This window comes from Rhodoferax sp. RT4P68, assembly GCF_056521305.1.
Genome location: NZ_JBWMBB010000009.1, coordinates 112,220 through 222,649 on the forward strand (window position 1 = coordinate 112,220; position 110,430 = coordinate 222,649).

114 protein-coding genes, 1 tRNA gene and 9 pseudogenes (2 of these 124 only partly in view) are annotated in these 110,430 nt (G+C 66.9%); 64 read left to right on the forward strand and 60 right to left on the reverse strand.

All coding sequences use genetic code 11. From position 1 onward, the window contains the following. The 5 genes from AC099J_RS19530 to AC099J_RS19550 all read left to right on the forward strand — a co-directional run. Positions 1-132, forward strand: partial view of an SDR family oxidoreductase gene (locus AC099J_RS19530; protein ID WP_479616946.1) — the 3' end only. It extends 1,092 nt beyond the left edge of the window; the window shows 132 of its 1,224 coding nt (coding positions 1,093-1,224); its start codon lies beyond the left edge, outside the window; it ends in the stop codon at positions 130-132. A gap of 59 nt (positions 133-191) precedes the next feature. Beyond that, a complete protein-coding gene (locus AC099J_RS19535; protein ID WP_479616947.1) occupies positions 192-965 on the forward strand; it encodes a carboxymuconolactone decarboxylase family protein in 774 nt (257 codons plus the stop codon). 69 nt (positions 966-1,034) lie between these two features. Next, positions 1,035-2,003: a Bug family tripartite tricarboxylate transporter substrate binding protein gene (locus AC099J_RS19540; protein WP_479616948.1), complete on the forward strand. Its 969-nt coding sequence runs from the start codon at positions 1,035-1,037 to the stop codon at positions 2,001-2,003. Between the two features lie 123 nt (positions 2,004-2,126). After that, the gene (locus tag AC099J_RS19545; RefSeq protein WP_479616949.1) at positions 2,127-2,402 is read left to right on the forward strand and encodes a hypothetical protein; all 276 of its coding nucleotides are present in this window, start codon (positions 2,127-2,129) and stop codon (positions 2,400-2,402) included. Between the two features lie 39 nt (positions 2,403-2,441). Then, the gene (locus AC099J_RS19550) at positions 2,442-2,606 is read left to right on the forward strand and encodes a hypothetical protein (protein WP_479617093.1); all 165 of its coding nucleotides are present in this window, start codon (positions 2,442-2,444) and stop codon (positions 2,604-2,606) included. Between the two features lie 20 nt (positions 2,607-2,626). On the opposite strand, the gene AC099J_RS19555 is transcribed toward AC099J_RS19550, so the two are convergent. Together AC099J_RS19555 and AC099J_RS19560 are read right to left on the reverse strand one after the other, a co-directional pair. Further along, complete coding sequence (locus AC099J_RS19555; RefSeq protein ID WP_479617094.1) at positions 2,627-3,517, reverse strand: tannase/feruloyl esterase family alpha/beta hydrolase; 891 nt, start codon at positions 3,515-3,517, stop codon at positions 2,627-2,629. Between the two features lie 35 nt (positions 3,518-3,552). Continuing rightward, positions 3,553-4,617, reverse strand: coding sequence for a tannase/feruloyl esterase family alpha/beta hydrolase (locus tag AC099J_RS19560; RefSeq protein WP_479616950.1), 1,065 nt, complete (start codon positions 4,615-4,617; stop codon positions 3,553-3,555). A gap of 263 nt (positions 4,618-4,880) precedes the next feature. Here AC099J_RS19560 and AC099J_RS19565 point away from each other — a divergent pair. The 3 genes and pseudogenes from AC099J_RS19565 to AC099J_RS19575 all read left to right on the forward strand — a co-directional run. Beyond that, positions 4,881-5,345, forward strand: a pseudogene (locus AC099J_RS19565) (integrase core domain-containing protein); the annotation flags it as partial. 325 nt (positions 5,346-5,670) lie between these two features. Then, positions 5,671-6,378, forward strand: a complete 708-nt coding sequence (locus AC099J_RS19570; protein ID WP_479616951.1) for an alpha/beta fold hydrolase — start codon at positions 5,671-5,673, stop codon at positions 6,376-6,378. Positions 6,379-6,438: 60 nt separating this feature from the next. Beyond that, positions 6,439-6,627, forward strand: a complete 189-nt coding sequence (locus AC099J_RS19575; RefSeq protein ID WP_479616952.1) for a hypothetical protein — start codon at positions 6,439-6,441, stop codon at positions 6,625-6,627. 132 nt (positions 6,628-6,759) lie between these two features. On the opposite strand, the gene AC099J_RS19580 is transcribed toward AC099J_RS19575, so the two are convergent. The 5 genes and pseudogenes from AC099J_RS19580 to AC099J_RS19600 all read right to left on the reverse strand — a co-directional run bounded on the left by AC099J_RS19580 (position 6,760) and on the right by AC099J_RS19600 (position 9,957). Then, positions 6,760-6,984 carry a BrnA antitoxin family protein gene (locus AC099J_RS19580; RefSeq protein ID WP_479616953.1) on the reverse strand — a complete coding sequence of 75 codons (225 nt, stop codon included), beginning with the start codon at positions 6,982-6,984 and terminating at the stop codon, positions 6,760-6,762. A 1-nt stretch (position 6,985) separates the two neighbouring features. After that, positions 6,986-7,264, reverse strand: a complete 279-nt coding sequence (locus AC099J_RS19585; protein ID WP_479616954.1) for a BrnT family toxin — start codon at positions 7,262-7,264, stop codon at positions 6,986-6,988. After that, entirely contained in the window at positions 7,261-7,932 is a 672-nt protein-coding gene (locus AC099J_RS19590) for an AMP-binding protein (protein WP_479617095.1), read from the reverse strand. Before AC099J_RS19590 ends, AC099J_RS19585 begins: the two co-directional genes overlap by 4 nt. Beyond that, positions 7,930-8,497, reverse strand: a pseudogene (locus AC099J_RS19595) (tyrosine-type recombinase/integrase); the annotation flags it as partial. The pseudogene AC099J_RS19595 and the gene AC099J_RS19590, both read right to left, overlap by 3 nt. A 398-nt stretch (positions 8,498-8,895) precedes the next feature. Beyond that, complete coding sequence (locus AC099J_RS19600) at positions 8,896-9,957, reverse strand: AI-2E family transporter (RefSeq protein ID WP_479617096.1); 1,062 nt, start codon at positions 9,955-9,957, stop codon at positions 8,896-8,898. Between the two features lie 1,525 nt (positions 9,958-11,482). On the opposite strand from AC099J_RS19600, the gene AC099J_RS19605 reads away from it, so the two are divergent. Continuing rightward, positions 11,483-11,683 (forward strand): hypothetical protein, encoded by a 201-nt coding sequence (locus tag AC099J_RS19605; RefSeq protein WP_479616955.1) that lies wholly within the window; start codon positions 11,483-11,485, stop codon positions 11,681-11,683. 265 nt (positions 11,684-11,948) lie between these two features. Here AC099J_RS19605 and AC099J_RS19610 read toward each other — a convergent pair whose 3' ends face one another. The 4 genes from AC099J_RS19610 to AC099J_RS19625 form a co-directional block, all read right to left on the reverse strand. Further along, positions 11,949-13,658 (reverse strand): sensor histidine kinase, encoded by a 1,710-nt coding sequence (locus AC099J_RS19610; protein WP_479616956.1) that lies wholly within the window; start codon positions 13,656-13,658, stop codon positions 11,949-11,951. A gap of 101 nt (positions 13,659-13,759) precedes the next feature. Next, entirely contained in the window at positions 13,760-13,987 is a 228-nt protein-coding gene (locus tag AC099J_RS19615) for a hypothetical protein (RefSeq protein ID WP_479617097.1), read from the reverse strand. A 438-nt stretch (positions 13,988-14,425) separates the two neighbouring features. Beyond that, on the reverse strand, positions 14,426-14,737 hold the full coding sequence (locus AC099J_RS19620) for a hypothetical protein (protein ID WP_479616957.1): 312 nt from the start codon (positions 14,735-14,737) through the stop codon (positions 14,426-14,428). A 64-nt stretch (positions 14,738-14,801) separates the two neighbouring features. Beyond that, entirely contained in the window at positions 14,802-14,930 is a 129-nt protein-coding gene (locus AC099J_RS19625) for a hypothetical protein (RefSeq protein WP_479617106.1), read from the reverse strand. Here AC099J_RS19625 and AC099J_RS19630 point away from each other — a divergent pair. Next, a pseudogene (locus AC099J_RS19630) lies at positions 14,896-15,102 on the forward strand (IS3 family transposase); the annotation flags it as partial. The gene AC099J_RS19625 and the pseudogene AC099J_RS19630 overlap by 35 nt on opposite strands. A 74-nt stretch (positions 15,103-15,176) precedes the next feature. On the opposite strand, the gene AC099J_RS19635 reads toward AC099J_RS19630, so the two are convergent. Next, positions 15,177-15,995 (reverse strand): trehalase family glycosidase, encoded by an 819-nt coding sequence (locus tag AC099J_RS19635; protein WP_479616958.1) that lies wholly within the window; start codon positions 15,993-15,995, stop codon positions 15,177-15,179. A gap of 854 nt (positions 15,996-16,849) precedes the next feature. Here AC099J_RS19635 and AC099J_RS19640 point away from each other — a divergent pair. The 8 genes and pseudogenes from AC099J_RS19640 to AC099J_RS19675 all read left to right on the forward strand — a co-directional run bounded on the left by AC099J_RS19640 (position 16,850) and on the right by AC099J_RS19675 (position 25,285). Then, positions 16,850-17,278 carry a hypothetical protein gene (locus AC099J_RS19640; RefSeq protein WP_479616959.1) on the forward strand — a complete coding sequence of 143 codons (429 nt, stop codon included), beginning with the start codon at positions 16,850-16,852 and terminating at the stop codon, positions 17,276-17,278. A gap of 282 nt (positions 17,279-17,560) precedes the next feature. After that, positions 17,561-17,842 (forward strand): ATP-binding protein, encoded by a 282-nt coding sequence (locus AC099J_RS19645; RefSeq protein ID WP_479617098.1) that lies wholly within the window; start codon positions 17,561-17,563, stop codon positions 17,840-17,842. Between the two features lie 285 nt (positions 17,843-18,127). Then, positions 18,128-20,380: a response regulator gene (locus AC099J_RS19650; RefSeq protein WP_479616960.1), complete on the forward strand. Its 2,253-nt coding sequence runs from the start codon at positions 18,128-18,130 to the stop codon at positions 20,378-20,380. An 80-nt stretch (positions 20,381-20,460) separates the two neighbouring features. Further along, positions 20,461-22,653: an ATP-binding protein gene (locus tag AC099J_RS19655; protein WP_479616961.1), complete on the forward strand. Its 2,193-nt coding sequence runs from the start codon at positions 20,461-20,463 to the stop codon at positions 22,651-22,653. A 16-nt stretch (positions 22,654-22,669) separates the two neighbouring features. Beyond that, positions 22,670-23,152, forward strand: a pseudogene (locus AC099J_RS19660) (IS66 family transposase); the annotation flags it as partial. 68 nt (positions 23,153-23,220) lie between these two features. After that, the gene (locus tag AC099J_RS19665) at positions 23,221-23,718 is read left to right on the forward strand and encodes a hypothetical protein (RefSeq protein WP_479616962.1); all 498 of its coding nucleotides are present in this window, start codon (positions 23,221-23,223) and stop codon (positions 23,716-23,718) included. A gap of 226 nt (positions 23,719-23,944) precedes the next feature. Continuing rightward, entirely contained in the window at positions 23,945-24,856 is a 912-nt protein-coding gene (locus tag AC099J_RS19670; protein WP_479616963.1) for a TauD/TfdA dioxygenase family protein, read from the forward strand. A gap of 81 nt (positions 24,857-24,937) precedes the next feature. Continuing rightward, positions 24,938-25,285 carry a hypothetical protein gene (locus AC099J_RS19675; protein WP_479616964.1) on the forward strand — a complete coding sequence of 116 codons (348 nt, stop codon included), beginning with the start codon at positions 24,938-24,940 and terminating at the stop codon, positions 25,283-25,285. Between the two features lie 11 nt (positions 25,286-25,296). Here the strand turns inward: AC099J_RS19675 and AC099J_RS19680 are convergent, their stop codons facing one another. From AC099J_RS19680 to AC099J_RS19700, 5 genes are all read right to left on the reverse strand, one after another. Continuing rightward, positions 25,297-25,776, reverse strand: coding sequence for an MgtC/SapB family protein (locus AC099J_RS19680; protein WP_479616965.1), 480 nt, complete (start codon positions 25,774-25,776; stop codon positions 25,297-25,299). A gap of 877 nt (positions 25,777-26,653) precedes the next feature. Beyond that, complete coding sequence (locus AC099J_RS19685; protein ID WP_479616966.1) at positions 26,654-31,693, reverse strand: alkaline phosphatase family protein; 5,040 nt, start codon at positions 31,691-31,693, stop codon at positions 26,654-26,656. Between the two features lie 1,009 nt (positions 31,694-32,702). Further along, on the reverse strand, positions 32,703-32,951 hold the full coding sequence (locus tag AC099J_RS19690; protein ID WP_479616967.1) for a helix-turn-helix transcriptional regulator: 249 nt from the start codon (positions 32,949-32,951) through the stop codon (positions 32,703-32,705). 686 nt (positions 32,952-33,637) lie between these two features. After that, the gene (locus tag AC099J_RS19695; protein WP_479616968.1) at positions 33,638-33,931 is read right to left on the reverse strand and encodes a hypothetical protein; all 294 of its coding nucleotides are present in this window, start codon (positions 33,929-33,931) and stop codon (positions 33,638-33,640) included. Then, positions 33,928-34,125 (reverse strand): hypothetical protein, encoded by a 198-nt coding sequence (locus AC099J_RS19700; RefSeq protein WP_479616969.1) that lies wholly within the window; start codon positions 34,123-34,125, stop codon positions 33,928-33,930. Before AC099J_RS19700 ends, AC099J_RS19695 begins: the two co-directional genes overlap by 4 nt. A gap of 569 nt (positions 34,126-34,694) precedes the next feature. Here AC099J_RS19700 and AC099J_RS19705 point away from each other — a divergent pair. The 5 genes from AC099J_RS19705 to fusA all read left to right on the forward strand — a co-directional run bounded on the left by AC099J_RS19705 (position 34,695) and on the right by fusA (position 39,202). Beyond that, positions 34,695-35,183 carry a hypothetical protein gene (locus AC099J_RS19705; protein ID WP_479616970.1) on the forward strand — a complete coding sequence of 163 codons (489 nt, stop codon included), beginning with the start codon at positions 34,695-34,697 and terminating at the stop codon, positions 35,181-35,183. A 69-nt stretch (positions 35,184-35,252) separates the two neighbouring features. Next, a complete protein-coding gene (locus AC099J_RS19710; RefSeq protein WP_479616971.1) occupies positions 35,253-35,798 on the forward strand; it encodes an ATP-binding protein in 546 nt (181 codons plus the stop codon). Between the two features lie 3 nt (positions 35,799-35,801). After that, complete coding sequence (locus AC099J_RS19715; RefSeq protein WP_479617107.1) at positions 35,802-36,620, forward strand: hypothetical protein; 819 nt, start codon at positions 35,802-35,804, stop codon at positions 36,618-36,620. Further along, complete coding sequence (locus AC099J_RS19720) at positions 36,505-36,807, forward strand: IncC plasmid conjugative DNA transfer DtrJ family protein (protein WP_479616972.1); 303 nt, start codon at positions 36,505-36,507, stop codon at positions 36,805-36,807. Before AC099J_RS19715 ends, AC099J_RS19720 begins: the two co-directional genes overlap by 116 nt. A gap of 334 nt (positions 36,808-37,141) precedes the next feature. Further along, entirely contained in the window at positions 37,142-39,202 is a 2,061-nt protein-coding gene (fusA, locus tag AC099J_RS19725; RefSeq protein ID WP_479616973.1) for an elongation factor G, read from the forward strand. Positions 39,203-39,349: 147 nt separating this feature from the next. Here the strand turns inward: fusA and AC099J_RS19730 are convergent. The 8 genes and pseudogenes from AC099J_RS19730 to AC099J_RS19765 form a co-directional block, all read right to left on the reverse strand. Next, a pseudogene (locus AC099J_RS19730) lies at positions 39,350-39,821 on the reverse strand (tyrosine-type recombinase/integrase); the annotation flags it as partial. A 423-nt stretch (positions 39,822-40,244) separates the two neighbouring features. Further along, positions 40,245-40,451 (reverse strand): DUF7673 family protein, encoded by a 207-nt coding sequence (locus AC099J_RS19735; RefSeq protein ID WP_479617099.1) that lies wholly within the window; start codon positions 40,449-40,451, stop codon positions 40,245-40,247. A 78-nt stretch (positions 40,452-40,529) separates the two neighbouring features. Beyond that, the gene (locus AC099J_RS19740; RefSeq protein ID WP_479616974.1) at positions 40,530-40,817 is read right to left on the reverse strand and encodes a hypothetical protein; all 288 of its coding nucleotides are present in this window, start codon (positions 40,815-40,817) and stop codon (positions 40,530-40,532) included. Positions 40,818-41,101: 284 nt separating this feature from the next. After that, on the reverse strand, positions 41,102-41,344 hold the full coding sequence (locus tag AC099J_RS19745; protein WP_479616975.1) for a hypothetical protein: 243 nt from the start codon (positions 41,342-41,344) through the stop codon (positions 41,102-41,104). 277 nt (positions 41,345-41,621) lie between these two features. After that, on the reverse strand, positions 41,622-42,404 hold the full coding sequence (locus tag AC099J_RS19750) for an FAD-dependent monooxygenase (protein WP_479616976.1): 783 nt from the start codon (positions 42,402-42,404) through the stop codon (positions 41,622-41,624). Between the two features lie 16 nt (positions 42,405-42,420). Then, positions 42,421-42,825: an FAD-dependent oxidoreductase gene (locus tag AC099J_RS19755; RefSeq protein ID WP_479616977.1), complete on the reverse strand. Its 405-nt coding sequence runs from the start codon at positions 42,823-42,825 to the stop codon at positions 42,421-42,423. Positions 42,826-43,349: 524 nt separating this feature from the next. Further along, positions 43,350-43,973 (reverse strand): IS630 family transposase, encoded by a 624-nt coding sequence (locus AC099J_RS19760; protein ID WP_479617100.1) that lies wholly within the window; start codon positions 43,971-43,973, stop codon positions 43,350-43,352. Then, positions 43,891-44,415, reverse strand: coding sequence for a winged helix-turn-helix domain-containing protein (locus tag AC099J_RS19765; protein WP_479616978.1), 525 nt, complete (start codon positions 44,413-44,415; stop codon positions 43,891-43,893). Before AC099J_RS19765 ends, AC099J_RS19760 begins: the two co-directional genes overlap by 83 nt. Positions 44,416-44,490: 75 nt before the next feature. On the opposite strand from AC099J_RS19765, the gene AC099J_RS19770 reads away from it, so the two are divergent. Together AC099J_RS19770 and AC099J_RS19775 are read left to right on the forward strand one after the other, a co-directional pair. Beyond that, positions 44,491-44,937, forward strand: coding sequence for a coiled-coil domain-containing protein (locus tag AC099J_RS19770; RefSeq protein WP_479616979.1), 447 nt, complete (start codon positions 44,491-44,493; stop codon positions 44,935-44,937). Positions 44,938-45,352: 415 nt separating this feature from the next. Continuing rightward, complete coding sequence (locus AC099J_RS19775) at positions 45,353-45,541, forward strand: hypothetical protein (RefSeq protein WP_479616980.1); 189 nt, start codon at positions 45,353-45,355, stop codon at positions 45,539-45,541. Between the two features lie 53 nt (positions 45,542-45,594). Here AC099J_RS19775 and AC099J_RS19780 read toward each other — a convergent pair whose 3' ends face one another. Beyond that, a complete protein-coding gene (locus AC099J_RS19780; RefSeq protein ID WP_479616981.1) occupies positions 45,595-45,741 on the reverse strand; it encodes a hypothetical protein in 147 nt (48 codons plus the stop codon). Positions 45,742-45,796: 55 nt separating this feature from the next. Next, on the reverse strand, positions 45,797-46,048 hold the full coding sequence (locus AC099J_RS19785) for a DUF4113 domain-containing protein (RefSeq protein ID WP_479616982.1): 252 nt from the start codon (positions 46,046-46,048) through the stop codon (positions 45,797-45,799). A gap of 462 nt (positions 46,049-46,510) precedes the next feature. Between AC099J_RS19785 and AC099J_RS19790 the strand changes: the two genes are divergently transcribed. Next, a complete protein-coding gene (locus AC099J_RS19790) occupies positions 46,511-46,783 on the forward strand; it encodes a hypothetical protein (protein ID WP_479616983.1) in 273 nt (90 codons plus the stop codon). Here the strand turns inward: AC099J_RS19790 and AC099J_RS19795 are convergent. Next, the gene (locus tag AC099J_RS19795) at positions 46,780-47,280 is read right to left on the reverse strand and encodes a peptidase dimerization domain-containing protein (protein ID WP_479616984.1); all 501 of its coding nucleotides are present in this window, start codon (positions 47,278-47,280) and stop codon (positions 46,780-46,782) included. The genes AC099J_RS19790 and AC099J_RS19795 overlap by 4 nt on opposite strands. On the opposite strand from AC099J_RS19795, the gene AC099J_RS19800 reads away from it, so the two are divergent. Continuing rightward, positions 47,247-47,918, forward strand: coding sequence for a LysR substrate-binding domain-containing protein (locus AC099J_RS19800; protein WP_479616985.1), 672 nt, complete (start codon positions 47,247-47,249; stop codon positions 47,916-47,918). The two genes, AC099J_RS19795 and AC099J_RS19800, sit on opposite strands and share 34 nt — an antisense overlap. Before the next feature lie 259 nt (positions 47,919-48,177). On the opposite strand, the gene AC099J_RS19805 is transcribed toward AC099J_RS19800, so the two are convergent. Continuing rightward, positions 48,178-48,444 (reverse strand): antitoxin, encoded by a 267-nt coding sequence (locus AC099J_RS19805; protein WP_479616986.1) that lies wholly within the window; start codon positions 48,442-48,444, stop codon positions 48,178-48,180. A gap of 89 nt (positions 48,445-48,533) precedes the next feature. Between AC099J_RS19805 and AC099J_RS19810 the strand changes: the two genes are divergently transcribed. After that, on the forward strand, positions 48,534-48,965 hold the full coding sequence (locus AC099J_RS19810) for a phosphotransferase family protein (RefSeq protein ID WP_479616987.1): 432 nt from the start codon (positions 48,534-48,536) through the stop codon (positions 48,963-48,965). On the opposite strand, the gene AC099J_RS19815 is transcribed toward AC099J_RS19810, so the two are convergent. From AC099J_RS19815 to AC099J_RS19825, 3 genes are all read right to left on the reverse strand, one after another. Beyond that, the gene (locus AC099J_RS19815) at positions 48,953-49,375 is read right to left on the reverse strand and encodes a hypothetical protein (protein WP_479616988.1); all 423 of its coding nucleotides are present in this window, start codon (positions 49,373-49,375) and stop codon (positions 48,953-48,955) included. The two genes, AC099J_RS19810 and AC099J_RS19815, sit on opposite strands and share 13 nt — an antisense overlap. Before the next feature lie 346 nt (positions 49,376-49,721). Further along, complete coding sequence (locus AC099J_RS19820; RefSeq protein WP_479616989.1) at positions 49,722-49,991, reverse strand: hypothetical protein; 270 nt, start codon at positions 49,989-49,991, stop codon at positions 49,722-49,724. A 997-nt stretch (positions 49,992-50,988) separates the two neighbouring features. Beyond that, a complete protein-coding gene (locus AC099J_RS19825; RefSeq protein ID WP_479616990.1) occupies positions 50,989-51,840 on the reverse strand; it encodes a spermidine synthase in 852 nt (283 codons plus the stop codon). Between the two features lie 1,017 nt (positions 51,841-52,857). Here AC099J_RS19825 and AC099J_RS19830 point away from each other — a divergent pair. The 4 genes from AC099J_RS19830 (at position 52,858) to AC099J_RS19845 (ending at position 55,437) form a co-directional block, all read left to right on the forward strand. After that, positions 52,858-53,169, forward strand: coding sequence for a hypothetical protein (locus tag AC099J_RS19830; RefSeq protein ID WP_479616991.1), 312 nt, complete (start codon positions 52,858-52,860; stop codon positions 53,167-53,169). Next, positions 53,139-53,864: a type IV conjugative transfer system protein TraE gene (traE, locus tag AC099J_RS19835; RefSeq protein ID WP_479616992.1), complete on the forward strand. Its 726-nt coding sequence runs from the start codon at positions 53,139-53,141 to the stop codon at positions 53,862-53,864. Before AC099J_RS19830 ends, traE begins: the two co-directional genes overlap by 31 nt. Positions 53,865-53,893: 29 nt before the next feature. Beyond that, positions 53,894-54,088, forward strand: coding sequence for a hypothetical protein (locus AC099J_RS19840; RefSeq protein WP_479616993.1), 195 nt, complete (start codon positions 53,894-53,896; stop codon positions 54,086-54,088). A gap of 368 nt (positions 54,089-54,456) precedes the next feature. Then, positions 54,457-55,437 carry a hypothetical protein gene (locus tag AC099J_RS19845; protein WP_479616994.1) on the forward strand — a complete coding sequence of 327 codons (981 nt, stop codon included), beginning with the start codon at positions 54,457-54,459 and terminating at the stop codon, positions 55,435-55,437. A 259-nt stretch (positions 55,438-55,696) separates the two neighbouring features. Here the strand turns inward: AC099J_RS19845 and AC099J_RS19850 are convergent, their stop codons facing one another. The 3 genes and pseudogenes from AC099J_RS19850 to AC099J_RS19860 all read right to left on the reverse strand — a co-directional run bounded on the left by AC099J_RS19850 (position 55,697) and on the right by AC099J_RS19860 (position 56,903). Beyond that, positions 55,697-55,849, reverse strand: coding sequence for a hypothetical protein (locus AC099J_RS19850; RefSeq protein WP_479616995.1), 153 nt, complete (start codon positions 55,847-55,849; stop codon positions 55,697-55,699). Next, positions 55,846-56,435 (reverse strand): annotated as a pseudogene (locus tag AC099J_RS19855) (transposase); the annotation flags it as partial. The gene AC099J_RS19850 and the pseudogene AC099J_RS19855, both read right to left, overlap by 4 nt. A 392-nt stretch (positions 56,436-56,827) precedes the next feature. After that, positions 56,828-56,903: transfer RNA gene (locus tag AC099J_RS19860), tRNA-Lys, on the reverse strand. 179 nt (positions 56,904-57,082) lie between these two features. Here AC099J_RS19860 and AC099J_RS19865 point away from each other — a divergent pair. Next, positions 57,083-57,997: a PfkB family carbohydrate kinase gene (locus AC099J_RS19865; protein ID WP_479616996.1), complete on the forward strand. Its 915-nt coding sequence runs from the start codon at positions 57,083-57,085 to the stop codon at positions 57,995-57,997. 21 nt (positions 57,998-58,018) lie between these two features. Here AC099J_RS19865 and AC099J_RS19870 read toward each other — a convergent pair whose 3' ends face one another. Then, complete coding sequence (locus AC099J_RS19870; RefSeq protein WP_479616997.1) at positions 58,019-58,996, reverse strand: GMP reductase; 978 nt, start codon at positions 58,994-58,996, stop codon at positions 58,019-58,021. A gap of 189 nt (positions 58,997-59,185) precedes the next feature. Between AC099J_RS19870 and nudB the strand changes: the two genes are divergently transcribed. From nudB to AC099J_RS19955, 17 genes are all read left to right on the forward strand, one after another. After that, the gene (gene nudB / locus AC099J_RS19875) at positions 59,186-59,668 is read left to right on the forward strand and encodes a dihydroneopterin triphosphate diphosphatase (RefSeq protein WP_479616998.1); all 483 of its coding nucleotides are present in this window, start codon (positions 59,186-59,188) and stop codon (positions 59,666-59,668) included. 89 nt (positions 59,669-59,757) lie between these two features. After that, positions 59,758-60,960, forward strand: a complete 1,203-nt coding sequence (gene clsB, locus AC099J_RS19880) for a cardiolipin synthase ClsB (RefSeq protein ID WP_479616999.1) — start codon at positions 59,758-59,760, stop codon at positions 60,958-60,960. A 5-nt stretch (positions 60,961-60,965) separates the two neighbouring features. Next, the gene (locus tag AC099J_RS19885) at positions 60,966-61,967 is read left to right on the forward strand and encodes a ligase-associated DNA damage response exonuclease (RefSeq protein ID WP_479617000.1); all 1,002 of its coding nucleotides are present in this window, start codon (positions 60,966-60,968) and stop codon (positions 61,965-61,967) included. Next, positions 61,964-63,772, forward strand: coding sequence for an ATP-dependent DNA ligase (locus AC099J_RS19890; RefSeq protein WP_479617001.1), 1,809 nt, complete (start codon positions 61,964-61,966; stop codon positions 63,770-63,772). Before AC099J_RS19885 ends, AC099J_RS19890 begins: the two co-directional genes overlap by 4 nt. A gap of 15 nt (positions 63,773-63,787) precedes the next feature. Then, positions 63,788-64,531, forward strand: coding sequence for a GTP cyclohydrolase I (folE, locus tag AC099J_RS19895; RefSeq protein WP_479617101.1), 744 nt, complete (start codon positions 63,788-63,790; stop codon positions 64,529-64,531). Between the two features lie 2 nt (positions 64,532-64,533). After that, the gene (locus AC099J_RS19900) at positions 64,534-64,956 is read left to right on the forward strand and encodes a BLUF domain-containing protein (protein ID WP_479617002.1); all 423 of its coding nucleotides are present in this window, start codon (positions 64,534-64,536) and stop codon (positions 64,954-64,956) included. Between the two features lie 122 nt (positions 64,957-65,078). Further along, positions 65,079-65,927, forward strand: coding sequence for a DUF4394 domain-containing protein (locus AC099J_RS19905; protein ID WP_479617003.1), 849 nt, complete (start codon positions 65,079-65,081; stop codon positions 65,925-65,927). A gap of 85 nt (positions 65,928-66,012) precedes the next feature. Next, entirely contained in the window at positions 66,013-66,561 is a 549-nt protein-coding gene (locus tag AC099J_RS19910; RefSeq protein ID WP_479617004.1) for a sigma-70 family RNA polymerase sigma factor, read from the forward strand. After that, complete coding sequence (locus AC099J_RS19915) at positions 66,558-67,301, forward strand: anti-sigma factor (RefSeq protein WP_479617005.1); 744 nt, start codon at positions 66,558-66,560, stop codon at positions 67,299-67,301. Before AC099J_RS19910 ends, AC099J_RS19915 begins: the two co-directional genes overlap by 4 nt. A 165-nt stretch (positions 67,302-67,466) precedes the next feature. Next, positions 67,467-67,844, forward strand: a complete 378-nt coding sequence (locus AC099J_RS19920) for a response regulator (RefSeq protein WP_479617006.1) — start codon at positions 67,467-67,469, stop codon at positions 67,842-67,844. 55 nt (positions 67,845-67,899) lie between these two features. Then, positions 67,900-69,252, forward strand: coding sequence for a sensor histidine kinase (locus tag AC099J_RS19925; protein WP_479617007.1), 1,353 nt, complete (start codon positions 67,900-67,902; stop codon positions 69,250-69,252). A gap of 189 nt (positions 69,253-69,441) precedes the next feature. Then, positions 69,442-69,609 (forward strand): DUF1328 domain-containing protein, encoded by a 168-nt coding sequence (locus AC099J_RS19930; protein WP_479617008.1) that lies wholly within the window; start codon positions 69,442-69,444, stop codon positions 69,607-69,609. 81 nt (positions 69,610-69,690) lie between these two features. Continuing rightward, on the forward strand, positions 69,691-70,107 hold the full coding sequence (locus AC099J_RS19935; protein ID WP_479617009.1) for a hypothetical protein: 417 nt from the start codon (positions 69,691-69,693) through the stop codon (positions 70,105-70,107). Between the two features lie 20 nt (positions 70,108-70,127). Then, positions 70,128-70,508 carry a hypothetical protein gene (locus AC099J_RS19940; RefSeq protein ID WP_479617010.1) on the forward strand — a complete coding sequence of 127 codons (381 nt, stop codon included), beginning with the start codon at positions 70,128-70,130 and terminating at the stop codon, positions 70,506-70,508. Beyond that, on the forward strand, positions 70,498-70,965 hold the full coding sequence (locus AC099J_RS19945; protein ID WP_479617011.1) for a hypothetical protein: 468 nt from the start codon (positions 70,498-70,500) through the stop codon (positions 70,963-70,965). Before AC099J_RS19940 ends, AC099J_RS19945 begins: the two co-directional genes overlap by 11 nt. Before the next feature lie 100 nt (positions 70,966-71,065). Continuing rightward, the gene (locus AC099J_RS19950; RefSeq protein ID WP_479617012.1) at positions 71,066-71,383 is read left to right on the forward strand and encodes a BON domain-containing protein; all 318 of its coding nucleotides are present in this window, start codon (positions 71,066-71,068) and stop codon (positions 71,381-71,383) included. 142 nt (positions 71,384-71,525) lie between these two features. Beyond that, complete coding sequence (locus tag AC099J_RS19955) at positions 71,526-72,014, forward strand: Crp/Fnr family transcriptional regulator (protein ID WP_479617013.1); 489 nt, start codon at positions 71,526-71,528, stop codon at positions 72,012-72,014. Here AC099J_RS19955 and AC099J_RS19960 read toward each other — a convergent pair. Continuing rightward, positions 72,008-72,751 (reverse strand): metallophosphoesterase family protein, encoded by a 744-nt coding sequence (locus AC099J_RS19960; protein ID WP_479617014.1) that lies wholly within the window; start codon positions 72,749-72,751, stop codon positions 72,008-72,010. The genes AC099J_RS19955 and AC099J_RS19960 overlap by 7 nt on opposite strands. A 164-nt stretch (positions 72,752-72,915) precedes the next feature. Further along, positions 72,916-73,338 carry a BON domain-containing protein gene (locus tag AC099J_RS19965; protein WP_479617015.1) on the reverse strand — a complete coding sequence of 141 codons (423 nt, stop codon included), beginning with the start codon at positions 73,336-73,338 and terminating at the stop codon, positions 72,916-72,918. Between the two features lie 193 nt (positions 73,339-73,531). Between AC099J_RS19965 and AC099J_RS19970 the strand changes: the two genes are divergently transcribed. The 3 genes from AC099J_RS19970 to AC099J_RS19980 all read left to right on the forward strand — a co-directional run bounded on the left by AC099J_RS19970 (position 73,532) and on the right by AC099J_RS19980 (position 76,793). Next, positions 73,532-74,401: an LOG family protein gene (locus AC099J_RS19970; RefSeq protein ID WP_479617016.1), complete on the forward strand. Its 870-nt coding sequence runs from the start codon at positions 73,532-73,534 to the stop codon at positions 74,399-74,401. Between the two features lie 172 nt (positions 74,402-74,573). Further along, positions 74,574-76,166, forward strand: coding sequence for an alkaline phosphatase D family protein (locus AC099J_RS19975; protein WP_479617017.1), 1,593 nt, complete (start codon positions 74,574-74,576; stop codon positions 76,164-76,166). Between the two features lie 12 nt (positions 76,167-76,178). Then, the gene (locus AC099J_RS19980) at positions 76,179-76,793 is read left to right on the forward strand and encodes a PEP-CTERM sorting domain-containing protein (RefSeq protein ID WP_479617018.1); all 615 of its coding nucleotides are present in this window, start codon (positions 76,179-76,181) and stop codon (positions 76,791-76,793) included. A gap of 110 nt (positions 76,794-76,903) precedes the next feature. On the opposite strand, the gene AC099J_RS19985 is transcribed toward AC099J_RS19980, so the two are convergent. From AC099J_RS19985 to pncB, 4 genes are read right to left on the reverse strand one after another with little or no spacing between them, the layout of a single operon-like run. Next, a complete protein-coding gene (locus tag AC099J_RS19985; RefSeq protein ID WP_479617019.1) occupies positions 76,904-78,310 on the reverse strand; it encodes a DNA recombination protein RmuC in 1,407 nt (468 codons plus the stop codon). Then, the gene (locus AC099J_RS19990; RefSeq protein WP_479617020.1) at positions 78,307-79,293 is read right to left on the reverse strand and encodes a 2-hydroxyacid dehydrogenase; all 987 of its coding nucleotides are present in this window, start codon (positions 79,291-79,293) and stop codon (positions 78,307-78,309) included. Before AC099J_RS19990 ends, AC099J_RS19985 begins: the two co-directional genes overlap by 4 nt. Before the next feature lie 14 nt (positions 79,294-79,307). Continuing rightward, the gene (locus AC099J_RS19995; protein WP_479617021.1) at positions 79,308-80,723 is read right to left on the reverse strand and encodes a sodium:proton antiporter; all 1,416 of its coding nucleotides are present in this window, start codon (positions 80,721-80,723) and stop codon (positions 79,308-79,310) included. Further along, entirely contained in the window at positions 80,720-81,916 is a 1,197-nt protein-coding gene (pncB, locus tag AC099J_RS20000; RefSeq protein WP_479617022.1) for a nicotinate phosphoribosyltransferase, read from the reverse strand. The genes AC099J_RS19995 and pncB overlap by 4 nt, the downstream gene beginning before the upstream one ends. A 181-nt stretch (positions 81,917-82,097) precedes the next feature. On the opposite strand from pncB, the gene AC099J_RS20005 reads away from it, so the two are divergent. The 3 genes and pseudogenes from AC099J_RS20005 to AC099J_RS20015 all read left to right on the forward strand — a co-directional run. Then, positions 82,098-84,089: a gamma-glutamyltransferase family protein gene (locus AC099J_RS20005; RefSeq protein ID WP_479617023.1), complete on the forward strand. Its 1,992-nt coding sequence runs from the start codon at positions 82,098-82,100 to the stop codon at positions 84,087-84,089. Positions 84,090-84,269: 180 nt separating this feature from the next. After that, a complete protein-coding gene (locus AC099J_RS20010; protein WP_479617024.1) occupies positions 84,270-84,494 on the forward strand; it encodes a CsbD family protein in 225 nt (74 codons plus the stop codon). Between the two features lie 47 nt (positions 84,495-84,541). Continuing rightward, a pseudogene (locus tag AC099J_RS20015) lies at positions 84,542-84,943 on the forward strand (hypothetical protein); the annotation flags it as partial. 132 nt (positions 84,944-85,075) lie between these two features. On the opposite strand, the gene AC099J_RS20020 reads toward AC099J_RS20015, so the two are convergent. Further along, positions 85,076-85,540 (reverse strand): acyl-CoA thioesterase, encoded by a 465-nt coding sequence (locus AC099J_RS20020; protein ID WP_479617025.1) that lies wholly within the window; start codon positions 85,538-85,540, stop codon positions 85,076-85,078. A gap of 231 nt (positions 85,541-85,771) precedes the next feature. Between AC099J_RS20020 and AC099J_RS20025 the strand changes: the two genes are divergently transcribed. From AC099J_RS20025 to rpoD, 5 genes are all read left to right on the forward strand, one after another. Continuing rightward, positions 85,772-86,323, forward strand: coding sequence for a phasin family protein (locus tag AC099J_RS20025; RefSeq protein ID WP_479617102.1), 552 nt, complete (start codon positions 85,772-85,774; stop codon positions 86,321-86,323). Positions 86,324-86,537: 214 nt separating this feature from the next. Next, positions 86,538-87,578: an extracellular solute-binding protein gene (locus tag AC099J_RS20030; protein WP_479617026.1), complete on the forward strand. Its 1,041-nt coding sequence runs from the start codon at positions 86,538-86,540 to the stop codon at positions 87,576-87,578. A 175-nt stretch (positions 87,579-87,753) separates the two neighbouring features. Next, complete coding sequence (locus AC099J_RS20035; protein ID WP_479617027.1) at positions 87,754-88,512, forward strand: 3-hydroxyacyl-CoA dehydrogenase; 759 nt, start codon at positions 87,754-87,756, stop codon at positions 88,510-88,512. Positions 88,513-88,587: 75 nt separating this feature from the next. Next, positions 88,588-90,438 carry a DNA primase gene (gene dnaG / locus AC099J_RS20040; RefSeq protein WP_479617028.1) on the forward strand — a complete coding sequence of 617 codons (1,851 nt, stop codon included), beginning with the start codon at positions 88,588-88,590 and terminating at the stop codon, positions 90,436-90,438. A 266-nt stretch (positions 90,439-90,704) separates the two neighbouring features. Next, complete coding sequence (gene rpoD, locus AC099J_RS20045) at positions 90,705-93,008, forward strand: RNA polymerase sigma factor RpoD (protein ID WP_479617029.1); 2,304 nt, start codon at positions 90,705-90,707, stop codon at positions 93,006-93,008. Positions 93,009-93,076: 68 nt separating this feature from the next. Here rpoD and AC099J_RS20050 read toward each other — a convergent pair whose 3' ends face one another. From AC099J_RS20050 to AC099J_RS20065, 4 genes are all read right to left on the reverse strand, one after another. Next, the gene (locus AC099J_RS20050; protein ID WP_479617030.1) at positions 93,077-94,381 is read right to left on the reverse strand and encodes a HAMP domain-containing sensor histidine kinase; all 1,305 of its coding nucleotides are present in this window, start codon (positions 94,379-94,381) and stop codon (positions 93,077-93,079) included. Between the two features lie 34 nt (positions 94,382-94,415). Beyond that, entirely contained in the window at positions 94,416-95,114 is a 699-nt protein-coding gene (locus AC099J_RS20055; RefSeq protein WP_479617031.1) for a response regulator transcription factor, read from the reverse strand. Between the two features lie 21 nt (positions 95,115-95,135). Further along, complete coding sequence (locus AC099J_RS20060; protein ID WP_479617032.1) at positions 95,136-95,603, reverse strand: Spy/CpxP family protein refolding chaperone; 468 nt, start codon at positions 95,601-95,603, stop codon at positions 95,136-95,138. Positions 95,604-95,798: 195 nt separating this feature from the next. Then, positions 95,799-95,972 carry a hypothetical protein gene (locus AC099J_RS20065; protein WP_479617108.1) on the reverse strand — a complete coding sequence of 58 codons (174 nt, stop codon included), beginning with the start codon at positions 95,970-95,972 and terminating at the stop codon, positions 95,799-95,801. Between AC099J_RS20065 and AC099J_RS20070 the strand changes: the two are divergent. Continuing rightward, positions 95,922-96,817: pseudogene (locus AC099J_RS20070) on the forward strand (purine-nucleoside phosphorylase). The gene AC099J_RS20065 and the pseudogene AC099J_RS20070 sit on opposite strands and share 51 nt — an antisense overlap. A gap of 6 nt (positions 96,818-96,823) precedes the next feature. Here the strand turns inward: AC099J_RS20070 and AC099J_RS20075 are convergent. The 3 genes from AC099J_RS20075 to AC099J_RS20085 form a co-directional block, all read right to left on the reverse strand. Continuing rightward, positions 96,824-97,825: an aldo/keto reductase gene (locus AC099J_RS20075; RefSeq protein ID WP_479617033.1), complete on the reverse strand. Its 1,002-nt coding sequence runs from the start codon at positions 97,823-97,825 to the stop codon at positions 96,824-96,826. A 94-nt stretch (positions 97,826-97,919) separates the two neighbouring features. After that, entirely contained in the window at positions 97,920-98,765 is an 846-nt protein-coding gene (locus AC099J_RS20080) for a class III extradiol dioxygenase family protein (RefSeq protein ID WP_479617034.1), read from the reverse strand. Positions 98,766-98,791: 26 nt separating this feature from the next. Beyond that, on the reverse strand, positions 98,792-99,142 hold the full coding sequence (locus tag AC099J_RS20085; protein ID WP_479617035.1) for a protocatechuate 4,5-dioxygenase subunit alpha: 351 nt from the start codon (positions 99,140-99,142) through the stop codon (positions 98,792-98,794). Positions 99,143-99,238: 96 nt separating this feature from the next. Here AC099J_RS20085 and AC099J_RS20090 point away from each other — a divergent pair, with 96 nt between their 5' ends. Further along, the gene (locus AC099J_RS20090) at positions 99,239-100,198 is read left to right on the forward strand and encodes a LysR family transcriptional regulator (RefSeq protein ID WP_479617036.1); all 960 of its coding nucleotides are present in this window, start codon (positions 99,239-99,241) and stop codon (positions 100,196-100,198) included. A gap of 112 nt (positions 100,199-100,310) precedes the next feature. Here the strand turns inward: AC099J_RS20090 and AC099J_RS20095 are convergent, their stop codons facing one another. From AC099J_RS20095 to AC099J_RS20115, 5 genes are all read right to left on the reverse strand, one after another. Next, positions 100,311-100,802 carry a VOC family protein gene (locus tag AC099J_RS20095; protein WP_479617037.1) on the reverse strand — a complete coding sequence of 164 codons (492 nt, stop codon included), beginning with the start codon at positions 100,800-100,802 and terminating at the stop codon, positions 100,311-100,313. Further along, on the reverse strand, positions 100,795-102,744 hold the full coding sequence (locus tag AC099J_RS20100) for an HAD-IIIC family phosphatase (protein ID WP_479617038.1): 1,950 nt from the start codon (positions 102,742-102,744) through the stop codon (positions 100,795-100,797). Before AC099J_RS20100 ends, AC099J_RS20095 begins: the two co-directional genes overlap by 8 nt. 121 nt (positions 102,745-102,865) lie before the next feature. Continuing rightward, positions 102,866-103,108 carry an acyl carrier protein gene (locus AC099J_RS20105; RefSeq protein ID WP_479617039.1) on the reverse strand — a complete coding sequence of 81 codons (243 nt, stop codon included), beginning with the start codon at positions 103,106-103,108 and terminating at the stop codon, positions 102,866-102,868. A gap of 17 nt (positions 103,109-103,125) precedes the next feature. Continuing rightward, a complete protein-coding gene (locus tag AC099J_RS20110; RefSeq protein WP_479617040.1) occupies positions 103,126-104,193 on the reverse strand; it encodes a hypothetical protein in 1,068 nt (355 codons plus the stop codon). Further along, positions 104,194-105,570, reverse strand: coding sequence for an MBOAT family O-acyltransferase (locus tag AC099J_RS20115; RefSeq protein ID WP_479617041.1), 1,377 nt, complete (start codon positions 105,568-105,570; stop codon positions 104,194-104,196). A gap of 278 nt (positions 105,571-105,848) precedes the next feature. Here AC099J_RS20115 and AC099J_RS20120 point away from each other — a divergent pair, with 278 nt between their 5' ends. Beyond that, entirely contained in the window at positions 105,849-106,658 is an 810-nt protein-coding gene (locus AC099J_RS20120; protein WP_479617042.1) for a peptidoglycan-binding protein, read from the forward strand. 184 nt (positions 106,659-106,842) lie between these two features. Here the strand turns inward: AC099J_RS20120 and AC099J_RS20125 are convergent, their stop codons facing one another. From AC099J_RS20125 to AC099J_RS20145, 5 genes and pseudogenes are all read right to left on the reverse strand, one after another. Next, a complete protein-coding gene (locus AC099J_RS20125) occupies positions 106,843-107,793 on the reverse strand; it encodes a Gfo/Idh/MocA family oxidoreductase (RefSeq protein ID WP_479617043.1) in 951 nt (316 codons plus the stop codon). 1 nt (position 107,794) lies between these two features. Next, the gene (locus tag AC099J_RS20130) at positions 107,795-108,697 is read right to left on the reverse strand and encodes a class III extradiol dioxygenase subunit beta (protein ID WP_479617103.1); all 903 of its coding nucleotides are present in this window, start codon (positions 108,695-108,697) and stop codon (positions 107,795-107,797) included. A gap of 99 nt (positions 108,698-108,796) precedes the next feature. Next, positions 108,797-109,165: pseudogene (ligA, locus tag AC099J_RS20135) on the reverse strand (protocatechuate 4,5-dioxygenase subunit alpha); the annotation flags it as partial. A 1-nt stretch (position 109,166) separates the two neighbouring features. Further along, positions 109,167-110,084, reverse strand: coding sequence for an amidohydrolase family protein (locus AC099J_RS20140; protein ID WP_479617044.1), 918 nt, complete (start codon positions 110,082-110,084; stop codon positions 109,167-109,169). Between the two features lie 10 nt (positions 110,085-110,094). Further along, positions 110,095-110,430, reverse strand: partial view of a Bug family tripartite tricarboxylate transporter substrate binding protein gene (locus tag AC099J_RS20145; RefSeq protein ID WP_479617104.1) — the 3' portion only. 651 nt of this gene lie beyond the right edge of the window; 336 of the gene's 987 nt are visible here — the last part of the coding sequence; the start codon falls outside the window, past its right edge — the gene reads right to left on this strand; it ends in the stop codon at positions 110,095-110,097.

The window sequence follows — 110,430 nt, forward strand, 5'->3', positions numbered from 1 at the left end:
CTGGAGGTGGATCCGCATGCCCCGCCGCAGTCCCTGCACGCGCTGCTGCGCTATGCATGCGGCGCCGCTGCGCAGTACCTGACCGGGCAGACGCTGGTCTGCCGAGCGAACGCATCCCAGGCGGCTGCATGAGCGACGCACCGGGCCGCCCCGAGCAAGCTCGCACCGCAGCCGAAAGCAAAGGTTCACCAGTGACCACACCCAACATCGCAGATGGCGCGACGCGCGAACAGATCAAGGCCTTCTTCATCGCCGAGCGCGGCTACTGGCGGCCGTGGACCGAGACACTGCTCGAAATCAGCCCCAGTTTCCTGCAGCAGTACGCGCGCTACGCCGGCTACCCGGCGCGCACCGGGCCGCTGACACCGCGCATGGTCGAGCTGCTCTACGTGGCGCTGGACGCCTCGTCCTCGCACCTGTTCGCGTCCGGCCTTCAGACCCATCTGCAGCGCGCGCTGGAGGTCGGCGCCACGCAGGCCGACATCTTCGACGTGCTGCACTTGGTGGCCGTGCAAGGCGTGGCCAGCGTGTGCCAGGCCAGCGACATCCTCGCCGAGCTGACGGCATCGCCCGACGCGCCGGACCTCGACGCGCGCCTGCAGGCGCGCATCGACAGCGTGGGTGCCGCACACGCCCTGCCCCTGGCCCACCTGGCCCGGCGCGACCCGGGCTATGCCAAGGTGCTGCTGGACTTCATCGAGCACGGCCGGCCCGAGGGCGGCTTGAGCCCGGCCGAGCGCAGCGTCGTGCAGCTGGCGCTGCATGCCTGCTTCACCGCGTTCAACCCGCAGGCCGTGCGCCAGATCGTGGCCACCGCACTGGCGCAGGGCGTGCCAGCGGCCGAGCTGCAGCAAGCCATCCAGCTCGGCGCCCACCTCGCCGTGCACGGCACGGCCCTGGGCGCCAACGTGTTCCGGCAGGTCCAGGACGGCGCAGCTGCGGTGCCGCAGCCGCCGGGCCCTTGAACCATCCCGCGCGGCGTCCCGAACGCTGCTTCTGAACGCTGCAGTTCGAACACCCAAGGAGACAACCCCATGCGCATCCACACCCTCATCTCCGGCCTGCTGCTGGGCCTCGTCGCCACGCTCGGCATGGTCGGCGCGGCCCAGGCCCAGCAACCGGCCCGCATCATCGTGCCGTTTCCGCCCGGTGGCGGCACCGACCAGTACGTGCGCCTGCTGGCGGCCGAGCTCACCAAGCGCGGCATGCTGGTGATCGTGGAGAACAAGCCCGGCGCCAGCGGCATCGTGGCGGCCGACTACGTGGCGCGCGCGCGGCCCGACGGGCAGACGATCCTGATGTCCTCGCTCGGCATCCTGGCCAGCAACACCGTCATCTACGACAAGCTGCCGTACGACCCGGACAAGGACTTCGCGCCGGTCACGCAGATCGCCTACCAGCCCTCCATCCTGGTCGGCCGCATGGATCTGCCCTACCAGGACATCAAGGGGATGGTGGCCTGGGCCAAGGCCAACCCGGGCAAGATCAACCGCGGCTCGCCGGGTGCGTCCATCCTGACGAATCTGGCGCCCATGGCCTTCGAGCACATGGCTGGGATCAGCACCACGCACATTCCGTTCAGCGGCGATTCGCCGGGCCTGCAGGCGCTGCTGGGCGGGCAGATCGACATCCACGGCACGTCGATCACCGGGCCGCTGCAGCATGTGCGCGCCGGCAAGATGCGCGTGCTGGGCGTGATGGACAGCAAGCGCATGCCGCAGGTGCCCGAGGCGCCCACCTTCAAGGAACAGGGCTACGACATCGAGGCGCTGCTGTGGTATTCGCTCACGGTGCCGGCCGCCACGCCGCGCGAGACCATCGACCGCCTGAACCGCGCGGTGAACCAGATCATTGCCGACCCCGAGTTCGTGACCCGCGCCCGCGCTATCGGCATGGAGCCGAGGGGTGGTACGCCGGAGGAGCTGGCGAAATTCATCAAGGCGGAGTTCGATCGGTGGGTGCCGTTGCTGCAGAGTTTGAATCTGCCGAAGCAGGCGCAGTGAATTCAGGCAATGCCAACAAGTCCTCGCAATGCGCCCATCCGTTGAAGCGGGCGGCATGCATCGTTGCACGTCCCCGCGATCACTTGGGCAATCGCCGACTACGAGCGCCTGGTACTGCCCCGCATGTCGTCCCCCTGGCGGCGTTGTACAGCGCATTCGATCTGCTCGGCTCGCGCGTCCGCGCCGATTGCCGTCTCTTCGCTGGAGCGGCTGGCCAAGTCGCTGAACACGTCGATCACGGCGCTGCTCGGCGAGGTGCCTCACGAGGATTGGCTTCACGTGGTGCGCGCTTCGAGCCGGCCGGCTCGCCAGGTCGGCCATCAGATGGCTACGACTTTTTCGCCCGAGCGCGCGCGGCGATCACGGCTCGGGCGCATTCATCGTGAGCTTCACGAATAGCGTGGTGGTGGGGCAAGGGACCGATCACGCCGGGGAAAAATCCTCTATATCATCTCTGGATCGCTTGAACTCGAAATGGAGACCAAGTCGGTCCTTCTGCGCGCAGGGGACTACGCGCAGTACCCTGGAAAAATGTCGCACCAGTTGCGCGGCCTCGAACCCGGCACGCAAGTGCTGATCGTGGTCAGGAGCAGTGAAGCCTGACCAGAACGTTGGGCGGGCTACTAGCCGTCCGCCGCACGGCAGACGTTGCCGTCGAACCCCAGGTGGTGCACGCACTCCCGCAGGATCAGCAGCGCCGCAACCGACTCACCCGTCGTCACCAGGCCTGCGGCCGTCGACCGGCCAGCCTCGGCCATCGCCGCGAGCGCGTTGAACAGCGCCTCCACCGCGTCGCGCGTGAGGCTGGCGCCTGCGCCCTGCAAGCCCGGCAGCGCGCACAGCCACGGATCGGCGCTGGCCTGCCACCCGCGCGCACCGTGCGCCAGGCGCTGGGACATCAAGGCCACCTCCACTTCATCGATGGCCTGCTCGATTTGCAGCGCGCTGGGCGTGCCGGCGCGCCAGTAGCGCGCGGCCAGCGCCTGCGGCCCGGCCGGCACCATGAACTGGGCTCGCCTGCCGGCGCCAGCACAGTCCGGTCCACCTCGAAGCGCAGCTGCGTTGCCGACGCGGCCGGTAGCGGGGAACTTGCAGACCGGGCGGGTCTTGGTGCCATCGGGCGAGGCGGCCGGCAACGTGCTCGGCGGCTGCTGCTTCTCGACCCAGTCGACCAGCATGAAGTACATGTCGTCCACCGTCACCTGCGCCGTGGCGCTGGCCACGGCACCGATGCTGCCCGTGCCGCCGCAGTGGCCACGCCCCGGGATCAGGAACATGCGGTGGAACTGGTCGGCCTGCGCGTTGCCACCCACCAGGGCCGAGGACCGCGCATAGTAGTTCAGCATGGCTTCCACCGACACGAACGGGTCGGAGATGCCGACGGTGCTGATCATCTTGGCGCCCGCGTCGCGGAACGCTGTGAGATCCGGATTGCTGGCGTCGATGTTGGCGAACACCGTGCTGTTCAGATTGCGGCCGGCGGGGAAGGCCTGCGCGAACTGGCCGTACGACATGGTCTTCCAGCGCTCCTGGCCGGTGGCCGTGGCGTTCACGTAACTGGCGCGCGTGTACGAGATGTCCTGCAGGTTCCAGGCGACCTGGTCGAGCACCAGGCCAAGGATGCCCAACGTTGGCACGTTGCCGGCCGAGTCGGCCACCGGGTCCAGCCCCGTGCCGCGCTTGCGGCCCCACCACAGCTGGTTCGCCGTGCGGAAGGTGTTGACGCCGTTGTCCACCGACGGCGCTGGCACCGTGCCGTCTGCCGTGGGTCGCGCTGCATCACCAGCTGCGCCCACATCAGCGCCGGGAAGTACTGCGTCTGGTCGTACCAGACCGCCTCGGCCACGATGCCGTCGAAGTCCTTGGGGTACATCTGCGCCGACTGGTAGACCGCGCGGCCGCCGCTGGAACAGCCATAGGCGCAGGTGCGGTCCGGGGCCTTGGCGTAGAACGCCTGGGCGAAGGCCTTGGTGCGCACCGACATCGCGTGCACAGCCTGGTGCGAAATCTGCTGCCAGCCAAGTCGGTTGGGCGTGCCATCGGGCAGTGACAAGAAGTCGCCGAAGCCACCGTTCGTGTTGCCGCCATCGGTGGTGACGGTGACCGTGCCGTGCGTGGCGGCAAAGCTTGCCAGCGTGGTCGATGCCAGGCTGGTGGTGGAGGTGACGGCCGGGCTGCCCATGAAGGCGCCGGGCACGTCTGCGCGGATGCGGCCATCCCATTTAGCTGTGGCCGGCAACCACAGCTCCAGCCCGATGCCGGCCGTGGTCGACGGCGCGCCCGCTGGCCCTGGATTGCCCGGCCCCACCAGCAGCTTGACTACGCACAGATCGGCCGCTGCGCGTGGCGCGTTCGCGGGCGGCGTGCTGGCCAGCGAGAGGGCTTCGCCCTGCCGGAACGCACGGACCAGCAGCACCGAGGTGTTGTCCGCAGCCTGCAGCGCGGACTGCACGCTGGCGTCGCAGGCCAGTGGCTGCGCGGGGCGCGCGGCATCGGCCGAGTCGCTGCCGCCGCACGCGGTCATGCCGGCGATGGCGGCCGTAGACCCGGCGGCGAAAGCGAGGCGGCTCCAGGGCAGATGGGATGGAGCGCTGCGCGCAGGTTGTGAGGGCATGCGTTTGTCTCCTGAAATGTTGTGGGGGTTGGGATCGACGGGGCCATTCAGCCCCCGAAATGTGGAACTACTGGCGACTGCTCACGGAAGGGCCAGGCGGTGGTGCGCCCGCCTGCCCAAGGTACGGGCCAGGCAGGTCTGTCGCGCTCGGCACCGCGTCCGCACCTTTGGCGCCCACCAACGTGACGCCCAGCGACGCACAGCACAGCGCCATGGCGCAGGCCTCCAGCACACCGAACGGCTCATGGCGCACGAGTGACCCTGTGACCATGGCCACGACCGGCACCATCATGGCTGTGGACATTGCGGTGGACTACGGCATCAGCGGGCAGTACGTGATCAGGCTGCTGGACCAGGCCGCGCGGTTCCGGGGCTACCCGGCTGCTGTCAGGACAGACAACGGCCCCGAGTTCACCAGCAGGGCCTTCATCGGCTGGGCACAAAGCCACGGCATCCGACACATCCTGATCGAGCCGGGGCGACCCATGCAGAACGGCTACATCGAGAGCTTCAACGGCCGGTTCCGCGACGAGTGCCTGAACGAGCACTGGTTCCAGACGCTGCACCAGGCGCGCAAAGAGATCGCGGCATGGCGGCTCGATTACAACGAGGTGCGGCCCCACGGGAGCATCGGGCGCATGCCGCCAGCCCGGTTCGCCGAGCAGCATCGCCGGCATGCCGGCGATGCTGCTCAACAGCTAACACCAGCAAACAACGAGATCCAGTAACCTTCAACCAGGACTTCTGCCGGCCAATGTCACGGCTTCCATCGACAGCAGGCGCTGTGCGCCCGAAAGATGGTTGTTGACCAATTTCATGACCTGCCCTGCACCCACTCCGCCTGCATGGAAGATGTTGGAGCTGATCGATCGTGCTGGCGCTGGCCGAGCGCATCGGCCGGCTCGAGGACGCGGTGGCGCGTGTCGAAGCCGGCTTGACCCGCATGGCCGCGCCGGCCCCGCCAGCCTCATTGGCCACTGCGGCTCAACCCCCCACCACGCGCCCGGCCCGCACCCGTGAGGCGCCGGCGCCCGCAGCCCGCAAGGCCGCGCGATGAAGATGCCCACCCCGCTGCTGGACCAGCAGCGCGCCGCACTGGCCGCGCTGGAGGCAGAGATGGCGCGCGAGACCGCCGTCACGCCGCGCGAGCTGGTTTACGCACGCGGCACGCTGCGGCTCTACCACTACCTGCCGCAGACGGACGATGTCTACCGCGTGCCGCTGTTGATCGTGATGTCGCTGGTCAGCAAGCCGACGATCTTCGACCTGACGCCCGGCCAGAGCTTCATCGAGCACCTGGTGCAATCTGGCTTCGACGTGTACATGATCGACTGGGGCACACCGCGCGCGGAACACCACACGCTGGGCCTGGACGACTACGTGGCCGACCTGCTGCCCGACTGCATCGATCAGGTCTGCACGCACGCGGGCGAAGACCAGGTCAGCCTGGTTGGCTACTGCTTGGGCGGCATCTTCACCACGCTGTACGCCGCACGCGAGAACTGCGGGCCGCTGAAGAACCTGCTGCTGCTGGCCACACCCATCAACGGCGAAGGCATGGCGATGCAGCGCAGGTTGCTGACGGCCCAGGGCCTGGATGTGGATGCGCTGGTCGACACGCTGGGCAACTTTCCTTCGAGCATGGTGGAGAGCGCGTTCCAGATGCTGCGCCCGCTGCAGAAGGCGAGTGGCCGGGCCACGCTGCTGAACCACCTGGACGACCCGGACTACGTCAAGGCGCAACTGCGCATCGTGCACTAGGGTGCCGATGCGCTGCCCTTCCCCGGCGAAGCGTTTCGCCAGCTCGCGCGCGATTTAGTGTTGGAGAACAAGATCGTGCAGCGCACGCTGGAGGTGCGCGGCACTGTGTGCGACCTGGCCCGCATCCGCGTGCCGCTGCCGCACGTGGTGGCGCAGCACGACCACGTGGCGCCGGCTGCAGCGTCAGCCGATCTGGTGCGGCTGGCAGGAAGCCGGGACAAGGAAGAGATGGTCATCAAGGGCATGTGAGCCTGGTGACCGGGGCGGGGGCGGCGACGCGGACGTGGCCTCACATCGTGGAGTGGTTGGGGGCGCGGTCGAAGTAAGAGCATCGGCAGGCGCCGACGCTCAAAACGTCATAACGAGCCTGAGACCGTCAATTCACGCCGCGCTGGGCCACTTGATCTGCACCCGCCGGTTCTGCGCCAGGCAATCGCGCAGGTACAGGTTGATCAGGCTCTGGTACGGCACACCCGCCTCGTCCGCCATGCCCTTGAAGTACTCGACTACGTCTTCCGACAGACGCATGGTGACAGGCTTCTTGAGCTTGGACGCGTAGGGGTTCTTGCGAGACTTCATCTTGGAGAAGTCGTACTCAGCTTTCATCTCAGCCACCTCGATAGAACACGGCTTCGCCGCGTGTTGCCTTGCGCGCCGAGATGATGCGGACCACCTCGCCCTCTGCACGCTCACAGTGACAGACCACCAGCAGCTTCGCACTCGAACTCATGCCCAGCATGATGAAGCGCTCCTCGTGATCGGAGTGTTCCTCGTCGAAGAACTGCACAGCGAAGTCATCGAAGAACACCGTCCTGGCCTCTTCGAAGGAGATCTGATGCTTCTTGAAGTTGGCGGTGGCCTTGGAAGCATCCCATTCGAATCTCATACATACATTGTATGGATCGAAGCTTGCTGGTCAAGAAGCATTGAGCGACACAGGTGGCTGCTGGCTGCCCGGCTCCTCCACTTCGCGTCGGGCTCGCCCACCACGGCGGCCACGGCCGGGTGCTGGTAGAGCACCTCCTCGATGCCGGTGGGGTCGATGTTGTGGCCGCCGCGGATCACCAGATCCTTGGCGCGGCCGGTGATCCACAAATAGCCGTTGGCGTCGACGCGGCCCAGGTCGCCGCTGTTGACCCAGTCCGGTGCGACGAAGGGCGCATCGGGCGCGCCCGTCACGTAGCCCGAGAACACGCCCGGCCCCCACATCGTCACCACGCCGATCTTGCCGGGCGGGCAGTCGCGCAGGCACTTGCCCTTGTCGTCCACCTCGACCACGCGCACGCGGCTGTAGGGCAGGGGGTGGCCCACCGAGCCCAGGTACACCGTCCGGTCGGAATACGAGATGGTGTGGCAGCTCGACGCCTCGGTCATGCCGTAGGTCTCCAGGATCGGGATGCCGAAGCGGTTGCGGGAGGCGTCGGCGATTGGCACCGGGATGGCCGAGCCGCCGCCCGTGGCGGTGTGGATACTGGAGACGTCGTGCCCTTCCATCGGCACGTTGAGCACGGCCCCCAGCACCGTGGGGCAACGCGGGCTTGAAGCGTTCGACATGGTCTTGGTCCGCTCTAGAGCAGCGAAGAACAAGCGGATCTCGGCTGGTGACAGAACGCGGTCCCTGGGTTCGAAGGTCGCAATGGCACTGGGCCTGATCGCCTCTGCAGGATTCTGGATCGACATACCCCGGGCCTGGGTAAAACGGAAAACCTGGAGCACGATCTCTCTGGCATGGACGGCGGGCGCTGCCGCTCCACCCTCTTTGATTCGCTCGCAGCGTGCCATCAGTCGCAAAGGAGTGATCTCCTGGAGGTTCAACTGTCCGAATTCGGCTGCGAGATGCCGGTTGTAGACCGACTTGCGCATTGCGCGTGTCAATTCAGCGAGCGCCACATCGGCGAAGTACTTGTCGGCCCATTTGCCGAACGTCAACGCGTCCGCTGCTTCCGCCCTCTTGTCCACTTTGGCACGTGAAGGACTCTCGCCGCATTCCACTGATCGGCGTGCTCGAAAGCTGATCATTCCAGTGGGCGTTACCGCGGCGTAGAGACCGGAGTTGATCGGCGACCTTGTAGAGCTTCGCCGGAGGCTTGAGGGCCCGCAACCCAAAATCTGTGAGCATCCGATCCTCCATCACGCCGTTCGCCGCTACCGTCAACGCATTGGACGGTACGGGAACAACGCATTCAAGGACGGCACTCCGATACTGCCGAGACTGCCGCCAAAAACGGTGGCGATCTCGTGAGGCAAATCGAGACCTGATGAAACGCCAACTACTTGTCAGCGCGTGATTTTCAGGACGTACCGAGACCGCATGAAACGGCCTGGCACGACCTTAAATTATTCCTACTCAATTGTTGACCCGTGTAGGCGTTCGCGGCGGCGGGTGTGAAGACGCGCGTTCCGTTGTGGATCTGGTTCCATGCGGCGGCATAACCTTTGCAAAGTCGTCCAAACGGTGATCTGGAACACCCGTTGCGAGGTTTGCCAAGCCTCGCAGATCGCGCGCCCCTGCGGGTGCTATTGGCCTAGCAACTCGCCGACGGGTTTCAGATCGTCGACGTGGTCGCAGATCGACTTGAGCGCCATGATCATTGGTGTGCCCAGCAGCAGCCCCCAAATGCCCCACAGCCAGCCAAAAGCGAGTACGCCGACGAAAATGATCAGTGGGTTCATGCTGCTGGCGCGCCCGGCCAACCAGGGCGTCAGCAGATTGCCCTCGAGCGTGTTGATGAACATCGATAGACCGCCGACCAGCGCGGCCATGCCGAAGGTACCGAACTGCAGGAAGGCCACCAGGGCCAGGCCACTGGCCGTCACGATGGCGCCCAGATACGGCACCAAGTTGAGCACCGCTGCCACCAGCCCCCACACGGCCGCACGCTCCAGCCCGAGCCACGCCATAACGCCCCAGGTCGCCAGCCCCACCAGCGCGCTTGTCGACACTTGGATGACCAGGTAGCGTTGGATCTGCGCGCTGATCTCGTCCATCACCTGCACGGTGACGCGCTGGTTTGCAAAAGTCGGCCCGGTGAACCTGACCAGCTTTCGCCTGAAACGGTCCCCCGTGGTCAACAGGAAGAAGGCGATGAAGAACACCACCGCCGCCTGGCCGATCAGGTAGGCCAGACCGATCGTGCCGCTCCAGAGATACTCCTTAACGTTCAGTCGCGGCTGCTCGATCTGCACGCGGGTGACGCCCCTGGCCGGTGGCGCGAAGGCGGCGCTGGTTTGCGCTGCCTGTTCCAGGCTGGTGGCAGCCTGCTGCACCTTGTCGAGGGTGCTGATTGGCGCGCCGCGCGATGGGCGCAGCGCCTGGCCCAGTTTCTGCGCAGCCTCGGGCAACGACTCGGCCAGTGCCGCGGCATCGTCGCTGAGCGTGTAGACCATCGATCCAAAGCCGCCAACCACCGCGATCAACACCCCTGCTGCGCCCAGCACACGCGGCAGGCGCCAACGATGAAGCCTGTCCACCACTGGCCACAGGGCATAGCTCAACATCACGCCCAGCAGCAGCGGGATGAACACCGCACTGGCCCAGTGCAGGGTATAGACGCAGGCCAGCAGTGCCAGTACCGCCATCAAGACACTGCGCAAGTTAATGGGCGTGGGCAGGGACGGCCCCTCGCCCTGGGGTGCGGCGATGTCAGCCGCAGAGTTGGTGGCGTTCACGGCTTCAACTCAGGAACTGAGGAGTGTTTTGAGAATACGCTATACCGGCGCCGGTGTACGTGTGTAAGCAGGAGACCAGGTCTCGCGCGAACTCCACAGAAATTCGGAGCGCAAAGCCCGAGCTCAGTAAGCCCTGCGCATTGGCCATCTCTCCGATCGGAAGGCCAGTAAGGCGAAGATCGACTCCCCCTGTGCGGATTCGCATCACGCCCGTTTTCGCGTCCCTCGTGAAAACCCATGCCGCCTGCCGTTTGGCTGATACGGTATAAATGCGACGCAAGCCTTTCGCATTGCGCCCCTCGATGAACTCATCCCTTGTCATTTCCTGCTCCTGGTGTATCTCGACTAGAACGGAATGTCGTAGTCAATATCGTTGGTCGTGCCCGGTGGTTTTCTCGGCGGTGGGCGCGATGCATACGCTGTGGGCGCTTGGCGCTTGGCGCTTGGCGCTGATCGCCTTCGCTCCAGTTGCCGTCGTGGCCAATACCCTTTTGTTCGATTGGCCATTCCGCCCACGCAGCAGCTGCCTTTCCGTGGCGGTGACGTCTACCCTGCTCCTTTCGATGCCATCCGGCCCGGGGTAAGTGACAAGCGTCCCATCAACTCATTAAACGCGCTCCGGCTGAGGTCCATCTGGCGCGCCGCCTCTATTCTTTTTCTATAAATCTCTGATTGCTCGTTTTCTTCCATGGTGCAGTCGCTGCAATAGTCGTGTTGCCTGATTGATAGGCGCTGCTGCCGTTCGAACCGTACGTGGATGGGCCCATTTGTGTGAACGAAATTCCGCTAAATGGCCCGTTGGACCATTGCGAGTTACCGGAGTGACGTCTTCCACCCGACTTTCTGGGCGAATGGCTGTGTAGGACCAAGAAGCTGCATCAAGAAAAAATTTCCATTTTTTCTCTTCTAAGTGAATGTGCATGCTATGCCGATCAGCCTCAATGTTCACCTCGCTGTTGCGTGTAAATGCGAGAAAAATCACGCTTACCCTTTGCACAAAGCAAGTCTGTCACTTTTGCGCAGGCAAATGTGTCACTCGACCTTTGCGGCAAGACCGGATCGGGCCAAGGCGCATCCAGCCTGGGTTCGTGCCGTTTGCGAAGCAAATGTGTCACTCGGCGTGCGACGCCGCGCTTGCGAGGCAAATCTGTCACCGCCAATTCTTTCGTGCCCGGTGCATCAAGCAGCCTCACCTACCCTACGGCCGCGCGCGTCACCGCGATCCGCCGCTCGCGCGTCAAGGCCGTGCACGGCAGCGGCGGCGCCGCCGAACTTAAGGTGCAGTAACGCCGGCAATGCCGGCAACGAAATCGCGCGTCCGGCAGCTGGGCATCGAGCCGTAGTCCGACGCCTGACCGCAATGCCAACACACCGCGAGCAAACGAACAGCGGCCTCAAATCTGAAGTGCAACACCCTTTGACGTAAGGTGTTCACATGCTCTCCGCCACCCGATACGAACAATTCCAACCCGAAGGCCGCATGTCGATCGCGAGCATGCAACAGCAAGGCCGCAGCGTGGGGGCCATGGCGCGCGGTGCCGGTATGCCCGACATCAACCACAGCGCAAGCGCCGGGTGGCTATCGCCCGGAACGGTGGACTCGTACCGCTGCGGATCGAAACAGCTGAAGTCGTAGATCGACTGCTGGCCGCCCGCCAGGCGGACTCGCAAACTGGGATCCTCCAGTTCGGCGACACCCCCAGCACAGCACGCGGACGGGGCAGCGCCCGGCCCAACGCGGTCAGCTTCGACCGGCGAGACCGGGTTCGAGCGCGAAGGTCGGCGCGTCGTGCGGGACGAAATGGCCGGGCGGTCGGGTCAAGGTATCGGTGTTGGTGGATCGGCCACCGTGAGCGTGCAGTGATCAACCCGGACCGTGGCCGTGGTGTTCATTGTCTGTTTCATCCTGAAGTGGGGGGTACGGCGTCGAGTTCGACCACGAAGCAGGCGCCGCCACCGGCCTCGTTGTGGGCGGAGAGGCTGCCGTTCAGCACGCGCAGCAACTGCGCCGAGATCACCAGCCCGAGCCCGAGGCCGGCGCCGGCCGGTTTGCTGGTGACGAAGGGTTCGAACAGGCGGGGCAGGATGTCGGCGGCGATGCCATGGCCGGTGTCGCGCACCTTGACCACGGCGCGCGTGCCGCGCATGCGCGCGGCGATGCGCAGCGTGCGTTCGGGCGTGGCCTGCATGGCTTCGATGGCATTGCGCATGAGGTTCACCAGCACGCTGCTCAACGCCGCTTCGTCCGCCACCACCTGCAGGTTGGCAGGTTGCACGTCCAACACGATGGCGACCTCGGCCAGCCGGGCGGCCTCGGCCACGCTGGCTTGCGCATCGGCTAGGCAATGCGCCAGCGGCACCGGCGCGCCCGGCCTCTCGGCCTTGTGGGCGAACGTCTTGAGCTGCGCGGTCAAGCGCGCAAGCCGGTCCACCATGCGCGTGATGCGGAGCAGATTGCCCTGTACATCCTGCGTTCGTTCCTGCTCCAGCAGGACGGCAGCGCTCTCGGCCAGTGTGCGCATCGCAGTCAGCGGTTGGTTCAACTCATGCACCAGGCCGGCCGACATCTGCCCCAGGGCCGCCATTTTGCCGGCGTGCACCAGCTCGTTCTGCGCCGCGCGCAGCTGGGCGGTGCGCGCCACCACGGTGGATTCCAACGTGTCGTGCGCCACCTGCAGCGCTGCCTGGTTGGCCAACTTGTGGCGCACCGCGCGCTGGCGCTGCCACAGCGTCACGGCCATCAGCAGCAGCACCGCCATGGCCAGCGCAGCGGTGACGGAGGCGTTGCGCGCCGACTGCCGCACGCTGGCCAGATCGTCCAGCGTCTTCAGCTGCCAAGGGGCGCTGCGCAGCTGCCGCGACGAGGCCAACTGGTCGCGGCCATCCAGTGCGATCACGGAGGCGTCGCGCCCCAGCCGCTCTTTCGCCGTCCACTGCAGCGCCTGCAGACTGGCGTCGCCATAGGCGCGGGTGCGTTGCACCTCGGCCAGCTGCAGCCCGTCGAGCGCCTGCATCGGCCGAAACCGGAGCGCCTCCCGCGTGGACAGAATGACCACGCCCCGCTCGTCGATCAGCAGGACATCGCCGGGCAGGCTGCGCCAGCTGCGCTCGGCTGCCGCCAGGTTGACCTTGACCGCCACCACCCCGCGCGCCGGCAGCCCGCCGCGCAGGGCGTAGGACAGGTAGTAGCCAGGCCGCCCGCTGGTGATGCCCAGACCGTAGAAGCGACCATGGCCGCGCTGCAACGCATCGGCCACGTAGGGTCGGAACGACAGGTCCTGGCCGACCGTGGTGCCGGGCTTGTCGAAGTCCGACGCGGCCAGCGAAACGCCGCCGGCATCCAGCACGTAGAGCATCTCCGCGCCTGCCGTGGCGTTCACGCCGCCAAGATAGCGGTTGACCGCACCGCGCAGCTGCGTGTCGCCCGGCGCATCGAGCAGCGTCAGCACCAGCGGTGTCATCTCCAGCAGCGCCGGCAGATGCTCGAAGCGGGTCAGGTCGGCGTCCAACGCACCGGCCAGCATGTTGAGCCGGTGCTCCGCCGCCTCGCGCAGCCGCACCTTGGCCGCGTGCGTGGCGATCTGGTGGGTAGCGAATGCCGCCAATGCCACCAGCGCCGTAGCGGCCAGCCAGCGAAACCGCCTGCGCCAGCCGCGCGCGGCGTTGGGTGGCGCCTCGGCATCCGGTTTCAGCTGGCCAGAAGTGTGCTCGCTTATTGCACAAGCCGGCCGCCTCCGCATTGGTAGCAGCCCGGCACCCGGGTGCAGACCTGTGCGCGGAGCCTGCCGGCGGCTGATGCATACCGCAACCCGCCCGTCTTGCCGCGGAACACCCGGTACGAGAACACCGTGTAGCCGACGATGGCCGGCACCGAAATGCAGGTGCCCACCAGGATCACCTTCAGCGCCGCCGGGCTGCTGGCCGCCTGCCAGATCGTCAGCTGGCCATCACCACATAGGGGTAGATGCTGTAGGCCAGGCCCAGAAAGCCAAGCACGACACCAGGATCAGCAGTCCGAACGGGGCCGGCGCACCGGCCCGCGCACCATGCGGGTGTTGAGCAGGCTGCGCACCGCTAGCAGTGCCACGCCGGCGTAGACCACGTAAACCCGCCCATCGGCACCATCAAGATCACGGGCAGCGCGGTGTCAAAGGTCAGGACGTCTATTGGTGCACACTTCGGCTTGCGGCCTGTTTCGCGAGGCGGAAGCGATCTCGTCCCCCTTCCGCGATGGACGGGGTGGTGGCGCCCGGCGGCGCGCCGCCGCGCTCCTGCGCTACGGTTACCAGCCCCTCCTCGGGCTTCTAGGCTATGTACTTCAGCACCGCCACCTTGGCGACGATCAGCGAGAGATACAGCGGCGCCTACATCACCAGCGTCAGCCCGCCATGGCGCGCGGCGTTTGCGACATCACATCGACCGTGCGCACCAGGGATAGCCGACGACGGGCTGGCGGACGATCTCGGTCACGTACCAGCCGGCCACGGTGGCGACCCGGCTCGAGAAGCTTATGCCGGCATAGAGCCACAGCGGCGGCCGTGGCAACTGGGCCGGCTGCCAGCGTTTGCGCCGGTACAGCCACCCGGCCCCACCAGCTTGCGGCCAGCATCAGCATGACAACACCCACCATCATGCGGAGTGTGAAGAACACCGCGCGCGGCAGCGGGTGCGCACCCGGAAAGTGGGTCATGCCACTGATCTCTCGCCGCGCAGATCGTGGGGGAGGATGAAGCTTGCCGCCTTGGGATGGCAATTTAGTAGTGGTTCTTGCGCTGCTCTGCATCCGGAAGGGCAAACAGCAGCAGCGGCGCGCCACGCTTGGTCTCCCACCCGCCTTCATCGCCGCGAGCGCGTGCGCCGAACGAGAGGTGGCTCACCGACATCACGGCGTTCCAGAGCCCTCCTGGCGAGGTGACCTGTCGCCTAAAACCCACTGCTCCGATCGCATGGTCGTCAGGTGGACGATCGGAACGCGCCCGGGCGCCGAGCTCATCAACACGATGTTGGACGCGGCCATCGACCGTGGCTGCCAGCGACGAGCGGCGGGTCGCGCACGAATCGGCAAGTTATCCGTCCTCGCACAGGGGCACACCCTCCGCACGCCACCCGGTGCATAAGTAGGCTGCTCCTCAGTCGTAGTGATGCACAGGGTCGTGTGCGATGCAGGCTTTGACACTGTTCTGTGGCTGTTGTGCCAGCAAGGCGCAAATGACGCCATTGGTCCACCCGAATCCGTCCTGCAGCGGATACTCGCCGCCGCCACCACCGGTTGTGCGTTCTTTCTCGACGTGACGCAGGGCGTACTTCTCGACCAGCTTGCCCTCGCGCTCGTAAAGCGCGGCCACGGTGGCAAGCCAACGGCTCGCTATCGTGTCCGAAAGCGCGTAGAAGCCATAGCTTGCGAAGACCTGGATTCCCATCCACTGCAGCGGCGCCCACCCGTTGGGCCGATCCCATTGCTGATCGCTATGGCATTCAGTGGTGGACATTCCGCCCGGTGCCATCAGCCGTGCCGACACGGTGCCGGCCATCGCTTGGGCATGTGCCTGCTCGGCAAGGCCAACGAAAAGCGGCGTGACGCAGGCAGCCGTGAGGCAGCTTCGGCGCGTTGCGAGACGCCAGTCGTAGTCGAAGAAGCCGCCCCGTGCTTCATCCCAGCAGAACTCGACCAGAGCGATTTTGCGCTTCTGTGCACGTTCGGCGAACGTGTCTTGTGTCGTCTGATCGCCTGCGGCCCCCGAGAGTTCGGCGATCGTGATTTCAAGCTTGTAGAGGAACGCGTTGAGGTCCACCGGCACGATATCGGTCGTGCAGATGCTCGACAGCGAGGCGGCGGTAGCGGCTCGCTCATGGCCATGCGAGGGCGCGCCACGGTGTGGGGCTTCGCGCAGCCAGCGGGTGCTGAAGTCCCAGCCCGACTCGCAGGCGGCGCGTAGATCCCGGTCCAAGCCCTTCGTTGCAGGTCCTCAAACATGCGAGCTTTCGTGTGTCATCTCGCGGCACCGAAGCACGAACCCTGGTGGCGTGTCGACGCCTTGCCGAGAGCGATGGTGGCGTCAATGCATCGATTGGCGTGAGCGCCTGGCGCAGCCTCCCCGCGTTCCGATCCGCAACGACGCGCAGCCCGTGCGGAGAATCCCGTCGACAACGCCAGCAAATTTGGAAGTTGCTGCGTGGCGAAGGGCACGCGGCGGCTCCCATGCGCTACACCAGCGCTCCATACTCGATGCGCTCCCGTGGACATCGCGTCCGCCAAGCCTTCATCGGCCGTTCCAACGGCCCTGAAGTCCAGTTCGTTGGCGTCGCAGTCGTCACCGGCCTTGGTGTACCCGGCCCCGCGCCGGTCGGCCATCCCCGGATGGTCTGGTCATGTCATCGGCGCCCTGCCGATGCCGACCCCATGCCCGCAGCCCGCGCGTTAGGCATCGAGCGAAGGCTTGCGTCTCAGGATGCAAGCCTTCTTCTACGCTGGCCGTCATGGCGCCAGCCGACCGCGCTCCAGCCCGCCTGGAGCTTTCCCAACCGGGGACCCGTGTCCCGCGGGGGATGGGCGTTCCCTTTCACACTGTGAAGAAGAACCCCATGTCCACCGTCCCATGTGTCAGGCGATCCGTCGCGTGCCGATCCTGCTCGGCAGCAGCGGCCGTGTTCGGCCCCTCGCCTCGCGCCACCCGAGCGTGCCGATCCTGTGTCGGTCATTGCCCGGCGTCGCGCCGACATCCCCCCTCGTCCCGGGGTACGGCCTGCGTCTCGCACACCGGTCCGATGCGCCAGAAATCCGCCGGATCCCAGGAGAACCAAGATGAGCCTCGCGACCTTGCGCACCCTGCCCCGGCGCCCCACCGTGCACTCGGAGGAGGAGCAGGCCTGGGTCTCGTTTTGCCGGCGCGCCAGCCACCAACCGGCGGTCGCGGCGGAGGTATTGGCCCCGCTCGATCTGGACCCGGAGATGAAGCGCGCACACCTGGCGCTGTACCTGTGCTGCCGCGATTCCTTGCGTCTGCACGAGGAACGTACCGCACGCGGCGCGCGCCTGGTGGCCTGCCTGCGCTGGCTGGGAAACGCCACCGCGGTCCGGGGACTGGGCGCGTTGCGCCGGCTGCTTGGTCGAACGAGCGACATCGCGCTCGCCAGCCTGCCGGTCGCGGCGCCAGAGCCTGCCAAGGCCAAGGTCCGGCGGCTGGCAGCCGATCCAGCCCAGCGCGCCGCCCGCGCAGCCTACGCGGCGTAGCCGGCTTCTGCTGTGCCAGCCAGCGCCGCTACCGGCGACACGGCGACCGCACCGTCGACCGTGCGCGCCGTCGGCGGCGCCTGACGCCCATGGGGCCATGCCGGGCGCACACCGCCCGGGCGTGGCCCCGTCAGGCGGCCAGGCAGCGCGCCACCTCCTGATCGAGCAACCAGTGCAGCAACGGCGTGTCCTGGGAGTGGCCCCAGTAGTGCGCCTTGCACTGCGCGACGTAGCGCAAATGCTGCTCAGTATCGGCCGAGAGGAACGAGCGTCGTACTGGATCTGAAGGGCGAGCAGGCGGAAGTCGTCATCTCAGTTACCAATTCCGGCCCAGCAATTCCGGCAGATTCGTTGAAGAACATCTTTAGCGCGATGGTGCAGCTCCCTGTCGATGGCGAGCAGGCAGGTCGCCCACGGACAGGCCTCGGGCTTGGGCTGTGTATCGCTCGCGAAACTGCTCTTGCGCACGGTGGTGACGTGAGGCCGACTGCCGAAGGAACAACCTTTACTGTGCGGATTCCACGAGCCGTGGCCGCACCACAGGATGCAAGAATCCTGCCTTGAGCGGAGTAATACCCAGCATGACGCTTGTGTCAGTTCGGCTGATGCGATGCAAATCTGCGGTCACGAAGCTCAACGTCACGCCATTCGCGCTGGCGTACTGACCAAGGCACAGGCAGCCAACGTCCACTTGCGGACCTGTACGCACTCCGCTCAGGCGCGGGCATCAGTTGACGATCCTGTCGCTCATCAAAAGGCTCGCAGACGGCGCACGGCGGTTCGCCGTTCTACCGGTGTTCCCCCGCGAGGGGTGTCGGGTGTATGGGACTTGGATCCTCTCCGCCATGGATGAGCTTCACCGGCAGTGACAATGTCGCGATGAAATCAAAAAGCGGTAGAAGCCTACAAAAGCGACTTCTGCTGCTGATGTTGGCGTTCATGCTCCCCACACTTGTCGCGGCGGTGGGGGCCATCTACTACATCGGCGAGCAAAAGCAGCATCAGTTCGAGCTGGGGCTGCGCGAGACCACGCGCGCCCTGTCCCAGGTGGTGGAGCAGGAGCTATCGCGGCGCGAGACCATCGCCAGGACGCTTTCGGAATCTCCGGCACTCACGAACGGCGATTTGGCCGCGTTTCACCAATACGCCTCGCAGGTCGCCTCGACCCCGGACCGTGTGATCGTCCTGCTGAGTCCGAGCGGGCAGCAGGTGGTCAACACCAGGCGACCCTTTGGCGCGGCGCTCCCGGTGAGCGAGGTGCATCGGGCGACCACCGGCGATCCAGACGCCGCCGTCGCCACCGACATTTACTTCGCGCCCATCGGCAAGAACTTCAGCTTCGCCGTGCAGGTTCCTGTGAAGCGAGCCGGCCAGACCATCTACTACCTTTCGTATGCGAGCTACGCCTCGCTCCTCCAATCGCTCTTCGAGAAGCAGCCCTTGCCTCGCGGCTGGGTCGCGTCCATTGTCGACCGCACGGGGGTCATCGCCGCGCGGAACGTGGACGGAAACAAGTTTGTCGGCAAGCCGTTGACGGAGCGCACACGGACCCGGCTGGCCGCCTCGGAAGATGGCGTATTCGAAGCCCCGTCAGTGGACGGCCGTCAGGTGCTGGCGTCGTTCAATCGGGACTCGGTCTACGGATGGACCGTGTTGCTCGGCGTCCCGTTGACTGATTTCGCGGCAGCGAAAAACGCAGCGCTCGCGTTCAGTCTCTTCGCGCTTGTCGCCTTAGGTGCAGCGCTGCTGGGCGCTCTGTGGCTGGGCCGCAAGCTGGTCGCGCCAGTGGCTGAGCTCTCTGACGCAGCTCGCGCCTTGGGGCGTGGCGAGACTGTGAGGCCGCCGCGCAGCGGCGTGGCCGAGCTGGACGCAATCTCAGAGGAGCTGGCAGAAGCCAGCGATAAACTTGACCAAGCCAAGGTGGCGATGGAAGCACGCGTCAAAGAGGCGCTCGCAGAAGCCGACAGCGCGCAGCGCGCCGTGGTGCAGAACCAGCGACTCGAGGCCCTTGGGCAGCTCACCGGCGGCGTCGCGCACGATTTCAACAATTTGCTGATGGTCGTGGGCAACTACGCGCACCTGCTGCGCAGGACGGTGCCGGCCATCGCCGACCACCCCCACGTGCTGGGAATCGAGCGTGCGGTGTCCACTGGCTCCCGCCTCACTCGGCAGCTTCTGGCCTTTGCGCGCCGGCAGCCCCTGCTCCCGCAAGTGGTGAACGTCGCCGAGCGGCTGCCGGAACTGGCGGGCCTGGTCAAGGCGAGTGTCGGTGGAAGCATTCAGGTGGATTGCTCGGTGGCGGACGATGTCCCGCAGATCTACGCGGACCTGGCCGAATTCGAGCTGGCCATCATCAACCTCGCGGTGAACAGCCGCGACGCGATGCCGTCGGGCGGCCAGCTGAAGCTCTGGGCCACGAAGGCAACGTTGCGTGGGAAGCCCGCGGCCTTGATCGAGGTTGTCGACACCGGCAGCGGCATGGCGCCGGAAGTTGCAGCCCGCGTGTTCGAGCCATTCTTCACCACCAAGGAGGTCGGACGTGGCACCGGCCTCGGCCTGAGCCAAGTGTACGGCTTCGCGCAGCAGGCCGGCGGTGAGGCTTCCGTCCAGACGGCGGTGGGGAAAGGCACGGCAGTGCGCATCCTGGTGCCCGAAGCGGAAGCCCGGTTCCTCGACGCGCCCGGCGAGAGCCCGGAGGCCGCTTCCGCCAGCTTGCCCGCGCGAGGCGCGCGTGTGTTGCTGGTCGAGGACAACGAGGGACTCGCACGTCCCACCGCCGAGCTGTTGCACAGCGCCGGCTACAAGGTGACGCTGGCGAGCTCAGGGGATGAAGCAATCGAGATGCTCGCCGAATGCGATTTCGACGCGGTGCTGAGCGACATCCGTATGCCTGGAACCCACAACGGGGTGGCGCTGGCGCGCTGGGTGAAGCAAAACCGCCCCGCGCTGCCCGTCGTTCTGATGACAGGCTATAGCGACGAGCTCGCGCAAGCTCAAACCCTCGGCGTGCCTGTTCTCGCCAAGCCCACCCCAGCTGCAGCTCTCCTTGGAGCGGTGGGCGCCGCGTTGGCTTCCTTCGCAGCGACGTCGGCAGCCAAATAGCGGCTCGCCAGTCCTAACCAATGAAACTTCCCGTGCCATCACTTCCAGGACTCCGGTCAAAGCTGCTTCTACTGGCATCGTTGAGCTTGCTGCCTGTCTTGTTGCTGGTTGCAGTCCTCAGTTTCGCGGCGTTTGACCGCGAGCGGGACAACTACCAAGCGGCTGCTCAGGCCCGCAACCGTACTTTGGTTTCTGCTCTGGAGGCGCAAATGGAGGGGCATCTTTCCGCGCTTCGGACGTTGGCCGCCTCCGCCGCACTCGAACGCGGTGACTTGCAGGCATTTGACGCCGAAGCCCGGCGGGTCCTGCACATCCAGCCGGCATGGCGCAACATTATGTTGATCGGCGCAGACGGTCGTCAGGTGGTCAACATGCGCGTCCCGTACGGGCAAGTCACGATTCAGGCGTCTCCCGGCGAAGCTCCCCTCATACAACGCGCCCTGGCATCCGACAGGCCCGTCGTGGGGAATGTGTCCACCGGACCGGCGTCTGGAGAACTGGGCATCGCGGTGCGCATGCGGGTGTGGCCAGCGAGCCAGCAGCCTATGGTGCTGCAGTTCATACTGCGGCCGGAGTCGTTCGCTCCGTTCATACATGCGCAGCAACACCCAGTGGGATGGGTGCTCGCTCTCGCTGATGCCAACCGCCGATTCATCGCCCGCGTACCTCATGCCCCAGCCGGACGGCCTGTCGCGCCGGCCTTTGCGAAGGCCATGGAAACCGCTCGCGAAGGGTGGTTTCGTGGTGCGACCGTCGAAGGAATTCGCACTTACCAGGCTTTCCTGACCTCAGAGTTAACCGGCTGGACGATTGGCGTCGCCGTGCCGGCCAAGGAAGTGGAGGGCGTGGCGTGGCGCACTGCAGGGTGGATGGCTGCGGGCGCCCTAGCGTCGCTACTGTCAGCACTCGCGGTTGCCACATGGCTGGGGCGGCGAATCACCGCCCCCGTCACCCGCCTGGCGGACGCTGCGCGCCAGCTTGGCAAGCGGGAGGTGGCTGACGACCTCAAGGCGGTCCAAGCGAGCGCTGGCGTGAGTGAAGTGCAAGCGTTGGCCGCAGCCCTTTGCGAGGCGCAGGCGGCTTTGGCCGAACGTGAGGCGTTGCGAGAACGCGAAGCGAATGCGCTTCGTGCCGCGGACAAGGCAAAAGACGAATTCTTGGCGATGCTGGGCCACGAACTGCGCAACCCGCTTAGCGCGATCACGGCTTCTGCCCATGTACTCCGCCTGAGCCGGCCGGATACTGCGACGCTTAAAGTGCACGGGGTCATCGAGAGACAGGCACGGCAGATGAGTCGGCTGCTTGAGGATCTCATGGATGTCAGTCGGCTGGCCATGGGCAAAGTCATTCTGCAATCAGAGGCACTGGACCTCGGTTTGCTGAGCGAAACGGTAGTGCAGACGTGGCAGGACGCAAGCAGCAGCAGGACCGGCGTCGTGCTTTTGGTGCAGCGGCCCGTGTGGGTTCGGGGCGACCGCGCCAGGTTGGAGCAGGTCCTCACGAACTTGCTGGACAACGCGCAGAAATTTTCGCCCGCAGGGACCCCTATTCATGTTGTCCTAGACACGGACCCCGCGACCGGTGAAGCCGTGCTGGAGGTTCGCGACGAGGGTCAGGGTATTGCTGCAGAAGATCTTCCGCGCGTGTTTGATCTGTTCATGCAGGGTCAGCAAAGTTTTCACCGGCCGCAGGGAGGGATTGGTCTTGGGCTCACGCTCGTGCGGCGCTTGATCGAATTGCAGCACGGCAAGGTCAGCATCCATAGTCCCGGACTGGGACAGGGCACCCGGGTCACCGTGCGGCTGCTCATGAGTGAGCCTCCGTCGGCGCCGCCGACAGAGCCCGTGAGTGGCGCAAGCATGGGACGGCGCGTCTTGCTCGTCGAGGACGACGAGGATGGTCGACTCGTGATGGAAGCCATGCTTGCGTTAGAAGGCCACTCGGTGATGGCAGTTTCGCAGGGCCGGCAGGCGGTCGAGGCCGGGCGCGAGTGGCAACCGGATGTCGCTCTAATAGACATTGGCCTACCAGACATCGACGGCTATGAAGTTGCGCGAGCCATCCGCGCGCTTCCACTTCCGAATCAGCCCAAGCTCATTGCGGTCAGTGGCTATGGACAGCCTGAAGACCAGCGCCGCGCCTACGAGGCCGGGTTTGACCTGCACTTGACCAAGCCTGTGGCCCCTGAATTACTCAGAGACATGATGCAGGCGCTGACTAACCGCCAAGTCCTCCCGCTTCATCTGGCCACAGGCGCAGTCAGGGGTGATTAGCCTGAGCGCGGCGCAGATCCGGGGCAAGACGGCACCGGAGCGATGGCGGGCTCGCCAGGAACGCACGCAACCGGTCCTTCAAGAGCTCAAGGCTTGGTTGAGCGCGACGCTCGCACATGTCTCGGCGAAGTCGCCCATGGCGTTGGCGATCGGCTACGCGCTGAGCAATTGGACCGCGCTCACGCGCTTCGTTGACGACGGCCGCATCGAGGCGCACAACAACGCGGCGGAGCGTGCGTTGAGAGGCGTCGCGATCGGACGCAAGAACTTCTTGCATCTGGGCTCCGATGCGGGCGGGCGTAGCGTTGCGGTCATTTGCACCCTGATCGGCTCGGCCAAGCTATGCGTCGTTGACCCGTAGGCCTACCTGCGCCACGTGCTCGATCGCATTGCCGACCACCCCAGCAACCGCCTGGACGAACTCCCGCCGTGGGCGGTGGCGATGCAGTTGGGCCAAAGCGAGCACGCCGCCGAGCCAACCTCCCAGCAGGCCGCCTGAAGACCACCCACGCGCCGGGCGCTGGGCAAAATGGTCCCATGCGCGTCAAGCTCATCCAAGACCTCCCCATGGCGACCAGCGCCGAGCTCTACCAGCTCAGCTGGGTCATTGAACAACTGATGGCCGATCCGCGGCGCATCGTGCAGGCGCGCCAGCAGCTGCACCTGGGTCAGGTGGTGCAGTTCTGGGAATGGGGCACTGGCAAGCTGCGTCCGGCCAGGATCGTGTCCATGAAGGACAGCCAGGTCACGCTGCTGGACGAGCAGAGCCAGCACCGCATCAGCGTCTCCTACGCGGCGATCCTGCTGGACCAGGAACAGGCCGGGGCAAGCGGCTTGCACACGCCCGATTCAACAGCCAACGCACCGCTGCAGCCGCCTCCCGAGGTCCACCGCAAAGAGGACTTCCGCGTCGGTCAGAAGGTCAGCTTCTCTGACCAGAGCCTGAAGCGGCACGTCGGCCAGATCACGCGCATCAACCAGCGCACTGCGACCGTTCAATGCGACGGCCGGGCATGGCGGATCTCCTTCGCGCTACTCCAGCACGTCGTCGACGTGGCAGCCTGACGTCCGGAGCCGTCGTCAAGAACGGTACTGGGCGGACTATTACGTTGGGGCCGGAGGCCGCTCGCCGTGAAAGTGCTGGCCGGGCTGACCAACATCATCAGTGCGACCGAAGCGCAGGCCCGAACGCGCATAAGCATTCGACAAAACCGTCGTTTGCCGCGCAGCGCACAGCACCTACAGTCGGGCGCTTGCCGCAACCTGTGGCCCCCACGACGGCGCAATTCTTATGTCCGCTTTGCTTGATGCACTAAATTCCACCGACCTTTCCCTCGCCACCGCGCCTGCCCAGGCGTTCGAAGTCCGCCGCCTGGATGCGCCGTTCGGCGCGGAGGTCATGGGCCTTGATCTGGCCCGGCCCCTGAATGCCAAGGACTTTGCCCGGCTGCACCGCGCCCACCTGGACCACCATGTGCTGGTACTGCGCGACCAGCGCATCACGCCAGCCCAGCACGTGGCCTTCAGCCGCCGCTTCGGCCCGCTGCAGATCCATGTGCAGAAGAAGTTCCAGCTCGCCGGCCACCCCGAGGTGCTCGTCGTCTCCAACATCAAGGAAAACGGCGAGCCGATCGGCCTGGGTGATGCCGGCCACTACTGGCACTCCGACCTGTCGTACAAGGACAGGCCCAGCCTGGGCTCGCTCCTGCACGCGCAAGAGCTGCCGAACGAAGGCGGCGACACACTGTTCGCCGACCAGCACGCGGCCTACGACGCCCTGCCCGAACCCCTGAAGGCGTGTTTGGCCACGCTGCAGGCCGAGCACAGCTACCTGACCAAATACGAGGAATTGCGCGCGCGCAGCCCCTGGCGGCCCGCGCTCACGCAGGCCCAGCTCGACGAGGTCAAGCCGGTCGGGCACCCGATCGTGCGCACGCACCCCGAGACCGGCCGCAAGGCGCTGTTCGTCAGCGAGCACTTCACGACCCGCATCATTGGACTGCCCGACAACGAGAGCCGCGCGCTGCTCGACCTGCTGTTCGCGACGAGCACGAAGCCGGAGTTCCAGCTGCGTCACCGCTGGCAGCCGCACGACATCGTGTTCTGGGACAACCGCTCGGTGCTGCATCTGGCGGCCGGCACGCCTGACACCGAACGCCGCAAGCTCTACCGCACGACGATCGAGGGCAGCCAGCCCGTCTAACCCCGCAGAACGTCCGGCCCTTCCGGTCCGCCTGCGCCTGCCGCGGGCAGGCTTTGCTCACCCTGAGAAATGTTGAACACCATGAACCGCATCACCCGCCGCCTTGCCGTCATCGCCTCCGGCGCCGGTGGCGCCGACTTCCAGGCCACGGCGCAGCGACGAAGTCATCGAACAGCGGCAAGTCTGGCAACGGGCCCCGGCGGGCTGCGCGAGCTCGCCTTAGGGCTGGCTGAACAAACCCAAGGCCTCGACCTCCGGTGCGGCGCCCGCATCGAACCCCATGCGCGGCGCCGGCAGGCAGTGCGGCCCACTCACCCGCTCCGTACAGCAGGTCGAGAAAGCGGCATCCGCGCGGATGTCCGTGAGACCCGCGTGGCGGCTGAGGCCACAGGCGGCGATACCGTCGGTCCTCACCGGGCTCATGACTGAGTTCGGGCTATTCAGCCTTCCTTCGGCTTGCCCTTGCTCCTCCGCATCACAAACAAGACAACCCATGCGAGGAGAGCGCTAAGGACCGCTGTGGCCTCCAGCCCCATTCCTGCTGCGACGCCTATGGCCGCCGTCAGCCACACGCCTGCCGCAGTCGTCAGCCCCTTGATCTGGTTCTCATCTTGCAGCTTCAGGATTGCGCCTGCGCCCAAGAAGCCGATGCCAGCGGTCACGCCCTGCACGACTCGGGACAAATCTTCTAATGACAGACCGGCCTGCAGCGGAATCAAGACAAAGAGGGCGGAGCCGAGCGACACCAACATGTGCGTGCGAAGACCGGCGGAAGCGCCGACAGACTCACGCTCATAGCCCAGCAGTGCACCAAGCGCTAATGCGACCAGCAGTCGAAGGCACACGCGTGTGATGTCGGAGGCGTCGCCGAGATCCGAAAACTCCCGCTGGATCGTGATCCAACTCTGCTCCGTCCACATGATTCGTCTCCTTAAGCCGCAGCTCTCCATTGCAATCGTCGCTGGTTCAACGCCGGCCAACCCGCACCATCCGCCAGACGTAGGCTAGACAATTGCCGCCAGGAGCCCCGCGCGCGGGTCCCAGAGCACCGCCGCGAATTAGTCGTCCCGCTCTCCAGGAGTAGCCAGAGCACCCAGTCGATGACCTTGTCCATCGACGGGCGTCGCGTCACGCAGCGCTTGCCGTGCAGCCGCGACCCAGCCAGCGATCCGGCCGGCTTAACACCCACGTCCAAGCCCGTCGATCCGCCTCCGAGCTACGTGGTCACGGCGATAGATTAAAACTTGGTTGACAGCTAGGGGAGTTGTTTTTCCGACGTGGCGCCGCCGTTCACGGCCTTCGAGCACGATCCGGACGCCGACCAAGACATATCGCGTCTCCGGACTGTTCCAGTTTCGATAGCTGATTCTGTCGCATGGCTCCCGGGGCGCGCACACGGCCCGCGCGGTGGGCATGGCCTACGCGCAGATCGCACCGTGGAAATGCACCCCCGCGCGCGGCACCGCCGTGGACGCCCATTTCAGCGCGCGGGTATTGCATTGCATGCCCAGATCGCAAGGCGACCATGCTAGCGCCTTCTTCCATGATTGGCCGCGACGCTCGAGCGCTACTGCTCGCACCCCGCTCCATAGGCTCCAGTTTCCGGCGCCATGCTCGGCGCCACGAACTTGCAGACCGAGGCGATGTCGCTGCCGGGCCGAAAAAACCGGCGACCAGCACCGCGAGGTCGACCATCCGGCGCGCTTGGTCCCACAGGCGGCGCGCGTCCAAGAGCACGCTGATGCCCGTGACCGCGCACGCGCTGGCGCGTCGCTTGACGCATGCACGAGGCACTGCTCAAAGAAAGAATCGGTAGCGCATTGCACGCAATGCCGCATGGAAGTCGCGACCGTCCTCCATCTCCGTCGCAACGAAGCTGCTGGCCGAACGGACCGCCCCTTGCTCGTCGGCCATGAACAGCGCCACGCGCTCGGGACGGGCAGCGAACGGAAATGCCGACGCACGCGTGAACGGCCGCAGCAACGCCGCGCCGGCATGCCCGCCCGGCGCCGTACGGCCTTCGGAGACCCGGGTCCACGCGTCCCAGCCGCCTTCAGGACTGCCCTGCGCCGTGTAGATGTCGCCCGCACGGTCAGCGGTGTACAGGGCAATGCGGTCCTCGCCGATCGCCACCGCGTTGATCGCCGCGCCGGGCACGGTGCTGCCTTGCGAGACGTCGGACCACGGTCCCCAGGCGCCCTGGGCGTTGCTGGATGCGGTGTAGATGCCACCGCCCGGATCGCTGAGAAACAGCGTGATGCGGCCACCGCTGCGCACGACCGCGGCGAGGGGCGCGCCAGCGGTGGTGCGGCCTTCCGAGACGCTGCGCCAGGCGCTCCATCCGTGCTCGGGCGAGCCCGACGCGGTGTAGACGCCGCCGGCCTGGTCGGCCACGAACAGCGCGATCTGGTCCCCCACCTCGACGGCGTTGACGTGGCCTCCGGGGAGCGTCGAGCCTTCCGAAACGGGATGCCATGAACCCCACACGCCACCCGCCGCGCCGCCGACCGCATAGACACCGCCGACGCGGTCGGCGAGGAACAGCGCCAGGCGTCCCTGTGCGCGGGCCACGGCGCTGACCGGAGCGCCGGGCAACGTGCTGCCTTCGGAGACGTTGAGCCACGCGGTCCAGCCTTGGGCCGGCGTGCCGCTGGCGACATAGATGCCGCCTTCGCGGTCGGCGAGCGCCATCGCGATGCTGCCGTCACGCTGCGCCACCGCGCAGACCTCCGCGCCGGCCGAAGTCGATCCCTCGGACACGCGATGCCAACCGCTCCAGCCCGTCTCGGGCTGGCCCTCCGCGGCATAGATGTCGCCAGCGCGGTCAGCGAGCACCAGCGCCAGAGTCCCCGCCCCAGTGAGCAACGCGTGGATGCGCGCGCCCGGCGTCGCGTTGCCTTGCGACACGGTGTCCCACCGGGTCCACGGGGACGGCTCGACGAACGCCGGCTGGGGCGGCACGGGAACCACCGGCTGATCGGTGCGCACCGCGTCACGCATCAAGACCGACAGGTCGTTGGCCGCGGCCACGCGTTCACCCATGTCGGGTGGTGCCGCAGGCAGAAACCGACGGCTGATCGTCTTGATGATCGACGTGTGATCGAAGACCGTGTCGGCGGCGGCACCGCGCTCGACCCAGGGCGAGACCACGAGGGTGGGCACGCGCACGCCGTAGCGGCCGATGCCGGACACCGCAACGCCCAGCGGCGGCGGGACGTGGTCATAGAAGCCGCCGTGCTCGTCGTAGGTGATCAGCAGCAGCGTCTCCTTCCAGCGTGGCCCGCTCATCAGCGCGTTGACGACCGTCCCGATCAGGTGCTGGCCGGCCGCGATGTCGGAGGGCGCGTGGTCGTCGGCGCCGGGTGGCACTTCGATGAAGTCGGGATCGATGAACGACACCGACGGCAGCGTGCCGGTGCGTGCGGCGGTGAAGAAGCCATGGACCTCGTCGTCGACCTGCACCACGTGGGTGTCGTCGAACATGTGGCGCTCGAACAGGCGCAAGAAGCAGTAGCCGTGCTCGTAGTAGCGCCACTCGACGCCCTGCGCGCTCAGGTGATCGAAGATCGTCTTGCCGAACACCGGCGCGATGCTGTCCAGGTTGTTGCGTTGCGGCTGTCCACGGTCGTCCCGGTTGAGGCGCCCCGTGGTGGCGTAGAAGCGGTTGGGGAAGGTGCCGCCCGGGTGCGCGCAGTACCACTGGTTGCAGACCACGAATTCGCGCGCCAGCGCGTCGTAGACCGGGACCTGCGCGGCGCCGTAGTAGCCCATCACGTCGCCGGGCGCGATGGCGACGTTGCGGGCCGCCTTGAGCGCCCGGTCGGCGAAGCTCGCCACGAAGCCGTCCATCGCGCAGACGGTCTTGTCACCACCCACGGGGGCGTGGCGTTCGTGGATCTGCTGCGCCACGCCCTCGAAGTCGTGACGCGGGCTGACCGGAAACCGCGTCGTCGTCAGCGGGAAGGGCCGATGGGCGGCCCCGTCGTGTTCGTTGACGACGATGGTCTGCAGGCCGTCGATGTCGCTGCGTCCGCTCTCGGTCGCGAGGTAACCGAGCATGTGGTCGAACGAACGGTTCTCCATCATCAAGACCACGATGTGGTGGATGGGCGCCAGCCGGCCGGGGTCGAGCGGCGGTTGGGGGGACTCGGGAAACGGCGCGAGCTGCTCACCGACCAGATAGTCGATCGTCAGTGCGTCCGCGTTGCCTTTGACGTCCACCAGCCGGTAGTCGCCGCCCAGGAGGAGACGCGTGAGCCGGCGATCGATGCCCGGCGTGAGCACGGCGCCATCGCGACTGGTGTAGACGCCACCGTTCGGGTCGACGACGAACAGCGAGGCGCGATCGTCATACGTGACGAATGGCGCGGATGCGCGCACGCTGGTCTTGCGGACCACGGCCGCGCCGACATGCCCACCCGGCATGGTGCGGCCTTCGGAGACCGGCACCCACGCGCCCCAGCCGGTCTCGGCACTGCCCTGGTTGACATAGACCCCGCCAGCGCGGTCCGCGATGGACAGTGCGATCTGGTCGGTGCCGAGCGCCACGGCGCTGATCGCCCCGCCCGGCGCCGTGTTGCCGTCGGCGACGGTCGCGCGCAGGCCCCAGGTGCCCTGCGCGTCGGCCGACACGGTCTGGACGGCGCCGCCAGGATCGGCGTAGAACAGCGCGATGCGCCCGCCGCTGCGCACCACCGCCGCCATGGGTGCGCCGGGCGTCGTCGTGCAGTGGTCCACGGGGCGCCAGCCGGTCCAGCCGGCTTCGCGGCTGCCGGTGGCGGTGTAAATCCCGCCGACCGGGTCGGCCAGGAACAGCGCAATGCGCTCTGGGTCCAAGGCCACGGCGGTGATGTGACCGCCGGGCGTCGTGCTGCCCTCGGAGACGGTGTCCCACGGCCCCCACACCTCGCCGATCCGGCCGGTCGCGGCGTAGACACCACCGGCCTGGTTGGCCAGGAACAACGTGCTGCGTCCTTCCGATCGCGCCACCACCGTCACCGGCGCGCCGGGCAGCGTGCTGCCCTCGGAGGCACTCTGCCACCCGCTCCAGCCGCTGGCCGCACTGCCGCCGGCGACGTAGACGCCGCCCGCCCGGTCGGCCACGGCGACGACGATCCGGCCATCGCTGCCGGCCACGGCGTGGACCTGGCCGCCCGGCGCCGTGCTGCCTTCGGACACGGAATGCCAGCCGGTCCACCACGCGTCGGGCTGCCCCTCGGCGGCGTAGATGCCGCCGTTGCCGTCGGCGATGACGAGCGTGACCCGCTCGCCCTGCGCGATGGCACTGATGCGCGCGCCGGCCGTCGAGCTGCCTTCGGAGACGCCCGTCCAGGGCGTCCAGCCGCGCTCGGTGCCGTCGGGCAGCGCTGCCATGAGGCCGTCCCAGATCTTGTCGTTGAGCGCGCTCTCAATCCGGTGCGCGATCTCGCCGTCGGGCGCGGCGGCCACGTCGACCGCCACGTCGGCGCTCACGTACTCCTGCTTCATGTCGCGCAGCAGCAGCAGCTTGCCGACGCCGTCCGAGGGGACGTCGAAGACCTTGCCACGCAGTGTCACCTGGCGCGCACCGGCATACGCGCGACCGATGGCCTCGTTGACCCGATCGGCAAAACTTTCCAGGCGCAACATGCCGGTGGCAGGGTCGAACCCGAAACGCACCCGCACGCGGATCGAGGCGCCCGTCAGGTCCACGTCCTGTGCGTTGTTGATCCGGATCTCGCGACCGCTGGTCTCGAACCGGATGCTGGCTTCGACCTCGGGCGACTCGTCTCCTGGATCGTGGACGATGTTCACCGTGACCTTCTCGGTGTTGAGGTCGTTGATCGCAAAGTCGTTGCCCAACGTGGGCAGCTCGAGTTGTCCCAGGTCCTGGGGGTGCCCGGCTTTGAGTTGCCCGGTCAGGGGATCCTCCATGTGCACCGTCAGGAAGGTGTGCCCGTGCCCCGCGCCGTGCAGCTGGATCTTGAACAGGGGCCGCTCACGCTGGTTGACGAACGCATCGAGCTTGCGCTGCAGCAAGGCGAGCGGAAACACCTTGCGCCGCAAGCTGCCCATCAGCCACTGGGCGCTGAGCCAGCCCGCTTCGACCGGCCCGATCGCCAGCACGCCCTGCTCCAGGTGCAGGCAGGGTTCGATCTCCCACCGGTTCCGCAGACGCACGAAGCGCGTTCCCGCGACGTTCTCCAGACGCCACTGCGCGCTCAACCAGCCCAGGCCGATGGGTCCGGCTTCGACGTTGCCGCTTTCGAGGTGGAAGAACAGCGATGGCTTCCAGCGGTTGCGGAGGCGAACGAACGAGGTGCCCGGCACCGGCTCGAGCGTCCATTGCGCGCTCAGCCACCCTGGCCCGACCGGTCCGGCGGCGATCGGTCCGCTTTCGATGTGCAGACACTGCTCGGCCCGGAAGCGGTTGCGCAGGCGCACGAAGCGGGTGCCGGCCACCTGTTCCACCAGCCACTGGGCACTCAGCCAACCCGGGCCTGCGCTTCCCGCATCGAGCGCGCCCGACTCCACGTGCGCGAATCGCACCAGCCGATGGCGGTTGTACAGCCTGACGAAGGCGGCATCGGCCACCGGCTCGAGACGCCACTGGGCGCTCAACCAGCCGGGGGCAATGGGGCCGACCTCCGGGAGGCCCGACTCCGCATGCAGGTAGGTGTCCGGTCTCGCCTGGTTGCGCAAGCGCAGGTAGTGCTCGCCGGCGATCGGTTCGATCGCCCACTGGGCGCTGAGCCACCCTGGCTCGACAGCGCCCAGCGCCAGTCCACCACCTTCGGCGTGGAGGTGGTCCCCGGGACGCCAGCGGCTGGCAATGCGGCTGATGGCAACGTCGTTCATCTCATCTCCTTGACGCGGTGATCCCGCTATACCTGGCAACGCTCAAACGCCGAGGGCTTCGAACAGCCTGTCGCCCGTTCATCGCAGGCCAACAATGGTCGCAACTGGACTTGTCTGCTCCGATCGGTTCATCAACTTGGATGAAATCGGCCGCCGGGAGAGGTCGATGGCCTCCCTGTGTGCGGAACGTATCGGGGGACAGCGGGTCGTTGAGCCGGGGCCGCCGTATCGATCGCAGCGGTCTGGTGGCGTCCGGACAGGATCCAGGGTCCCAGCCGCCAGCGCATGAAGCGGATGTCCCAGGTGTGCCGGCGGGTGGCATGGCGGATGTCCGGTCATGGGACAGGTGTCCCACGCGCGCCATGCGCGCATGCCCGACCGCATGGCCTTCGCACCGATGCATCCCGACGATTCGCCGGGCCACCTGGGGCGCCAGCTGGCGGTTGCGGCTCGGCCTGCATCGTGGATGCGCGTGGGGGTGGCGCGCTGGCAGGCCGGCTCAAGGGCGCCAAGCTTCCGCCCACCTCTTGCGCAGGCTCCTCGCACCGTCCCAGCCCTGGGTCCTGGCAGCCGGCCCGCCAAGTCTGTTCGGCACCTCCACCATGGCGTCTTCACGACGGCGGCGGTGGACGATGACCGCGAGCCCTTGCCCGCGCCGGTGTTGCCGCTCTTGGCACCTGAGGACCGCCGGCGCCACGCGGCGACCACGGGGCGCCGCGACCTGCGCACGGCGCGGGAGCGCAAGTCCCTCGCGCAACGCGCGCATGGAGCCCGAGGTTCCGCCGCTGGACGGCCGTGAGCGCTCGGCGTTCGCGTGCACGAAAATAGCCTGCGCGCACGGGCCACGCGCCATACCGAGTTCAGCCTCCCACGCCATGTCTCGGCCCTTGATGCGCTGTCGCGGGCTTCCATGCCCAGCACCACGCCATCGAGCGGAGCACGGCTGGGCAGCAGCACATCCGTGCCGTCGCCCCGACGTCGACGTGCTCCACTCGCCGGTCGTCCGGGGTCACCGCCACTGCTGCATCCATTGCCGCAGGTCCTCGGCACGCCAGGCGGTGATGCCCTCGGACAACCGCACCGGCTTCGGAAACTCGCCTGACCGCACCCGTCGCCACAGCGTGGACCTGGAGAACGGGATGACGCGCAGGAGCAGCTTCTGCCGCACGAACCCGGTCTCCGGCAGGCCCGCACGTTCGAGCGCAGGTGCATCGGCTGCACGTGGCGCGCTGGGGGTCGAAGGAAATACGTGTTGCATGATCGATCCTTGTGCCGGCTGTCGCCGACTGGAACAGGGATGACCCGCTCTGTCGCGGCCGTCGAGGTCACAAAACGACGTGCCGCCAAGGAACGCTGGATCCTCTGCGCCTGGCCGGCGTTCCGAGGGGCCAGGGTGGCAAGCCGCAAGGCGCAGGGCGCACGGCATCAGCGCCTGCAGACAGCGCGTCCAGGAAGGTCCATGCGGCGGCGGCGGTGGCCGTCGCACGGCGTTGCAAAAGGCAGGTGACGACTGCGACGCGTCCGTTGGGCGTCGCGTGCGCCGCGGCGGGCGGCGTACGCGCCCCACCACTCTAGCGCGCACCGCGCGCTGGCGGATCCACCGCGCGCCAGGGACCCGCCGATGCGGCCCGGAATCCTGGGACTTCGTGCATGGCGATGCGACGCGTTGGCGTCAGACGGATGCGACGGCGCCCTGCTGCATCGCGTCCGTCAGCGGTGGCGCCGTGCCGCGTCCTTCGCAGCGGTGGACGCTTGGGCGTCCTCACGTGCGCAGACCGCCGCTGGCGCCTCTGGCGCGCCCTCATCCGCACCCCCGCGCCGGCCGGCAGCCTCTGCGGACCGGTCCAGTGCATTCATCTTCATCCGCAAGCGACTCGCCTGGCTGCGCGCGCTGTTCGCCACGTCGCGCACCTTGCGCTTCAGGACCGCGCGCTCGTGGTCGATCTACTCGGCGGTGCCGACCTCGTGAATCTCCAGCGTCTGCAGCAGCGGCATCAGCTGGTCCAGCTTGCCGAGAATCTCCAGATAGCGGCGCCCGCTGGACGACAGCACGCCGACCTCCAGGACCATGGGCACGGTGTCGTAGGTCGCCGTCGCCGTGATGCCATGCGCCTGGAACTTCGCCTCGGCCGCATCGCTGGCCTCGTCGATCTGCGCGGCCAGCTGGTCCAGCTGCGCGCGCAGCGTGGTCTCGGCCTTGGCCACTTCGGTCGGGTCCAGCCGCGTGCGCGCGATCACCGAGCGAAGTGGCTGCCGAGCTGGAAGGTGTTGAAGTAACGCACAAACGCGCGCTTGCCGTCGGGACTGGCGAAGCGCGACGGCATCTTCAGGCTGGCGGCTTCGACGCGCCGGAAGTCCGCCTTGTGCTCGCGCGCAAGGATGCGGGCGTTGACGCCCCCCTGGTCATGCTGGACGACTTCGATCTGGGCCATGGCCTCCTCCGGTGCGGATCCTGCGGCCTCCATGATCGGCATCCTGCGGGTGCATCGCCGCGCGGATCAGGCACTGATTTGGGGGGATATCGACGCCAGCCCCGCGGCGAGGTGGCGATCGGGTTGACGCGCCACGGGCCACCGCCTGCTGTGCCTCCCATGCAGTAGCTTGGCCCTGCTTCCCTGGCTAGCCCTGGAGTCAACGACGCCCCCGCTGGAGTCCCTGCGGTGCGGCGTCAGGAGGATCGACCGGACGCGGATGCGGCTTTCGAGGCCGGTCCAGGCCCTGCACCGCTGGCCTGGCGTCGAAAGCTTTCCCGCCGGTCGCTGGCAGACCGACGCACGACGCACCGCGCCGCGCGCAAGCCAGCCTCGTGTCCCGATCCGTCCCGGATCTGATGTTTGCCAACCCCTGGGGGCTCCACGCCCCGCGGGTGCTGGTCGCCTCCTCGTCAACCCTGGAGACCACCATGCTACAAACCGCCGCCTGCGCGCAGGCCCTTGACGTTCGCGTCTGTCCTGCAGGATCGCGTTCGGAGCCCCCGCTCGGTCCAACCGTCCCGGACGCCGTGCCGTCGCTCTGGAGCGAACTGGAGTGCGCAACCGAGCCGTCGGTCGCCGACACCGAGACCGCGCCACCCCTTGAGTGGAGCGAGGAAGAGCTGGTGCTGCTGCATTGGCGCTTGCTCCGGGAGATCCAGCACCTGGCCGAGCCGGACACGCCGCTGGAGGAGAAGCTGGCCACGCTGCGCTGGGTTTTCACCGAGCGCGCCAAGGACGGCCAGCCGTTCTCGTTCGTGTCCTGCCTGCGCGTGGTGGGCTGCAGCCCGCTGTCGTCCCTGCCCTACTGCGGCCTGGTGGACCCCGAGGAGGTCCGCGCCCGCATCCGCGCCGCCGTGAAGCCCTGGCTGCGCGAGACGCTGCCGCGCTACCCGGGCTGGGTACGCGAGGCCGTGCTGGACCACCCGGACTGGGTGGCCGCGCGCCTGGCCGCCCACCCGCAGTGGCTCAACGAGGAGACGCGGCGCATCGCGCGGCAGGGCGACTTCTTCGCCTGACGCGTTCGCCTGACCCATCCACCCCGCGGCGCCGCTCCGACCGGAGCGTCCGCACTTCAGGAGATGACCATGCAGATCCAGGTCCACATCGACGAAGACGGCGCGCTGCGCAACCAGCGCTACGCCTTCAGCCACCGCTTCACGCCCGTGACCGAGCTGCTGCAGAACGCGCGCCGCGCCGGTGCCCGGCACATCGACGTCACCTACGACAGCGAAGCCCTGCGCCTGGTGGTCCAGGACGATGGTTGCGGCCTGCGGGACTTCCAGGCCTTGCTGACCTTGCATCGCTCGGGCTGGCACCGCTCGGGCTGGCACCGCCAGACCCTGGTCGAAGAACATCCGTTCGGCGTCGGCTTCACCCAGTGCCTGTACGCAGCCACGCGCTGCATCGTGCACTCGGGCCACAGCCGTGTCGACATCGACACCGCCGCGGCCCTGCGCCGCGCGCCCTGCGAGGTCGTTCAGACGGACACCGTTGTCCACGGCACGCGCGTGGAGCTGCACGGCGTGGGTCTCGCCGACCTGGACGTGCGCATCGAACGGCTGTGCCAGGGCTTTCCAGTCGACGTCACGTTCAACGGCGAACGCTTGGTGCGTCGATACGCCGAAGACTGACTGGTGTTCGAGACCACGCCGATCGGCGCCGTGCACCTGACCGGACGCTACGACGGCCGCGCCATGCGCGGCATGCTGGGGTTCCTGCAAGGCTTGTGCGTGCACGTGCCGTCCTACTTCGAGACCGACCGCGTCAATGTCGTGCACCTGGATCCGCGCCAATTCGTGGCCCGGCTGCCAGACCGCGACATGCTGATCGATGCCGACCAGCAGCTGCCGCGGATTGAAGCGCAGCTGCACCAGTGCTGGCGCCACCAGCTGCACAAGGCGCAGGCCAGCCTGCCGGAGCGCCAGTACGTCGACACCTACTACCAGACCATGCGCTGCTGGAGCCTGCTGGGACTGCTGAACGACCTGGACGAACTGCCGAGCGCGCTGTTCGAGCGCATCGGCGGCTACCCGGTCCTGGGCCCTGGGTTCGCGCGGCCCTACCTGGACGCGATGGCCACGGCGCCCTGCTGCGCGGACCTCGCCACGACCGGGTGCGCCTGGTCGCGCTGGAGAACCCGCATGCGGACAACGCGGCGCACTGGATCCTGGCCCGCGCGCACCACTGGCTGGTGGTCCGGACCCCCGGGCTGGACGCCTGCCATTGGGCGCAACGCCACATCCGCATGCTGGACGACGCCCCCGCCGACGTCGAGGCGCTGGACGTGCAGACGCAGGGGCGACTGGACGGCCGGGTGGTGTCCGCTCGGTCGATGCGATGCTGCTGCTCGCCAGCTACCGGCTCGCTGGTCTGTTGGCCTGGCTGCCCGGGCTTCTGCCGATCGCGCTCGCAGCCGCGGGCGATGGCGCGCTCCGCCGTTTGATCAAGGCTAAGGAGTTCCTGCAGCACGATCCCGAATGGTTCGCCGTGTGGTGTTGCCTGCTCATCGTGGTCGCGTGCGGAGCGGTCGTGGCGCTGGTGGTGCCCCGGGCCCTGCATCCGCTGACCTTCGCCTTGGTACCCATCGCAGGGTCTCTACTGCTCGGCTTGCCGATCTCAAGCTTTCATCGGCGCGCGTAGGGGCGCCCTCCACGGTCTCCTGCTTTCGTGCGGGCGTTCGCATGCCCCTGACCACTGCAGACTGAGTGCGCCTGCGCGCAGGGAATGTTGACCCCCCACAGCTGTTCACTTCAGCGACTCCAAGAGCACACGCAGTACGCCCGCATGCGCCGCTTCACCCTTGGGTGATCGAGGACGTGGCGAAAGTTCTGCGGGCGACCAGCAAATCTGCCAGCGGGGGCGGCAACTTGCATCAGCCCGGCCGATCCCGTACGCTGGCCTGGCGTCCACATGCAACGCCCGAGCCCTTGCGGGCTGCCGGGCCGGTCTGCCGGGCGCGCAAAGGAGACCCGCCATGCCAAGCCGATCGAACGGACCCGCGGCCGACATGCAAGTAATGCGAACGCTTGCGTTCGTTGGTGCCGCGGCCGCCGGCAAGAGTTCTCTTGCCGAGGCCCTGCTGTACAAGGCGGGGGCCATCGGCGCGTGCGGCAGCATCGAGCGCGGCAGCACCGTCAGCGATTTCGACCCGCTGGAGCGCCGCATGCAGCACTCGCTCAACGCATCGGTGATGCACCTCACGCATGCCGGCACGCGCGTCCACTTCATCGACACGCCCGGCGGCCCCGACTTCCTGGGCCAGAGCCTGCCGGCGCTGGAGGCGGTCGAGACGGCGGCGGTGGTCATCAATGCCGCCGCCGGCATCGAGCCGATGGCGGTGCGCATGATGGCGTATGCGGCCTCGCGCCACCTCGCCCGCATGATCATCGTCACCAAGATCGATGCGCAAGGCGTCTCGCTGGCGGGCCTGCTGGCCGACATCCAGGCCACCTTCGGCCGCGAATGCCTGCCGCTGAACCTGCCCGACGGGGTCAACCGGCAGGTCGTGGACTGCTTCTTCAACCGCTTCGGGCGCTCCGACTTCGGCCCCGTCGAAGCGGCGCACCGCGCCCTGGTGGAGCAGGTGGTCGAGGTCGATGCGGCCTTCGTCGACCGCTACCTCGAGGAGGGCGACGTGGATCCGGCCGAGCTGCACGCGCCGCTCGAGCAGGCGCTGCGCGAAGGCCACCTGATCCCGGTGTGCTTCGTCTCGTCGCGCAGCGGCGCCGGCGTGGCCGAGTTGCTGGACGTGATCGTCAAGCTGCTGCCCGACGCGATCGAGGCCAACCCGCCGGACTTCATCGTGGGCGAGGGTGACGAGGCCAAGCCCATGGAGGTCAAGCCCGATCCGACGCTGCATGTGCTGGCGCATGTGTTCAAGGTGACCATCGACCCCTATGTCGGCAAGATGGGCATCTTGCGCGTGCACCAGGGCACGGTCACGCGCGACAGCCAGCTCTACATCGGCGACGGCCGCAAGCCCTTCAAGGTTGGGCATTTGTTCATGCTCCAGGGCAAGGACCACGTCGAGGTGTCGCACGCGGTGCCGGGCGACATCGTGGCAGTGGCCAAGGTCGATGAGATCCATTTCGATGCTGTGCTGCACGATGCGGCGGAGGACAGCCATGTGCATCTCGCGCCGCTGGCGTTCCCAGTGCCGGTGTACGGCCTGGCCGTGGAGCCCAGGCGCCATGGTGACGAGCAGCGCGCCTGGGAGATCCTCGGCAAGCTCGCGGCCGAAGACCCGTGCCTGCGCATCGAGCATGTGGCCGCGACCAACGAGACGGTGCTGTACGGGCTGGGCGAACTGCACCTGCGCATCGTGCTCGAACGCCTGCGCGAGGTGTACCGCTTCGAGGTCCAGACGCGGCCGCCGCGCATCGCCTACCGCGAGACCGTGACCGCGCCGGCCGAGGGCCACCACCGCCACAAGAAGCAGAGCGGCGGCGCCGGCCAGTTCGCCGAGGTCTTCCTGCGCATCGAGCCGCTCGCGCGCGGCGCGGGCTTCGAGTTCGCAGACGAAGTCCGGGGCGGCACGATCCCGGGCCAATTCATCCCCGCCATCGAGAAGGGCGTGCGCGAGGTGCTGGCGTGCGGCGCGATCGCCGGCTACCCCGTGGTCGATGTGCGCGTCGTGGTGCACGACGGCAAGCACCACAGCGTGGACAGCAAGGACATCGCCTTCGAGACCGCCGGCCGCAAGGCCTTCATGGCGGCGATTCGCGAGGCCCGGCCGGCCGTGCTCGAGCCCATCGTCCAAGTCGAGATCGCCGTGCCCGAACATTCCGTGGGCGACGTCACGAGCGACCTGTCGTCGCGGCGCGGCGTGGTCACCGGCACCTCGGGCCTCGTGGCCGGCACGGTGGCCATCGGCGGGCAGGTGCCCGAGGCCGAGCTGGCCGGTTATCAGTCGCGGCTCAATGCGATGACCAGCGGGCAGGGCCGCTACACCATCGCGTTGTCGCACTACGAAGCCGTGCCGCCGGCCGTCCAGCAGACGCTGATGGGCCAGTACCGGGTGCGTGAGGACGACTAGGAGAGGCTCAGGGCCGTTCGATGCAGACGTTCGATTTCAACGACTGCCGACACCCCTCGTTTCCCATCATTTCCCGCCAGAGTAAGCCAGTGTGTAGTCCACGCAGGCCTTCAGTTTGAGGCGGTTGCTGGCGACGACTCGGGTCGTCAGCAGTTGCCCCGCTCGCAGGTCCCTCGTCCGGCGATAGGACAGCGTCGCTTTCGTCCTTCGCAAGGAATGCGTCCCCTAGTCCGCGCGGTCCAACCCCAGCTCCGCGACCCAGTGGCCGAGAATCCGGGCGTACTGCCGCGTCCTTAAGTGTGGCGATTCGAGCCAGCCGGGGAACAGGAAGTCATCCGAACTCAACCCAGCTTGCTTGATCCAGGCCGCCAGAGCCTTCCGGGTGGCGGCAGTGATCTCGAGCCGGACCGGGCGCTGCGTCTCATGCTGCATGACGATGGCACGCAAGGCAACTTGTTCGGCGTGGCACACGTCACGGACCTTCAGCAACGAGGTCGCACCCGCGCAGTTCGCTGTCAATCCCCAGACTGAAGAGCGCAAGCTCGCGGACTCGTCCTTCCATTTGAAGGCGAACGCGCAGTGCTCAAATGTCTTTCAGCTTGAACGGTGCCTTCTGTCCAAAAGTCGGACGGTCACGATTCCGCCGATCAGGCCGTGCTTCTCAGCGAATACTGCACCGGGATGAGCCCCTGCAGCCCCAGCTTGATGCGCTCGTGGTTGTAGCAAGCCGCCCGGCGGCGCAAGCTGCACGTTGGCCAGTGGATTTCATGCGCTCCGTGGTCCATGGCCTTGATCCCCGCGACAGCTGGGAGCGCTACTTCCCTTGCCCTGCCCTCCCCGCGCGCCCTTCGGTCTCGTCGGCTGCGGGCTGGCCTGCGGGTTGTCGTTGCGCGCGTTCATGGCGCGCGCCGCGACAGCACGGCGGTCAAGTGGATGCGAGCGTGCGCTGCGAGTAGCGCGGCCGGCGTGTCGTGCTGCGTGGCCATCACCCGGTCGTGTACGCGCTGCCGGTGTTGCCATTGGCGCCGGCACGCATGAGCGGTCAGGCCCCCACACGACGCTGTCCAGTGCGCTGCGAGCCCGCCTCGGTCATCGTGAACTCGGGCCACTGCAGGCCCCACCGGTCGATCACCGCCCTCACCCGCTGGTCGCCGTCGCGCACCAGGCGGTGCAGGTCTGCCTGGTCCCAGCATAGCGCGTCGATACACAGCAGCATGTCGTCCCTGACGGCTTCGTCGCCCGCGGCCACACGCAGACAGCTGCCAGCGACCGCCTTCGGCAATCTGTCTATCAAGGCGCCAGCGTACGCGGTCGCTCCGACTCAAACCTAGCGAGCAATCTTTCGGTCAATATTTGCCACGACGCCTGAACGAAGGGTGATGATCGTCAGCGTCTGCGGGTCTCGAAAGTGCGGGAAGTAGGTCCAAGTCTTTTCCTCCGGTTGCCCCTTGACGTTATTCACAAACGCCTCGTGGTCCGGCTTGCCGATCTTCAGCAGAACCTCGCCTTCCGCCATGCCCTTTCGGAGAAATCCGCGGTCTCGGGGATCCACCGCCAGTGCGCAGACCGATGCGGCACAAAGCAATGAGGCCGCAAGTGCTCTTACAACAAACATACAGTGCTCCAAGGTTGTTCTGAAAGTCATGAGCTGGCTGAGCGGTGGCAAGCTAGATCCATTGCGCTGTCAAAGCCAATGATGAGCGCAATTATTCCCCGCCCGGCGCGTCGGCTCGGCCATGTCTAAGCGACCAACTGGCTTGGCCTTCGCCCATGGGAGCAAAGGCGCTACGCGCGTCACGCGAGATCTGGCGTTTCGCGGCGGCGAATTTGTCGGATGTGTTCATAGCGACTCCCTCAGGTAAGGTCTTGGACAGGCTTGGCGAATGGCAGAAAGGGGGCTCACCCATGGTGCGTTCTGGCTGTGATGCGCAGTCGGGACAGCTCTGCTTGCTGGTATGGCTCGGCCCTAACGCCACTGGTGTCGCTCACGTCGAAGCCGATGTCGCGCAGTGTGCGCAGATCGAGTTCGTGCAGCGAGGTGCTGCGCGACGCCAAAGAGGTGCGGGCCAGACGGAGTACGTTGGACAGCGCGGCCCGGCAGTGGATGTGCCACGGAAGGGCGGTTGAGACCGAGGGGTTCATGGAGCACTCCTAAAGCAGGACCACGCCGAGCAGCGGCCCCGGTTCGCCGAGCGCGAGCAGCGCCGCGCTGGCGGGCAGCACGGCAACCAAGATCACGATCGCGGGCCAGTACGTTGGGCGTTGGGTCATGGCAGGGCCTGGTGGTTGGCGCCAATCGGGTTGATCGGCAGGACGTATTTCGCCGCGCGGCGATTGCTTGTGTGTTGCGCCTGGGCGGTGGGTGATTGCGGATGAAACGAGAAGGCTGCGCCGCGTTGCCGCGGCGCCGCGGCCGTCCTCAGCGATACATCAGCCCTGACAGCCGCCAAGCCATCGCACACCGGATCGCTGGCAGTCGCGCCAACAGCGACAGCAACAGGTTGCGAGCAGAGCGCAGGCCGCGTGGCAGAGTTGCCAGGCGTGTCAGTCGGTCGGCGAAGGCCACGATCTGCTGCGCGATTGGGCGCCGCTCGTTGCCGTAGGCGTCGAGCGCGGCGGCATCGCCACCCAAAGCACGGGCCAGCGCAGCGGTCAGGCTCATCGCGTCGAGGATCCCGGCGTTCATGCCCTGGCCGCCGGCCGGGCTGTGGACATGCGCGGCGTCGCCGGCCAGCACCACGCGGCCGACGCGGTAGACGTCGGCCACGCGGTGTTGCAGGCGAAAGCGCGAGCTCCACAGGACGTCGCCCTGCACAGTGGCTCGGGCCGAAGCAGGCCCGCGCGCGTCGAGCAGCGTCTGCACATAGGCTGCGTCGGGCTGCTCCGGCGCTTCTTCGACCGTGGCGACGATGCGGTGGACCCCGCCGGGCAAGGGCGCCAGCACCAGCATGCCTGTCGGCGAGAAGAAGAGGATCACCTCGTGCCGGGGCCAGGCGGCGTTGTCGTCAAGCCGCACGTCGGCAAGCACGAACGATTCGCTGTCACTTCCTCCGACGAAGCCGATGCCGCTGGCTTCCCTGACCACGCTGTGAGCCCCGTCGGCGCCCGCCAGCCAGCGGGCACGAATGATCGTGCCGTCGTCGAGCGTGGCATGGACGCAGTCCTCGCTCTGCGTCAACGCGGCCAGAGTCCGTGGCCGCAAGACCTCGCCCCCGAGTTCAACGAGCCGGGCGTTGAGGACTTTTTCCAGTGACCGCCTGCGACAGCGTCAGCGTGTAGGGATAGGCGGCCGGCAGCGGTGCAAAGTCGATCGGCACCAGCACCCGGTCGCGATCTCGGATCGTGAAGCGATGCGCCTGGATGCCACGCAACAACAAGTGCGGCGTCACGCCCAGCAGCTCCAGCTTCTCCAGCGCGCGGGCGTGGATCACCGCTGCACGCGAGGTGTTGGCGCCTTGCGCCTGGCGGTCGATGACGGTGGCGCGGATGCCTAGCCGCAGCAACGCGGCAGCGAGGGTGAGGCCAGTGGGTCCGGCGCCGACGATGAGGATGTCGGTGTCAGGGGCGGGGGACGGTGCATAGGTTGTCCTTTCGAGTGGGGCACCGCCGTCAGTGGTCGACAAGGGTCGATGCGGCGGCGCCAGAACTGCATTGCGGCTCAGCGCCCGAGAGATTGCGCGGGCTCGAGGTCGGGGATGACCGGCTGATTCACCTGCGCACCGCTGAGATCAGCAGGCCGATCGACGACGACAAAATGGCGACGCGCTGCTGACGTTGCTTTCGCCCAAGAGTAGCGAGGGGTAGGCAGCTTCTTGCCAGGATGAAGTCGCAGCCCCAAAGCAGCGGCCACTGTTCGCGTGGCGGGCCGACACCTTCATGCAGAAGCGACTAGGCCGTATCGGCGCAACGAGTCAGCGCTCAGTGCCGGGCCGGCGGAATTTCCCATCAACCCTCGCCCGCTCCCGAGCCGGCTTCCCAAGGAGTCAAAAGTGTCGCAACCGGCCAGCCCGTCGCTCAATCTCCAGAAGGGCCTGCGTCGGGCAAAGCAAAGTGGAATATTCATGTCATGGCACGCCCGGCCATACGGGCGCAGGTCGCTGCAGGCCTGCACCAGGTGGTGCAGGCGCGCAGCACCGTCGAGCTGATACTAACTTGCGTTCAAAGATATAGAAGTTATCCAGCTGAACCCTGTCATTGATTGGGTTCTGTCAGGGTCGGATTCAAGTGACACGAGCCCCCGGGCGAGCGCAACTTCGACAGCGTCAAGGTCTGCGAAGACGTGGTTGGCAAAGCGCTCTTCGCGTACCGCTTCCCATAGGTGCTCGGCTGGATTGAGTTCTGGGCTGTAGGGCGGCAGGTAGATCAGCCGCATGTTGGCTGGCACCGCCAAGTCACCGGCCAGGTGCCAGCCGGCTTGGTCCATGACCATCATGATGAATTGCTCGGCATGACGCTCGGCAACCTCGGCCAGGAACAACGACATCGTCTCGGCGTTTACCCACGGCAGGACGAGGCTGTCCATGACGCCGTCATGCGGGCTGACCGCGCTGAAGGCATAGATGTACTTGCGCTCCAGTCGCGCACCGACCACAGGGCGCGTGTTGTGTGGCGCCCAGCAACGCCGCGGAGTGCCCAGCAGCCCGAATCGTCCTTCGTCCTGGAACATCAGCCGCACCGTGCGGCCCTGCTCAGCCTGGCGCGCGACCTCTCGGCGTACCTGGCGGCGAAGTTTTTTTAAAGGCGGCCTGTGCCGCGACGTCAGCCTTGGGATGCCTGGGGCGGGGCACGACCTTGCGCCAGCCGTGACGGTCAAGGAGCCGGTAGATCGTCGAGGGCGCCACTGCCTTGCCCACCTGCTCCTGGTAGGCAAGCTGGATCTCCGCGACCGTCAACATTCCGCCGGCCTGGGCTCGTTCCACGAAAGGCGCGAGCAGGGCCTGCTCCCGGTCTGCGCTGAGGTGCTGATGGCGTCTGCCGCCTCTGCCTCGAAGCTCGAAGATGGCATCTCCCTCCTTGGCAAACCGCGAGTGCAAGACATGCACTGTGGCCGTCGACCAGCCCAGCAGATGCGCAATCTCGGCCGCCGAACTGCCCAAGGTGGCTCGGATCAGAACGCACTGGATGCGTTGGTACTCCGAGTGGCTATTGGCTTGCTTGAGCCGCTCCGCCAAGCGCGCCACCGTCGCCTTGTCGCCATTGATCAGATTCATCATCCACGACTCCTTGAAGTACGTGGACGGACATCATATCTAAATTATTGAACGCAAATTGGTATGAGAGGCTTGCGATTGGGCGACGACGCACAGTCCACGGTCGACGTGCCGATCAAGGCGATGCGGGAGCCGAAGTCTCTGGCCGGACTGGTGATGATCTTCCGTGATGTTATCCAGCCTGCGAAGCGCAGGCGCGGCAAAGCTGGCGCAGTCGACCCAGTCACCGCCGAGGAACTCCAACGCTGGAAGGACGAAATACACGCGTTGCGACAGGAGATGGCCACCTCGGCGGAGGAACTGCAGGCGGCTAACGAGGAACTGCAATCGACCAATGAAGAACTGCAGTCGGCCAACGAAGAACTGACCACTTCGAAGGAAGAGTCGCAGTCGATGAACGAGGAAATGCAAACGCTCAACGGGGAGCTTCAATCTAAGCGCGATGACTTGGCCTTGGCGCAAAGCGACATGCAGAACCTAATGAACAGCACCGACATTGCCACGCTGTTCCTGGACGTGCGTTGAACGTGCGTCGGTACACCGACCAGATCGCGCGAATCGTCCACCTCTCTGCCCAGGGATGACCTGGAAACGTGGCTATCGCGCTCGCGTGTGCCCGCTCGAATAGCTCCGGCCAGTTGAAAAGTCTCACTTTCGCTGCTTCCGCCGCACGCCTTGGACTGCCACCTCCCGCCGTCCCAATGTCTCGGAGCGAGTCCTGGTTGAAGGTTACTGGATCGTCTTGGCGACCGCGGCATGAACGGGATACGTTAACTAATTCCTTCAACTAGTCGAAGCTTCCTTCTCGCTGAGAGTGGCGAGCCTACATCGGCGCAGAAACGTCCTGCTACAACACAAGGAGCACCCGCCGCCCCGGCGGTTGTCGCACGGTCTGGGCGAGATACCGGCCCGGCGCCGGACCGTTACACTTTCCAGCACCATGGAAACCATCCTCGTTTGGCTGCTGATCAACGTTGGCAGCGCCGTCTACAGCGGACAGGCAACTGCCGTACTGGCCACCTTCGCAGCGCACGACGAATGTGAACGGGTTGCACTGGTCATCAGAGAGGCGAGAGACGGGCAACAGCCACTGATCCGCTGTGTCGAAGCCCGTATCGTCAAACCGTGATCAGGCGATGGCCGTGGCGGCCGTTCCCCAGGTGGAACGCGTCTGGTCATCAATCAGCGTCGGCTAGGTGCTCGCTGCGCGAACAGCTCCTGCTCCAACCGGACCGTTTCGGCTTCTCGGTGTTCGCGGATCAGCTCGGCGATCACACGTTCCTCGGCGCCGTTACCAGCCGAGAAGGCAGTCTCGATGGCGCGCGGCACCTTGGACTTCGTGCCCGCATTCGCGCTAGGAAGGGCTGCTGATAGGCCGGGAAGATCAAGCGCGCCCCTGGTTCGCGCATATAGCGCCGGTGGCTGGATTCGACCTGGGGTGAGTAACAAATGGGCGGGATCGTACGCGCGAGCTTTCACGCTCGCGCGACGGGAAGATCTGTCCAGCGCGTCGTGTAGTCGGCGTTCGCAGATCCTGGCGCATCGACCAGATGCGCGCCTCGCCTGCCGTTCCCGCGCCGGCCAGCATCACGGTGCGGCACCCGTGCCGTGTGTTGATCGCGTCCAAGGCTGACATGAGCGGGCCCCTGTCCTTGCCTGCGTCGTCCAGTCCCACCTGCCTTGTTCTACCGCCGCGGTTTGTAGGTCCAGCAGCACGACGCCCGCTTTCGCAAACCGATACCCGGGTGTGAAATCGCTTGCAAGCCGCGTACCGCGGAGGTCGTGACCAGCGCGGTGTCGGCCGGCCGACGCAGTGGCACCGTGATGGAGCGCGATAGCGGCTGTCCTGCTGCTTGAAGGGGCTGGTGTGGATGACACAAGGACATGGCCCGCGTTGCGCGCCTGCTTGCGCAGCTTTTCAGAGGCTCGCGCTGAGACTTGCTGACCGCGTCCGTCAGGTCTCCCCGCTGTGTTTGCTATGTTCGTCGCGTGGGCGGCTCCGCATCCTCGACGCCCGATGGCTCGCATGGCGTCTGGCCATCCTCCACTGTCCTGGTCGACCAAGCGCTATCATCAATTACATACCGACGGCGACACCATGAACTACACGATGGGCTTTGTCAGAGCGTTCGCTGACGCGATTGACCGGGTGAACAGTCGAAGGACGCGTTCGCCGGAGGCAGCGGTGCTCGTGATGCATCCTGTCGTGATGCGTTCGCTAATTGAGGAGATGCAGGCTTCTGGCGACTACGACAAGCTTGGGGTGTACAAGAGGCCGCCCTACGCCTTCCATGGCGTAGTGACTGTTCTCCGCACGGATGTGACGCAGCCATTCGTGGCTGATATTCATGGCAATCTGACGCTCGTCTAGCCGGTGAAAATGTGCACGCGGAACAGGCGCGCATCGGTTAATCCCACACGCATGTTGGCGACCGCATCCGGTGCTGCCAACCGGAGCACGTGGCGCACGGACATCTGCACCAGCCGGTGGTCGTGCGGGGTCAGCGCCGGGTCGGTTTCGCTGCCCGGCAGCACCTCCCAGCGCAGCCGCTCGTGCGGGCTCAGGGCCTGCGCGACCCAGGCCCGCAGGTCGGCGCCGGTCAGGCCCGGGGAATATTGGATGTCCACCAGCGCCTGCGCAAAGCCTGGCACCAAGTTGGGCACGGTTCCCGCCTCGAACGCGCCGAGGTTGACGGTCACGTGGCGCAGGTTGTCGAACTCGCCCGCTCCGCCCTCCTCCTCGGACACGGTGCGCGCCTGCGCCATCGCCGCCAGCAGGCCTTCGTCCAGCGGGACGGGCCGCTCACGCAGGGTCCACAGGCTGTATCCCGGCAGTGGCTGACCTGCTGTTCCCACAAGCGCTGGCACGGGCTTTCGGCGAACGATCGGAACTGCTGTGCACCATGGAAACCGGCAACACGGCGCAGGTGCTGGAATGGGTGGAGACCCAGCAGGTCGACCTGGGGATCGCACTGAAGGTGCGCAACAACGACGCGCTGCGCTACCGGCCGTTGATGTCGCTGCACCTGGAATGCTTGATGCCAGGGGACCACCCGCTCGCGGTCCACCGGATCGTGGCGCCCGCGGATCTGGCGCCCTACCCCGTGATCGGCCTGAAGCTCCCCGAACTCGTGCATTCAGACCCCGGCACGCTGCATTGGGACGAGGCGCCTGTGCACGTGCGCATCCGCGTCGATTCCTCCCGCAGCGCCTGCCGCATGGTGGAAGCTGGGCTGGGCGTGGCCGTCATCGAAAGCCTCAGTGCCAGAGCGTTCGCTGGCGCTCATCTCGCGAGCCGCCCGTTGGACCACCCCTTTCGTGCCGAAGTGGGCATCTACCGGCCGGCGTACCGCCCGTGCGCTTCGGCCATCGAGCAACTGGTCAGCGCCCTGACCGCCTTGGCCAGTCCCTGCGCGCCAGCCGCGATCGGCGATGCGCTCGGCGTGCTCAGAGCGTGTGAACCGATCAGAAGATCCATTGGCGCGAGCACCCTGCCCTCGCGTTGAGTGGCGGCTCGGGCGGGTCCGTAGATTTCAGACGTAGCCGCGTCCCAGGGCAAGACATCAACCCGCCGGAGGAACTCACGAACCGCCGCGTGGAGCGCGGTGGCGTCGGGCCGCTTGGCCAGACCGAACAGCAGCTAACCCTGGGTGATGGCTGAGATGCACAAGGAAGTGATCGGCGTCGCGACCACTCGACGAGCAACCACAAGGTGTTTCTTGAGCAGATGGCTGACGGTGTTGGTGTCGAGCATGTAGTGCGTCACTACAGGCACCCGTGCCAGCCCTCCAACGGATCGCGGTCATGGCTACCTTGGGCACGCTCCGCTTCGCTCAGGAAGGCCTCAGGGATGTCGACAGCCTGCAATGCCGTGAAGAACCCGTCCCACGTGGTGGGCTTGCGCGACAGGATCACATCTCCGGTCTTCTTGTCCTGTCGGATGAACACTTCCTTGGTGTCGAAGCGAAAGGCTGCAGGCAACCGCACGGCCTGGCTGCGGCCGTTGGTGAAGAGTTTTGCGGTCTGGGTCACGCGGGGCTCGAATGGCATAGATCAGAGGCTATTCCGTGAGTCAAGAAAGATCAAGGTCCGAGGTTTGCCGACGTGTGCGGGGCGGCGCCGTGACGAACACGCGCAAGGGCACGCATGTCGACCGCGGCGTGGTCGGCTCGCTGTTGGGCACGCGCAGCTTATGCGTCTTGGCCGACCACAACGGCGCGATTGCGCTGTCGCCCACCGAGGTCACACGCTCTGCTCGTCGCTGGCTACGGCTGGCCGGGCGACTACTTTGCGCGGCAGATCGCGCGCTGTCGCGCCAGAGCATGGCGTCGACCCTGCCCATGGGTGATGCCATGCGCCGCTTGATGGACTGCCTGCCAGAGCACACTCGCCTGGCAAACGAGACCACGCTGGTGCACGGCGACTGCCGGCTCGACAACCTGATCTTCCACCCCACCGAACCAACCGTCATCGGCGTGCCGGAACGATGCAGGATTCTCGCGAACCGTTCCGGCGGGGAGGTTGGGCCGGCCCAGGGCGATCAGTGCCACTGATGCGAGGCAACACCGACCGAGCCACTACAGAGCGCAAGGCACGTTCCCAGCCGATATCGGCTAGCGGCTCGGCCTTGCGCGGTGTCCATTGCGTCGGCCGCCGCAGCGGTTCCGTCCCCGCTGCCCGATCCTTTGTAGGCCATGTAGAAATCCCAGTGCGCGCGGGGGTCGCAGCCGGTGACCTGGGCATAGGCGGCGATGTAGCGCGGTTCGTCCGCAATGCGGAGAGCCGCGAGTTCCAGGCCGCCAATGCCGCGCCACAAGGTGGCCAGGATGTGCCAGCCGATGCAGTGGTAAGCGAAACCAGCCAACGGGTGGCCCAGCGTGGACAGCTCCTCGACGGCACATGGCGCGCGAAACTCCGCGAAATTCCGCGCGCCCGCCAGGCCATGCTCCGCCCTCGCGGGCACATCGCCCGGCTGCTAAGGCCAAATGCGGATCATCGTCGGCCTGACTGCCAATTTGTGCGTGCAGTGCAGCGCCGTGAAGTCCGACAAGCAAGGTCACAGCGCACGGGCTCCGGCCGATTGCACTGCCGAAACCGCTGAGGCGACACTACGCGCCTTGCAGCACATAGCCCGGCACGCCCTGCACAACGCGAGCTTCGCTCGCACGGCCCACCGTCCGCAGTGCGGCAGCGTCAAGCCGACCGGCCGCAGTGAGCGCCTGGCTGCGCCGCAAAGGAGGCAATGAACCGAGTGCCTGGCGCTCGCCAGCGGCGCGCGCGTGGCCAACACGCGTGGGCGCGTGCACGCGTCACGGCGTGTCTGCGTCCATGACTTGTCGGGTGCTGGCAGAAGTCCGGGCCGACGACGTCCCGACGCCTGCCACCTTTTCGAGCTGTGCAACGCGTGCTTCCAAAGCATCGAAATTGGCCAGCAGCGCGATGAAGTGCGCAGACATCGACGCGTAGCCATTCGCGAGCGCTGCGATAGCCTCCGTGTTCTTTAGCGTCGTCAGCTCCAAAGCCTGCCGAAGCCGAGCAAGTTCCTGTTCGGCATCGGCAGAGGGCTTAACCGTGGACATTCGCACCGTAAGGCCTCCTTCGTTTTCTGATGTGAACGATAGCGCGTGTCACCCGCACAGGCTGCGGCTGGCAGGCCAGCGGTTGCCCTGTCCGACGAGAAGCCGGCCTGGACCATGCAGCCCGTCGCGGTATCTCCGGCCTGGGACGTTGCCGATGGGATCTTCGGGAACGGGGAACGGATTCGCATCCAAGGAAACCCAGGCTGCGGAGCATGCCACCTTCCGGTCGGGCGGCGGTGCGATCGCCGATGCCATAGGCATGGATTCCGGTCGCCGCCGCCTTGCGCTTGGCACGGCCAGCAACCGGCCCCGCTGCCCTTCATCCGCTGGACCTTGGCATCAGCTCGGCGTTGCTGGCGTGGACGCGCCAACCGAATGGCTGCGAACCGAGCAAGACAGGGTCGGGACCGCATCCCCCGGCGTCCATCAGGCTCTCGCCACCGGCCTCGGCCCTCGCGGATGATGCTGTTGCCAGGCACCGGGGGCCGGCGTCAGGTTCGCAGCCTCGGGCCTGCTGGCGTTTGTGGTCCTGCGCGCCGCGCCTCAGCGGGACGGCGCTGGTCGGGACAAGAGGCGTCACCGCACTGTTGACCGGCGTCCGGGGCGCCGCGGTGCGCGCGTTTCGCTGCCCGCTCGCGCATGATGCAGAGGCGATCGTGCAGGCGCAATCCGATCGGATTGGCTGCAGGCGACGTTGCGAAGTTTGAGCCAGCCGCCAACGCCGTTGACCCGCCTCGGAACAACGTTCCAGCACAGGCTGGCTGGCAGGACGCCGACACCGCCAATCCGCCGTCGACCACTGGCATGGTCCAAGCACGAGACGGCCCGCTGCTCCAAGCGCGACGGACCTGGTGGCTTGCTGGAGCAGCGTCGGAGGCGCACCAACGCAGCAGCGGCCGCCAAGCCAAGCCAAACCGGCCGTGCCGAGCGCGCGCGGCCAACAGCACAGGGGTCCCAGGGCGCACGGCATGCCGACTCTGCAGGCTGCCGCCGGGTGTCAGTCAGGGACGCGCAACGCGAGCAGTTTCTCGAGTGCGTGCAGCGGCCGCAGGGCCTCGTCAAGCCTGCGTGCGCGCAGCCTGAGCTCCTCAGCGGACCTCCGCGGGCCGCGATAGGCTGCCAGCACGTCGTTGCGCCCGGCGCGGTACACGTCGATCTGGTCGAAGGACGCGCTGATGGCGGACCGCAGCTGGCGCTGGTCGACCTGCGGTGTGTAGACGTTTTGCATGACAACGCCCCAGGGTGCCAGGCGAGCCACGACAACCCGGAAAAAATCGGCGCCTGTGAGCGGCGCCGGAATTGACGCGGCGTCGTAGGCGTCGAGCATGATGAGATCGAACACGTCGTTCGACCGTTCGAGCCACCGCCTGCCGTCGTCCACGTGAACGTGGAGGCGAGGATGCGGCGACAGTCCGAAGTACCGGGCGCCCAGTTCAAGGACATCACGATCGATGTCGATGGCATGCACCGCCGCGTCCGGGAACGTCCGGATCGTGTACCCCGCCATGTTGCCGGCGCCGACACCGACGTGCACGATGCGGGCATAGGGCTGTGCGTAGACCACGCCGAGCATCATCAACCGCATGTAGGGCGCCGCCAGCGCGTGTGGGCGGTCCAGATCGACCGCCGACTGGTACACAAACTGAGTTCCCGGGCCGTAGGCGAGGTACCGCGTGCGTCCCTTCTCGAGCACGGCGATCCGCCCAAACTGGGTCTCCCGCTCTTCAATGACACGCGCGCCGGTCCAGCCGGGATGCAGGGTGCGCGACGGTGTCGCGCCGTATGCGCCGAGCGCTGGCGCTGCCACGGCAAGAGCGCCGCTGACGCAGAGCAGACGGCGCCGGGTCACCGGGAATGGGTGGCGGGTCTCCGACACGGTGCAGGCTGACGGTACCGCCGTCACGCGATGCCAGTCGTGCAACGCAAACCTGATGCCGGCATCATGGCACCGACCTGTGGCAGCCCGGTGGGTGTCACACTCCGGATGGAGATCCCGGATGCTGGTGCATCCTCTTGCACACGCGTGGCGATGGAGTGATCCTGCGAGGCCACAGGGAACGCGCCAGACGGGACCGGATCACCGACAGTCCAGCGCGGGAACAACGGCAGCAGCTGATCTGTCCTTCGGCGTTTGCGGCACCGACTCACCGCGGCATTCAGCACCATCCACGCTCCTTTCTGCCGAGGTGATCGGCCCGCGACCCACACGCGCTGTCGACATCGCCGGGCGCGCGTCTGACCACGCCGCACGGGAAACGGCCCGGACAAGCCGACGGGCACCGCTGCAGTCTAAAGCGAAGAGCGCGCGCGTAACCCGTCAACCCGTGGTGGCCGTCCCCGCCCGCGCTCCAATCGGTACCCTGAGGGCAGGTCCCTGGCGCAGCAGCCGTGGGTGTTGTCGCAGGTGACGTGCTGCCAAGGGCCGTGCGGTCGCAGCGGCAGGCCGGTGGCGGCGCATCTCCTGGCCTTGGTCGGGTGTGAAGCTCTGGCGCATGGATCGGCCTGCACGTAGCGCCTGGCGGTGGCGTCGGCCAGGGCCGGGGGGGACGTGGCAATCTGGTCTTGCCCCGTCATGGTCCCCTCCTCCAGCCGCCCTCCCACAACCCCGAAATCCCCCAAATCACCCCCCAGTGACCCGCGCCATCCAGCCGCCGCCGGCCCTATCGTCCGTCCCATGCGCTGCACCATGCCCCCTGCCATCCGCGGGCCGAAGGACCGACGCCATGCTCCACGCCCTGTCGCCCAGCCCCCTTCCCCCGCGCGCGGGGGCCGTGCCCTGCGGACACCCAAGGGGTCGTCGAGACCCGACTGTGGATTGAAGAGCACGAATGGCTCTACACCCTGCTGCGGCGACAACGTCGCACCGATGTTCCGCATCCCGGACCTGCTCAGCGCCCGCGTCGCCCTCGTGTTCGCGCGGCCCGACGCGGCAGAGCGCATCTTCGGCTTCATGGGCATGGAATTGGTTCTGCGCTCGCCGACCACGGTCCGCCGCCGCGAGTCGCTGTGGCACCTGCAGTTCGAGCAACTGCATGACCTGCAGTGCTCCCCCCTGGACCGGCACCCGCACCCCAAGTTCCAGGTCGACCAGTTGACCACGGCCCGCGTCGCGCTGTGCCAGCAGGAAGATCTGAGATCGGAGCACCCATGGACTTCGAGCGACTCAGCGGCGACTTGAAGGATCTGCGCCGGCGCAACCAGGAGCTGGGCCTGGCGGTCGGCGCCTTGGCCGCATGCCAGTTGATCGCACTGGCTGTGATCCTGGCCCTGCTCGGCACGGTGCGCACGGTGGTCGTGCCGCCTACGCTGCACAAGAGCTTCTGGGTCGACAGTGGCCGGGCGTCGAGCGAGTACCTGGAGCAGATGGGCAGCTTCGTCGCCTGGCTGGTGCTGGACGTCACGCCCAGCACCATCGACTGGAAGAAGGACATGCTGCTGGGCTACGTGGACCCGGCCCAGTACGGCGCGCTCAAGACGCGCCAGGAGGTCGAGGCCGAACGCCTGAAGCGCATCATCGCCACCACAGCCTTTGCACCGCAGCAACTGGTGGCCAGCGAAGACGCCCAGAGCCTGCTCGTGCGGAGTCGGCTGCGCCCCTCGTCGATGGCCACGAGACTGGCAATGACCTCAAGGCCTACCGCATCGAATTCGGCCATGCCGGCGCGCGCATGCACCTCGTCGGCCTCCAGGAGGTGCCCTATGCGGTCAAGTGAGTCTTTGGGCGAACGCACCGCACGTGCGACCGCCACGCCGCTCCAGGCGGACGCGGGTCGGATCCCAGGTTCACCCAACGGCCTGCCCCAGCCGAGCGCAGGACCCGTGGGCCGCTGCTGCGTTTCTCGGCTCTGCGGATCCTGGCCATCACCGGTCTAGCCTAAGGCCCGCCGGCCCCGGCGCTGCAGATGGTCAAGGCCAGCGATGGGGTGGCGGCCGAAGCCTTCGTGTCGACGAAGGAGCCGACGCGCCTGCGCATCGAGGGCATGCCGATCAACGAAGTGTTCGGCAACATCCACTCCAGCCATTGCGGGCCACCGAGCGCGGCACCGGGGCCAGCCCTTCCTACCAGAGCGCCCGGCAGTGCCCTGCCGCCAGCCTGAGCGCGCCGACCAACCCGGCCCGCGACGTCATCGTCGCCTGCGACCGCGACAAGGGCGAGGTCTACCTGCGGCCCGTCGGCAACGGCACGCGGCGCATCAACCTGTTCGTGTCGTCGGCCACCGCCACCTACAACTGGCTGCTTCGCCCCACTGGGCAACCGGGTCCGTCGGTCGCTCAGCAAGGGATGCCAGGGTCCGGTTGTCGCGGCGGTGCTGGCACGAAGTCCGGTGGGCTGGTCTTGCTCGGCGGACACGGATCGGCGACAGTCACCAGAAGTCGAAAGGGTAGCCAGCAGCGATCCTCCGACCCCCAGCACTCTCGTCAGACCCAATGTCGATTCACATCTAGTTGCTGAAGGATTCCAGTCATGCCGCGATCAACGACCGTCCTCAAAGCCAAAGCCGCCTTTCCATTGAACGACGCTCAGGTCGTCGTCCTCTTCGATGAGGATTTCTCACTCCAGTCCGCCAGAGGCCTCCAAGCTGTCTGCTCGACTGGGCGGCGAGTAACTGGGCTTGCTGTCGACAAGCAAAATGGTCGAAGATTGACCATCAAGATGGCCTCTGCGCGAAACCCAGGCGTCACGATCGACTCGATACGCATTCATGGTGACGCCCTGGGAAAGGCAGGGGGCAAGGCCATCGTCGTTGAAACGCCGGCGTTCGTGCATGGGGTCAAGGACCCAACCGAACTCAGAGCGCTGCAGCTGTCGGATCAGTTTCCCTTTGCTTCGAAGCTGTCACGCGTACATGTGAGCGTAGCTTGCTGCACCGGCTGCAATGGCGGCATCCATGACCGCAATCTCGTTGTGCTCAATCACCACATAGGAGGGCCGTGGACCGGCATTTGGGTACAGACTGCCAAGACCATTGAGGCCCCTTATCCACGCTGGCAAAAAGTACTTTGTGCTGGCGGTGTTATCAATGACCTCCACGGGTCGGTCACAGTCGTCGATGAAGGTTGGATGGAGATTCACAAACAGATGGAGGTACCCCACAGCGCACCGCCGCCGTTGCCCATCAACTGCGCGCAGTTGCCGACAGCGAAGTCACCACTCCTGATCCACAAGGGGCTTGACGCCTCTTGGGTCGAGTTCACGAACCTCAAGGTCGAGAGCGCAGAACGGTCCGAGCCGCCAGCCCGTCGGTCTGGAGTTGAACGGCTGACGCGCAATCGGATCACGTTCAGCGACCATAGCGGTGGACCGTCGACTGCCTTCCTGTATCAGCCCACAGGCCTGAAGCTGTCCACTGGATCGAAGGTGAGCCGACTGAGGGGTTTCGTGCACGCAGAAGGCCCAGGACGGTACGTGCTGCTTTCCGACAAGGAGGAGGACATCGTCCTGTAGCGGCTGCACGGCCCGTGCCTCGGTCACGCGCTTTCCAGGCCTTCTGGTGCACCTACGGCACGAGCGTGGCCAGACGAGATGCCGTGAAGCTGCCCGTGGCCATAGAAACGAATTGGCTGTCACGCTATCTCGGCCTTTGACAGTCCTTCATTGATGACTGTGGCGGGCTTGCAAGGGTGACGCCGGCGCCTGCGCATGAACGCCAATGACGCCGGCAAGAGCGGGGCCCATTTCGCGCCCCACAGCCCCCCATACCCGTTCAAACCCGGCGCTTGCCATCTTGGATACCCGCCATGCGAAGCGAGACTCCGGCGATGCTGAACTGGCCGGTCTTCGAAAGCAATCTTGCGACCCCGGGCAGCGCCAGCGGTGGCCCTCCGCTTAACGAATATTCTGCGATTGCGTTGGTCATGTCTCAGACCGTGGTGTAAGTCCACAGTCCGTACAGAGCTGAGACGCACGGTACCAGCGCGCCACAGCGGGCAGCCGGGTCGGTGCAGTGTCGCTCAGGGTCTGCAAGCGTTCAAGCTGCATGTAGCGCCGGTTGAGTGCCCACTCATCGTTCTGCTCCAGCATCATGGCGCCGACCAGCCGCACGATGGACGCGTCGTTGGGGAAGACGCCCACCACGTTCGTGCGCCGCTTGATGTACGCGTTCAGCCGCTCCGGCGGGTTGGTGCTGTAGATCTGCGTCCAGTGCGCACGCGGGTAGGTCAGGAAGCCCAGCACATCCTTCTCCGCCTCGCCCATCAGCGCGCCGAGCTTGGGGAACTTGTCTCTGAGCTGATCGGCCACGACCTCCGTTGCGCCCGTGCTGCCTCGGCTGACTCCTGCATGAACACGGTGCCGATGGCCACCGAGACCACGCGCCGCTGGGTCTTGCCGGCGTGCGCCAGGTCGTCGCGCATGAAGTGCGCGCGGCAGCGCTGCCATGTGGACTTCAGGACCAAGGTTGATATTCGCACCTCAACCCTATCCGGAATCACGATGGCCACTCCTCAAGGAGCGGCGGCCGCGCGGCATGCCGCTGCGGGTTACGCCCTCCTCGGCCTGCTACGCGATGAAGACTTACACCACTTCCCGGGACTTCTACGCCTGCGCTGGCAGCTCATCCGAGCTGCATCAACCCCCGCCAGTTTGACCGCCGTCTCATTGGTGCTTAAAGAATGGGCAACGGGATCTGCAGGGTCTTCCACCCCACATCCCTGACATCCGTCCCGCACGTGCGAATCTGCGAACGCAATAGCTCGGGCAGGGAATCCGGTGCTGGCAGTCACTACGCAAAAAAGATTTCTGGGGCACGGATGGAGCACGGCGGACACGCAAGGCCCACGCAAGAAAAAAGCACCTAGGACTCTCGGCCTAAGTGCTTGATTTCATTCTTAAATTTTGGTGGGCCCTGAGTGACTCGAACACTCGACCTACGGATTAAGAGTCCGCTGCTCTACCAACTGAGCTAAGAGCCCTTGCAAGCCGGCAAGTTGCCGACCTACTTGGATCCTCACAACACCGCCATTGCATGGCAGTTTTGCTTGGAGCCCACGACTATATCCGATCTATTTGGCCATTTGCTAATACGATGGCAATATTCAGCGTCAATATGGCGCCACTACAACGAAGCACGCGCGAACGAGAGGAAGTCGACATGGGGGAGCAGCGCATCTGGAACATCTGCACTGTCGGGCACGCGGCGCTGGACCACTGCTTCACCATCGAGGCGTTCCCGCCCCACCCCACCAAGACCGCAGCACAGCACTACCGCGCCATCTCCGGTGGCATGGCGGCCAATGCCTCGATCGCGGCGGCGCGGTTGGGCGCACAGGTGCGATTGCATGGCGCCATCGGCGATGACGACGCGGGCAGCTTCCTGGTCGGCCGGCTGCAGGCGCATGGCGTGGACTGCCGCCAGTTGCAGCGGGTCCCGGGCGCGGCCTCGTCGGTATCGGCCGTGGTGATCGATGCGCATGGTGAGCGGCAGATCTTCAACCACCGCGGAGATGCCTTGGCGCGCGCGGCCCCGCTCGATGTCGCCGTCCTGCAAGGCTGCGATGTGCTGATGGCCGATCCTCGCTGGATGCCCGGCGCGCGCGCCGCACTGGCATGGGCGCGCCAGACCGGCGTGCTGTCGGTGTTCGACGGCGACCTGTCGCCGCGCGCTGACCTGCAGGCGCTGACGGCGCTGGCCGATTGGGCGGTGTTCTCCGAGTCAGGCCTGGCCGCCTTCGCGCCCGATGGCGACATGGCGCATGGGCTGGCCGCGGCCTTGCAGGCCGGCGCGCGCGTGGCAGTCGTCACGCTGGGCGCCAAGGGCGTGCGCTGGCTGCGGCCCGGCGGCGAGGTGCAGTCGCTGCCGGCGTTCCGAGTGCGGGCCGTCGACACCAATGGCGCGGGCGATGTGTTCCACGCCGCGCTGGCCTTGGCGCTGGCGCAAGGGAGGCCCGATGTCGACGCGCTGCGTTTTGCCAGCGCGGCGGCGGCCATCAAGTGCCAGCGGGCCGGTGGCGTGGCGCACGGGCCGGATCTCGCGGAACTCGAGGCCTTTCTGCGCCAGCAGCGCTGACGCCTGCGCTGCGGCGACGCGCTACATCAGCAGATGTTCGCCGGCGTTGTCGCCACCCAGGATCACGTAGTTCACCTTGCGGATGTCCATCAGCCGCTTGCCGCCGGCATAGCTGATGGAGCTCTGCACGTCCTGCTCCATCTCCACCAGCGTGTCGGCAAGATGGCCCTTGATCGGCTCCAGGATGCGTTTGCCCTCCACGTGACGGTACTCACCCTTGTTGAAGTCGCTGGCCGAGCCGTAATACTCCTTGAACAGCTGGCCGTCGACTTCCACCGTCTTGCCCGGCGACTCTTCGTGGCCGGCGAACAGCGAGCCGATCATGACCATCGAGGCGCCGAAGCGGATGCTCTTGGCGATGTCGCCGTGGTCACGGATGCCACCGTCCGCAATGATGGGTTTGGTCGCCACGCGCGCGCACCACTTCAGCGCCGACAGCTGCCAGCCGCCCGTGCCGAACCCGGTCTTGAGCTTGGTGATGCAGACCTTGCCTGGGCCGACGCCGACCTTGGTCGCGTCCGCGCCCCAGTTCTCCAGGTCGATGATGGCCTCGGGCGTGCCCACGTTGCCGGCGATCACGAACGACGCGGGCAACATGTGCTTCAGGTGCGCAATCATGTCCTTCACGCTGTCGGCATGGCCATGGGCGATGTCGATGGTGATGTACTCGGGCACCAGGCCAAGACGGGCCAGCTGGTCCACCGTGTCGTAGTCGGGTTGCTTCACGCCCAGCGAGATCGAGGCGAACACACCCTCGCCGTGCATGCGGCGCACAAAGGCCACGTTGTCCAGGTCGAAGCGGTGCATCACGTAGAAGTAGCCGTGCTGCGCCATCCACAGGCACGTGGTCTCATCCACCACCGTCTTCATGTTGGCCGGCACCACCGGGATGCGGAAACTGCGACCGCCCAGCTCGACGCTGGCGTCGCATTCGGAGCGGCTCTGCACGCGGCACTTGCGCGGCAGCAGCAGCACGTTGTCGTAGTCGAAGATTTCCATGGCATCCAGCTTTCATCAATGGTTGAACAACGATTGAGCGCTTGGACTGAGCCGGCTGTCTGCGCCGCGAACGGGCACAAAAAACCGGGCTGCAATGGCTTGGGCCCGGTGATTGATTCTATCGAGCGCGCGAGAGGGCCCGGTGCTGCGGCGCCATGCCCATACCGGCAGTCCTAGAATCCGGCCGCAATGCACAGGCCCTACAAGATTCCGCAGTCGGTGCTGGTCGTGATCCACACCGCCGCGCTCGATGTACTGCTGATCTGCCGGGCCGACGCGCACGCGCACTGGCAGTCGGTCACCGGCAGCAAGGACAGCGTGCACGAAGACTTCCGCACCACCGCCGCGCGCGAGGTCATGGAGGAGACCGGCATCGACTGCGGCCCGCACACCGCGCTGGCCGACAAGCTGCAGGATTGGCATCTGGAGAACGTCTACGAGATCTACCCGCAGTGGCTGGGCCGCTACGCGCCCGGCGTGCGGCACAACACAGAGCATGTGTTCGGCCTGCAGGTGCCGGCCGGCACGCCGGTGCGGCTCTGCCCGCGCGAGCACACGGCGTTTCGATGGCTGCCCTGGCGCGAGGCCGCCGATGCCTGCTTCTCCGGCTCGAACGCAGAAGCCATCCTGATGCTGCCGCGCTTCGCGCCCCGCGTGGCCGGCGGGCGCTGACGTGAAAACGCCCCCACGCCCATCGCTTCGCGTATCGCTGCCTCCCGAGGGGACGCGTCGGCGGCTTCGGGCGGCCGGGCGCCCCTGACATGGCCCGCGCCTCGCAGCGCCTGCAAGCCGGTCACGACGTGCAGCTGCTGGAAGGCACGCGCGAGTTCTTTCCAGCGCTGGTCGAGGCCATGGATGCCGCGCAGCGCGAAATCCATTTCGAGACTTACATCTTCGACTTCACCGGCAGCGGCGCGCAGGTGGCCCAGGCGCTGGAACGTGCCGCCGCGCGCGGCGTGCGCACCCGCGTCGCCGTCGACGGTCTGGGCACCGGGCGCGCGCCCGAGGACTGGCGCCGTCGCCTGACAGCGGCCGGCGTGCAGTGGCGCGTGTACTCGCCGGTGAACGCGCTGGCGCTGCTGCTGCCCACCCGCTGGCGCAGGCTGCACCGCAAGCTGTGCGTGGTCGATGGGCGCGTGGCGTTCTGCGGGGGCATCAATGTGCTGGACGATTTCCACGACCCCACCTGGGGCCGGCTGGAGGCGCCGCGCCTGGACTTCGCCGTGCGCATCACCGGGCCGCTGGTGACCGACGCGCACCGCACCGTGGCGCTGCTGTGGCGCCGGCTGCAGGCGGTGCACGACCTGCGCCACAACCGGCTGGCCCGGGCAGTGCAGGACCTCACCGACGTGCAGGCGTCGCCGCCACCGTCGCGCATCGCCGCTGCAGACGTGCAGGCGGCGCTGCTGCTGCGCGACAACCTCAGAAGCCGCAAGCACATTGAGCGCGCCTACCTGAAAGCCATCGGCGGCGCGCGGCACGAGATCGTGATCGCCAACGCCTACTTCATCCCCGGCCGCAAGTTGCGCAACGCCCTGGTGCGCGCGGCGCAGCGCGGCGTGCGCGTGCAACTGTTGCTGCAGGGCCGCTACGAATACTTCATGCAGTTCCACGCCTCGCGCCCGGTCTACGGCATGCTGCTGGACGCGGGGGTGGAGATCCACGAGTACGCCCCCAGCTTTCTGCATGCGAAGGTCGCCGTGATCGATGGCCACTGGGCCACGGTAGGCTCGTCCAACCTCGACCCGCTGAGCCTGCTGCTGGCGCGCGAAGCGAACATCGTCATCGAGGACGCTGCCTTTGCCCAGCGCCTGGCCGCGCGCCTGCAACACGCCATGCGCAGCGAGGGCCAGCCGATGGAGATGGCCAGCTACGGCCAGCGGCCATGGTTGCAGCGATGCAAGGAGCGCGTGGCCATGGCCGTGATGCGGCTGGGGCTCCTGGTCACCGGCAACCGGTATTGAAGGACATGATGGATTTGGTGGTGCAACGGCCCGAAGGCCTGTATTGCCCGGCAGGCGATTTCTACATCGACCCGTGGCGCCCGGTGGACCGCGCCGTGATCACGCACGCCCATGCCGACCATGCGCGCACCGGCCACGGCCACTACCTGGCAGCCGCGCCGGCCGAAGGCGTGCTGCGAGCGCGGCTGGGCGACATCACATTGCAGACGCTGGCCTACGGCGAGCGCATCGCGCACCAGGGCGTGGACATCTCGCTGCACCCGGCCGGCCACGTGCTGGGCTCGGCCCAGGTCCGCCTGGCCCACGGCGGGCAAGTGTGGGTGGCCAGCGGCGACTACAAGGTGGCGCCGGATGCGACCTGCGCGCCGTTCGAGCCCGTGCGCTGCGACGTGTTCATCACCGAATCGACCTTCGGCCTGCCGATCTACCGCTGGCGTGACGACGCCGAGATCTTTGCGGACATCAACGCATGGTGGCAGGCCAACGCACAGGCCGGCCGCGCCAGCATGCTGTGCTGCTACAGCTTCGGCAAGGCGCAACGCATCCTGTCGGGCGTGGACGCCGGCATCGGCCCCATCGTCGTGCACGGTGCGGTGGAGCCGCTGAACCAGGCCTACCGCGCCGCCGGTGTGGTGTTGCCCCCGACGCTGCTGGCAACAGATGTCGAAGACCGCAGCCTGTTCCAACGCGCGCTGGTGTTGTGCCCGCCAGCGGCCGGCGGCGGCCTCTGGGCGCGGCGTTTCGGCGACTTCAGCAACGCCTTTGCCAGCGGGTGGATGCAGCTGCGCGGCGCGCGCCGGCGAGGCGGCTACGACCGCGGCTTCGTGCTCAGCGACCATGCCGACTGGCCCGGTCTGATGGGCGCCATCGCCGCCACCGGCGCGCAGCGCATCATCGTCACGCACGGCAGTATCCCGGTGCTGGTGCGCCACCTGGGCGAACAAGGGCTGGCGGCAGAGTCTTTCCACACCGAGTTCGGCAACGACGCGCTGGAGGCCGCCGCGTGAAGGCCTTCGCCCGGCTGTTCAACGAGCTGGACGCCACCACGTCGACGCTGGCCAAGGTGCAGGCGCTGCAGCGCTACTTCGCCAGTGCGCAGCCCGAAGATGCGGCCTGGGCCGTGTACTTCCTGTCCGGCGGCAAGCCGCGGCAGGTGGTGCGCACCGCCACGCTGCGCGCGCTGGCCTGCGAATTGGCAGGCATTGCCGACTGGTTGTTCGAAGAGTGCTACCAGGCCGCAGGCGACCTGGCCGAGACCATCGCCTATGTGCTGCCACCCGCCGCGCAGGACAGCGACGTCGGCCTGGCCGAGTGGGTCGAGCAGCGCCTGCTGCCGCTGCGCGGACTGCCCGAGCCCGTGGTGGCAGAGCGCGTGCGCAGTTACTGGAATGAACTGGACCCGCAGGGCCGTTTCCTGCTGACCAAGCTGGTGGGCGGCGGCTTTCGCGTGGGCGTGAGCAAACTGCTGGTGCAGCGCGCGCTGGCAGCGCATGCCGGCGTCGATGCCAAGCGCGTGGCCCAGCGCATGATGGGCTACACCGATGGCAAAGCCATGCCCACGGCGGCCCGCTACATGGCGCTGACGCTGGCTGTCACGGATGAAGCCGAGGAGCGCGCCGACCAGGGCCAGCCCTACCCCTTCTTCCTGGCGCACCAGCTGGACACACCGGTGGCCGGGTTGGCCGAGCGGCTGGGCACCACGGCCGACTGGCAGGTGGAGTGGAAGTACGACGGCATCCGCGGCCAGATCGTCAAGCGCGCCGGCCAGGTGTGGATCTGGTCGCGCGGCGAAGAGCTGGTGACCGACCGCTTCCCCGAGATCGTCGCCGCGGCACAGCCGCTGCCGGATGGCACCGTGGTGGACGGCGAGATCATGGTCTGGCATGACGATGTGCCTGTGGGTACAGACCTGGCTGCGGATGCGGGTGTGCATGCGCAAGTGCAAACGGCCCCCGGTCTTGGCAGCGGCCGCCCGGCGCCTTTCGCGCTGCTGCAGCAGCGCATCGGCCGCAAGACGCTGACGCGCAAAGTGCTGGCCGACGCGCCCGTGGTGTTCATGGCCTACGACCTGCTCGAGCAAGCCGGCCAGGACCAGCGCGCAGTGCCGCAAGCGCAACGGCGCCTGCAGCTGGAGCGCCTGCTTGCCACGCACCCCGCATTCAAGCTGTCGCCTCTCGTGCAGGCCGAGGGCTGGGAGGCGCTGGCCGCGCTGCGCGCCGAATCCCGCGTGCGCGGCGTTGAAGGATTCATGCTGAAGCACCGCAGCACCGGCTATGGACAAGGGCGCACCAAGCAGGACGGCCTGTGGTGGAAATGGAAGATCGAGCCGATGACGGCCGACGCCGTGTTGATCTATGCACAGGCCGGCCATGGGCGCCGTGCCTCGGTCTACACCGACTACACCTTCGCCGTGTGGAGCCGCCCGCCGGTGGATGCGGCCGAGGCCCAGGCCGTGCTGGACGCCATCGCGCGCAAGGCACCGGCCCAGCCCGGCGCGCTGCAGCTGGTGGCCTTTGCCAAAGCCTACTCGGGCTTGACGGACGAAGAGTTCCGCCAGGTGGACGCCACCATCCGCAAGACCACGCTGGAGAAGTTCGGCCCGGTGCGCAGCGTGCGGCCGACGCTGGTCTTCGAGCTGGGGTTCGAGGGCATCAACCGCAGCCCTCGCCACAAGAGCGGCATCGCCGTGCGCTTTCCGCGCATGCTGCGCATCCGCAGCGACAAGCCGGTGCACGAAGCCGGCTCGCTGCAAGACCTGGAGGCTTTGCTGGCCTTGGTGGGAAAGGCCATCTCTGACGAAGTGCTCGGTTAATATCCTACGATGCTGATGCACCCCCCTGGCGCGGCTGCGCTCACCCCTCCGCAAGACCTGGCCCCCAACGCGCCCGATGAAGGCACGCCGGTCTCCGTGAAGATCCGCGAGCGCCTGCTGGCAGCGCGCAAACGCTTCAACGCGAACGACAACATCGCCGAGTTCATCCAGCCCGGCGAGCTGGAGAAGCTGTTGGACGAAGTCACGCACCACATGGAGGGCGTGCTGGCCAGCATGGTGATCGACACCGAGAACGACCACAACACCGACAACACCGCGCGCCGCGTGGCCAAGATGTATGTGAACGAGGTGTTCCGCGGCCGCTACGTGCCGGCGCCCAGCATCACCGAATTTCCGAACGCCGAGCACCTGAACGAGCTGATGATCGTCGGCCCGATCACCGTGCGCAGCGCCTGCTCGCACCACTTCTGCCCGGTCATCGGCAAGGTGTGGATCGGCGTGATGCCCAACGAGCACACCAACGTGATCGGCCTGTCCAAGTACGCGCGGCTGGCCGAGTGGATCATGGGCCGCCCGCAGATCCAGGAAGAGGCCGTGGTGCAGCTGGCCGACCTCATCATGGAAAAGACCCAGCCCGACGGGCTGGCCATCGTCATGGAGGCCAGCCACTACTGCATGGCCTGGCGTGGCGTGAAAGACATGGACAGCAAGATGATCAACTCGGTCATGCGCGGCGTGTTTCTGAAAGACTCGAACCTGCGCCGCGAATTCCTGGCGCTGATTCCGCGAAAGAACTGACCATGCTCGTCCGCCTCCTCTACGCCAGCCGCGCCGTCGACACCAGTGCCAGTGCGATCGAGAACATCCTCATGCAAGCGCGCGGGCACAACCCCGGCAGCGGCATCACCGGCATCCTGTGCTATGGCGGCGGTATCTTTCTGCAGGCCATCGAAGGCGGGCGCATGGCCATCAGCGAGCTGTTCGGCCACATCCAGAAAGACCCGCGCCACAAGGATGTGGTGCTGCTGCACTTCGAAGAGATTTCCGAACGGCGCTTTGGCGGCTGGACCATGGGCCAGGTCAACCTCAACAAGCTGAACCACTCGATCCTGCTGAAGTACTCCGAGAAGGCCGAGCTCGACCCGTATGCCGTCTCCGGCAAGGTGTCGCTTGCGCTGCTCGAAGAGTTGATGGCCACCGCGTCCATCATCGGCCGCGTCTGACGCGCTTACATCTGGTCACCACGCAGCGCACGCACGCTGCATCCAAAGCGGCAACTCACCGGTAGTGCTGGGGAGCCTGGACCAATCCGGTCCAGGCCATCCATCATGACCAGGAGTTCCGCATGACCCTTCGCACCGCCCTTCATTCCTCCGTGCTCGTGCTGGCCGCAGCAGGCCTTGTCGCCTGCGGTGGCGGCGATGACGACCAGCCCTCCAGCGTGCCCGTGGGCGACGCCATTGTGCTGACGGAGGGCGGCCTGCTGCTCTCGTTCAACCGCGCCACGCCGGGTACGCAGGTCGGCGCCATCGCCGTGGGCGGGCTGACGGCTGGGGACGCGCTGGTCGGCATCGACGTGCGGCCGGCCGACGGCAAGCTCTATGGCCTGGGCCGCAGCGGCAGCCTCTACACGCTGGACCCGAGCACCGGCATGGCCACGATGAAGTCCACCTTGATACCGGCCGCTGGCGATGACAACCCCTACACGACGCTGGCGGGAACGCAGTTCGCGGTCGACTTCAACCCCGTGGCCGACCGCTTGCGCGTGATCAGCGACACCGGGCTCAACCTGCGCATCAATGTCGAGACGGGCGCTGCCCTGACCGACGGCAGCATCACGCCCACGACCAGCGTGGTGACGGCTGCGGCCTACACCAACTCGTTCGCCGGCACCACGGCCACGCAACTGTTCGACATCGACGCCACCGCGGGCCGCCTGATGCTGCAGAACCCGCCCAACGACGGCGTGCTGAACGCGGGCGTCGCGCTCGGCGTGACGGCGCAGGCGGCCAATGGCTTCGACATCGACGGACGCACCAACGCCGGCTATGCGGTCCTGCGCGTGGGCGGCGAGACGGCGCTCTATTCCATCGACGTGAGCGCGAGCACCGGCAACGCTGCCACGCGCGTGGGCGCCATCGCCGGTGCCGAAGCGGTGCGCGGGCTGGCGCTGAACCCGCTGCCCGCCAACTGACGCACGATGCACCCCGGCGGGACGGGGGCATGCCGACGGGCGCGGTGCCACTCCTAGAATGGCGCGCCCTCGCACCACCCCGCCCATGCCGCCAACCTCCACCGACTTCGACTACGAGACCACGGTGGAAGCATGCGCCCGGGGTGACCGCGACGCGCTGCACGCGCTGTACCAACGCGAAGCCCGCTGGCTGCTGGGCGTGGCGCAACGCATCGTGCGCGACCGCGACCTGGCGCACGACGTGCTGCAGGAAGCCTTCATGCAGGTCTGGCAGCGGGCCTCCACCTACCAGCGCGCGCTGGGTTCCGCGCGCGGCTGGCTCTACACCTTGGTGCGCCACCAGGCGCTGGACGAGGCGCGCAAGGCCGCACGCGAGACACCGGTCGGCGACGCGTTGGAACCGATGCTGGAGCAGGCGGGCAGTGCATGGGGTGCCGTGGACGCACCGGTCGATGGCGAAGCGCTGGGCCGCTGCCTGGAGGCACTGGAGCCACGCAACCGCGACTGCATCGTCAGCGCCTTCGTGGAGGGCCACACGCAGGCCCAGATTGCGCAGCGCCTGGCTGCGCCGCTGGGCACCGTGAAGTCCTGGATCCGCCGTGGACTGCTGTCGCTGCGGGAGTGCATGCAATGAATCTGGACGACCCCGAAGAGCGCAGCCTCGCCGCGGCCGAGTACGTGCTGGGCACACTGGCCGCTGCGGATCACGCGGCCGTGCACGCCCGGTTGGCTGCCGATGCGGCCCTGCGCGCCGAGGTGTATGCCTGGCAGGACCGCCTGCTGCCGCTTGCCCGCCAGGTGCCCGCCGCCGAACCCGACGCCGCACTGTGGCAGCGCATCGCCGACCAGGTCAGCGCCCTGCCCAGCGCTGCCGCGCCTGCGGCCCTGCCGCCCGACCCTGCGCGCACGCTGCAGCCTGCTGCCAACGACGCGTTGTGGCGCAGCCTGCGCCGCTGGCGGGCCACGGCGATGCTGGGCATGGCGGCCTCGATGGTGCTGGCCACGTTGCTGGTGCTGCGGCCGGCCGAGCAACCAGTGCGCTACATCACGCTGCTGCAGGCGCCCGAGACGCAGCGTACCGGCTGGGTGGTCGAGACGATCACGGGTGACCGCATCCGGCTGGTGCCGATCCTGGCCGGGGCCGCCGTGCCGACCGGCAAGTCGCTGCAGTTCTGGACCAAGCCGCAGGGTGCAGAGCGCCCCACGTCCCTGGGACTGGTGCAGCCCGGTGCGCGCGTCGAACTGCCCGTGCTGCGCTCGCCGGGGGTCGGCGAGCAGCAGTTGTTCGAGTTGACTTTGGAGCCCGAGGGCGGCTCGCCCACCGGTTTGCCGACCGGCCCCATCCTGTACGTCGGGCGCTCCGTTCGCTTGTAACAGCCCCCGACTGTAGGCATGTTCCTACGCTCAACGGCAGGGCCCACTGGCACAATCCGCAGCGACAAGTACCTATAGTCGTGACGATTGTCCGAGTGCCACGGCCTGGCGCTTGTACCGTACCGCCGAATATCCCGGCTGCGTACTGTCAGAGAACGAGAGAACGTGGCGTTGAGAACCTATATCGTCGAAGATAACCCCACCATTCGCGAGAACCTGATTGCGACGCTGGAAGAGTTGGCCAACATCCAGTCTGTCGGCAGTGCCGAGACCGAAAACGAAGGCAAGGCGTGGCTGACGGAGCATCCGCTCGACTGGGACATGGCCATCATCGATCTGTTTCTGAAGCAGGGTAGCGGGTTGGGCATCCTGCATGCGTGCAAGGACCGCACGCCTTTGCAGAAGGTGGTCGTGCTCAGCAATTACGCCACTCCCGACATCCGTAAGCGGTGTGCCCATCTCGGCGTGGACGCGGTGTTCGACAAGTCCAACGAGATCGACGCCTTGATCGATTTCTGTGTCGACCACGCGTCCAAATCCTGAATCGCGGCCGCGCGACGCGCGCGTCCCACGCCCCCGCTGGTGGTCGATTCCCAGGATGGCGGTCAGCCTGCCGTTGGCGCTGCTGGCCGCCTGCATTCTGATTGCCATCAACGAGACCGGTTACAGCCGTTCGCGCGAGGCGTTGAACAGCATGGCACGCGTACAGGAGACGCGCACGTCGGTGAACCGGCTGTTGCAGCACATGGTGGACGCCGAGACCGGCCAGCGCGGCTATCTGCTGACCGGCGACCCGCGCTATCTCGAGCCCTACGAGACCGCCACCTCGGTGATCACCGACAACCTCGACGAGCTGCGCACCCTGTACCTCAGCCAGCCGCAAGAGCTGGGCGTGTTCGCCGAACTCTCGCGCAACGTGCAACGCAAGCTGGCCGAGATGGACGTGAGCGTGCGCCTGCGCAAGCAAGGCAACGAGGACGCCTGGAAGTTCGTGCTGACCACCGATGTCGGCAAGGAGCACATGGAGAACATCCGCAAGCAGTCACAAAAGCTGCTGGAAACCACGGTGCAGCGTCTGCAAGCTGGCGAGGCCGAGATCACCCGCTCCCTGCAGCTGTCGCGCATCGGCATCGCCATGGTGGCGCTGGTCGGCCTGCTGGCGTTCTACATGTACCTGCGCCAGACCACGACGCTGCAACTCGTCGACCAGCGTGTGCAGGAGGATCTGCAGCGCGAACGTGACCTGCTGGGCCAGCAGGTCAAGGAACGCACCGCCAGCCTGGCCGAGCTGGCCACCCATCTGCAGGAGGTGCGTGAGCAGGAGCGCGGCCACCTGGCACGCGAGCTGCACGACGAGCTCGGCGCGCTGCTGACCGCGGCCAAGCTCGATGTGGCACGGCTGAAGTCGCGCCTGGGCGTTGACGCGCCCGATGCGCAGCAACGCATCCAGCACCTGACGGACACACTGAACAGCGGCATCGCGCTGAAGCGCCGCATCATCGAAGACCTGCGCCCCTCCTCATTGACCAACCTCGGCCTGGTGACCTCGCTGGAGATTCTGGCGCGCGAGTTTGGTGACCGCTCGGCGCTGGCCGTTGCTGCCAACCTGGAGCCGGTCGAACTGAGCGAGACCTCGCAGTTGACCGTCTACCGCCTGGTGCAGGAGTCGCTGACCAACATCAGCAAGTACGCACAGGCGACGAACGTGAATGTCAGTCTGCTCAACTACGGCAGCCACGTAACGATCGAAGTGGAGGACGATGGCCGGGGCTTCAACACTGCCCACACCCCTGCCTCGAGCCACGGGCTGGCCGGTATGCGGCATCGGGTCGAAGCGGCGGGCGGCCGGTTGACGATTGCCTCCGCGCCCGGACAGGGCACGCGCGTGTCGGCACTGCTGCCCACGCCTCCGATGCTGGCAAGCGTGCCGGCAGCCACTCCACCCATTTGAGAGAACGCGGTACATGCAACCAGGCGAGCGGCTGAGGTCGGCAGCCTCCTACGCACCAAGCGCGCCACAACCGACGGCGCGACCCGCCCGGCACCGATCGGCTGCCGCCCCCTTGCTCTCTAAGCTGTGCACACCTTCACAAGAATGGGTTTCGCCACGCGGCGGGCCCGCTACACCAGGAGATTCGTCATGCTGCACTACTCGGTCGTCTTCCTCGTCATCGCGCTGATCGCAGCCGTCTTCGGCTTCGGCGGTATTGCCGCAGGCGCGGTCGAGATTGCCAAGATCCTGTTCTTCATCTTCGCCATCATGGCCATCGTCGGGTTCGTTGCCAGCCTGATGCGCAAGAAGCACTAGATCTGATCGTCACCGGCACCTGCCGTGCCGACGCCCATTTCCCACACCACAAGTACCACAAGCACCACAAGGAGCCGAGCCATGCACAACCCCCTGCGCAACACGACCAGCCACAACCCCGCCGAGACCAGCCGCCAGCTGTCGGACAAAGTCCTGCAGTCGGCCCACGATGCGGTGGCCAGCACGCGCGACTACGCCAACCATGCGCTGGACAGCGCCGACAGCCGGGTGCGCCATCTGCGCGACCAGATCGACCCCGCCATCCACGAGTTCGCCAACAGTGCGCAGCGGCTGGCACGACGCGGCGCCGACATGGCAGCCCAGACGAGCGCACGGGCGCAACAGTCGGTGCAGCGCTACGCGGCAGTGACTGAGCGCTACGTCGCCGACCAGCCCGTCAAGGCGGTGCTGATCGCGGCCGCAGCTGGCGCACTGATCGCTGCTCTGGTCCTGTCGGCCCGCAAGCGCCGCGCAGAGAACCAGGATCGCACGTACTGATCGACGCTTAAGGCATCCGCATGCTGCACCCGATTTTTTCCACGGTCGTAACGCGGCCCGATCTCGTGCTGGATCACATGTCCGGCTACGTTGCCCTTGCCGTGGAGGAGGTGGCCACCACCGGCAACGCTCTGAAGCGACGGGCCGTCGGGTTGGCCGTGGCCGGCCTCTTCGGGTTGCTGTTCCTGGTGTTTGCCGGCATCGCCACCATGCTCGGTGTGGTGCTGGCGCAGTTCCACTGGGTGCTGGTGTTGGTGCCGGGTGCGACGCTGCTGATCGCTTTGGTCGCCCTGTTTGGCACACGCCCGCCGCCGGTCAGTGACCGTTTCGCCGAGTTGCGCAGCCAGGCACGCGCCGACATGGCGCTGATGCGCGCCGCAGGAGACCGTGATGGACATTGAACGCCCCAAACTGACCGCCAGCCAGCGCCTGGAAGAAACGCGCCGCGCCATTGCCAGCCAACTAGCGCGCCGTCGTGGCAGCAGCATCCGTACCGAAGAGACCGAGTACTTCGAAGACGCTTCCGATGTGCAACCGGGCTTGATGTTTTCTGTGCAGCGCGGTGCACGTACCTGGTGGCAATCCCACCCGGTGCACGGTGTCGTGGAACTGGCACAGCCTGCATTGCAGGACTATGCCCGGCGCCGCCCTTATCAGCTGATGGGCATGGCGGCCGGCGTCGGCGCTGCCCTGACGCTACTAAAATCCTGGCGCGTGCTGTCGCTGACGGGCATTGCCTTGGCGTTGGTTCGCACGTCGAATCTGAAGGGAGCGGCCCGCGCCTTCATGACCGCCCACCGTACTGCCGAGCCGAGCCCGGGCACCGTCACTGCGGCCAGACTGCAGCCGGGGCCCTGAGCCGCAACACCCCCATTACCACGATCGGAAGCCGGCCGTCTCGGTGCATCGACCGGCGCCGTACTGAAGCAAGCGCACCACTCCACAACAAGGAACCATCATGAACATTACCCGCACCCTCACCCTCGCCTTCGCTACCGCACTGGCAGCTGCCACGCTCGCCGGTTGCTCGGTCGCGCGCAACCAGCAGACCGCTGGCGCGTACGTCGATGACGCCGCGATCACGACCAAGGTCAAGGCCCGCTTCATCGAAGACAAGATCGTCGATGCCGGCGCCATCAACGTGCAGACGCTGAACGGCACGGTCGCTCTGTCGGGCTTCGCCAAGTCCGCCGCCGAGCGCAGCAAGGCCGAGATGCTGGCCCGCAACGTGGCTGGCGTGCGCGAAGTGCGCAACACGCTGGCTGTGCGTCCGTAATCGCCAGCGGCTGACGCCGCAGGCGTGAAGAGGCAGGGCTCGCAAGGGCCCTGCCTTTTTTCTTGACCGCTGCGCCGCCCAGCGGGCCGCGCAGCGCGGCAGGCCCCTAAACTGACCGCGATCCATCCAGCCGGAGTAGGCCATGACCAGCGTTCTTGCCTTGTGTGGCGCTTATCCGCAATTGCGCATCCCCGCGGGCGCCACCCTGATCCAGGAATCGGTGGGCAACGACCGGCTGTACGTGGTGCGCAGCGGTGGTTTTGATGTGGTGCGCAACGGGGTGCGCGTGGTGCGCATCGAGGAGCCTGGCGCTTTCCTCGGCGAGATCTCGGCCGTGCTGGGCACCCACGCCACCGCCAGCGTGGTGGCGGCATGCGACAGCGAGGTGCACGTCATCGAGCGCGCCTCCAGCGCCGTGCAACGTGACCCGCGCCTGACGCTGGCCATCGCTCAGCTGCTGGCCCGGCGCCTGCAGGCCGTCACTGCCTACCTCGTCGACATCAAGCGACAGTACGCCGGGGCCGACACGCACCTGGCGCTGATGGACCAGGTGCTGGCCAACCTGATCAGCATGCAGACCGCAGCCGACCTGTCCCCTGGGTCGGAACGCAACGACGTGCCGGACTACTGAACTCCACAGGCGTCCAGCAGCCGCTCCTGTACGCCGGCCAGAGAATGCCAGATCGCGGTGCCCTTGCCGAGGTCGATCTCGATGTGTGCCGGCACATCGCCGATCTGGCGCCCAGGGTTGAACAACCAGGTCGCGCCGATACGGTCGACCCAGCCGCCGCCTGACTTGAACGGCGCCTCGTGGATGTGGCCACACAACACCGCCGTGGGCCGGTGCCGGGCCAGCAGGCCGGGCAGAATCTCATCGCCGAAATGGCGGCGCCCTGTCCAGCTCAGCGGCCCCAGCGGCGGCGCGTGGTAGAGCCACACCCACCGGCCCGATGGCACGGCCGCGCGCAGACCGCCAGCCGCATCCAGCTGGTGCTCCAGCTGCTCCCTGGCGTGGGGCCCATCCCACCACGGACAAACGGTGAACAGCGTGTCGCCGATCACCACGGTGTCGCCATCGACCGCCAGCGCGTGCGCCGACAACGGCGCCAGCCAGTCGGCCATCTTCTCGCCCTGTGCGCTGCGCGTGTTCAAGTCATGATTGCCGGAACAGATGAGCAATGGCGCGCGCGCCGCAAGCGCCCTGAAACTGGCGGAAAGCGCCGCAATCTGAATGTCTGCGGGCACCGGCAGCGAGCCGTCCAGATGATCGCCGGCCACGACCACCGCATCGAATCGGACCGCCTCGCGCGTCAGCCAGTCGTACTGCCGCAGCGTGTAGTGCAGATCAGAGGCCAGAAGAATGCGCATGGGCCGACTCTAAGCCGCAAACGGAAAGGCCCACTGACGGGGCGCGCGTGCCGACACACACGGGGCGCCCAGCAACACAACGGCCGCCAACCCTTGCGGAGTGGCGGCCATCATGGGACGGGGGTGGGATCGGCGTGAGCCACACCTACCGCTTCAGCCAAGCCTCAGCTTGCAGCGCCGACCTGCAGATTGTTGTTGACGCCAGCGACGCCCTTCACGTTCTGCGCGATCGTCGTGGCGCGGTCCTTGGCATCTGGCGTCGGCGCCGGGCCGGTCAATGTGACGACGCCCGATTTGGTGTCGACATCGATCTTGACGGCGCTCAGCACCGGGTCCTTGGCCAGGCCGGCATTGACAGATGCCGTGATGCTCATGTCGTCGACGCGGTTTTCAACCACGGTCGCGGCATTGCTGGCCTCTTCCTTGGCCACAGCGGCCGCCTGCTCGGTTTTCTCGACTGCAGCGTCGACCTTCTGGCCCACCGTGCGGTCATCCGCCCTGTCACAGGCGGCCAAGCCGACCGTCAACGCCAGGGCCGACATCAGGATGGCAGTCCGCGGCCAGCTAGTGGAAGTGTGTTGTGTCATGTGCGTGTCCTTTCGAATCGTGTGGATGGTGCGCCGCCTGCTGCACGACGCCCTGGGGTCACTATGCCCGCAGACCAGCGCGGAGCCCGTCGTCCACCACCGAACCGTGTGTAGGACAGATCAACCGCCTGGAGCCGGTGAAGGGCGACCCGCGGCGTCCCAGTGCCATGCTTTGACGCCACAATCCCCGCCCATGGAAAACACCGACACCCTGGACAAACTCAACGTGAACGTGGCGGGCGCCTGGGCGCAGTTGCAGGCCTATGCCGACCAAGGCCAGGCGCTGCATGCCGATGCCTACCGGCTGGCGTTCGCCGATCCCGAGTTCCTGCTGCGCCGCGAGACGCGCGGCATCCGCTTTCAACTGGAGATGCTCAAGCCCGATTTGGAGCAGCAGGCGCTGGGCATTCAGAACACCATCGTGGTGTTCGGCAGCGCGCGCTTTCCTGCGCCCGAACAGGCCGAACTGGAGCTGGCCAGCGCGCGCGCCGCTGGTGACGCCGCCGCGCTGCGCGTGGCCGAGCGGCGCATGCGCAATGCCCAGTACTACGACGGTGCGCGGCGCTTTGCCGGCCTGGTCGCGCGCGACAGCGAAGCGCGCGCGCCACAGGACCGGCTGTACATCTGCACCGGCGGCGGCCCCGGCATCATGGAGGCGGCCAACCGTGGCGCGCACGAGGTCGGCGCGTTGAACGTGGGCCTGAACATTGCGCTGCCGCACGAGCAGAGCGGCAACCGCTTCATCTCGCCGGGCCTGTCGTTCAAGTTTCACTACTTTGCGCTGCGCAAGATGCATTTCATGATGCGTGCCAAGGCGCTGGTGGCCTTCCCCGGTGGCTTTGGCACGCTGGACGAATTGTTCGAGGTGATGACGCTGGTGCAGACCGGCAAGGCCAAGGCCGTGCCCATCATTCTGTTCGGCTCGGACTACTGGAAGCGGCTGCTCGATTTCGACGTGTTGATCGAAGAAGGCGCCATCTCGCCGGACGACCTGAAGCTGTTCACCTACGTGGACGAACCCGAAGACGCGTGGAAGGCCATCCAGGCGTTCTACGGGATGTAAGCCACCTCGGAGACGTAACAGTTGGTGCGGCCGCCAGCCCAGCGGCCGAACGTCACGCACGGTTCATCCGCGTTCCTTAGCCTGCGAGGGCGCCAGTGCAGACCTTCGTCTGCCCGGCCCAGCGCGCGCCGGCAGATGCCGGCGCGCCCCCCATCGCCAGGAGGACCACACGATGAATCCAAACGACCATCTCATCCCTCGACGACGGCGTCTGCTGCAGGGCAGCCTGGCGCTCGCCGGCGCGGCAGTGCTGTCGCGCACCGGCGTGGCCTCGGCCGCGATCGTCACCTCTGATGTCGAGCGGCCGCAAATGGCCCAAGGCGTCCAGTTCGGCGACATGACGCTGGGCAGCACGATGCTGTGGAGCCGGTCCGACCGGCCGGCCCGGCTGCATGCCGAGTACGCGTTCGATGAAGCCTTCAGTCAGCCAGTGCGCCTGATCGGCCCCCATGCGCTGGAGAACACCGACTTCACCGCACGGATCGACATCAGCGGCCTGCCGGCCGATCGGACCGTGTTCGTGCGGGCCTGGTTCGAGAGCCTGGCCAACAGCCGCGCGCAGAGTGCGCCGGTGATCGGCCGCTTCCGCACGCCAGCGTTCGCGCGCAGCGTGCGCTTCGTCTGGGGTGGCGACACTGCAGGCCAGGGCTGGGGCATCAACCCGGCCTTCGGCGGCATGCGGATCTATGAGCAGATGCGCCGCGTGCAGCCCGATTTCTTCCTGCACAGCGGCGACACCATCTACGCCGACGGCCCGATTGCCGAATCCGTGGTGGCCGAAGACGGCCTGGTCTGGAACAACCTGGTGACGCGCGAAGTCGCCAAGGTTGCCGAAACGCTGGACGAGTACCGTGGCCGCTACAAGTACAACCTGCTCGACGAGAACGTGCGCCGGTTCAATGCCGAGGTGCCGCAGATCTGGCAGTGGGACGACCATGAGGTCACCAACAACTGGAGCGACGCCAAAAGCCTGGCCGCCGATGCGCGCTACAGCGTGAAGGACGTGCCGCTGCTGATCGCGCGCGGCGGCCGCGCCTTCATGGAATACGCGCCGATGCGGCCGTACGGCGCCGCCGAGATGGAACGCGTGTACCGCCACATTCCGTACGGACCGCTGCTGGACGTGTTCGTGGTCGACATGCGCAGCTACCGCGGGCCCAACACCGACAACCTGCAACCGACGGCGGGCGCCGACGCACGCTTCCTCGGCGCCGCGCAGCTCGCGTGGCTGCTGGACGGCCTGCGCCGCTCGCGCGCCACCTGGAAGGTGATCGCGGCCGACATGCCGATCGGCCTGCGCATTGGCGATGGTCGAGACGCCAACGGCGTGGCCCGCTGGGAAGGGATCGCCAACGGCCAGGACGGTCTGCCGTTGGGGCGCGAGCTGGAGATCGCCGGCCTGCTGCGCGAGATCCGCCGCATGGCAGTGCGCAACGTCGTCTGGCTGACCGCCGACGTGCACTACTGCGCCGCGCACCACTACGAACCGGCCCGCGCCCAGTTCACGGAGTTCGACCCGTTCTGGGAGTTTGTCGCCGGCCCCCTGAACGCCGGCACCTTCGGCCCCAATGCGCTGGACGCCACCTTCGGCCCGCGCGTGGACTTCGTGAAGGCGCCGCCGCCGGGCCGCAGCAACCTGTCGCCTTATGCCGGCATGCAGTTCTTCGGGCAGGTCGACGTCGACGCCGCGAGCCGCAGCTTCAGCGTGGCCTTCAAGGACCTTGCCGGCCAGGAGATCTACCGCCGGACCTTGGTCCCCGCCTGAAGGAGCACGGCGATGACTTCGACAACGCAAGGAACGACCCGGCTAGCGCGCTGCGCTGCCGGGCTGGTGCTGGCCGCGCTCGCCTGCAGCGCGCAGGCAGCCGCGCTGGTGTCCACCACGGCTGGCGCCCAGCAGCTGGACGTGGCGGTCAATGGCGACCTGATCGCCGTCGACCTCACACTGCGCGCGCACGGCAGCGCCAGCTTCGAGGTGGCGCTCGATGCCGCCGACGTGGGCCAGTGGCTGCGCTTCAACGCGGTCATCGGCACCCCCATGGCCCAGGGCATTGGCGAGCTGCAGATCGCACTGCTCGGCGCCGGCTTTGCCTGGGTGGGGTCGGTCACGCCGGCCTTCGGCGCGCTGGCGTCGATCGACGGGGACGAGCAGCTGCAGGTCATGCACTTCTCGCCGGCCGAGCCGTTCGGCCTCGATCTGGGCGCGCCCTTCGCGCAAGCCGGCACGCAGGACTGGCTGCTGAGCACGGCCGGGCTGCAGGCGGGCGACGGCTTCACACTCACCATCAGCTCCGTCAACAGCGTGCCGGAACCGGCCAGCAGCGCCCTGGTGCTGGCTGCCCTGGGCGCGGCCGGCTGGCGGATGCGGCGCCGCGCACACGCATCGTCTTGAGAGCTTGCGCGCCAATCGCTTGAGCGCACGCAGGGCTCTGGCAAGCCCGGTGTCGCCCCCCAACGGTGGTCGGCAGGGCTTTGCCCTGCAGGCCACTGTGGGTGCGGCCGTCAGGTCGGCGGCTGCACGTCGGCGCGCTCGCCGTCGCCCTCCTCCTCCCCCGGGGACTCGGGCGGCAGCAGCGCATCGGCGTGGGCATCGGGCAAGACCTCCACGTCGCGCAGCCGGCGCTGCAACACGTTGCTGCGCGTCTGCGCCTTGTCCAGCGTGTTCAGCACGGTCTGCGTCTGGCGCTTGACGTCGGCCAGCACGCCGCCGAATTTGAGGAACTCGGACTTCACCGCGCCCAGCACCTGCCAGACCTCGCTGCTGCGCTTTTCCAGCGCCAGCGTGCGAAAGCCCATCTGCAGTGCGTTCAGCATGGCGAGCAAGGTGGTGGGGCCGGCAATCGTGATGCGGTGCTCGCGCTGCAGTGCCTCCAGCAGGCCCGGGCGGCGCAGCACCTCCGCGTACAAGCCCTCGGTGGGCAGGAACAGGATGGCGAAATCCGTGGTGTAGGGCGGCTCCACGTACTTCTCGGCGATGCCGCGCGCCTCCAGCCGGATGCGGCTCTCCAGTGCCCGGCCCGCCAGTTCGGCGGCCGGCCCGTCGGCGCGCTGCTGGGCATCGAGCAGGCGCTCGTAGTCCTCGTTCGGAAACTTCGCGTCGATGGGCAGCCACACCGGCGCGCCATCGTCGCCACGGCCCGGCAGGCGCACCGCGAAATCGACCGCGTTGCGTGTGTCGGGCCGCGTCGCCACCTGGGCCGCGTATTGCTCGGGCGAGAACACCTGCTCCAGCAGCGATGCCAGCTGCGCTTCGCCAAAGATGCCGCGCGTCTTCACGTTGGTCAGCAGGTGCTTCAGGTCCCCCACGCCCTGGGCCAGGGTCTGCATCTCGCCCAGGCCTTTGTAGACCTGCTCCAGCCGCTCGGCAACCTGGCGGAAGCTCTCGCCCAGCCGCGTCTCCAGCGTGGCCTGCAGCTTCTCATCCACGATGCGGCGCATTTCTTCGAGCTTGGCGGCGTTGCCGGCCTGCAGTTGCTGCAGCTGCGTCTCCAGCGTGGCGCGCACCTCGGCCAGGCGGCGTGTGTTGGATTCGGTGAGCGACTGCAGCTGGCCGGCCAGCGTGTCCGACAGGCTCTTTTGCAGCAGCGTCAGTTGCTGGGCAAAGGCATCGAGCTGGGCGTTCTGCGTGCGCACCGATTCCTGTGCCTGCTGCACCACGCTGAGCTGGAAGGTGGCGAAGCTGGCGGCCTGTTCCTGCCGCCCTGCCCTGGCGCTGTCGGCCAGTTCGCGCCGCAGCGCCTGCGCCAGCTGCTGGCTGGAGGTTTCGATGCTGGCCTGCAGCCGCTCGCGGCTGTCGTCTGTCGGCGGGCGGCGCAACAGCAGCCACAGCAGCAGCACCGCGTTGAGCAGCGCCAGGGCGACCAGCGCCCACGGCAGCAGGGCCTGCAGTTCCGGCGGCAGGCCGGTCACGTGGCCGCGAGCACGGCAGGGTTCAGCGGCGTGAGCGCCTTACCCTGCGTGAGGTAGCCGATCAGGTTGTCGGCCGCCAGGTTGGCCATGGCCAGACGTGTGGGCACGCTGGCGCTGGCGATGTGCGGCGTCAGCACCACGTTGGGCACGGTCAGCAGATCGGGGTGTACCGATGGCTCACCCTCGAACACGTCCAGCCCGGCGGCGGCGATCTGCCGCGCCTTCAGCGCTGCGGCCAGCGCCGCGTCGTCGACGATGCCGCCGCGCGCGATGTTGATGAGCGTGGCCGTGGGCTTCATCTGCGCCAGCTCGGCCGCGCCGATGCTGTGGTGCGACGCTGCAGAGTACGGCAGCACCAGCACCAGGTGGTCAGCCTCGCGCAACAGCGCGTCCTTGCTGACGTAAGCGGCTTTGCACGCGGCCTCGAGATCGGGCGTGAGGCGCGAGCGGTTGTGGTAGATCACGTTCATGCCAAAACCATGCGCGCCGCGCCTGGCAATGCCCTGGCCGATGCGGCCCATGCCCAGGATGCCGAGCGTGGCACCGTGGATGTCGCTGCCGGCGAACAGGTCGTAGCTCCACTTCGTCCACTGCCCGGCGCGCAGGTAGTGTTCGCTCTCGGTGATGCGGCGGGCCGTGGCCATCAGCAATGCGAAGCCGAAGTCGGCCGTGGTCTCGGTCAGCACGTCGGGCGCGTTGGTGGCCAGCACGCCGCGTGCAGTCATGGCGTCCAGGTCGAAGTTGTTGTAGCCCACGGCCATGTTGGCGGCCATCTTCAAGTCAGGGCAGCGGGCCAGCAGCGCCGCATCGATACGCTCGCTGGCGGTCGTGAACACGCCTTGCTTGCCGGCCAGGCGCGCCGCCAGTTCATCGGCATCCCATGTCGCGTCGGCCTGGTTGTCGCTGACCTCGAAGTGCTCGGACAGGCGGGCCAGCACTTCGGGGAACACGGCGCGGGCGACAAGGACGGCGGGCTTGGACATGGCGGCAGGGGCTTTCAAAGGAAGAACAGGAATGTGAGCACGACGAACAGCGGCACCAGCACGGCGCAGGACCACACCATGTAACCGAAGAAGCTGGGCATGCGCACGCCCCGCTCTTCGGCAATGGCCTTGACCATCAGGTTGGGGGCATTGCCGATGTACGAGTTGGCACCCATGAACACGGCGCCCGCCGAGATGGCGGCTAGCGTGGGCGCCATCGTGGTCATGAGCTGCTGCGGGTCGCCGCCGGCTGTGTTGAAGAACACCAGGTAGGTCGGCGCGTTGTCCAGGAAAGAGCTGAGCACGCCCGTGGCCCAGAAGTACATGGCGGGCAAGGGCTGGCCGTCCGGCCCGGTCACGGCGCGGACCACCGCACCGAAGGGGCCATCGACGCCCGCGCGCAGCATGGCGATGACGGGAATGATGGTCAGGAAGATGCCGGCGAACAGCTTGGCTACCTCTTTCATCGGCTCCCAGGAAAACTGGTTGTCGCGGTGCACCTTGTTCGCGGTGAGCTTGAGCGACACCGCAATGACGACGATGAGGCCGATGTCGCGCACCAGCGCAGGCAAGGGTAGCGGCGTGCCGACGACGTCGAACACCACGTCCGAGCGCCACAGCCCGCTCATCAGCACCAGGCCGACCACCACCAGCAGCAGCAGGAAGTTGATGCCGCCATCGAAGCCCAGGCGTTCGGTGTCCGGCGTCGGATCGACCGGCAGCACGCCCTCGCGCCGGTAGAACCAGCTGTCCAGCGCAAAGAAGATCACCAGCAGACAGGCCAGCATGAAGGCCGTCTCGGGCAGGATGTTGCGCAGCGTCCAGAAGAACTCGATGCCCTTCAGAAAACCCAGGAACAGTGGCGGGTCGCCCAGCGGCGTCAGCGAGCCGCCGACGTTGGAGACGATGAAGATGAAGAAGATGACGACGTGCGCCTTGTGGCGGCGGTTGTCGTTGGCGCGGATCAGCGGGCGGATCAACAGCATGGAGGCGCCCGTGGTGCCCATCAGGCTGGCCAGCACCGCGCCGATGGCCAGCAGGCCGGTGTTGAGCACCGCGCTGCCGTGCAGGTTGCCGCGCACGTAGATGCCGCCGGCCACGGTGTACAGGGCGGTCAGCAGCATGATGAACGGGATGTACTCGGCCACCATCGCGTGCACCAGGTTGGCGCCCGCCAGGGCCGGCCCGAACACGATGAGGAACGGCACGAAGAAGGCCAGCGCCCAGGCCGCCGTGATCTTGCCGTAGTGGTGGTGCCAGATGCGCATGGCGACCAGCGGGAACAGGGCGATCGACAGCAGCACGCCGGCGAATGGCAGCGCCCACCAGACCGACAGCGCGCGCCCGTCGAGATCGGCCGCCAGCGCCGCCACCGGCGCACCCAGGGTGGCCGCAGCGATGGCGGCCCGGATCCAGAGAGCGGCTTTCATGCTGCGGGCTGCTCGATCTCGAACACCTGGCGCAGGTAGGCCAGGTATCTCTCGTCGTCGCACATGTTCTTGGAGGGCGTGTCCGACAGCTTGGCCACCGGCTGGCCATTGCAGCGCACCATCTTGATGACGATCTGCAGCGGCACGTGGTCGGGCGGGTCGCCCAGGTCGTTCGTGAGGTTGGTCCCGATGCCGAAGGCCAGCTGGCACCGGCCCCGGAACTGCCGGTACAGCTCGATGGTGCGCGGTACGGTCAGGCCGTCGCTGAAGATCAGCGTCTTGGTGTGCGGATCCACCCGGTTCAGGCGGTAGTGCTCGATCAGCCGCTCGCCCCAGGAGAAGGGGTCGCCGCTGTCGTGGCGCGCGCCATCGAACAGCTTGCAGAAGTACATGTCGAAGTCGCGCAGGAAGGCGTTGATGCCGTAGACATCGGACAGGGCGATGCCCAGGTCGCCGCGGTATTCCTTGGCCCAGGAATCGAAAGCGAAGACCTGGCTGTCGCGCAACCGTGGGCCCAGCGCCTGGCAGGCCTGCAGGTATTCGTGGGCGACGGTGCCCAGCGGCGTGTAGCCCAGCTTCATGGCGAACCACACGTTGCTGGTGCCGGCCAGCTGCCCGGCCGGGCCGGCGCCCAGCCGCTCGCCCAGGCGGCGCAGCACTTCCTCGTGCCAAGATTTGGAGAAGCGCCGGCGCGTGCCGTAGTCGGCGATCTTCAGCTCGTGCAGGCCATCGATCTGCAGCTGCCCGATCTTGCGGTCCAGCCGCTCGCGGCCGCGCGCCAGATCCGGTGTCGGCGCGACATTGCGGAAGTAGACCTCGTTGACGATGGCCAGCACCGGGATCTCGAACAGGATGGTGTGCAGCCAGGGCCCGCGGATGGTGATGTCGATGTCGCCGCTCGGCAGGGCCGTGACGTCGATGTACTTCTCGTTGAGCTTGAACAGACCGAGGAAGTCGACGAAGTCGCTCTTGATGAAGCGCATGGAGCGCAGGTAGGCCAGCTCGGCGTCCTGAAAGCGCAGCGTGCACAGGTGGCGGATCTCCTCGCGGATCTCCTCGACGTAAGGGGCCAGCGGCACGGCGTTGCGGCACTTGAACCGGTATTCGACCTGGGCGCCGGGGAACTGGTGCAGCACGACCTGCATCATCGTGAACTTGTAAAGGTCGGTGTCGAGAAGGCTGCTGAGGATCATGGTGTCGGGTCCTGTGGGACGCTTGTCTCCGCGCCGGGGTGGCGCCGCTTTTTTTCGACGCATTGTGGCAGGCCGGGGGCGTGTCAATCGGCTCGGATGCATGCACTGTCATCGGCCTGCCACGAACGGTATGCTCGGTGCGCCTTCGCCGTGAAGGTCACGACCACGAGGAACACTCCACATGTCCACATTCCAAGAGGCCCCACTGCACGGCCTGCCCCCTCGCCTGCGCTGGACCGGCATCGCCACCGTGGCGGCCATGTCCGTGGCTTTGGCAGGTTGCAGCAGCGGCGACGACGCGGCCAGTGCCCAAGCCTGCGCGGTGGTGACCGACACCGGCTCGGTCGTCGTCGGCTCGGGCCTGCCCGGCGACCCGGCAGCGCCGGAACCGGCGTCCGGCTTTCGGCTCGGCAAAACGGCGGTGCATGCGAAGAGCTACATGGTCGCCACGGCCAACCCGCTCGCGTCCAAAGCCGGTTGTGAGGTGCTCAGGGATGGCGGCAGCGCTGTCGATGCGGCCGTTGCCGTGCAGATGGTGCTGGGCCTCGTGGAGCCGCAGTCGTCCGGTGTGGGCGGAGGCGCCTTCATGCTGCATTACGACGCCGCCACGGGCCGTGTGCGCGCCTACGATGGCCGCGAGACCGCACCGGCCGCCGCAACCGAAAACTACCTGCGCTGGGTCAGCGACACCGACCGCACGCTGCCCCAGCCCGGCGGCGCCCGTGCCAGCGGGCGCTCCATCGGCACGCCCGGTGCCGTGCGCATGCTCGACCTGGCGCACCGCACGCACGGCAGCATGCCCTGGAAAGATCTGTTCCAGCCAGCCATCGACCTGTCGACCAACGGCTTCCAGATCAGCGGACGCATGGCCGCTGCCATCGCCGGCGGCGAGACCGGCCTCAAACGCGATGCCGAGGCCACGGCCTACTTCTTCAACGCCGACGGCACGCCCAAGGCCCTGGGCACACTGCTGACCAACCCGGCCTACGCGCAGACGCTGACCACCGTGGCCAACAGCGGCGCCAATGCCTTCTACACCGGCGCCATCGCCCAGGGCATCGTCGACAAGATCAAGGTGACCAGCGGCGGCAGCCCGGCCGTCGCCATCACGCCCGGCCTGACGGAGCTCAGTGATCTGGCCAGCTACCAGGCCAAGGACCGCGAGGCCGTCTGCACCACCTACCGCGACTACGTGATCTGCGGCATGCCGCCGCCGTCCTCCGGCGGCATCACGGTGGCGTCCATCATGGGCATCCTGGAGAATTTCGACATGGCCTCGCACAAGCCGACCGCCATCGACATCTATGGTGGAGAGCCCACGGTCATGGGTGTTCACCTGGTGGCCGAAGCCGGCCGTCTGGCCTATGCGGATCGCGACAAGTACATCGCCGACACCGACTTCACGCCGCTGCCGGGCAACAGCTGGAACACCATGCTGAACAAGCCCTACATGCAGAGCCGCGCCGCGCTGATCAGCCCGACGACGAGCATGCGCACGGCCAAGGCCGGGGTGCTGGGCACCAACGCCTACGGCACCAGCCTGGTCAACGAGGGCGGCACGACGCACTTCACCATCGTCGACAAGAAGGGCAACGTGGTCTCGATGACGACGACGGTGGAAGCGGGCCTGGGCTCGTTTCACTTCACGCAGGGCTTCATCCTGAACAACCAGCTGACCGACTTCTCGGCGGCACCCACCGACACCGCCGGCCTGCCGATCGCCAACAAGCTGGAAGCCGGCAAGCGGCCGCGCAGTTCGATGGCGCCCACGCTGGTGTTCCGCAAGGTCGGCGAGAGCGGCATCGGCGAGTTCGTGATGGGCACCGGCTCGCCGGGCGGCGCCACCATCATCCAGTACGTGGCCAAGACCCTGGTCGGCGCGCTGGACTGGGGGCTGGACGCCCAGCAGGCCACCTCGCTGGTGGACTTCGGTGCGTCCAACAGCGCCACCACCAACGTGGGCGGCGAGCATCCGAACATCAACACCGCCAACGGCGGCAACGACGATCCGCTGGTCGCAGGCCTGCGCGCGATGGGCCACACGGTGTCGACCTCGGCGCAGTCCAGCGGCATCAGCACCATCATCCGCACCTCGCGCAACGGCGCGTTTCTGCAGGGCGGCGCCGACCCGCGGCGCGAAGGCGTGGCACTGGGCGATACCGTCGTGCCCTGAACTTCGCCCCAGCTCCTGCAACCACCAACGGACCTTCGGGTCCGTTTTTTCTGGAGCGCCGTTGGGCCTGCGGCCTACGGGGCCTGACCGGCGCGTCCTACTGGCACGCCGATTGCCCCTGCCTACAGTGATTGCACGCCCTGCAAACCTGTTCGGGGCGAATTTGACAAGGAGATCGACATGAACAACGACAAGCTCGAAGGCAACTGGAAACAGTTCAAGGGAAAGATGCAGGAGCAGTGGGGCAAGCTCACCGACGACGACCTCGACGTGTTCGAAGGCCGGCGTGAGCAGCTGCTGGGCCGCATCCAGGAGCGCCACGGCATTGCCCGCGACGAAGCCGAGAAGCAGGTGAGCGAGTGGGAAAGCCGCAACCCCGACTTCTTCTTCGAAAAGTCCATCTGAGACGGCTTGCCGTCCCTGCGCCCGCACAACCCCATCAAGGATCCACCATGCAAACCTTCTCCCTCAAGCAGCCCCTGATCGCGCTCTGCGCCGCTGTGTCTCTCGGCTTCGCCGCCCAGGCCAGCGCCATGACCAAGAGCGAGCACAGCGCCGCCAAGGACCGCATCGAAGCTGAGTACAAGGCAGCCAAGGAGCGCTGCGACGGCCTGGCCGGCAATGCCAAGGACGTGTGCACCAGCCAAGCCAAGGGCGTGGAGTCCGTCGCCAAGGCTGAACTGGAAGCCCAGTACAAGCCGACGCCAAAGAATCGCGCCAAGGTGGCCGAGGCCAAGGCCGATTCCACCTACGACACGGCCAAGGAAAAGTGCGACGAGCTGGCCGGCAATGCCAAGGATGTCTGTGTGAAGGACGCCAAGGCTGCCCACACCGCCGCTGTCAGCGCCGCCAAGCGCGGCTGATCGAGGCAGAGCCTCCAAGCACGCCATCTCGCCTGGGCGGGGTGACGACGACCTCACGGGCCGGCAAGCGCAGAGCGCTTGCCGGCCCGTGTCACGTCTGGGTCAGTTGCCGGCGCAATGGCCTCAGGCCAGCCGCTGGAGCACCTCACGCAGGGGCGCTGGCACGGACACGGGGCGTCGGGTGGACCGGTCCACGTAGACGTGGACAAAGTGCCCATGCGCGGCGGTGTGCGCCGCGCCTTCGGCAAACAGGCCGACCTCATAGCGCACGCTGGTGCCGCCCATGCGCGCCACACGCAGGCCCGCTTCGACACGCTGCGGGAACGCCAGCGGCGCAAAGTAGTGGCATTGCGTCTCCACCACCAGCCCGATGGTGGCGCCGCGTTCGATGTCCAGCACGCCCTGCTCTACCAGGTGCGTGTTCACCACCGTGTCGAACCAGCTGTAGTAGACGACGTTGTTGACGTGCCCATATGCGTCGTTGTCGGACCAGCGGGTCGTGATGCTGCGAAAGTGCGGAAAGTCGCTGCGGGGCCGGGCCTGCGGCCGGTCGGTCCTGGAGGTTTCGGAGGAGCTTGCATGCGCCAAATTCTGACAGCGCGCCTGGGCGTTCGCAGTCACCCATAAGCAGATCCATGTCCGGACACGCGCAGGAAGGTGACGAATTAGGGTGCCGCCTCTAGATTGCTGCATTGCAGCAAAAAGGGGTTGCGCCAGCCTTTCGGCTCCCTATAATTCGTTCCATGCTGCACTGCAACATGAACCCGATGGGGCAGCAGAGCTGATCTTTCATCAACCTTGAAACTGGAGATTTTTACTATGCTGACCGCTGACCAAATCGTTGCCACCCACAAAGCCAACTTCGACATCCTGTTCGGTCTGACGACCAAGGCCTTCGAAGGCGTCGAAAAGCTCGTCGAACTGAACGTGACCGCTTCCAAGGCCGCCCTGGCCGAAGCCGCTGACCACACGCAAGCTGCCCTGTCCGTCAAGGACGCCCAAGAGCTGCTGGCCCTGCAAGCTTCGATGCTGCAGCCCCTGGCCGAGAAGACCGCTGCCTACAGCCGCCACGTCTACGAAATCGCCCAAGGCACCAGCGCTGAGCTGACCAAGGCCATCGAAGCCCAGGCCGCTGAAGCCCAGAAGAAGTTCATGTCCGTCGTGGACAGCGCCACCAAGAACGCACCCGCCGGTTCCGAGACCGCCGTCGCCGTGTTCAAGAGCGCCGTTGCCGCTGGCACGAACGCCCTGGAATCGGTCCAGAAGGCCGTCAAGCAAGCCAGCGACGTCGCCGAAGCCAACTTCAACGCCGTGTCGACTTCGGCCATGAACGCCGGCAAGACCGTCACGACCGCTGCCAAGAAGCGTTAATTCAATTTTTGGGAGGCTGGCGCAGCCGACCTCCTGCGAGTTGTCTCCTCGGATCTCTTCGAATTCATCGGAATTCAGGGATCCCTTCAAGGGCCCCGTATGTACGGGGCCTTTTTTTCGTCTGCACGCAGCCCCGCAAGCTGGCCAGAAAACATCAAGAATGATTCGCGTTTGGATTACCATCACGGCATTCAACGCACTAGGAATCGTCTTCATGCTGAAAAAGGCCCTCACCGCAGCAGCGCTGCTGCTTGCGACCGGCATCACGCTGGCGCAGGAACAGGTCGTGAACTTGTATTCGGCGCGCCACTACGCGACCGACGAAGCGCTCTACAGCGGCTTCACCAAAACCACCGGCATCCGCATCAACCGCGTGGATGCAGACGACGCCGGCATCATGGCGCGACTGAAAGCCGAGGGCACCGCCTCGCCGGCCGACGTGATCCTGCTGGTGGACGCCGCGCGGCTGTACCGTGGTGAGGCGGATGGACTGTTCCAGCCCGTCCGTTCCAAGCTGCTGGAAGACGCCATCCCCACCAACCTGCGCGCCCAGCCGGCGGCCGACGGTGGCATCGCCTGGTTCGGGTTCTCCACACGCGCCCGCGTGATCGTCTACGACAAGATCGCGCTGAAAAAGGCCGATGTGGACACGTACGAGAAGCTGGCTTCGCCGGCACTCAAGGGCAAGCTATGCATCCGTTCGGGCTCGCACCCCTACAACCTGAGCCTGTTCGGCGCCATCACCGAGCACATGGGCGAAGCCAAGGCCGAAGAATGGCTCAAAGGCGTGGTGGCCAACCTCGCACGCGATCCCAAGGGCGGCGACACCGACCAGATCAAGGCCGTTGCCGCCGGCGAATGCGCCGTGGCGGTGACCAACAGCTACTACCTGGCGCGCATGATCCGCTCCAGCAACCCGGCAGACCGTGCCGTGGCCGAGCGCGTGGGCGTGGTCTTTCCGAACCAGAGCACCTGGGGCACGCATCTGAACATCGCCGGCGGCGCCGTGGCCAGGAATGCCAAGAACCGCGAGAACGCCGTGAAGCTGCTCGAATATCTTGCCAGCCCGGCAGCGCAGAATTACTTTGCCAACGGCAACAACGAATGGCCCACGGCCAAGGGCGTGAAGATCGACAACCCGGCACTGGCCGCCATGACCGGCGACGGCTTCAAGAGCGAGACGATCCCGATCGGAGTCGTTGGCGCCAACCAGACGAAAGTGCAGCAGATGCTGGACCGGGTGGGGTTCAAGTAAGACGCGAAACGTGGGGCCCGGACGCGAAATGAAGGGCGAGGGCCCCGCGAAGCGCGATCGACCAGCGCAGCTTCCGGCAAGATCGCCGCCTTCGATGGGCGGCGATGTTGTTTCAGCCACCCACCCACCTCCCTCATAATTGACGTTTACGTCAACGTCAACACAAGGAGCACACATGGACATCGCAGGCAAGGTCTTCATCGTCACGGGCGGCGCCTCGGGCCTGGGCGAAGGGACGGCACGCATGCTGGCGGCCAAGGGTGGCCTGCTCGTCATCGCTGACATGCAGGCCGACAAGGGCGAGGCCGTGGCACGCGACATCGGCGGCAACTTCGTGCGCTGCGATGTCAGCCAGGAGGCCGATGGCCAGGCCGTGGTGGCAAAGGCCGTCTCCCTGGGCAAGCTGATGGGGCTGGTCAACTGCGCCGGTATCGCACCGGCGGAAAAGACGGTTGGCAAGAACGGCCCGCACAGCCTGGCGGTGTTCCACAAGACGCTGACGGTCAACCTGCTGGGCAGCTTCAACATGATCCGCCTGGCGGCCGAGGCCATGGGCCGCAACGAGCCGGAGGCCACCGGCGAGCGCGGCGCCATGATCTCGACCGCATCGATCGCAGCCTACGACGGCCAGATCGGCCAGGCCGCCTACAGCGCCTCCAAGGGCGGCATCGTGGGCATGACGCTGCCGATCGCGCGCGACCTGGCCAAGACCGGCATCCGCAACATGACCATCGCACCCGGCATCTTCGGCACGCCCATGCTGTTCGGCATGCCGCAGGAGCTGCAGGACGCGCTGGCCGCCAGCGTGCCCTTTCCCTCGCGCCTGGGCACGCCGCAGGACTACGCACGGCTGGCCGTGCACATCTTCGAGAACGACATGCTGAACGGCGAAGTCATCCGGCTGGATGGCGCCATCCGCCTGGCACCGCGCTGACGCCCTCGCCACTGCGCTCGTCGCGAACGTCGCGCGCGCGCCGGCCATGGCGCGCCGCCGTTTAAGCTTCGGCCCGTGTCCATCCCCCAGTCGTTCATCCAGGAGTTGCTCGCCCGCGTCGACGTGGTCGAGGTGGTGGGCCGCCACGTGCAGCTCAAAAAGGGCGGCGCCAACTTCATGGGGCTGTGCCCGTTCCACGGCGAGAAATCGCCGTCGTTCTCGGTCAGCCCCTCCAAGCAGTTCTACCACTGCTTCGGCTGCGGCAAGAACGGCAACGCCATCGGCTTCCTGATGGACCACACCGGTGCCGGCTTTCGCGAGGCGGTGGAAGACCTGGCGCAGCAGATCGGCCTGGTGGTGCCGGACGACGACAGCAGCCCGCAGGAACGCCAGCGCGCCAGCGAGCAGCGCCAGCGGCAGGCAACGCTGAACGAGGTGCTCGAGAAAGCCGGCGAGGCCTGGCGCAAGCAACTGCGCCTGTCCAGCCGCGCGATCGGCTACTGCAAGCAGCGTGGGCTGTCCGGCCAGATCGCGCAGCGCTTCGGCCTGGGCTATGCGCCCGAGGGCTGGCGCAACCTGGCCAGCGTGTTCCCCCACTACGACGACCCGCTGCTGGTCGACAGCGGCCTGGTGATCCTGAACACCGAGGACGGCGCCGACGAGAAGCGCTACGACCGTTTTCGCGACCGGCTGATGTTCCCAATCCGCAACGTCAAGGGCGAATGCATCGGCTTCGGCGGCCGCGTGCTGGGTGACGAGAAGCCCAAGTACCTGAACTCACCAGAGACGCCGGTGTTCAGCAAGGGCCGCGAGCTGTACGGCCTGTACGAGGCGCGCGATGCGCTGCGCGAAGCCGGTTATGTGCTGGTGACCGAGGGCTACATGGACGTCGTCGCGCTGGCGCAGCTGGGCTTTCCGAATGCCGTCGCGACGCTCGGCACGGCCTGCACCGCCGAGCACGTGCACAAGCTGTTCCGGTTCACGGACACGGTGGTTTTCAGCTTCGACGGCGACGCGGCCGGCCGCCGGGCGGCGCGCAAGGCGCTGGAAGGCGCCCTGCCCTACGCCAGCGACGTGCGCAGCGTCAAGTTTCTCTTCCTGCCGCCCGAGCACGACCCGGACAGCTTCATCCGCGCCCATGGCCAGGAGGCGTTTGCACTGTGCGTGGGCGACGCCGTGCCGCTGTCGCGCTTTCTGATCGACGTCGCCCGCGAAGGCTGCGATCTCACCAGCGCCGAAGGCCGCGCGCACCTGGCCAGCAACGCCAAGCCGCTGTGGATGCCGATGCCCGAAGGTGCGCTCAAGCGTCAGTTGCTGGGTGACATCGCCGAGCTGGTGCAGCTGGACGTGCGCGAACTCGGCGAGTTGTGGGAGCCCAAGGCCGCCGCCAGCACGCCGCGCCCCCGCAAGCGGCCCAAGAGCGCCGATGGTGACGACAGCAGCCGCTGGCGCTCGCGCGGCCGGCTGGCAACGCGCCCGTCCATCGACGCCTATGCCAGCCATGTCGCCACGCTGCTGCTGCGCAACACCAGCCTGTGGGACGGGCTCAACGGGCCCGACCACGACCTGCTGTGCGCACTGGATGGCCCGTATGGCGACCTGTTCCGCTGGACCGACCAGCAGGTGCATGAGCACGGCGCGCAGCCCTGGGCGGCGCTGGACATCGGCCTGCAGGGCCAGCCCTTCGAAGCGGTTGCGCGCAAGCTGGTGGCGCAGGACACGCTGCAGCCGGCCGGCCGCGTCATCGAGATCGAGGAAGTGCCGCTGACCGATGTGCGCGCAACGCTGGTCAAGCTGCACCTGGACGTGATCGACGCCGAGCTCAAACGCCTGCGCACCCTGCCGCCGTCGGACCCGCAGCGCATCGGCCAGGAACGCGAGTTGATCCTGCGCCAGTTCGCAGTGCGCAAGGCCTCTTTGCACTGACAACCTGGCGCCGGAGCCTTGAAATTTGGCGCGGACGCTATAATGTTGGGCTCATCTCTCTGGCAAGAGCGACAGCAGTACCTCCGGACCCGGCCGACCGATGCCAACGCGCGCACGACAGGCCTCTTCATCGCAAGGGCTGCACTCCAAATGATCGCCCTCCCATCTTGCCTTTGGAACACTGCGCCCCAGGTGTTCCTTCTCGCCCCCGCGCCGGGCCCTTGCGGCGCCTGTGTTTCGCTTGTTTCGATGTTCTGAGGTTGTCCATGCCTACCCAAAAGTCCGAGAAGCCTGTCTTGAAGCCTGCCGCCCAGCCCGCCGCGAAAACGACTGCGAAGTCCGCGCCCAAGGCGTTGACCGCCGCCGCGTCTCCTACGAAAGCCAAGACATTGCCTGCCACGAAGATTCCCGCTACGGAAAAAGCCACCGCCAAGAAGGTTGCCGCCCCGGCCGACGAAACCCTGACCAAGAAGAAGCCAGGCCGTCCGCCCAAGGCCGTCGAAGTCAAGACCAAGCCCAAGGCACCCGACAAGTCGCCCTTGGGCGATGACGAGGACATGTCCGACATCGAAGCCGAGTTCGCCGAAGAACCGGCTGCGAGCACCTCGACCGAGAAGGTCAAACCGCTGCGCATGAAGATCAGCAAGGCGAAAGAACGCGCCTTGATGAAGGAGTTTGGCCTGGACGAGACCGTCCTGTCCGAAGAAGACATGGCCAAGCGCCGTCAGCGCCTCAAAGCCCTGATCAAGCTGGGCAAGACGCGCGGCTACCTGACGCACGGCGAAATCTCCGACCACCTGCCCGACAAGCTGGTCGATGCCGAAACGCTCGAAGTCGTCATCGCCACGTTGAACGACCTGGGCGTGGCCGTCTACGAACAGACGCCGGACGCCGAGTCGCTGATCATCACCGACAACGCGCCCACGGGCTCGACCGAAGAAGAAGCCGAAGAAGCCGCCGAAGCCGCCCTGTCCACCGTGGACAGCGAGTTCGGCCGCACCACCGACCCGGTGCGCATGTACATGCGCGAGATGGGCACGGTCGAGCTGCTGACGCGCGAAGGCGAAATCGAAATCGCCAAGCGCATCGAAGGCGGCCTGATGCGCATGATGGAAGCCATCAGCGCCAGCCCCGCCACGCTGGCCGAGGTGTTTCGCCTGGGCGAGGAAATCCGCGATGGCAAGGTTGTCATCTCCACCGTGGTCGATGGCTTTACCGACCCGAACGAGGCCGACGACTATGTGGCCGAGGAAGACTTCGACGAGTTCGACGCTGCCGATGACGACGACGGCAAGGGTGGCTCCAAGGCGCTGACCAAGAAGCTCGAAGAGCTGAAGAACAACGCCCTGGCACGCATCGACAGCCTGCGCGACCTGTTCGAGAAGGTCCACAAGGCCTACGACAAGGAAGGCTACGGCACGCCCAACTACGTCAAGGCGCAACAGGCGCTGAGCGAAGAGCTGATGACCATCCGCTTCACCGCCAAGACGATCGAGAAGCTGTGCGACCTGCTGCGCACGCAGGTGGATGACGTGCGCAAGAAGGAACGCGAGCTGCGCCGCATCATCGTGGACAAGTGCGGCTACCCGCAGGAACTGTTCATCGCCGAGTTCAGTGGCCGCGACAAGATGGGCCACAAGGTGGCCTCGCACCTCCTGGATTTGAAGTGGATCGAAAAGCAGGCCCACTCCAACAAGCCGTGGGCCGCCATCATGGGCCGCAACATCCCGCCGGTGCAGGACCTGCAGCAAAAGCTGATGGACATCCAGTCGCGCGTGGTGGTGCCCCTCGATGAACTCAAGGACATCAACAAGCGCATGAACGAGGGCGAGGCCAACTCGCGCGATGCCAAGAAGGAAATGATCGAGGCCAACCTGCGCCTGGTGATTTCCATCGCCAAGAAGTACACCAACCGCGGCCTGCAGTTCCTGGACCTGATCCAGGAAGGCAACATCGGCCTGATGAAGGCGGTGGACAAGTTCGAATATCGGCGCGGCTACAAGTTCTCGACCTACGCGACGTGGTGGATCCGCCAGGCCATCACCCGCTCGATCGCCGACCAGGCACGGACCATCCGCATCCCGGTGCACATGATCGAGACCATCAACAAGATGAACCGCATCTCGCGCCAGCACTTGCAGGAGTTCGGTTTCGAGCCCGATGCGTCCATCCTGGCAGCGAAGATGGAGATCCCGGAAGACAAGATCCGCAAGATCATGAAGATCGCCAAAGAGCCGATCTCCATGGAAACGCCGATCGGCGACGACGACGACAGCCACCTGGGCGACTTCATCGAAGACAGCGCGAACACTGCGCCCATCGATGCCGCCATGCAGGCCGGCCTGCGCGACGTGGTCAAGGACATCCTGGATTCGCTGACCCCGCGCGAGGCCAAGGTGCTGCGCATGCGTTTCGGCATCGAAATGTCCACTGACCACACGCTGGAAGAAGTCGGCAAGCAGTTCGACGTGACGCGCGAACGCATCCGCCAGATCGAAGCCAAGGCGCTGCGCAAGTTGAAGCACCCCAGCCGCAGCGACAAGCTGCGCAGCTTCATCGACACGCTGTAAAGCCGCCGCGCGCCCGCATTTGCGGGCGATGCCTGAGCCCCTTGAAAAGCCCGCGCGAGCGGGCTTTTCTACGCCCGTTCAGCCTCGGCCGGCAGGTCGATGCGCACCTCCAGGCCCGGGCCTGCATTGCGCACCGTCCAGGCCGCGCCATGGGCCTGTGCCACCAGTCGGCTGAGGTACAGGCCCAGCCCCACGCCGCCGGTGCTGCGCTCACGGGCCGCGTCGGGCCGGTAGAAGGCCTGCGCCAGCTGCGGCAGTGCCGCCTCGTCCACGCCCGGCCCGTGGTCGCGCACGCGCACGACGATGCCCCCGCCCTGCCCCGGTTGCAGATGCAGCTCTGCGGGTGCCGTGCCCGAGCTGTGCCGCAGCGCGTTGGCCAGCAGGTTGCGCAGCAGCAGCCGCATGCGCGCGCGGTCCAGCGACAACGCTGGCAGCCCATCGGCGATGTGCAGCTGCAAAGCGGCCTGCCCTTCGTCCAGTGCCAGGCTGCCGACGAGCTCGCGCGCCAGGGCGCCAAGGTCGGTGGGCTCGCGCAGCAGGGCCGCATGGCGGGTCGCCAGGCGCTCGCTCTCCAGCAGGTCGGTCACCAGATCGCGCATCTCGGCCAGGTCGCGCAGCAACGCGTCGCGCATCGGCGCCACGTCGGTTGAATCGGGTAGCAGCTCGGTGTTCAGCCGCGCGCGCGTCAACGGGCTGCGCAGCTCGTGGCTGATGGCCAGCAGCAGCGCGCGCTTGGCCTCCAGCATCTGGTGGATGTCGTGCGCCATGGCGTTCACGCCCTCGGCCAGCACGCCCAGCTCGTCGCGCCGGCGCACCACGATCGGCTCGGAGAAATCACCCGCGCCGAAGCGCCGGGCGCCATCTCCGATGTCGCGCAGCGGCCGCAGTTGGCGGTGCACGTACAGCCAGGCGAGCAGCGTCAGCGCCAGCAATACGGCCAGCGTGATCCAGCCGATGCGCCGGGGACGGTCCTGCCAGGACGACAGCGCCAGCCCCAGCACGATCTGGTGTCCGTCCGCCGTGTCGCGGCGCAGAAAGGCCGGCTCGTCATCGCCGTCGGCATTGCGGGGCCAGCCGGCCGAGCGATCGTGCCGGCCCTCGCCGCGCGCCGGCGCGCTGCGCCAATTCACCTGCGGCCCACTGATGGCCACGCTGACGGGCAGCCGCTGCGCCACGGCCTGCGCTCGCTCAACGCTGGGCGGCGTGCCGATCTCGGCCACCAGACGGTCCACATAGTCGGCCACCAGCGGGCGCACGGCTTCGCGCCAGCCGCTGGACAGCGCGCGCTGCATGCCGCCCAGAAAGATGAGCGACATCGCCAGTGCCAGCAACACGAACAGCGCCACCAGCCGCAGCCGCAGTGAACGCCGCATGGCGCGCCCGGCCCGCCGGGGCCAGCCCGGCCGCTCAGTCGCCGCCACGGTGGCTGGCTGGCGCCAGCGCCAGCGCGTAGCCGGCATTGCGCAGCGTCTTGATGGCGTCCAGAGGTTCCAGCTTCTTGCGCAGGCGGCTGATCACGATGTCGACCGCACGCGTGTAGAGCTCGGCCTCGTGGCCGCGCAGCTGGTTCAGGATGTCGTCGCGGCTCCACACGCGGCCGGGCTCGCGCGCCAGCAGGTGCAGCAGTTCGAACTCGGTGCCGGTCAGCTCCAGTGGCACACCTTGCCGCACAGCGCTGCGCGTTAGCGGATCGATCTCCAGACCCTCGAAGCGCAGCCGGCTGCTGGCCACCGGCAACGCAGGCGGCGGGCGCCGACGCAGCACGGTCTGCACGCGCGCGACCAGCTCGCGCGGCTCGAAGGGCTTGGGCACGTAGTCGTCAGCGCCGAGCTCCAGGCCGACGACACGGTCCATCACCTCGCCGCGGGCGGTCAGCATCAGGATGGGGATGTCGCTGTCCTTGCGGATGGCGCGGCACAACGCGAAGCCATCCATGCCCGGCAGCATCACGTCCAGAATGGCGGCGTCGAAACCGCCGGCGCGCAGCAGCGCAAGCCCCTGCTCCGGGTGCAGGGCGTGCACCAGGTCCAGTTCGAAGCGCTTGAAGTACGTGGCCAGCGGCCCGCCCAATTGCGCGTCGTCGTCGATCAGCAGGATGCGGGGCATGGGGCCATTGTCAGTGCGGCATCAGCCCTTGCGCCAGCCGCCACGGCGTTGCATGAACTCGCGCACTTTTTGTTGCTGGGCTGGGTTCAGGCTGTCGTAGAAGTCGCCCAACGCGGCCACGACCTCGGGGCTCTTGCTGCTCAAGGCGGCAGTCTTCTCGGCCACCAGCGACTGCGCCCGCGTGCGGTCGAACTTGTCGCCTGCCACCAGCGCCTGCATCTCGGCCCGCGGGTTCTGCGTAGAGCCGACCAGCGCGCTGCGTTGCTCCTGCAGCTTGCCGGCCAACACCTCCAGCTTGGCCTTCTGCGCGGCGTCCAGGTCCAGCTTGCCGCTGACGCGCTCGACCATCTTGGTCCGCATGGCGGCGGATTGCTCAGGGCTCGCGTTCCAGCGCCCGCCCTCGGAGCGGTGGCCACAGGCGCCCAGGGTGCCGACGACGATGGCCGCGCCGAACACGCCGAGCAGAGTGCGTTTGATCCAGTTTTTCATGATGTCTTGCCTTTCAGGCATGGGTTGAACATGGCCTGAATGGTCGCGCCGTCACGTCATGCGCGGGTCTCGCGCCGGTTTCGGTTTGTTTCGTTTTATGTCGGCCGCAGACGACAGCTTCCAGGACGCTGCCCGACAGCCTCCTAGACTTGCAGCCACCACTCTTCGAAAGCCGCCATGCCATATCCCCACATCTCACGGCGCGTTCCGTGCGTTGCCGCCCTGCTGCTGGCAGGCGGCCTGCTGGCCGGTTGCGCCACCACCGCCACGACCGAGCCCGCCGCCCGACCGCTGCAGGTCAAGGTCTTCATCGCCGCCATGTTCGAGATCGGGCAGAACACGGGCGACCGCGCAGGCGAATTCCAGCATTGGTACGAACGCTACTGGAAAGACGCCAAACCGATCCAGGTGCCAGGCGCCTTGCAACCGGTCTATTGCAATCAGGACGGCGTCTGCGGCGCCGTTCTGGGCATGGGCAAGGTCAACTCGTCCGCCTCCATGCAGGCCATTGTGCTGAACCGGGCCTTCGACTTTCCAAGGCGTACTACGTCGTCTCGGGCGTGGCCGGCACGCCGCCCTCACGCGGCACCATCGCCGATGTCAGCTGGGCCACCTGGCTGGTCGACTACGACCTCGGGCACCGCTGGGCGCCCGAAGAAAACACGCCCGGCGCGCCCACCTTCATGCCGCGCAAGGGCTACGAGGAATACCGCCGCTTCCAGCTGAACCCGGCGCTCGTCGCCCGGGCGATGCAGCTCTCGGCCGACACGCCGCTGCGCGATTCGGCCAGCGCTGCCACCTACCGCCAGCGTTACCCCGATGCGCAGGCGCGCCGCGCGCCCAAGGTGCTGACCGGCACGCACATGACGGGCGACACGTTCTTCCACGGCCCCGGCATGTCCAACCAGGCCCAGTACATTGCCAAGCTCTACGGCGCCGACGACTACGTCATCACCGAGATGGAGGCCGCCGCCATTGCGCTCGTCATCAAGCGCACACATGGCACGGACCGCATCATGAGCCTGCGCGGCGCCGTCAACTTCGACCAGGGCAACCCGCGCGAAACGACGCTGCAGCATCTGGACCCGGCTCCAGGCGAGACGGCCGGCGGCTTCGCCGAGACGGTGCAAAACATCGCGCTGGTCGGCACGCGCGTGGTCGACCACATCGTGCTGAACTGGGCGCAGTGGCAAGCCGGCGTGCCGGCCCGCTGACCGGCGTCAGAAACTCTCGGTGTCCACCTCGCCCGTGCCCTGCGGCGCATAGCGCGCGCCGACGACATTGCCCTGGTGGATCAGCGCCTCGACACGCGCCATGGCCTCGCCCGACAGCTGCACACCGGCAGCGCCCAGGTCTTCCTGCAGGTGCTCCAGACGGGTGGTGCCCGGGATCGGCACGATGTGCGGCGCCTTGTGCAGCAGCCAGGCCAGGGCCAGCTGTGCAGGCGTGCAACCCAGCTCCTGCGCCAGCGCGGCGTACGGGGTCAGCAGCTTCAAATTGGCCGCGTAATTCTCGGGCGCGAAGCGCGGCATCGGCCGGCGGATGTCCTTGGCGTCCAGGCCCGTCACGTCGGTCAGTTTGCCGGTGAGAAAGGCGCGGGCCAGCGGGCTGAACGCGACGAAGGCCGCGCCGATCTCGCGGCAGGCGTCGAGCACGGCGATCTCCGGGTTGCGCGTCCACAGCGAATACTCGGTCTGCACCGCGGTGATCGGGTGCACGGCATGCGCCCTGCGCAGCGTGGCGGCCGACACTTCGGACAAGCCGATGGTCTGCACCTTGCCCGCGCGCACCAGGTCGGCCAGCGCGCCCACGCTGTCTTCGATGGGCACCTTCATGTCCCAACGGTGCAGGTAGTACAGGTCGATCACGTCGGTGCCGAGCCGGCGCAGGCTGTCCTCGCAGTTGCGTCGCACGGCCTCGGGGCTGCCGTCGATCACGCGACGCACGATGCCGTCGTCCCCCCGCACACCCGCCATGCCCCCCTTGCTGGCCAGGGTGAACTTGTGCCGGTGCGGCGCCAGCACGCGGCCGACCAGCTCCTCGTTGGCGCCGAAGCCGTACAAGGCTGCCGTGTCGAACAGCGTGACGCCGGCGTCCAGCGCGGCCAGCAGCAGGCGTTCGGCCTGCTCGGGTGAGGGTGGAGAGCCATAGGCATGGCTGAGGTTCATGCAGCCCAGGCCGATGGCCGAGACGGTGAAGGGTCCGATGGTGCGTGTTTGCATGGGCACCAATATACCCATCACCCATCACCCATCACCCATCACCCATCACCCATCACCCATCACCCATCACCCATCACACATCACCCAGCGCGCATCACGCCGCCGCCAGCGCCACCACAGCGGTGGCCGTGTTGGAGATCGGGATGTGGTAGTTGCGCTGCACACGCCGCACGCTGGGGCCGGCCGCCGTCAGCGCACCGCGCATGGCCAGCCACATCAGCAGCTCCACGCCCTGCGTGCCGGCCTTCTCGACCAGCTCGTGCACCGAGAACTGCGTGGCCCACTGCGGGTTGGATTCCAGGCTGTCCAGAAACTGCAGGTCAAAGGCCTTGTTGATGAAGCCGGCGCGCTCGCCATCGAGCTGGTGCGACAGGCCGCCCGAGGCGATGACGGCCACGCGCTGGTCGCTGTCCCACGACGCAATGGCCCGGCCCACGGCCTGCCCCAGCGCATACACGCGGCTGGCCTTGGGCAGCGGGAACTGCACGGTGTTGATGCACACCGGCACGATGCGCACCGGGCACGGGCCCTCGGGCCACAGCAGCTTGAGCGGCAGCGTGCAGGCGTGGTCGACCAGCATCTCCTGGCAGGTCACGACATCGAACTCGGCGTCGATCAGCGTCTCGATCACGTGCCATGACAAGTCCAGGTCGCCGGCCACGGGCGGCTGCGTGGGAATGCCCCAGCCCTCGTCGGACGACACGTACTGCGCCGCCGCGCCGACGGCGAAGGTGGGCATCTTGTCCAGAAAGAAGTTGAGCCCGTGGTCGTTGTAGAACATCACCACCACGTCGGGCCGTGCCGTGGCCAGCCAGTCGCGCACGGGCGGAAAGCCGTCGAAGAAGGGCTTCCAGTAAGGCTCGTTCTGCAAGCCCTTGTGGATGGCACCGCCGATGGCGGGAATGTGCGAGGTACCGACCCCGCCGATGATTTTGGCCATGGAATGTCTCCTGAAAAGTCAATGAATCAGCCGTGCGCGGCCGCAGCCAGCTTGGCCTTGAAGGCTTCCTTGCTCAAGCCGGTCTGCTGCGCGCCGATGTCCTGCATGTCCAGGCCGAAGATGCCCGCGAACTTGGCCAGGTAATAGGCATTGCCGCCAGCGGCGATCAGTTGCAGCACGTTGCGCGCGCGGATCGCGGCGGCCTGTTCCTCGTTCAGACCGAAGCGGCGCATGTAAGCCTCCTCGTCGGCCACGAAAGCATCGCGGGCCGTCTTGTCATTGAACGAAAAGCACATCTTGTTCAGCGCATAGCCCTTGCGGGCCAGCCGGCTGTCGAACAGCGTTGTGCCGGGAATCTCGGGGTGGTCGAAATGCATGGGGTGTCTCCAGTCAACGCCACGCACAGCACGTGGCAGGGCTGAAGTATGGGAACGCGATTGCCAAAGATAAACGCATCGATCATGATGAAACCCATGAGCGGAATCGATTGGTCAAGCCTGGACGCGCGGCTGCTGCGGACGCTGGTCGCAGTGGTCGATGCCGGCTCTGTCACAGGCGCTGCAGAGCAGCTGGACGTGACCCAGTCGGCGGTGAGCCACCTGCTGGACAAGCTGCGCGCCATCACCGGCGATGCGCTGTTCGTGAAGTCTGGGCGCGGCATCGTGGCCACGGCGCGCGGCCAGGTGTTGGCGGCCGAAGCACGCGAGTTGCTGGTGCGCTTGCAGGCCTTCGCGCGGCATGGCGAGTTCGACCCGGCGCGCTGGCGCACGACCTTCTGCATCGCCGCCAATGACTTCCAGCGTGACGTGCTGCTGCCGGCGCTGGCGGCGCGGCTGCGCGCCGAGGCACCCGGCGTGGCGCTGCGCGTGCTGGCCTCGGACGTGCCCTCACTGGACCTGCTGCGCGACGGCCAGGTGCAGTTGGTCATCAGCCCGCGCCCGCCCGACGGCGGCGACGTGCTGCAGCAGCGCCTGTTCGACGACCGTTACCGCGTTTTTTACGACGCCGCCACACGCCCTGCCCCGCGCGGCCGCGCCGACTACCTGGCGGCCGACCACGTCACCGTCGTCTACGCGCCGAACCGTCCCCTGGCGCTGGATGCCGCGCTGCAGCAGGCCGGCGTGGCACGCCGCTTCGCCGTCATGCTGCCGGGCTTTGCGGGCCTGCCCGCCTTCCTGCGTGGCAGCCCGCTGCTGGCCACCGTGCCGGGGCTGCTGGGCGAGGGCCTGCTCCACGGTTGCGCCAGCGTGCCGGTGCCGGTCGCCTGCCCGCCGATTGCGATGTACATGGTCTGGCACCAGCGCCACCAGCACGATGCGGCGCACCGCTGGATGCGCGAGCGGATCGTGGCGCTGGCGCAGGGCTTGCGCATGCGCGCATCGGCGAAGTCTGGATCGTCGGCGCCTGTCTCGGCATCCGCGTCCGCGTCGTAAGCGCTGTCTGTGCCATCCGCGCCATCCGCGCCGTCCGCGCCGTCTGCGCCGTCTGCGCCGCCGGAGCCGTTACCGCCCTGATCCCTCCGGCTGCGCGGGCGCGGTGCGCAGCTCAGTCCGGCGGGCCGCCCTGGCTCCACGCCGAACCGGGCCGCAGCCGGGCGGGTGGACGCTCCACCAGTTCGATCAAGCCGATGTCCAGGTGGTAGTAGAACGCCACGCGCGCGCCATCGAAGGCCAGGGCCTGCGTCGGCTCGGCGACGCACATAAAGTCTCGTCCGCTCAGGGCCGCGCCGCCCGCCTCGATGTCGTCCACGGCATAGCAGGTGTGGTAGGGCGAGGGCAAGACCTTGCGGCGCATCAGCGCATCCAACGGCCCGCCTGCCTCCAGTGGCGCCAGCAGCTCGATGAACGGCCCGCGCGGCGGGCTCGCGACAAAGGCCACGCGGATGTTCAGGCCCGGGTCGTCGACCTGCAGCAACAGCGGGTGGCCGATGGCGGCGTACGCGCGCAGGGCAGCGTCCATGTCGCGCACGCCGATGCCGACGTGGTGGAACGCCAGCCCCGGCAAAGGCGGCAACGCCACGGCGTCGTGCTCAGCCATGGGCGGCATCCGTCAGCACGGGCGCGGGCTGCAGTCCGATGCGCTCCACGGCCATCGGCACGGGCACCTCGGCGATGTTCTGCACCGGCAGCACCCAGTCCGTCCGCCCGTCGTCCCAGCGCTTCGCCAATGCAAAGCCGAGCTTGGCGTAATGGTCCTCGACCAGCTTGTTCTTCTCGGTCGGCAGATAGCGGCCCCGCAACTGGCGGATGCCCCGCAGGCGGGCTTGCGCCGCCAGTTCCTGCAGCACCGCCTGCTCGACCTGCCGGCCCAGCACCCGGCAGCTCATGAGCCAGGTGTCGATGTCCCAGTCGTCACCGTCGCGGCGGCAGACCAGCACGCTGATCATGCCGTTGTCGCCGAAGGTGTCCTGCAGCCGCAGCTGCAGCGTGAACGCCGCGTCGTCGTCCTGCAGCGCCGCCACCTCGGCCTCGGTGTAGCGCCGCGTGGTCAGGTTGAACTGGTTGGACTTGTTGATGAGCTGCGCGATGCGCGAGCGCCCGGTGGCATCGAAGGGCTGCAGCGTCAGCCGCATCTCCAGCGACGCCAGATACGCCCCCAGATCGCCCGCCTGACTGGCCAGCGTGGCCCGTCGGGCGTTGTCCTGGTAGTAGCCGGCGCGCTGGCGGTCTTCTGCCGAGAAAGCAACGGCCTCGAAGTACCCGGCCGCCAGCAACGTGCGCGCGTACAGCGCCGGGTCGTCCGGCAGCTCGGGCACGGCCACCTCGGGCAGCATGCGGCGCACCAGCGCGCGCTCGACCGGGTTGTCGTCCAGGAACACCAGCGCATCGACACCCAGCGACAGCTCGGCGGCGATCGCCTGCAGGTTCGTGGCTTTGTCGTTCCAGTTGGCCTGGAACACCGCGATGTGCTCCTCGCGCAGCAGCATTTCGGGGTGGCGGCGGAAGGGCTCGCGGGCGGTGTCGTCGTTGTTCTTCGACGAGACCGCCAGCACCACGCCGCGCGCACGCAGCATCAAGGCGGTGCGCTGCACCTGCAGGTGCGCCTCGCCGGTCGCGTCGCCCTGGCCGATGACGATGCCCTCCACGCCATCGTCACCGACCACGCCGCCCCAGACGGTGTTGTCCAGATCCAGCACCAGGCACTTGCGGCTGCGGCCACGCAGGGCGGCCACCAGGCGGCAGACATGGTCTGCGTACAGCGGCAGGAAGTCGCTGGAGAACGGCAGCTTCGCCATGTTCCATAGGCGCTCGTCGTGCCACGCGTCGAGCCCGACGGTCTCGGCCAGGCGGGCCACGTCGAGCAGCAGATCGGTGCTGCCCCGCAGGCTCTGCGCGATGGCCCGATTGCTCGCATCGACCAGCTGGCGCATGGTGCCGTCGAGCGTGAAGTCCAGATGGCCGAACGCCGGCTCGACCGGGCTCGCCAGCGTCTGCACGATGCAGACGGGAACGCCGCCCTGGTGCAGCCCCTCGCGCATGGCGTTCAGCTGCGACAGCGCGGCATCGACGACCTCGGCCGCCGCAGCGGCGTCGCCAGGCACGGGCTGCAGCGGCAGGCCGCGCACGTCCAGCGCCAGCAGCACGACATCGCAGCCGGCGCGGCGGATGGCCGATTCAGGCGACAGCGCCGACTGCATGGCCTGGCCGTAATCGGCCTCCACACACTCCAGCGCAATGCCGAAGCGCGCTGCGGTTGCGACCAGGGGTGGCACCAGAAAGTGCGTCGTGGCATTGGAGACGATGCCCAGGCGGAACGGCACCAGTGGCGCCAGTGATCGGCCTTGCGCGGCGCAGCGCGCCATCTGCCGGGCCAGGCGGTTGAGCTGGTTCTCGTCGAGCGCGCTGGTGGCCAGGGCCTGCACGCGCTTGCCGAGCGGCTCTGCGTCGCCCGCATCGGTCAACGCGCGGCAGCGCTGGCTGAAGTCGGCCGGTGGTGCGGGCAACCAGGCCAGCCGCGCGTGCAGGCTCAGGTCGCTCACTGAGTGCCTCCGGCTTGGCCTTCGGTGCGAGCTTGCTTGAGGCGGCCCGGCGCGGCGCTCACTAGATTTCCTCCGGCTTCGCCTTCGGTGCGAGCTTGCTTGCGGCGGCCCGGCGCGGCGCTCATTTCGTCTTGGCCTGGATCAGCGATGCGAACTCGCCCACGTTCTTCAGCCGGCTCACCTCGGCGGCCGAGAACTTGACGCCGAATGCCTTCTCGACGGCCAGCACCAGGCGCACATGGGCCAGGCTGTCCCACTCGTCGACATCGTCTGCGGTCAGCTCGGGGGTGGCGATGAGTTCCTCGTCGTCGAAGATGTCGCCCAACAGCGCCGTCAGGCGCTCATAGATCGTGGGGGTGCTCATGTCGGGGTTCCTCGTGCTCAATGGGATCTGGTGGGGGGCTGTGCAATGGCGTCGGCGAGACGCGCGGCCCACTGCGGCGCCACGCGCGGCTTGGGATGCACCTCGTCGCTGAAATCGTCGTTGGCCGAGGCATCGTGCATGTCCAGCACCTGCACGCCCGGGCGCCCGCGCAGCCGCGCCAGCAAGGCATCCATCTGGCGCCGGTAGTCCGCTGCCAGCACCGAGCCCGCCGTGTGCCATGCCGGAATGGGCAGGTCGACCAGCAGCACGCGGCCGCCATCGGCCACGATGGCGTTCACCGAGCGTTCCAACGCTGCAAACTGCTCTGGCTCCAGCGCCTGCGCGCCGCCCGTGTAGTCGCGCCAGAAGGCGAGGTATTTCTCCTGCCGCTCGGGGTCGACGACGATGGCATTGCGCTGCGCATCGTCCATCGAAGCCGGTCGCGCATCGAAGAACCTGCGCATGCCGCGCGTCGCATCGCGCGCCAGGGTGTCCAGCACCAGAAACGGGTGCACCAGCAACACACCGACATCCAGGTAGCGTGCAGGCAGCACGGGCATCGGCCCTTGGGGGCTGCGGCGGTAAAAGCCATAGCGGTAGCGCTCGATGTCCAGATCGGTGTCACCGGCGACGCGATCCGGCGTGCGCCACCGTGCCGCGTCGCTTGCGAAGACGCCATACCAGAGGCCGAACACGTAGAGGTCGTGCTGCCGCGCCTGCGGCGTCTGCACTTCCCGCACGAGCTGGGTGATCTGCGCAAGCTGGGTCATGTTCGACCCGCCGACCGAGAGGTTGTGCACCTCCAGCCCGGGCAGCAAGGGCTGCACCTGTTCCTGCTTGAAGCCGGCCATGGTGTTGGAAGCGCCGACCAGCAGCACCTTGTCGGCATCGGTGTTCAAGCGGCTGCGCGACAGGAACACGTACTTCGGCTGGGTCATGAACAGCGTGTCGCCAGCCTTGCCGGCGTCCAGCCGCTGTGCCGGCTCGCCAGGGCGCACGACCAGCACACTGGCCGCCAGGAACAACCCGTACGCGGCGGCAACCGACACCAACAACCACAGCGCCTGTCTCAGGATGAGTGCCATTCAGAAGGCCCGGTAGACGAACTCGGGTGCCTTGTGGAAAAAGGACGTCACCACAAACACCAACAACACACGAAAGCCCAGGCCCAGATGGCGCACGACCAGCCCGCCACGGCTCAGCGCGTGCTGCGGCGCGCGTTCGTGCCAGCGGCTGGCCAGGCCATCCCACGCGCCATACGCGAGCGCAGCGGCGCAGGTCAGCAGCACATAGACCATCAGCAGGCCGTGCAGGCCCAGCGTTCCCACCAGCCTTTGCAGCTGCGCCATGTCGACCCACAGGCAGGTGATGGCGAGCGCGAAATACGAGGTCGTCAGCCCGCGAGACAGGTAGATGGCCAGCGTGCGTTCGCCCAGGGCCTTGTAACGCTTCTTGCCGAGCCGCCGGGTGGCCACCACCTGCCACAGCTTGTTGACGCTCGCGCCGGCCCCCATCAGCAGGCCATACACCACGAACACCGCAGTCGTGCCGTGCCAGACCCCCATGACCAGGAAGGTGACGAAGAACGCGACCACACCGAGATACGGCGCCGCCGCTGCAGCCGTGAAGTGCGTGGCCAGCACGCGCAGCAAGGGGTTGAACAGATAGGTCTTGAACCACTCCGACAGCGTCATGTGCCAGCGCGCCCAGAAATCCAGGAAGCTGCGGGCCTTGAACGGCTGGTTGAAGTTCTCCGGCAAGTCTTGCCCCAGCAGCCAGCCGACGCCGATGACGATGTCCATGTAGCCGGCGAAGTTGGCGTACAGGTAGACGGTGTAGCAAACGGCACTGCCCAGCAGCAGCAGCGCCATGAGCAGCCACGACTGCGCAAGCGGCGGATCGAGCAGCCGCCCTGAAAGGTTGCTGAACAAATACTCGAACACGGCCGAAATCGCCGCCACCTTCACGAAGCCCAGCACGATGCGCGCGAAGGCATCGAACACACGCTGCGGGTCCAGCGCCCGGGCTTCTTTCTGCGTGGCTTCGAATTGCTGGTAACGCTGGATCGGCCCGGCCGTGAAGGTCAGGAAATTGAAGCTGAAGTTCAGGTAGTGCAGCAGCGGCACCCGGCGGTCCAGCTCGCCCTGCTGTGCATCCACCATCAGGTGAATGATGCGGAACAGGACATAGGACAGCCCGGCAATCAGGTACAGGAATGGCAGCCCGAAGCCTTCAGGCAGAAAGCTGAAGCGCTTGAGCACGATGAACAGCGCCAGCACCAGCCCCACGCCCAGGTACAGCCCTGCGGTCGAGCGGGTGCGGCGCAACATCTCCACCAGCCCATACCCGAGCATCACGAATGCCGCCAGCGGCAGCAGTTGCAATGGCTGCGTCACCTGGCTGGCCACGAAAACGGCGCTGGCCAGCAGCAAGATGCCGCTGCGCCACCAGGGTCGGTTCAATAGCTGACTTGCCAGGGCAACCGCAAGGATAAATCCGACAAAACTGGGGGAAACGAACGACATGAATCTGACGTAATACCAAGAGTAGTGAATTATTACATTTGATTACGATGTTCGCCGGGACCTCTGCTGGCATTGGTCGCCAAACCCTGGCGGTGCGCAAGCGAACAACGTGCCTGCTGCGGTCGGGCTGGAGGACTCTTCTCCTCACTTTTGGGGATGACCAGCCCGCGTCGGTCGACTTATCAACGACACACCCGACGACGCAAGGAATTCCCATGATTCAGGTCGATGCCCACACCATGCGCGAAATCGCACCCACCTTCAGCGGTGAGTTGGCGGAACGGCAGAACGCCATCATCACGGCCGTCGGCGAGGTGCTGGCCGTCACGCTGGCCGAATACGGCATCAACACCCGGCTGCGCATCGCACACTTTCTGGGCCAGACCTGCCACGAAGCGGCCGGCTTTCGCACCACGGAAGAGTTCTCCAGCGGCGACAAGTACGAAGGCCGGGCGGACCTGGGCAACACCCATGCTGGCGACGGCCGGCGCTTCAAGGGCCGTGGACTGCTGCAGCTGACCGGCCGCGCCAACTACAAGACCTATGGCACCCGGCTCGGCGTCGATCTGGTGAACGATCCGGAACTGGCGGCCGAGCCGGTGCTGTCTCTGCGCATCGCCTGCGAGTTCTGGAAGCAGCGCAAGATCAACACCGTGTGCGACCAGGACGATGTGGTCAGGGCCACCAAGCTGGTCAACGGCGGGCAGAACGGATTGGCCGACCGGCGCAGTGCCACCGGCAAGGCCAAAGCCGCCGTCGCGCGCATCGAGGGCTTCGTGCTGCTGGGCGAAGCCCCGCCCACCAAGGGGCGCCCGGTGCTGCGGCGTGGCTCCAAGGGCGACGAGGTGGTGCAGCTGCAGCGCCTGCTGCGCAAGCTGGGGTTCATGGTCGCCGTCGACGGCGACTTCGGGGTCGGCACCGAAGTGGCGGTGGCCGCCTTCCAGCATGGCCGGCAGCTCGACGTGGACGGCATCGTGGGGCGGGATGCCTGGGCGGCGCTGGATGCGGCGGGCAAGGGGGTGTAGCCATCGTGCCCTGGGCGGGCTACGTGCGTGGCCGTCCTGTCGAGGTCAAGATCCTGCAAGGCGCTGCGCATGGACGGCGTCACGTGCCGCGCATTACTGCGCTTGAACTCGACGCCGACGCCCTCACAACTGTGCGCCAGGGTTTCCAGCGATTCGCGCCCTGCCCCCGCCAAACCCTTCCGAATCAGCTTTGCAGCTGATGCTCCAGCCCCTGCAGCACCTGGTAGCACGCCAGCACCTGCGCCACGCTGCTGTTTGGCTCGCGGCCTTCCTGGATCGCGGCGAAGAACTCGCGGTCCTGCAGCTCGATGCCGTTCATGGACACGGCCACCTTGGACACGTCGATCTTCTCGTCCTTGCCGGTGAACAGATCGTCGTAGCGCGCCAGGTAGGTCGCCGTGTCGCCGATGTACCGGAAGAACGTTCCCAGCGGGCCGTCGTTGTTGAAGCTCAGCGACAGCGTGCAGATCGCCCCATTGGCCGCCTGCAGCTGGATGCTCATGTCCATGGCGATGCCCAGGTCCTTGTGGATCGGGCCTTGCACGGCGTTGGCGCGCACGATGGGGCTTCCGGCCTGGTAGGCGAACAGGTCCACCGTGTGCGCCGCGTGGTGCCACAGCAGATGGTCGGTCCAGCTGCGCGCCTGGCCCAGGGCGTTCATGTTGGTGCGGCGGAAGAAGTAGGTCTGCACATCCATCTGCTGGATGTTGAACTCGCCAGCCGTGATCTTGTTGTGCACGTACTGGTGGCTGGGGTTGAAGCGCCGCGTGTGGCCGCACATCGCGACCAGGCCGGTCTGCTTGGCCAGCGCCACCACTTCTTCGGCGTCCTGCAGGCTGTCGGCCAGCGGAATCTCCACCTGCACGTGCTTGCCCGCCTTCAGGCAGGCAATCGACTGCGAGGCGTGCATCTGCGTCGGCGTGCACAGGATGACGGCGTCGACTTCCTTCAACGCCAGGCTGTCGGCCAGGTCGGTCGTGACGTGTGCGATGCCGTACTTGTCGGCCACTTCACGGGTCTTGTCCAGGTCGCGGCTGATCAGCGAGACGACTTCGACGCCGTTGATGTTCTTGATGCCGTCCAGGTGCTTGATGCCGAATGCGCCGGCACCGGCCAGGGCTACTTTGATGGTCATGTCAGTTGTTCTCCAGAACGAGGTGGCCCACGGCCGTGTTGGACGCCGGCACATGGAAGAAGCGGTGCTTGAGCGTGGGCGCCGGGCCGCCGGCAACATCGCTCATCGCCCCGCGTGCGATCAGCCACATCACGAGCTCGATGCCTTCGGAGCCGGCTTCGCGCACGTATTCGATGTGCGACATCTCGGCCAGGTCGGCCGGGTCGGCGATCAGGCGGTCCAGGAACTTGTTGTCCCATTCCTTGTTGATCAGGCCGGCGCGCGGGCCCTGCAGCTGGTGGCTCATGCCGCCCGTGCCCCAGATCTGCACCTTGAGCGGCTGGTCATACGACTCGATCGCGCGGCGGATTGCCTGGCCCAGCTGGAAGCAGCGCTTGCCGCTCGGCACCGGGTACTGCACCACGTTGACGTGGAACGGGATCACCTTGACGGGCCAGGCCTCCGGCGAGCCGAACAACAGGTTCATCGGCACCGTGAGGCCGTGGTCCACCTTCAGGTCGTTCACGATGGTGAGGTCGAAGTCCTGCTGGATGACCGACTGCGCGATGTGCGAGGCCAGGTCCGGGTGGCCCATCACCTTGGGCACGGGGCGTGGGCCATAGCCCTCGTCTGCGGGCTCGAACTCGTCCGCCGTGCCGATGGCAAACGTCGGGATCACGCCCAGGTCGAAGCTGGACGCGTGGTCGTTGTAGACGAGGAACACCACGTCGGGCCGGTTGTCGCGCATCCACTGCTTGGACGGCTCATACCCTGCGAACAGCGGCTTCCAGTACGGCTCTTCGGTCTTGCCCAGGTCGATGGCAGCGCCGATGGCTGGCACGTGCGACGTGAACACTGCGGCGGTGATGTGCGCATGCGCGGCGGCCTGGCCAGCGCCGGTCTGCTTGGCTGCGTGCTGGCCCATGATCTGCGCGGCCAGCGCCTCCTGGTGCGTCAGCTCCCACTCTTTCCAGGCTTCTGACTGCGCCGCCGGGCCCTGGGCATTGCCGCCCTCGCCCAGGTAGCGGTTGCCCTCGGCACTGCGGCCACCGCCGATCATCATGTCGCGGTAGGCGTGCTCGGTCATGCCGGTCATGGAGCCTGCCATCTGCTGGAACGACAGCCCGTCGGTGGCACCCAGCTTGGCCAAAAAGTAGATGTTGCCGCCGGTGCGCATCGCCCAGTTCAGGTCGCGTGCCCGCACGGCCGCGCGCTGCTCGGCGGTCATCGGCCATTCGGCCAGGTAGGCGTCTTCGTCGGCCTTGAAGCGCGTGCGGTTCTCGGCCTTCATCAGGCTCATGCAGAACTGGTTCAGCCAATAGCCTCTGCGGCTTTGGTCGGCGTCGAAGATGGTCGTGCCGGGCACGTCCAGATAGGGTTTGTTCAGGGCCATGTCAGACCTCCTCGGGCCAGTAGAGACGCATCGGGTTGTCGACCAGCAGCTTCTTCTGCAGCTCGGCCGTCGGCGCGATGTGCGGGATGAAGTCCACCAGCAGGCCGTCGTCGGGCATGTGGTCCTTCAGGTTGGGGTGTGGCCAGTCGGTGCCCCACAGCACGCGGTCGGGGAACTGCTCGACGATGCGGCGCGCGAACGGCACCACGTCGGTGTAGGCGTTCTGCTCGCCGTTCAAGGCCTTGGGGCCGGCGACCGACAGGCGCTCGGGGCAGCTCACCTTGCTCCACACATTGGTGTGCTCGCGCATGAATTTTTCGAACAGCGCGAACTCGGGCCCATCGATAGGCTTGCTCACATCGGGCCGGCCCATGTGGTCCACCACCACCGTGTTCGGCAGCGCGGTGAAAAAGTCCCACAGCTCGGGCAGATCGACCGCCTCAAAGTAGATGACCACATGCCAGCCCAGCTTGTGGATGCGGCCGGCGATCTCCAGCAGCTCGTCCTTGGGCGTGAAGTCGACCAGGCGCTTGACGAAGTTGAAGCGCACGCCGCGCACACCGGCATCGTGCAACTCTTGCAGCTCGGCGTCGCTGATGCTGCGCTTGACGGTGGCCACGCCACGCGCCTTGCCGCCGGACGACTTGCAGGCATCGACCATGGCGCGGTTGTCGGCACCGTGGCAGGTGGCCTGCACGACGACGTTGCGGGCGAAGCCCAGGTGGTCGCGCAGCGCGTAGAGCTGCGCCTTGCTGGCATCGCAGGGCGTGTACTTGCGCTCGGGCGCGAACGGAAACTCGTCGCCCGGGCCGAACACGTGGCAGTGCGCATCGACGCTGCCGGGCGGTACCTGGAACTTGGGCTTGGTGGGGCCGGCGTACCAGTCCATCCAGCCGGGGGTCTTGGTGAATTCACTCATGTTGTCTCCTTTAGTCCAGCGAAACATTCGCCTTCTTGATCACCTCGCCGAAGCGTTTGGTCTCGTCCTTGATGAACTGCGAGAACTGCACGCGCGTCGTCGGGAATGCCTCGTAGCCGAAGCTTTTGAACTTCTCCTGCACGTCGGGCTCGGCCAAGGCCTTTTCGACATCGCCGCGGATCTTGTCCGTGACCGCAGCCGGCAGGCCGGGCGGCACGGCAAAGGCGATCCAGCCGGTCACGTTGAAATCCTTGGGGCCGCCCGATTCGCCGACCGTCGGCACATCGGGAAAGTCAGGCGAACGCTTGGGCGCGGTGATCGCCAGGAAGCGCAGCTTGCCGCCACG

What these genes read in the sequence shown, in the direction of transcription:
- AC099J_RS19540 (WP_479616948.1), top strand. Translation starts at nt 1,035, where the DNA reads ATGCGCATCCACACCCTCATCTCCGGCCTGCTGCTGGGCCTCGTCGCC.
- AC099J_RS19545 (WP_479616949.1), top strand. Translation starts at nt 2,127, where the DNA reads ATGTCGTCCCCCTGGCGGCGTTGTACAGCGCATTCGATCTGCTCGGCT.
- AC099J_RS19555 (WP_479617094.1), bottom strand. Translation starts at nt 3,517, where the DNA reads ATGTCGTACGGCCAGTTCGCGCAGGCCTTCCCCGCCGGCCGCAATCTG.
- AC099J_RS19560 (WP_479616950.1), bottom strand. Translation starts at nt 4,617, where the DNA reads ATGCCCTCACAACCTGCGCGCAGCGCTCCATCCCATCTGCCCTGGAGC.
- AC099J_RS19570 (WP_479616951.1), top strand. Translation starts at nt 5,671, where the DNA reads ATGAAGATGCCCACCCCGCTGCTGGACCAGCAGCGCGCCGCACTGGCC.
- AC099J_RS19580 (WP_479616953.1), bottom strand. Translation starts at nt 6,984, where the DNA reads ATGAAAGCTGAGTACGACTTCTCCAAGATGAAGTCTCGCAAGAACCCC.
- AC099J_RS19585 (WP_479616954.1), bottom strand. Translation starts at nt 7,264, where the DNA reads ATGAGATTCGAATGGGATGCTTCCAAGGCCACCGCCAACTTCAAGAAG.
- AC099J_RS19590 (WP_479617095.1), bottom strand. Translation starts at nt 7,932, where the DNA reads ATGTCGAACGCTTCAAGCCCGCGTTGCCCCACGGTGCTGGGGGCCGTG.
- AC099J_RS19600 (WP_479617096.1), bottom strand. Translation starts at nt 9,957, where the DNA reads ATGGCGGTACTGGCACTGCTGGCCTGCGTCTATACCCTGCACTGGGCC.
- AC099J_RS19605 (WP_479616955.1), top strand. Translation starts at nt 11,483, where the DNA reads ATGCTCTCCGCCACCCGATACGAACAATTCCAACCCGAAGGCCGCATG.
- AC099J_RS19620 (WP_479616957.1), bottom strand. Translation starts at nt 14,737, where the DNA reads ATGACCCACTTTCCGGGTGCGCACCCGCTGCCGCGCGCGGTGTTCTTC.
- AC099J_RS19625 (WP_479617106.1), bottom strand. Translation starts at nt 14,930, where the DNA reads ATGTCGGTGAGCCACCTCTCGTTCGGCGCACGCGCTCGCGGCGATGAA.
- AC099J_RS19640 (WP_479616959.1), top strand. Translation starts at nt 16,850, where the DNA reads ATGAGCCTCGCGACCTTGCGCACCCTGCCCCGGCGCCCCACCGTGCAC.
- AC099J_RS19650 (WP_479616960.1), top strand. Translation starts at nt 18,128, where the DNA reads ATGAGCTTCACCGGCAGTGACAATGTCGCGATGAAATCAAAAAGCGGT.
- AC099J_RS19665 (WP_479616962.1), top strand. Translation starts at nt 23,221, where the DNA reads ATGGCGACCAGCGCCGAGCTCTACCAGCTCAGCTGGGTCATTGAACAA.
- AC099J_RS19670 (WP_479616963.1), top strand. Translation starts at nt 23,945, where the DNA reads ATGTCCGCTTTGCTTGATGCACTAAATTCCACCGACCTTTCCCTCGCC.
- AC099J_RS19675 (WP_479616964.1), top strand. Translation starts at nt 24,938, where the DNA reads ATGAACCGCATCACCCGCCGCCTTGCCGTCATCGCCTCCGGCGCCGGT.
- AC099J_RS19680 (WP_479616965.1), bottom strand. Translation starts at nt 25,776, where the DNA reads ATGTGGACGGAGCAGAGTTGGATCACGATCCAGCGGGAGTTTTCGGAT.
- AC099J_RS19685 (WP_479616966.1), bottom strand. Translation starts at nt 31,693, where the DNA reads ATGAACGACGTTGCCATCAGCCGCATTGCCAGCCGCTGGCGTCCCGGG.
- AC099J_RS19690 (WP_479616967.1), bottom strand. Translation starts at nt 32,951, where the DNA reads ATGCAACACGTATTTCCTTCGACCCCCAGCGCGCCACGTGCAGCCGAT.
- AC099J_RS19700 (WP_479616969.1), bottom strand. Translation starts at nt 34,125, where the DNA reads ATGGCCCAGATCGAAGTCGTCCAGCATGACCAGGGGGGCGTCAACGCC.
- AC099J_RS19710 (WP_479616971.1), top strand. Translation starts at nt 35,253, where the DNA reads ATGCAGATCCAGGTCCACATCGACGAAGACGGCGCGCTGCGCAACCAG.
- AC099J_RS19720 (WP_479616972.1), top strand. Translation starts at nt 36,505, where the DNA reads ATGCTGCTGCTCGCCAGCTACCGGCTCGCTGGTCTGTTGGCCTGGCTG.
- fusA (WP_479616973.1), top strand. Translation starts at nt 37,142, where the DNA reads ATGCCAAGCCGATCGAACGGACCCGCGGCCGACATGCAAGTAATGCGA.
- AC099J_RS19740 (WP_479616974.1), bottom strand. Translation starts at nt 40,817, where the DNA reads ATGTTTGTTGTAAGAGCACTTGCGGCCTCATTGCTTTGTGCCGCATCG.
- AC099J_RS19745 (WP_479616975.1), bottom strand. Translation starts at nt 41,344, where the DNA reads ATGAACCCCTCGGTCTCAACCGCCCTTCCGTGGCACATCCACTGCCGG.
- AC099J_RS19765 (WP_479616978.1), bottom strand. Translation starts at nt 44,415, where the DNA reads ATGATGAATCTGATCAATGGCGACAAGGCGACGGTGGCGCGCTTGGCG.
- AC099J_RS19775 (WP_479616980.1), top strand. Translation starts at nt 45,353, where the DNA reads ATGGAAACCATCCTCGTTTGGCTGCTGATCAACGTTGGCAGCGCCGTC.
- AC099J_RS19785 (WP_479616982.1), bottom strand. Translation starts at nt 46,048, where the DNA reads ATGTCAGCCTTGGACGCGATCAACACACGGCACGGGTGCCGCACCGTG.
- AC099J_RS19790 (WP_479616983.1), top strand. Translation starts at nt 46,511, where the DNA reads ATGAACTACACGATGGGCTTTGTCAGAGCGTTCGCTGACGCGATTGAC.
- AC099J_RS19820 (WP_479616989.1), bottom strand. Translation starts at nt 49,991, where the DNA reads ATGTCCACGGTTAAGCCCTCTGCCGATGCCGAACAGGAACTTGCTCGG.
- AC099J_RS19830 (WP_479616991.1), top strand. Translation starts at nt 52,858, where the DNA reads ATGTTCCGCATCCCGGACCTGCTCAGCGCCCGCGTCGCCCTCGTGTTC.
- traE (WP_479616992.1), top strand. Translation starts at nt 53,139, where the DNA reads ATGGACTTCGAGCGACTCAGCGGCGACTTGAAGGATCTGCGCCGGCGC.
- AC099J_RS19840 (WP_479616993.1), top strand. Translation starts at nt 53,894, where the DNA reads ATGGTCAAGGCCAGCGATGGGGTGGCGGCCGAAGCCTTCGTGTCGACG.
- AC099J_RS19845 (WP_479616994.1), top strand. Translation starts at nt 54,457, where the DNA reads ATGCCGCGATCAACGACCGTCCTCAAAGCCAAAGCCGCCTTTCCATTG.
- AC099J_RS19850 (WP_479616995.1), bottom strand. Translation starts at nt 55,849, where the DNA reads ATGACCAACGCAATCGCAGAATATTCGTTAAGCGGAGGGCCACCGCTG.
- AC099J_RS19865 (WP_479616996.1), top strand. Translation starts at nt 57,083, where the DNA reads ATGGGGGAGCAGCGCATCTGGAACATCTGCACTGTCGGGCACGCGGCG.
- AC099J_RS19870 (WP_479616997.1), bottom strand. Translation starts at nt 58,996, where the DNA reads ATGGAAATCTTCGACTACGACAACGTGCTGCTGCTGCCGCGCAAGTGC.
- nudB (WP_479616998.1), top strand. Translation starts at nt 59,186, where the DNA reads ATGCACAGGCCCTACAAGATTCCGCAGTCGGTGCTGGTCGTGATCCAC.
- clsB (WP_479616999.1), top strand. Translation starts at nt 59,758, where the DNA reads ATGGCCCGCGCCTCGCAGCGCCTGCAAGCCGGTCACGACGTGCAGCTG.
- AC099J_RS19885 (WP_479617000.1), top strand. Translation starts at nt 60,966, where the DNA reads ATGATGGATTTGGTGGTGCAACGGCCCGAAGGCCTGTATTGCCCGGCA.
- folE (WP_479617101.1), top strand. Translation starts at nt 63,788, where the DNA reads ATGCACCCCCCTGGCGCGGCTGCGCTCACCCCTCCGCAAGACCTGGCC.
- AC099J_RS19900 (WP_479617002.1), top strand. Translation starts at nt 64,534, where the DNA reads ATGCTCGTCCGCCTCCTCTACGCCAGCCGCGCCGTCGACACCAGTGCC.
- AC099J_RS19905 (WP_479617003.1), top strand. Translation starts at nt 65,079, where the DNA reads ATGACCCTTCGCACCGCCCTTCATTCCTCCGTGCTCGTGCTGGCCGCA.
- AC099J_RS19910 (WP_479617004.1), top strand. Translation starts at nt 66,013, where the DNA reads ATGCCGCCAACCTCCACCGACTTCGACTACGAGACCACGGTGGAAGCA.
- AC099J_RS19915 (WP_479617005.1), top strand. Translation starts at nt 66,558, where the DNA reads ATGAATCTGGACGACCCCGAAGAGCGCAGCCTCGCCGCGGCCGAGTAC.
- AC099J_RS19925 (WP_479617007.1), top strand. Translation starts at nt 67,900, where the DNA reads ATGGCGGTCAGCCTGCCGTTGGCGCTGCTGGCCGCCTGCATTCTGATT.
- AC099J_RS19930 (WP_479617008.1), top strand. Translation starts at nt 69,442, where the DNA reads ATGCTGCACTACTCGGTCGTCTTCCTCGTCATCGCGCTGATCGCAGCC.
- AC099J_RS19935 (WP_479617009.1), top strand. Translation starts at nt 69,691, where the DNA reads ATGCACAACCCCCTGCGCAACACGACCAGCCACAACCCCGCCGAGACC.
- AC099J_RS19940 (WP_479617010.1), top strand. Translation starts at nt 70,128, where the DNA reads ATGCTGCACCCGATTTTTTCCACGGTCGTAACGCGGCCCGATCTCGTG.
- AC099J_RS19945 (WP_479617011.1), top strand. Translation starts at nt 70,498, where the DNA reads ATGGACATTGAACGCCCCAAACTGACCGCCAGCCAGCGCCTGGAAGAA.
- AC099J_RS19950 (WP_479617012.1), top strand. Translation starts at nt 71,066, where the DNA reads ATGAACATTACCCGCACCCTCACCCTCGCCTTCGCTACCGCACTGGCA.
- AC099J_RS19955 (WP_479617013.1), top strand. Translation starts at nt 71,526, where the DNA reads ATGACCAGCGTTCTTGCCTTGTGTGGCGCTTATCCGCAATTGCGCATC.
- AC099J_RS19960 (WP_479617014.1), bottom strand. Translation starts at nt 72,751, where the DNA reads ATGCGCATTCTTCTGGCCTCTGATCTGCACTACACGCTGCGGCAGTAC.
- AC099J_RS19965 (WP_479617015.1), bottom strand. Translation starts at nt 73,338, where the DNA reads ATGACACAACACACTTCCACTAGCTGGCCGCGGACTGCCATCCTGATG.
- AC099J_RS19970 (WP_479617016.1), top strand. Translation starts at nt 73,532, where the DNA reads ATGGAAAACACCGACACCCTGGACAAACTCAACGTGAACGTGGCGGGC.
- AC099J_RS19975 (WP_479617017.1), top strand. Translation starts at nt 74,574, where the DNA reads ATGAATCCAAACGACCATCTCATCCCTCGACGACGGCGTCTGCTGCAG.
- AC099J_RS19980 (WP_479617018.1), top strand. Translation starts at nt 76,179, where the DNA reads ATGACTTCGACAACGCAAGGAACGACCCGGCTAGCGCGCTGCGCTGCC.
- AC099J_RS19990 (WP_479617020.1), bottom strand. Translation starts at nt 79,293, where the DNA reads ATGTCCAAGCCCGCCGTCCTTGTCGCCCGCGCCGTGTTCCCCGAAGTG.
- AC099J_RS19995 (WP_479617021.1), bottom strand. Translation starts at nt 80,723, where the DNA reads ATGAAAGCCGCTCTCTGGATCCGGGCCGCCATCGCTGCGGCCACCCTG.
- pncB (WP_479617022.1), bottom strand. Translation starts at nt 81,916, where the DNA reads ATGATCCTCAGCAGCCTTCTCGACACCGACCTTTACAAGTTCACGATG.
- AC099J_RS20005 (WP_479617023.1), top strand. Translation starts at nt 82,098, where the DNA reads ATGTCCACATTCCAAGAGGCCCCACTGCACGGCCTGCCCCCTCGCCTG.
- AC099J_RS20010 (WP_479617024.1), top strand. Translation starts at nt 84,270, where the DNA reads ATGAACAACGACAAGCTCGAAGGCAACTGGAAACAGTTCAAGGGAAAG.
- AC099J_RS20025 (WP_479617102.1), top strand. Translation starts at nt 85,772, where the DNA reads ATGCTGACCGCTGACCAAATCGTTGCCACCCACAAAGCCAACTTCGAC.
- AC099J_RS20030 (WP_479617026.1), top strand. Translation starts at nt 86,538, where the DNA reads ATGCTGAAAAAGGCCCTCACCGCAGCAGCGCTGCTGCTTGCGACCGGC.
- AC099J_RS20035 (WP_479617027.1), top strand. Translation starts at nt 87,754, where the DNA reads ATGGACATCGCAGGCAAGGTCTTCATCGTCACGGGCGGCGCCTCGGGC.
- rpoD (WP_479617029.1), top strand. Translation starts at nt 90,705, where the DNA reads ATGCCTACCCAAAAGTCCGAGAAGCCTGTCTTGAAGCCTGCCGCCCAG.
- AC099J_RS20050 (WP_479617030.1), bottom strand. Translation starts at nt 94,381, where the DNA reads ATGCGGCGTTCACTGCGGCTGCGGCTGGTGGCGCTGTTCGTGTTGCTG.
- AC099J_RS20055 (WP_479617031.1), bottom strand. Translation starts at nt 95,114, where the DNA reads ATGCCCCGCATCCTGCTGATCGACGACGACGCGCAATTGGGCGGGCCG.
- AC099J_RS20060 (WP_479617032.1), bottom strand. Translation starts at nt 95,603, where the DNA reads ATGAAAAACTGGATCAAACGCACTCTGCTCGGCGTGTTCGGCGCGGCC.
- AC099J_RS20065 (WP_479617108.1), bottom strand. Translation starts at nt 95,972, where the DNA reads ATGCTGGAATTCGCCTGCGCGGTCGCCCGTGTTCTGCCCGATCTCGAA.
- AC099J_RS20075 (WP_479617033.1), bottom strand. Translation starts at nt 97,825, where the DNA reads ATGCAAACACGCACCATCGGACCCTTCACCGTCTCGGCCATCGGCCTG.
- AC099J_RS20080 (WP_479617034.1), bottom strand. Translation starts at nt 98,765, where the DNA reads ATGGCCAAAATCATCGGCGGGGTCGGTACCTCGCACATTCCCGCCATC.
- AC099J_RS20085 (WP_479617035.1), bottom strand. Translation starts at nt 99,142, where the DNA reads ATGCATTTCGACCACCCCGAGATTCCCGGCACAACGCTGTTCGACAGC.
- AC099J_RS20090 (WP_479617036.1), top strand. Translation starts at nt 99,239, where the DNA reads ATGAGCGGAATCGATTGGTCAAGCCTGGACGCGCGGCTGCTGCGGACG.
- AC099J_RS20095 (WP_479617037.1), bottom strand. Translation starts at nt 100,802, where the DNA reads ATGGCTGAGCACGACGCCGTGGCGTTGCCGCCTTTGCCGGGGCTGGCG.
- AC099J_RS20105 (WP_479617039.1), bottom strand. Translation starts at nt 103,108, where the DNA reads ATGAGCACCCCCACGATCTATGAGCGCCTGACGGCGCTGTTGGGCGAC.
- AC099J_RS20110 (WP_479617040.1), bottom strand. Translation starts at nt 104,193, where the DNA reads ATGGCACTCATCCTGAGACAGGCGCTGTGGTTGTTGGTGTCGGTTGCC.
- AC099J_RS20120 (WP_479617042.1), top strand. Translation starts at nt 105,849, where the DNA reads ATGATTCAGGTCGATGCCCACACCATGCGCGAAATCGCACCCACCTTC.
- AC099J_RS20125 (WP_479617043.1), bottom strand. Translation starts at nt 107,793, where the DNA reads ATGACCATCAAAGTAGCCCTGGCCGGTGCCGGCGCATTCGGCATCAAG.
- AC099J_RS20130 (WP_479617103.1), bottom strand. Translation starts at nt 108,697, where the DNA reads ATGGGCCAGCACGCAGCCAAGCAGACCGGCGCTGGCCAGGCCGCCGCG.
- AC099J_RS20140 (WP_479617044.1), bottom strand. Translation starts at nt 110,084, where the DNA reads ATGAGTGAATTCACCAAGACCCCCGGCTGGATGGACTGGTACGCCGGC.